Annotated in this window: 100 protein-coding genes and 1 tRNA gene; 57 read left to right on the top strand and 44 right to left on the bottom strand. The window is 70.5% G+C overall.

Annotated elements, in window-relative coordinates:
• Positions 1–89: 89 nt before the first annotated feature.
• On the bottom strand, positions 90–1,295 hold the full coding sequence (locus QRO03_RS14890; protein WP_285138272.1) for an MFS transporter: 1,206 nt from the start codon (positions 1,293–1,295) through the stop codon (positions 90–92).
• Between the two features lie 387 nt (positions 1,296–1,682).
• On the opposite strand from QRO03_RS14890, the gene nrdH reads away from it, so the two are divergent.
• The 4 genes from nrdH to nrdF are packed head-to-tail and all read left to right on the top strand — an operon-like array spanning position 1,683 to position 5,544.
• Positions 1,683–1,916 carry a glutaredoxin-like protein NrdH gene (gene nrdH / locus QRO03_RS14885; protein WP_055838040.1) on the top strand — a complete coding sequence of 78 codons (234 nt, stop codon included), beginning with the start codon at positions 1,683–1,685 and terminating at the stop codon, positions 1,914–1,916.
• 28 nt (positions 1,917–1,944) lie between these two features.
• Positions 1,945–2,385, top strand: coding sequence for a class Ib ribonucleoside-diphosphate reductase assembly flavoprotein NrdI (gene nrdI / locus QRO03_RS14880; protein ID WP_285138271.1), 441 nt, complete (start codon positions 1,945–1,947; stop codon positions 2,383–2,385).
• Positions 2,367–4,523 (top strand): class 1b ribonucleoside-diphosphate reductase subunit alpha, encoded by a 2,157-nt coding sequence (gene nrdE, locus QRO03_RS14875; protein WP_285138270.1) that lies wholly within the window; start codon positions 2,367–2,369, stop codon positions 4,521–4,523. The genes nrdI and nrdE overlap by 19 nt, the downstream gene beginning before the upstream one ends.
• Positions 4,524–4,569: 46 nt before the next feature.
• The gene (gene nrdF, locus QRO03_RS14870; RefSeq protein ID WP_055956927.1) at positions 4,570–5,544 is read left to right on the top strand and encodes a class 1b ribonucleoside-diphosphate reductase subunit beta; all 975 of its coding nucleotides are present in this window, start codon (positions 4,570–4,572) and stop codon (positions 5,542–5,544) included.
• A gap of 65 nt (positions 5,545–5,609) precedes the next feature.
• On the opposite strand, the gene QRO03_RS14865 is transcribed toward nrdF, so the two are convergent.
• Positions 5,610–5,786, bottom strand: a complete 177-nt coding sequence (locus QRO03_RS14865) for a YegP family protein (protein ID WP_285138269.1) — start codon at positions 5,784–5,786, stop codon at positions 5,610–5,612.
• Positions 5,787–5,938: 152 nt separating this feature from the next.
• A complete protein-coding gene (locus QRO03_RS14860) occupies positions 5,939–6,481 on the bottom strand; it encodes a TetR-like C-terminal domain-containing protein (RefSeq protein ID WP_285138268.1) in 543 nt (180 codons plus the stop codon).
• A 57-nt stretch (positions 6,482–6,538) separates the two neighbouring features.
• On the opposite strand from QRO03_RS14860, the gene QRO03_RS14855 reads away from it, so the two are divergent.
• Positions 6,539–7,363: an SDR family NAD(P)-dependent oxidoreductase gene (locus tag QRO03_RS14855; protein ID WP_285138267.1), complete on the top strand. Its 825-nt coding sequence runs from the start codon at positions 6,539–6,541 to the stop codon at positions 7,361–7,363.
• Positions 7,364–7,388: 25 nt separating this feature from the next.
• On the opposite strand, the gene QRO03_RS14850 is transcribed toward QRO03_RS14855, so the two are convergent.
• Together QRO03_RS14850 and QRO03_RS14845 are read right to left on the bottom strand one after the other, a co-directional pair.
• A complete protein-coding gene (locus QRO03_RS14850; protein ID WP_285138266.1) occupies positions 7,389–8,315 on the bottom strand; it encodes a nucleoside hydrolase in 927 nt (308 codons plus the stop codon).
• Positions 8,312–9,178, bottom strand: a complete 867-nt coding sequence (locus QRO03_RS14845; protein WP_285138265.1) for a PfkB family carbohydrate kinase — start codon at positions 9,176–9,178, stop codon at positions 8,312–8,314. The genes QRO03_RS14850 and QRO03_RS14845 overlap by 4 nt, the downstream gene beginning before the upstream one ends.
• A 56-nt stretch (positions 9,179–9,234) precedes the next feature.
• Between QRO03_RS14845 and QRO03_RS14840 the strand changes: the two genes are divergently transcribed.
• Positions 9,235–9,672, top strand: a complete 438-nt coding sequence (locus tag QRO03_RS14840; protein WP_285138264.1) for a YybH family protein — start codon at positions 9,235–9,237, stop codon at positions 9,670–9,672.
• Positions 9,673–9,696: 24 nt separating this feature from the next.
• Here QRO03_RS14840 and QRO03_RS14835 read toward each other — a convergent pair whose 3' ends face one another.
• Both QRO03_RS14835 and QRO03_RS14830 read right to left on the bottom strand, forming a co-directional pair.
• On the bottom strand, positions 9,697–10,182 hold the full coding sequence (locus tag QRO03_RS14835) for a hypothetical protein (protein ID WP_285138263.1): 486 nt from the start codon (positions 10,180–10,182) through the stop codon (positions 9,697–9,699).
• Between the two features lie 5 nt (positions 10,183–10,187).
• Entirely contained in the window at positions 10,188–11,213 is a 1,026-nt protein-coding gene (locus QRO03_RS14830; protein WP_285138262.1) for an FUSC family protein, read from the bottom strand.
• 41 nt (positions 11,214–11,254) lie between these two features.
• Here QRO03_RS14830 and QRO03_RS14825 point away from each other — a divergent pair, with 41 nt between their 5' ends.
• Together QRO03_RS14825 and QRO03_RS14820 are read left to right on the top strand one after the other, a co-directional pair.
• Positions 11,255–11,437, top strand: a complete 183-nt coding sequence (locus tag QRO03_RS14825) for a hypothetical protein (protein WP_285138261.1) — start codon at positions 11,255–11,257, stop codon at positions 11,435–11,437.
• A gap of 82 nt (positions 11,438–11,519) precedes the next feature.
• Complete coding sequence (locus tag QRO03_RS14820) at positions 11,520–11,984, top strand: DUF3817 domain-containing protein (protein ID WP_285138260.1); 465 nt, start codon at positions 11,520–11,522, stop codon at positions 11,982–11,984.
• Between the two features lie 166 nt (positions 11,985–12,150).
• Here QRO03_RS14820 and QRO03_RS14815 read toward each other — a convergent pair whose 3' ends face one another.
• From QRO03_RS14815 to QRO03_RS14790, 6 genes are all read right to left on the bottom strand, one after another.
• Positions 12,151–12,705 carry a hypothetical protein gene (locus QRO03_RS14815; RefSeq protein WP_285138259.1) on the bottom strand — a complete coding sequence of 185 codons (555 nt, stop codon included), beginning with the start codon at positions 12,703–12,705 and terminating at the stop codon, positions 12,151–12,153.
• A 147-nt stretch (positions 12,706–12,852) separates the two neighbouring features.
• On the bottom strand, positions 12,853–13,956 hold the full coding sequence (locus QRO03_RS14810) for a class I SAM-dependent methyltransferase (protein ID WP_285138258.1): 1,104 nt from the start codon (positions 13,954–13,956) through the stop codon (positions 12,853–12,855).
• Between the two features lie 58 nt (positions 13,957–14,014).
• Positions 14,015–15,679 carry an alpha-keto acid decarboxylase family protein gene (locus tag QRO03_RS14805; protein WP_285138257.1) on the bottom strand — a complete coding sequence of 555 codons (1,665 nt, stop codon included), beginning with the start codon at positions 15,677–15,679 and terminating at the stop codon, positions 14,015–14,017.
• A 14-nt stretch (positions 15,680–15,693) separates the two neighbouring features.
• Positions 15,694–15,843: a hypothetical protein gene (locus tag QRO03_RS14800; RefSeq protein WP_013585971.1), complete on the bottom strand. Its 150-nt coding sequence runs from the start codon at positions 15,841–15,843 to the stop codon at positions 15,694–15,696.
• A gap of 24 nt (positions 15,844–15,867) precedes the next feature.
• Positions 15,868–16,713, bottom strand: a complete 846-nt coding sequence (locus QRO03_RS14795) for an EI24 domain-containing protein (RefSeq protein WP_285138256.1) — start codon at positions 16,711–16,713, stop codon at positions 15,868–15,870.
• A 59-nt stretch (positions 16,714–16,772) separates the two neighbouring features.
• Entirely contained in the window at positions 16,773–17,141 is a 369-nt protein-coding gene (locus QRO03_RS14790; RefSeq protein ID WP_285138255.1) for a VOC family protein, read from the bottom strand.
• Positions 17,142–17,252: 111 nt separating this feature from the next.
• Between QRO03_RS14790 and QRO03_RS14785 the strand changes: the two genes are divergently transcribed.
• From QRO03_RS14785 to QRO03_RS14765, 5 genes are all read left to right on the top strand, one after another.
• Entirely contained in the window at positions 17,253–18,083 is an 831-nt protein-coding gene (locus tag QRO03_RS14785; RefSeq protein WP_285138254.1) for a hypothetical protein, read from the top strand.
• A 74-nt stretch (positions 18,084–18,157) separates the two neighbouring features.
• Positions 18,158–20,680 (top strand): ATP-dependent Clp protease ATP-binding subunit, encoded by a 2,523-nt coding sequence (locus QRO03_RS14780; protein WP_285138253.1) that lies wholly within the window; start codon positions 18,158–18,160, stop codon positions 20,678–20,680.
• A gap of 264 nt (positions 20,681–20,944) precedes the next feature.
• Positions 20,945–21,826, top strand: coding sequence for an LLM class flavin-dependent oxidoreductase (locus QRO03_RS14775; protein ID WP_285138252.1), 882 nt, complete (start codon positions 20,945–20,947; stop codon positions 21,824–21,826).
• Positions 21,823–22,596, top strand: coding sequence for an LLM class flavin-dependent oxidoreductase (locus QRO03_RS14770; protein WP_285138251.1), 774 nt, complete (start codon positions 21,823–21,825; stop codon positions 22,594–22,596). The genes QRO03_RS14775 and QRO03_RS14770 overlap by 4 nt, the downstream gene beginning before the upstream one ends.
• A 55-nt stretch (positions 22,597–22,651) precedes the next feature.
• On the top strand, positions 22,652–23,059 hold the full coding sequence (locus QRO03_RS14765; protein WP_285138250.1) for a DoxX family protein: 408 nt from the start codon (positions 22,652–22,654) through the stop codon (positions 23,057–23,059).
• 601 nt (positions 23,060–23,660) lie between these two features.
• Here the strand turns inward: QRO03_RS14765 and QRO03_RS14760 are convergent.
• A complete protein-coding gene (locus QRO03_RS14760) occupies positions 23,661–25,313 on the bottom strand; it encodes a RecQ family ATP-dependent DNA helicase (RefSeq protein WP_285138249.1) in 1,653 nt (550 codons plus the stop codon).
• A 374-nt stretch (positions 25,314–25,687) separates the two neighbouring features.
• On the opposite strand from QRO03_RS14760, the gene QRO03_RS14755 reads away from it, so the two are divergent.
• Both QRO03_RS14755 and QRO03_RS14750 read left to right on the top strand, forming a co-directional pair.
• The gene (locus QRO03_RS14755; RefSeq protein ID WP_285138248.1) at positions 25,688–27,250 is read left to right on the top strand and encodes an ATP-dependent DNA ligase; all 1,563 of its coding nucleotides are present in this window, start codon (positions 25,688–25,690) and stop codon (positions 27,248–27,250) included.
• Between the two features lie 85 nt (positions 27,251–27,335).
• The gene (locus QRO03_RS14750; protein WP_285138247.1) at positions 27,336–27,962 is read left to right on the top strand and encodes a hypothetical protein; all 627 of its coding nucleotides are present in this window, start codon (positions 27,336–27,338) and stop codon (positions 27,960–27,962) included.
• 48 nt (positions 27,963–28,010) lie between these two features.
• Here the strand turns inward: QRO03_RS14750 and QRO03_RS14745 are convergent, their stop codons facing one another.
• Positions 28,011–28,871 (bottom strand): NYN domain-containing protein, encoded by an 861-nt coding sequence (locus QRO03_RS14745; RefSeq protein ID WP_285138246.1) that lies wholly within the window; start codon positions 28,869–28,871, stop codon positions 28,011–28,013.
• Positions 28,872–28,963: 92 nt separating this feature from the next.
• Positions 28,964–29,947 (bottom strand): Gfo/Idh/MocA family protein, encoded by a 984-nt coding sequence (locus QRO03_RS14740; RefSeq protein ID WP_285138245.1) that lies wholly within the window; start codon positions 29,945–29,947, stop codon positions 28,964–28,966.
• Between the two features lie 282 nt (positions 29,948–30,229).
• Here QRO03_RS14740 and QRO03_RS14735 point away from each other — a divergent pair, with 282 nt between their 5' ends.
• From QRO03_RS14735 to QRO03_RS14695, 9 genes are all read left to right on the top strand, one after another.
• Positions 30,230–31,255, top strand: coding sequence for a LacI family DNA-binding transcriptional regulator (locus QRO03_RS14735; protein WP_285138244.1), 1,026 nt, complete (start codon positions 30,230–30,232; stop codon positions 31,253–31,255).
• Positions 31,256–31,576: 321 nt separating this feature from the next.
• Entirely contained in the window at positions 31,577–32,683 is a 1,107-nt protein-coding gene (gene chvE, locus QRO03_RS14730) for a multiple monosaccharide ABC transporter substrate-binding protein (protein ID WP_285138277.1), read from the top strand.
• Positions 32,684–32,844: 161 nt separating this feature from the next.
• Positions 32,845–34,371, top strand: coding sequence for a multiple monosaccharide ABC transporter ATP-binding protein (gene mmsA, locus QRO03_RS14725; protein WP_285138276.1), 1,527 nt, complete (start codon positions 32,845–32,847; stop codon positions 34,369–34,371).
• Positions 34,358–35,623: a multiple monosaccharide ABC transporter permease gene (gene mmsB / locus QRO03_RS14720; RefSeq protein WP_285138243.1), complete on the top strand. Its 1,266-nt coding sequence runs from the start codon at positions 34,358–34,360 to the stop codon at positions 35,621–35,623. Before mmsA ends, mmsB begins: the two co-directional genes overlap by 14 nt.
• Positions 35,624–35,867: 244 nt before the next feature.
• Positions 35,868–36,572, top strand: coding sequence for a response regulator transcription factor (locus QRO03_RS14715; RefSeq protein ID WP_285138242.1), 705 nt, complete (start codon positions 35,868–35,870; stop codon positions 36,570–36,572).
• Positions 36,559–37,704: a sensor histidine kinase gene (locus tag QRO03_RS14710; protein WP_285138241.1), complete on the top strand. Its 1,146-nt coding sequence runs from the start codon at positions 36,559–36,561 to the stop codon at positions 37,702–37,704. Before QRO03_RS14715 ends, QRO03_RS14710 begins: the two co-directional genes overlap by 14 nt.
• A 92-nt stretch (positions 37,705–37,796) precedes the next feature.
• Positions 37,797–39,119 carry a sensor histidine kinase gene (locus QRO03_RS14705; RefSeq protein ID WP_285138240.1) on the top strand — a complete coding sequence of 441 codons (1,323 nt, stop codon included), beginning with the start codon at positions 37,797–37,799 and terminating at the stop codon, positions 39,117–39,119.
• Positions 39,107–39,772, top strand: coding sequence for a LuxR C-terminal-related transcriptional regulator (locus QRO03_RS14700; RefSeq protein ID WP_285138239.1), 666 nt, complete (start codon positions 39,107–39,109; stop codon positions 39,770–39,772). Before QRO03_RS14705 ends, QRO03_RS14700 begins: the two co-directional genes overlap by 13 nt.
• Positions 39,769–40,614: a DUF4097 family beta strand repeat-containing protein gene (locus QRO03_RS14695; protein WP_285138238.1), complete on the top strand. Its 846-nt coding sequence runs from the start codon at positions 39,769–39,771 to the stop codon at positions 40,612–40,614. The genes QRO03_RS14700 and QRO03_RS14695 overlap by 4 nt, the downstream gene beginning before the upstream one ends.
• Before the next feature lie 75 nt (positions 40,615–40,689).
• Here QRO03_RS14695 and QRO03_RS14690 read toward each other — a convergent pair whose 3' ends face one another.
• The 3 genes from QRO03_RS14690 to QRO03_RS14680 form a co-directional block, all read right to left on the bottom strand.
• Entirely contained in the window at positions 40,690–41,568 is an 879-nt protein-coding gene (locus tag QRO03_RS14690) for a hypothetical protein (protein WP_285138237.1), read from the bottom strand.
• Between the two features lie 234 nt (positions 41,569–41,802).
• The gene (locus tag QRO03_RS14685) at positions 41,803–46,089 is read right to left on the bottom strand and encodes a DUF3418 domain-containing protein (protein WP_285138236.1); all 4,287 of its coding nucleotides are present in this window, start codon (positions 46,087–46,089) and stop codon (positions 41,803–41,805) included.
• 80 nt (positions 46,090–46,169) lie between these two features.
• Positions 46,170–47,339 carry a glycoside hydrolase family 3 N-terminal domain-containing protein gene (locus QRO03_RS14680; RefSeq protein ID WP_285138235.1) on the bottom strand — a complete coding sequence of 390 codons (1,170 nt, stop codon included), beginning with the start codon at positions 47,337–47,339 and terminating at the stop codon, positions 46,170–46,172.
• A gap of 77 nt (positions 47,340–47,416) precedes the next feature.
• Between QRO03_RS14680 and QRO03_RS14675 the strand changes: the two genes are divergently transcribed.
• Positions 47,417–48,163: a MerR family transcriptional regulator gene (locus QRO03_RS14675; RefSeq protein ID WP_285138234.1), complete on the top strand. Its 747-nt coding sequence runs from the start codon at positions 47,417–47,419 to the stop codon at positions 48,161–48,163.
• Between the two features lie 156 nt (positions 48,164–48,319).
• Here the strand turns inward: QRO03_RS14675 and QRO03_RS14670 are convergent, their stop codons facing one another.
• The 8 genes from QRO03_RS14670 to QRO03_RS14635 all read right to left on the bottom strand — a co-directional run bounded on the left by QRO03_RS14670 (position 48,320) and on the right by QRO03_RS14635 (position 57,046).
• A complete protein-coding gene (locus QRO03_RS14670) occupies positions 48,320–49,573 on the bottom strand; it encodes an LCP family glycopolymer transferase (RefSeq protein ID WP_285138233.1) in 1,254 nt (417 codons plus the stop codon).
• A gap of 209 nt (positions 49,574–49,782) precedes the next feature.
• Positions 49,783–50,955, bottom strand: coding sequence for an ABC transporter substrate-binding protein (locus tag QRO03_RS14665; protein ID WP_285138232.1), 1,173 nt, complete (start codon positions 50,953–50,955; stop codon positions 49,783–49,785).
• A gap of 64 nt (positions 50,956–51,019) precedes the next feature.
• Positions 51,020–51,796 (bottom strand): ABC transporter permease, encoded by a 777-nt coding sequence (locus QRO03_RS14660; RefSeq protein ID WP_285138231.1) that lies wholly within the window; start codon positions 51,794–51,796, stop codon positions 51,020–51,022.
• A gap of 109 nt (positions 51,797–51,905) precedes the next feature.
• On the bottom strand, positions 51,906–52,712 hold the full coding sequence (locus QRO03_RS14655; protein WP_285138230.1) for an ABC transporter ATP-binding protein: 807 nt from the start codon (positions 52,710–52,712) through the stop codon (positions 51,906–51,908).
• Positions 52,709–53,695 (bottom strand): ABC transporter permease, encoded by a 987-nt coding sequence (locus tag QRO03_RS14650; protein WP_285138229.1) that lies wholly within the window; start codon positions 53,693–53,695, stop codon positions 52,709–52,711. The genes QRO03_RS14655 and QRO03_RS14650 overlap by 4 nt, the downstream gene beginning before the upstream one ends.
• A gap of 7 nt (positions 53,696–53,702) precedes the next feature.
• The gene (locus QRO03_RS14645; RefSeq protein WP_285138228.1) at positions 53,703–54,749 is read right to left on the bottom strand and encodes a TIGR03842 family LLM class F420-dependent oxidoreductase; all 1,047 of its coding nucleotides are present in this window, start codon (positions 54,747–54,749) and stop codon (positions 53,703–53,705) included.
• A 10-nt stretch (positions 54,750–54,759) separates the two neighbouring features.
• Positions 54,760–56,196, bottom strand: coding sequence for a dihydropyrimidinase (hydA, locus tag QRO03_RS14640; protein ID WP_285138227.1), 1,437 nt, complete (start codon positions 56,194–56,196; stop codon positions 54,760–54,762).
• A gap of 1 nt (position 56,197) precedes the next feature.
• Positions 56,198–57,046: a nitrilase-related carbon-nitrogen hydrolase gene (locus tag QRO03_RS14635; protein WP_285138226.1), complete on the bottom strand. Its 849-nt coding sequence runs from the start codon at positions 57,044–57,046 to the stop codon at positions 56,198–56,200.
• Positions 57,047–57,175: 129 nt separating this feature from the next.
• Here QRO03_RS14635 and QRO03_RS14630 point away from each other — a divergent pair, with 129 nt between their 5' ends.
• From QRO03_RS14630 to QRO03_RS14620, 3 genes are read left to right on the top strand one after another with little or no spacing between them, the layout of a single operon-like run.
• The gene (locus QRO03_RS14630) at positions 57,176–58,561 is read left to right on the top strand and encodes an aminotransferase class I/II-fold pyridoxal phosphate-dependent enzyme (RefSeq protein WP_285138225.1); all 1,386 of its coding nucleotides are present in this window, start codon (positions 57,176–57,178) and stop codon (positions 58,559–58,561) included.
• Positions 58,562–58,612: 51 nt separating this feature from the next.
• On the top strand, positions 58,613–59,449 hold the full coding sequence (locus QRO03_RS14625; RefSeq protein ID WP_285138224.1) for an aldo/keto reductase: 837 nt from the start codon (positions 58,613–58,615) through the stop codon (positions 59,447–59,449).
• Positions 59,450–59,473: 24 nt separating this feature from the next.
• Positions 59,474–61,291: a thioredoxin domain-containing protein gene (locus QRO03_RS14620; protein WP_285138223.1), complete on the top strand. Its 1,818-nt coding sequence runs from the start codon at positions 59,474–59,476 to the stop codon at positions 61,289–61,291.
• A gap of 255 nt (positions 61,292–61,546) precedes the next feature.
• On the opposite strand, the gene QRO03_RS14615 is transcribed toward QRO03_RS14620, so the two are convergent.
• Both QRO03_RS14615 and QRO03_RS14610 read right to left on the bottom strand, forming a co-directional pair.
• Positions 61,547–62,308: an AAA family ATPase gene (locus QRO03_RS14615; RefSeq protein WP_285138222.1), complete on the bottom strand. Its 762-nt coding sequence runs from the start codon at positions 62,306–62,308 to the stop codon at positions 61,547–61,549.
• A 1-nt stretch (position 62,309) separates the two neighbouring features.
• Positions 62,310–63,881 (bottom strand): dolichyl-phosphate-mannose--protein mannosyltransferase, encoded by a 1,572-nt coding sequence (locus tag QRO03_RS14610; RefSeq protein ID WP_285138221.1) that lies wholly within the window; start codon positions 63,879–63,881, stop codon positions 62,310–62,312.
• A gap of 23 nt (positions 63,882–63,904) precedes the next feature.
• Between QRO03_RS14610 and rsmI the strand changes: the two genes are divergently transcribed.
• From rsmI to QRO03_RS14595, 3 genes are all read left to right on the top strand, one after another.
• Complete coding sequence (rsmI, locus tag QRO03_RS14605; protein ID WP_285138220.1) at positions 63,905–64,723, top strand: 16S rRNA (cytidine(1402)-2'-O)-methyltransferase; 819 nt, start codon at positions 63,905–63,907, stop codon at positions 64,721–64,723.
• A 61-nt stretch (positions 64,724–64,784) separates the two neighbouring features.
• Positions 64,785–66,359 carry a methionine--tRNA ligase gene (gene metG, locus QRO03_RS14600; RefSeq protein WP_285138219.1) on the top strand — a complete coding sequence of 525 codons (1,575 nt, stop codon included), beginning with the start codon at positions 64,785–64,787 and terminating at the stop codon, positions 66,357–66,359.
• A 170-nt stretch (positions 66,360–66,529) separates the two neighbouring features.
• Positions 66,530–67,393, top strand: a complete 864-nt coding sequence (locus QRO03_RS14595) for a TatD family hydrolase (protein WP_285138275.1) — start codon at positions 66,530–66,532, stop codon at positions 67,391–67,393.
• Between the two features lie 427 nt (positions 67,394–67,820).
• Here QRO03_RS14595 and QRO03_RS14590 read toward each other — a convergent pair whose 3' ends face one another.
• Positions 67,821–69,281 carry a sugar porter family MFS transporter gene (locus QRO03_RS14590; protein WP_285138217.1) on the bottom strand — a complete coding sequence of 487 codons (1,461 nt, stop codon included), beginning with the start codon at positions 69,279–69,281 and terminating at the stop codon, positions 67,821–67,823.
• Positions 69,282–69,347: 66 nt separating this feature from the next.
• On the opposite strand from QRO03_RS14590, the gene rsmA reads away from it, so the two are divergent.
• Complete coding sequence (rsmA, locus tag QRO03_RS14585; RefSeq protein ID WP_285138215.1) at positions 69,348–70,187, top strand: 16S rRNA (adenine(1518)-N(6)/adenine(1519)-N(6))-dimethyltransferase RsmA; 840 nt, start codon at positions 69,348–69,350, stop codon at positions 70,185–70,187.
• Between the two features lie 431 nt (positions 70,188–70,618).
• Complete coding sequence (locus QRO03_RS14580) at positions 70,619–71,554, top strand: phosphodiesterase (RefSeq protein ID WP_285138213.1); 936 nt, start codon at positions 70,619–70,621, stop codon at positions 71,552–71,554.
• Here QRO03_RS14580 and QRO03_RS14575 read toward each other — a convergent pair.
• The gene (locus tag QRO03_RS14575; protein WP_285138212.1) at positions 71,505–73,085 is read right to left on the bottom strand and encodes a stealth family protein; all 1,581 of its coding nucleotides are present in this window, start codon (positions 73,083–73,085) and stop codon (positions 71,505–71,507) included. The genes QRO03_RS14580 and QRO03_RS14575 overlap by 50 nt on opposite strands.
• Before the next feature lie 240 nt (positions 73,086–73,325).
• Here QRO03_RS14575 and QRO03_RS14570 point away from each other — a divergent pair, with 240 nt between their 5' ends.
• The 7 genes from QRO03_RS14570 (at position 73,326) to QRO03_RS14540 (ending at position 80,063) form a co-directional block, all read left to right on the top strand.
• Positions 73,326–74,258, top strand: a complete 933-nt coding sequence (locus QRO03_RS14570; protein WP_285138210.1) for a 4-(cytidine 5'-diphospho)-2-C-methyl-D-erythritol kinase — start codon at positions 73,326–73,328, stop codon at positions 74,256–74,258.
• A gap of 279 nt (positions 74,259–74,537) precedes the next feature.
• Positions 74,538–74,840 carry a DUF427 domain-containing protein gene (locus QRO03_RS14565; RefSeq protein ID WP_285138209.1) on the top strand — a complete coding sequence of 101 codons (303 nt, stop codon included), beginning with the start codon at positions 74,538–74,540 and terminating at the stop codon, positions 74,838–74,840.
• Positions 74,841–74,854: 14 nt separating this feature from the next.
• On the top strand, positions 74,855–75,679 hold the full coding sequence (locus QRO03_RS14560) for an ABC transporter ATP-binding protein (protein ID WP_285138207.1): 825 nt from the start codon (positions 74,855–74,857) through the stop codon (positions 75,677–75,679).
• On the top strand, positions 75,676–76,425 hold the full coding sequence (locus QRO03_RS14555; protein WP_285138205.1) for an ABC transporter permease: 750 nt from the start codon (positions 75,676–75,678) through the stop codon (positions 76,423–76,425). Before QRO03_RS14560 ends, QRO03_RS14555 begins: the two co-directional genes overlap by 4 nt.
• Positions 76,422–77,210, top strand: a complete 789-nt coding sequence (locus QRO03_RS14550; RefSeq protein WP_285138204.1) for an ABC transporter permease — start codon at positions 76,422–76,424, stop codon at positions 77,208–77,210. The genes QRO03_RS14555 and QRO03_RS14550 overlap by 4 nt, the downstream gene beginning before the upstream one ends.
• Positions 77,207–78,139, top strand: a complete 933-nt coding sequence (locus tag QRO03_RS14545) for an ABC transporter substrate-binding protein (RefSeq protein WP_285138203.1) — start codon at positions 77,207–77,209, stop codon at positions 78,137–78,139. The genes QRO03_RS14550 and QRO03_RS14545 overlap by 4 nt, the downstream gene beginning before the upstream one ends.
• 130 nt (positions 78,140–78,269) lie before the next feature.
• Complete coding sequence (locus tag QRO03_RS14540; RefSeq protein ID WP_285138201.1) at positions 78,270–80,063, top strand: ABC-F family ATP-binding cassette domain-containing protein; 1,794 nt, start codon at positions 78,270–78,272, stop codon at positions 80,061–80,063.
• 168 nt (positions 80,064–80,231) lie between these two features.
• Here the strand turns inward: QRO03_RS14540 and QRO03_RS14535 are convergent, their stop codons facing one another.
• Positions 80,232–80,744: a hypothetical protein gene (locus QRO03_RS14535; protein ID WP_285138198.1), complete on the bottom strand. Its 513-nt coding sequence runs from the start codon at positions 80,742–80,744 to the stop codon at positions 80,232–80,234.
• The gene (locus tag QRO03_RS14530; RefSeq protein ID WP_285138196.1) at positions 80,741–81,238 is read right to left on the bottom strand and encodes a MarR family winged helix-turn-helix transcriptional regulator; all 498 of its coding nucleotides are present in this window, start codon (positions 81,236–81,238) and stop codon (positions 80,741–80,743) included. Before QRO03_RS14530 ends, QRO03_RS14535 begins: the two co-directional genes overlap by 4 nt.
• Positions 81,239–81,322: 84 nt before the next feature.
• Between QRO03_RS14530 and QRO03_RS14525 the strand changes: the two genes are divergently transcribed.
• From QRO03_RS14525 to QRO03_RS14495, 7 genes are all read left to right on the top strand, one after another.
• A tRNA-Gln gene (locus QRO03_RS14525) sits at positions 81,323–81,394 on the top strand.
• A gap of 1 nt (position 81,395) precedes the next feature.
• Positions 81,396–82,844, top strand: coding sequence for a bifunctional UDP-N-acetylglucosamine diphosphorylase/glucosamine-1-phosphate N-acetyltransferase GlmU (glmU, locus tag QRO03_RS14520; RefSeq protein WP_285138195.1), 1,449 nt, complete (start codon positions 81,396–81,398; stop codon positions 82,842–82,844).
• Complete coding sequence (locus tag QRO03_RS14515; RefSeq protein WP_285138194.1) at positions 82,834–83,868, top strand: ribose-phosphate diphosphokinase; 1,035 nt, start codon at positions 82,834–82,836, stop codon at positions 83,866–83,868. The genes glmU and QRO03_RS14515 overlap by 11 nt, the downstream gene beginning before the upstream one ends.
• Before the next feature lie 345 nt (positions 83,869–84,213).
• On the top strand, positions 84,214–84,714 hold the full coding sequence (locus tag QRO03_RS14510) for an FMN-binding protein (RefSeq protein WP_285138192.1): 501 nt from the start codon (positions 84,214–84,216) through the stop codon (positions 84,712–84,714).
• Positions 84,715–84,719: 5 nt separating this feature from the next.
• On the top strand, positions 84,720–85,598 hold the full coding sequence (locus QRO03_RS14505; RefSeq protein ID WP_285138191.1) for an FAD:protein FMN transferase: 879 nt from the start codon (positions 84,720–84,722) through the stop codon (positions 85,596–85,598).
• Positions 85,595–87,148: an FAD-dependent oxidoreductase gene (locus QRO03_RS14500; RefSeq protein ID WP_285138189.1), complete on the top strand. Its 1,554-nt coding sequence runs from the start codon at positions 85,595–85,597 to the stop codon at positions 87,146–87,148. Before QRO03_RS14505 ends, QRO03_RS14500 begins: the two co-directional genes overlap by 4 nt.
• Positions 87,149–87,191: 43 nt before the next feature.
• A complete protein-coding gene (locus tag QRO03_RS14495) occupies positions 87,192–87,791 on the top strand; it encodes a hypothetical protein (protein ID WP_285138188.1) in 600 nt (199 codons plus the stop codon).
• A gap of 73 nt (positions 87,792–87,864) precedes the next feature.
• On the opposite strand, the gene QRO03_RS14490 is transcribed toward QRO03_RS14495, so the two are convergent.
• The 7 genes from QRO03_RS14490 to QRO03_RS14460 all read right to left on the bottom strand — a co-directional run bounded on the left by QRO03_RS14490 (position 87,865) and on the right by QRO03_RS14460 (position 94,932).
• On the bottom strand, positions 87,865–88,242 hold the full coding sequence (locus tag QRO03_RS14490; RefSeq protein WP_285138185.1) for a VOC family protein: 378 nt from the start codon (positions 88,240–88,242) through the stop codon (positions 87,865–87,867).
• A gap of 987 nt (positions 88,243–89,229) precedes the next feature.
• Positions 89,230–90,714 (bottom strand): sensor histidine kinase, encoded by a 1,485-nt coding sequence (locus tag QRO03_RS14485; RefSeq protein WP_350224136.1) that lies wholly within the window; start codon positions 90,712–90,714, stop codon positions 89,230–89,232.
• 53 nt (positions 90,715–90,767) lie between these two features.
• Positions 90,768–91,502: a response regulator transcription factor gene (locus QRO03_RS14480; protein WP_183420194.1), complete on the bottom strand. Its 735-nt coding sequence runs from the start codon at positions 91,500–91,502 to the stop codon at positions 90,768–90,770.
• 4 nt (positions 91,503–91,506) lie between these two features.
• On the bottom strand, positions 91,507–91,932 hold the full coding sequence (locus QRO03_RS14475; protein WP_285138183.1) for a VanZ family protein: 426 nt from the start codon (positions 91,930–91,932) through the stop codon (positions 91,507–91,509).
• Between the two features lie 50 nt (positions 91,933–91,982).
• Positions 91,983–93,587 (bottom strand): NADP-dependent phosphogluconate dehydrogenase, encoded by a 1,605-nt coding sequence (gene gnd / locus QRO03_RS14470; protein WP_285138182.1) that lies wholly within the window; start codon positions 93,585–93,587, stop codon positions 91,983–91,985.
• An 88-nt stretch (positions 93,588–93,675) separates the two neighbouring features.
• Positions 93,676–94,188 carry a gluconokinase gene (locus QRO03_RS14465; RefSeq protein WP_285138181.1) on the bottom strand — a complete coding sequence of 171 codons (513 nt, stop codon included), beginning with the start codon at positions 94,186–94,188 and terminating at the stop codon, positions 93,676–93,678.
• A gap of 48 nt (positions 94,189–94,236) precedes the next feature.
• Positions 94,237–94,932 carry a FadR/GntR family transcriptional regulator gene (locus QRO03_RS14460; protein ID WP_285138180.1) on the bottom strand — a complete coding sequence of 232 codons (696 nt, stop codon included), beginning with the start codon at positions 94,930–94,932 and terminating at the stop codon, positions 94,237–94,239.
• A 143-nt stretch (positions 94,933–95,075) separates the two neighbouring features.
• On the opposite strand from QRO03_RS14460, the gene QRO03_RS14455 reads away from it, so the two are divergent.
• From QRO03_RS14455 to QRO03_RS14445, 3 genes are read left to right on the top strand one after another with little or no spacing between them, the layout of a single operon-like run.
• Positions 95,076–96,464: a GntP family permease gene (locus QRO03_RS14455; RefSeq protein ID WP_285138179.1), complete on the top strand. Its 1,389-nt coding sequence runs from the start codon at positions 95,076–95,078 to the stop codon at positions 96,462–96,464.
• Positions 96,461–97,240, top strand: coding sequence for an SDR family oxidoreductase (locus QRO03_RS14450; protein ID WP_285138178.1), 780 nt, complete (start codon positions 96,461–96,463; stop codon positions 97,238–97,240). The genes QRO03_RS14455 and QRO03_RS14450 overlap by 4 nt, the downstream gene beginning before the upstream one ends.
• A gap of 17 nt (positions 97,241–97,257) precedes the next feature.
• Complete coding sequence (locus tag QRO03_RS14445; protein ID WP_285138177.1) at positions 97,258–98,259, top strand: zinc-binding dehydrogenase; 1,002 nt, start codon at positions 97,258–97,260, stop codon at positions 98,257–98,259.
• Between the two features lie 55 nt (positions 98,260–98,314).
• Here QRO03_RS14445 and QRO03_RS14440 read toward each other — a convergent pair whose 3' ends face one another.
• The gene (locus QRO03_RS14440) at positions 98,315–99,193 is read right to left on the bottom strand and encodes an NAD(P)-dependent oxidoreductase (protein WP_285138176.1); all 879 of its coding nucleotides are present in this window, start codon (positions 99,191–99,193) and stop codon (positions 98,315–98,317) included.
• 110 nt (positions 99,194–99,303) lie between these two features.
• Between QRO03_RS14440 and QRO03_RS14435 the strand changes: the two genes are divergently transcribed.
• From QRO03_RS14435 to QRO03_RS14420, 4 genes are all read left to right on the top strand, one after another.
• Positions 99,304–100,359, top strand: coding sequence for a D-2-hydroxyacid dehydrogenase (locus QRO03_RS14435; protein ID WP_502883055.1), 1,056 nt, complete (start codon positions 99,304–99,306; stop codon positions 100,357–100,359).
• Between the two features lie 40 nt (positions 100,360–100,399).
• Positions 100,400–101,194: an IclR family transcriptional regulator gene (locus tag QRO03_RS14430; RefSeq protein WP_285138174.1), complete on the top strand. Its 795-nt coding sequence runs from the start codon at positions 100,400–100,402 to the stop codon at positions 101,192–101,194.
• Positions 101,195–101,368: 174 nt separating this feature from the next.
• Entirely contained in the window at positions 101,369–102,784 is a 1,416-nt protein-coding gene (locus tag QRO03_RS14425; RefSeq protein ID WP_502883054.1) for an MFS transporter, read from the top strand.
• Positions 102,785–102,854: 70 nt separating this feature from the next.
• Positions 102,855–103,592: a fumarylacetoacetate hydrolase family protein gene (locus QRO03_RS14420; protein ID WP_285138172.1), complete on the top strand. Its 738-nt coding sequence runs from the start codon at positions 102,855–102,857 to the stop codon at positions 103,590–103,592.
• 145 nt (positions 103,593–103,737) lie between these two features.
• On the opposite strand, the gene QRO03_RS14415 is transcribed toward QRO03_RS14420, so the two are convergent.
• On the bottom strand, positions 103,738–103,863 hold the full coding sequence (locus QRO03_RS14415; protein WP_285138171.1) for a hypothetical protein: 126 nt from the start codon (positions 103,861–103,863) through the stop codon (positions 103,738–103,740).
• Positions 103,864–104,188: 325 nt separating this feature from the next.
• Here QRO03_RS14415 and QRO03_RS14410 point away from each other — a divergent pair, with 325 nt between their 5' ends.
• Both QRO03_RS14410 and pth read left to right on the top strand, forming a co-directional pair.
• Positions 104,189–104,824, top strand: coding sequence for a 50S ribosomal protein L25/general stress protein Ctc (locus tag QRO03_RS14410; RefSeq protein ID WP_285138170.1), 636 nt, complete (start codon positions 104,189–104,191; stop codon positions 104,822–104,824).
• 129 nt (positions 104,825–104,953) lie between these two features.
• Entirely contained in the window at positions 104,954–105,538 is a 585-nt protein-coding gene (gene pth, locus QRO03_RS14405) for an aminoacyl-tRNA hydrolase (protein ID WP_285138169.1), read from the top strand.
• Between the two features lie 115 nt (positions 105,539–105,653).
• On the opposite strand, the gene QRO03_RS14400 is transcribed toward pth, so the two are convergent.
• Both QRO03_RS14400 and QRO03_RS14395 read right to left on the bottom strand, forming a co-directional pair.
• A complete protein-coding gene (locus tag QRO03_RS14400; RefSeq protein ID WP_285138168.1) occupies positions 105,654–106,151 on the bottom strand; it encodes a hypothetical protein in 498 nt (165 codons plus the stop codon).
• 155 nt (positions 106,152–106,306) lie between these two features.
• On the bottom strand, positions 106,307–106,792 hold the full coding sequence (locus tag QRO03_RS14395; RefSeq protein WP_285138167.1) for a hypothetical protein: 486 nt from the start codon (positions 106,790–106,792) through the stop codon (positions 106,307–106,309).
• An 82-nt stretch (positions 106,793–106,874) separates the two neighbouring features.
• Here QRO03_RS14395 and mfd point away from each other — a divergent pair, with 82 nt between their 5' ends.
• A complete protein-coding gene (gene mfd / locus QRO03_RS14390) occupies positions 106,875–110,462 on the top strand; it encodes a transcription-repair coupling factor (RefSeq protein WP_285138166.1) in 3,588 nt (1,195 codons plus the stop codon).
• Positions 110,463–110,885 lie beyond the last annotated feature (423 nt).

Below are 110,885 nucleotides of genomic sequence, written 5' to 3'. Positions count from 1 at the left end.
GGCGACTGGAGCGGGGGCGGCGGCGGGGGGTCGGGGTGGGGGGGGGGGGGGGGGGGGAGAGGGGATGCCGGCCCCGCCGGCATCCGGGGTCAGGTGATGGTCTCGACCGGTTCGGTGTCGGGGATCGGGCTCGAGTCGCGGTGCCGGAGGTCGGGGAAGCCTCGGACGAACACGGCCGAGACGATCAACCCGACGACCGCGAAGCCGGCGGCTGCGATGTACGCGCCGGTGGGCCCGACACCGTCGACGAGGAAGCCCGCGACGGCCGAGCCGGCGGCGGCACCGATGAGCTGACCGGTGCCGATCCAGCCGTAGGCCTCGGCGGTCTCGCTGAAACGCACGCTCGCCGAAGTCATGGCGAACATGACCGCGAGGGCGGGCGCGATGCCGGCGCCGGCGACGATCAGGGTGGCCCCGAGCCACCAGGCGTTCAGCGACACGATGGTCAGTGACAGGCCGAGGGCGACGATCGCGAAGCGACGGGCCATGGCCCACGGACCGATCGGGATGTGCCCGAACGAGAGTCCGCCCGCGAGGCTGCCCACGGCGAAGACCGCGAGGATGAGACCTGCCTCGAGACCGCCGTGGTCGAACGTCGCCACGACGCCGGCCTCGACGGCCGCGCACGCGCCGATGAGCAGGAACCCGGTCGCGGTGGCGAGGATCACGGGCGGCTTGGCGAGCACCCGGCCGAGCGCGCGACGGCTGCGGGGGATGCGGACACGGCCCACCTCGGGGCTGAAGATGAACCACGCGCCCCCGCCGAGGAGGATCACGACCACTAGCAGCAGGCCTGGAACGGTGCCGACCTGGGTGGCGACGAGGGTGATGACCACGGGCGCGAGCACCCAGATGATCTCTTGCAGTGAGGCGTCGAGCGAATACAGCGGCGTGAGCTGCTTCGACGGCACCATCTTGGGGTAGATGGTGCGCACGGCCGACTGGACCGGAGGGGTCGAGAGTCCGGCGACGAGTCCGAGCACCATGTAGAGCGGCAGGGGCATCTCGATGAGGGCGAGGGTCGCGATCGCCGCCGCACACACCAACAGCGTCACCGAGAGCACGCGCCGCATGCCCCAGACGCCCATCCACCGACTCGTGACGGGGCCGGCGACGGCCTGGCCGATGCTCGTGGCCGCGAGCACGAGACCGGCGGCCCCGTACGAACCGGTGACGTGCTCGATGTGCAGCAGCACCGCGAGGCTCGTCATGCCGTTGGGGAAGCGTGCCGTCAACTGCGCGGCGATGATCCGCCCCACGCCGGGGGTTCGAAGGAGTACGCGGTAGCCGGCCACCGCACCACGCTACAGCCGACCTCCGACACGCGCCTCGGGCCCGTCATGCACCGGATGCCGCGACACGCCGCGACACGCCGATCACCGAAATGGCCGGCCTGTGCGATGTCGGAACCCCCGTCTAGCGTCCGATCTGTGGACAACGACCGGCGCGCATCGCGACAACCGCGGAATCGCGCCTGTTAACACGACGCCGGAAGGGGGCCGATCTGTGGATGAAAACGTGGACAACCTGTGTTGTACATGGGGAGAGACGGTGGAAAATCACACGGATGTAACTACTACCCCTTGTGGTGCCTTCCGATGTCCGCACCCATATGTAGTATTGAGGTCCCGGCGGGCACTGCCCGTCCGGACGACGATTTTCCAGGGGAAAGAGAGAACGACATGGCGATCACGGTCTACACCAAGCCGTCCTGCGTCCAGTGCACCGCGACCTACCGCGCACTCGACTCCAAGGGCATCGAGTACAACGTGCTCGACCTGTCCGAAGACCCGTCGGCGCTCGAGCAGGTCAAGTCGCTCGGGTACCTGCAGGCACCCGTCGTCATCACCGACGAGGACCACTGGTCGGGCTTCCGCCCCGACAAGATCGACGAGCTGGCGTCACGTCTCGCCTGACCCCTCGACACGCTCTCAGACCCCTGTCATGAGCGCTGTCATGTCGGCGACCGAGGCTCCGCTCCTGGTCTACTTCTCGAGCGTGTCGGGCAACACCGCGCGTTTCATCGAGAAGCTCGGAAAGCGGGCCGTGCGCATTCCGCTGCTGCCGACCGACCCGGCCCTCGAGGTCGACGAACCCTTCGTGCTGGTCACTCCCACCTACGGTGGGGGTGCCGGCCGGGGCGTCGAGAAGGGCGCGGTCCCCAAGCAGGTCATCCGGTTCCTCAACGAGGAGCGGAACCGACGCAACATCCGCGGGGTCATCTCCGCGGGAAACACGAATTTCGGCGACGCATTCTGCCTCGCCGGTGACATCGTCGCGCGCAAGTGCGCGGTGCCGCACCTTTACCGGCTGGAAGTTTTCGGCACCCCCGACGATGTCGAGCGGGTCACCGAGGGATTGGAACGATGGTGGAAGTTGAGCTGACCGACGTGGACTTCAAGACCGAGGCGCGCTTCGAGGGACTGGATTATCACGCCCTCAACGCGATGTTGAACCTGTACGACGCCGACGGCAAGATCCAGTTCGACGCCGACAAGCGCGCCGCGCGGGAGTACTTCCTGCAGCACGTCAACCAGAACACCGTGTTCTTCCACTCCCTCAAGGAGCGCCTCGACTACCTCGTCGAGAAGGAGTACTACGAGCCCACCGTGCTCGCGAAGTACTCGATGGAGTTCATCCAGGAGCTCAACGACCGCGCCTACGGCGCCAAGTTCCGCTTCGAGACGTTCCTCGGCGCGTTCAAGTACTACACGAGCTACACGCTGAAGACCTTCGACGGCAAGCGCTACCTCGAGCGCTTCGAGGACCGTGTCGTCATGACCGCCCTCGCCCTCGCCGACGGCGACCCGCGTCTCGCCGTGCAGCTGGTCGACGAGATCATCTCGGGCCGTTTCCAGCCGGCCACCCCCACCTTCCTCAACGCCGGGAAGGCGCAGCGCGGCGAGCTCGTGTCGTGCTTCCTCTTGCGCATCGAAGACAACATGGAGTCGATCGCCCGCGGCATCAACTCCGCGCTGCAGCTGTCGAAGCGCGGTGGCGGCGTCGCCCTGCTGCTGTCGAACATCCGAGAGGCCGGGGCTCCGATCAAGCAGATCGAGAACCAGTCGTCGGGCATCATCCCCGTGATGAAGCTGCTCGAAGACAGCTTCAGCTACGCCAACCAGCTGGGAGCCCGTCAGGGCGCCGGCGCGGTGTACCTCAACGCGCACCACCCCGACATCCTGCGCTTCCTCGACACCAAGCGTGAGAACGCCGACGAGAAGATCCGCATCAAGACGCTGTCGCTGGGCGTCGTCATCCCCGACATCACCTTCGAGCTCGCCAAGAACGGCGAAGACATGTACCTCTTCTCGCCGTACGACGTCGAGAAGGTCTACAAGAAGCCGTTCGGAGACATCTCGGTCACCGACAAGTACCGCGAGATGGTCGACGACCCTCGCATCAAGAAGACGAAGATCAACGCGCGCGAGTTCTTCCAGACGCTCGCCGAGATCCAGTTCGAGTCGGGCTACCCGTACATCATGTTCGAAGACACGGTGAACAAGGCGAACCCCATCGCCGGTCGCATCAACATGTCGAACCTGTGCTCGGAGATCCTTCAGGTCAACACGCCCACGACGTACAACGAAGACCTCTCCTACGCCGAGATCGGCAAGGACATCTCGTGCAACCTCGGGTCGATGAACATCGCCCTGGCGATGGACGGCGGCGACCTCGGCCTCACGGTCGAGACGGCGATCCGTGCCCTCACCGCCGTCAGCGTCCAGAGCCACATCGCCTCGGTGCGCTCGATCGAAGACGGCAACGACCGCTCGCACGCCATCGGCCTCGGCCAGATGAACCTGCACGGCTACCTCGCTCGGGAGCACGTCTACTACGGCTCCGAAGAGGGCATCGACTTCACGAACATCTACTTCTACACGGTGCTGTTCCACGCGCTGCGGGCCTCCAACCGCCTCGCGATCGAGCGCGGCACGGCCTTCGACGGCTTCGAGAACTCGACGTACGCGTCGGGGGAGTTCTTCGACAAGTACACCGACCAGGTGTGGGCGCCGCAGACGGCCAAGGCGAAGGAGCTCTTCGCCGGCGTGCAGATCCCCACGCAGGACGACTGGCGCGAGCTGAAGGCGTCGGTGCAGGCGCACGGTATCTACAACCAGAACCTGCAGGCGGTGCCCCCCACCGGCTCGATCTCGTACATCAACAACTCCACGAGCTCGATCCACCCGATCGCGTCGAAGATCGAGATCCGCAAAGAAGGCAAGCTCGGGCGCGTCTACTACCCGGCGCCGTTCATGACGAACGAGAACCTGGAGTACTACCAGGACGCGTACGAGATCGGCTACGAGAAGGTCATCGACACGTACGCCGCCGCGACGCAGCACGTCGACCAGGGCCTGTCGCTGACGCTGTTCTTCAAGGACACTGTCACCACGCGCGACATCAACAAGGCGCAGATCTACGCGTGGCGCAAGGGCATCAAGACCATTTACTACATCCGCCTCCGCCAGCTGGCGCTCGAGGGCACCGACATGACCGAGTGCGTCTCGTGCATGCTCTGAGCCACTGACCCCCGACTGACACACCGATAGAGGACGCAGGAACGCCATGGCTGAGAAGCTGCAGCTGCTGAACCACGTGCAGGCCATCAACTGGAACCGCATCCAAGACGACAAGGACCTCGAGGTCTGGAACCGTCTGGTGAACAACTTCTGGCTCCCCGAGAAGGTGCCGCTGTCGAACGACATCCAGTCGTGGAACACGCTCACCCCCGAGGAGCAGACGCTCACCATGCGCGTGTTCACGGGGCTGACGCTCCTCGACACGATCCAGGGCACGGTGGGCGCCGTCTCGCTCATCCCCGATGCGCTCACCCCGCACGAGGAGGCCGTCTACACGAACATCGCGTTCATGGAGTCGGTGCACGCCAAGAGCTACTCGTCGATCTTCTCGACGCTGTGCTCGACGAAGGAGATCGACGAGGCGTTCCGCTGGTCGAGCGAGAACGAGTTCCTTCAGAAGAAGGCGCGCATCGTCATGGACTACTACCGAGGCGACGACCCGCTCAAGCGAAAGGTCGCGTCGACCCTGCTCGAGTCGTTCCTGTTCTACTCGGGCTTCTACCTGCCGATGCACTGGTCGAGCCGCGCGAAGCTGACGAACACGGCCGACCTGGTCCGCCTCATCATCCGCGACGAGGCCGTGCACGGGTACTACATCGGCTACAAGTTCCAGCGTGGTCTCGAGACCGTCGACGAGGCGCGTCGTCAGGACCTCAAGGACTACACGTTCTCGCTGATGTACGAGCTCTACGACAATGAGGTGCAGTACACGCAGAGCCTCTACGACTCGGTCGGGCTGAGCGAAGACGTCAAGAAGTTCCTGCACTACAACGCCAACAAGGCGCTGATGAACCTCGGCTACGAGGCGATGTTCCCGTCGTCGGTGACGAACGTGAACCCGGCGATCCTGTCGGCCCTCTCGCCCAACGCCGACGAGAACCACGACTTCTTCAGCGGGTCGGGCTCGTCGTACGTCATCGGCAAGGCCGAGGCGACGGAAGACGACGACTGGGATTTCTGAACCCGGTCGTGACGGAGGGGCCCCGCGCGTGAGCGATCGCGCGGGGCCCCTCCGTCATGTGACGCTCAGGTCAGATCGACCGTCTCCGAATCGGCGTTCGCCTTCACCGATGCGATGCCGCTGCGAGCGGATGCCTTCGACTCGTAGGCCTCGCTCACCGCGACGACCTGGCCGTTTCCGGCCTTGAGGCGGAAGCGGAACTTGCCCGCCTTGTCGGAGTAGAGCTCGTACTTGCCTGTCATGGTTCCTCCCCCGTTGGAGCTCCTGCGAGTGAGGCCATCATGGCGCTGACGACCCGGCGGTGCAATGAGGGTCACCCCGGCCACTCCCACCGCCCAGCCGAAGCTCCATTGCGCGCTCACGGCCGATGGCGCCGGCTCATCGAGGGTGTCGGCTAGCCCGCCACCCGCACCGTCCGCGCGACGTGCCGCGCGACCCAGTCCGCGGTGAACGGGCGCGAACGCAGAAGCCAGCGGTGCAGGATCGGCCCGACGAACAACTCCGCGACCTCGTCGGGGTCCGCGACGCCGGCCCGGCGTAGGCGATGGCCGATCGCCGACATCTGCACCGAGAGGAGCATCTCGCGATATTGCGTCGCCAGCACGTCATCCGTCTGGATCTCGGCGGTCACGGCGCGGAGGAGAGGCTCGACCGTGCGGTCGGTGAGCTCTGCGACCATCGCCGTGGCCAGGGAGTCGAGGTCGGCGCCGAGATCACCCGTGTCGGGGACGACGGTCTCACCCTGCGCGCCCTCACTGCGGGCGAGCAGGGCGTCGAACAGGATCGCGCCCGTCGTCGGCCACGAGCGGTACAGGGTCTGCTTGCTGACCGCCGCGCGGGCGGCGACACCCTCCATGGTGAGGGAGCCGACGCGGCTCTCGCGTGCGAGCGCGAGGACGGCTTCGTGCACCTTCCTGCGGGTGGTCGGACGGGCCATACCGTGAGTTTACCGACGAAACGAGACGCAGCGTCCACATTCACCTAGGGTGTCCTCATGACCTCGCCGAAGACATGGCTGATCACCGGAGGCAATCGCGGGCTGGGCCGTGCACTGACCCTGAGAGCCCTCTCGGCCGGGCACAGCGTGGTGGCCACCGTTCGCGGCGACCACAGCCTGCCGGCTCACGATCGACTGAGCGTCCTGGCCCTCGACGTGCGGGACAGGACGGCGGCATTCGAGGTGGTCGGAACGGCGGCCTCTCGGATGGGGTCCCTCGACGTGCTCGTGAACAACGCCGGGTACGGACTGATCGGCGCCGCGGAAGAAGTATCCGAAGACGATGCTCGGTCGATCATCGAGACGAACACCCTCGGTCCTCTCTGGCTCAGTCAGGCGGCGATCCCCATCATGCGCGCGCAGGGAACCGGACACATCGTCCAGATCTCCACGGTGGGAGCGGTGGGGACGATGCCTCTGCTCGGGCTCTACAACGCATCCAAGTGGGCGCTGGAAGGGTTCAGCGAGGCGTTGGCCGCCGAGGTGCGGTCCTTCGGTATCCGGGTATCGCTCATCGAACCCGGTGCCCTCGACACCGACTGGGCCGGGGGGAGCATGCGCTTCGGTCACCCCCTGCCCGAGTACGACACGCTTCGCGCACAGCTCTTCGGCACCACCGAGGTGCCGTGGCTTCCTACCGGCGAATCGGCCGGGGGGACCCACCCCGATGACGCGGCCGACGCGATCTTCCGCCGCGTGTGCGACGGAGACGATGACCGGCTGCGTGTGCTGGTCGGCGAGGACGCTCCCGCGCAGGTCAGCGCCGCTCTCTCCGAACGTCGTCGGGACTACGCCCGCGACACCCGCTTCGCAACCGGATGACGCACGGCTGAGCCGCCGCGCCGGATCACCCCGGCCACTCCCGCCCCTCCAGCCGCCCCAGCAGCAGTTCCACCGCCGAACCCTCCATGCCACGCACCCAGCGCTGCGTCGACGAGCCGCGCGACGACACCGTGCGACCGCGCTCGCCGCGCTCGAGCCGCACCTCGACCTGGCCCGCTGACACGCTGACACCCCGCAATGCACCCGCCGCGACCATCGCGGCGAGCGGATCGTGCAGGGCGCAGCGCCGGTCGGGGAACACGCGTCCCGCGTAGAAGTCGAGGTACAGCGGCAGCATCGCGGCCAACGCCTGCGGGAGCGCACCGGGGATCGCCTCGAGGCGCACGAGGTCGGTGGCATCCAGGGTCTGCGTCATGGTGACGTCGAGGGGGACGAGGGTTGTGTCCCAGTCCTGCGCGAACACGACGGCCGCGGCCTCGGGATCGTTGTGGATGTTCGCCTCGGCCCACGCCGTCACGTTGCCCGAGTGCGCGAAGGCCCCGCCCATGACGACGAGGCGGTCGAAACGGGCGACGCCGGGCGCCTCGGCGTAGGCGGCGAGGTTGGTGAGCGGACCGAGGGCGAGCACGGTGAGATCCGGATGCCGCGACGCCAGGTGGTCGATCAGCTCGACCGCGGCGCGGGCGTCGTGGGCGCGGGCCGCCGCGGTGAGGGCGATGCCGCCGACCCCGTCGTCACCGTGCACGTGCGGCGCACCGCCCGCATACGGACGGCCGCGGAAGTCGTGCGCCCCCACGGCGACGGGGATGTCGTCCGCGCCGGCCAACTCGAACAGCGACAGGGTGTTGGCGGCTGCGCGGGCGGCATCCGTGTTTCCCGACACCGTCGTCACGCCGACGATCTCGACCGCGGGCTCGGCCAACAGGTAGGCGAGGGCGAGGGCGTCGTCGATGCCGGTGTCGCAGTCGACGAGGATCGGGCGACGGGTCATCGCGACACCCCGTAGCCGTCGAGGGGCTGGAGGGCGGGTTGCGAAGCGTCGTCGGCCACGGCCGCCGCACCGACGGCGCACGCGCGCGCCAGCGCGTCGTCGGGTGCGTCACCGCGCAGCAGGCCGACGACGAGCGCCGCGCAGAACGCATCGCCCGCGCCGACGGTGTTGACGACGGTCGTCGCGACGCCGGGGGAGGACGCCGCCAGCTCGCCGTGCCGGTAGAGGCGCGCGCCGTCCGCCCCGAGCGTGACGCACAGCAGCGGGGCGTCGTGCACCTCGGGCAGCTGCGCGTACTCCGTCTCGTTGACGATGACCAGGTCGCAGCGCTCCCACACCCCCGCGGGGAGGGACCGCGCGGGCGCGGCGTTGAGCGCGAAGAACCCGGCGGCCTCTGCGGCGGCCGAGACCACGGCATCCGACACCTCCAGTTGCATCAGCACCGCGGCGCCGGGTGCGATGTCGAGCGCATCGGCGTCGATCGCCGCGTTCGCGCCGGGGCACACGACGATCGAGTTCTCACCCGTCGCGTCGACGACGATGAGCGCGGTGCCGGTGGCGGCATCCGTCGTCTGGACGCCCGCTGCATCCACACCGATGGAGGCGAGTCGATCCCGGATGCCGCGCCCCTCGGCGTCGTCGCCCACGGCGCCGATCAAGCGCACGGCGGCTCCGAGACGGGCTGCGGCGACCGCCTGGTTCGCGCCCTTGCCGCCGGGTCCGCGATGCAGCACGCCGTCGGCGACGGTCTCACCCGCGGCGGGTGCTCGTTCGACGCGGGCGGTGAGGTCGACGTTGATCGCGCCGACCACGGTCAGGGCGGGCGTCGGGGGAGGAGGGGTCACGAGAATCCACCCTGTCATGGCCGGTCGTCCTCGGGGCGGTGGCGCGGCGGCGGGGGGTCGGCGACGATGTGTCCATGACGATCGAGAGTCCGTCGGCACCCGTCGACCCCGCACGGCCGGTGACCTTCGACGAGGCGCTCCGCGCGGTGGCGGAGGCCCTGGAGGCTATGGGCCGCGGCGACCCGTATCCGTTTGCGGCGCTGTGGACGGCGACCGACGACGCCACTCTGATGGGCGGATTCGGCACGCACGCGACCACCGCCGCGGACGTGCAGACGACCCTGCAGGCGGTGGCCCGACGATTCGCCGGCGGAGCTCTCGTGCCCGAGTACGATCGCGTGCTCGTCGGCGACGACTGGGCGATGACGGCCGGCCGCGAGCGCGGGACCTTGTCGGTCGACGGCGCGGAGCCCCGCCCGTTCGTCGTGCGCGTGACGCAGGTCTGGCGTCGGGAGGACGGCGTGTGGCGCATCGTCCACCGTCACGGCGACCACACCACGACTGCTGTGTGAGGCAGCGGTCGCGTCATCCGGTCTTCAATGCAGCAGCAGCTTCGCCACGATCAGCAGAGCCGACATCAGCGCCGCACCGATCGCCGTGAGCACGACGCCGAGGACGGAGTAGCCGCGCAGGCGTGCTCCGGCGGTGGCGACGACGACGAGGTACGACATCGCCACGCCGACGCCCCAGAGCAGCGCCGTCGGCAGGTCGACTCCGAACGCGACCAGCGCCACCACGACCAGGAGCGGCAGGAACGTCACCGACACCATCGGCGCGCTGACGCGCAGGTGGTGGGCGACGATCTTCGACGGGCGCTCCGACGACGTGTCGCCGACCGAGTAGGCGAAGACATGGGTGGCGAAGTACACGACGTTCGTCAGCGCGACGACGGCGATGACCACCCCGAGGTCCGAGCTGCCCAGGCCGACGAGGGTGGATGCCGACACCAGTGCGCCGTAGCACCCCGCGCTGATGCGTTCGGCGGCGATGTGACCGAGGGGCTTGGCGGTCGTGGCGGTCATGGGGGTCAGCTCCTCGAGGATCGACGGCGCAGTACCGCGGAGACGATGGCGACGACCGTACCCACCGCGACGCCGATGAGCGTCTCGATCACCCTGTCGCGCAGCAGCATCTCCGGCGTCGCCGGGGAGGCGAGCGAGATCATCAGCAGCGCGAGCGGGGTGATGAAGATCATCGCGATGCCGTAGTTGCGGCCGACGTAGAGCTCGGACGCGGCCTGCAGCGCGACGGCCACGAGGATGACGAGCCACGGCGGGAGGTGGAGGGCGAGGAGTCCCGCCGCCATCAGCACGCCAAGGAGCGTGCCGACCAGGCGCTGCGCGCCGCGGATCAGGCGGGCCGTCACGTGCGCCCCGCCGACGGCCGCGACCGCTCCGACCATCGCCCAGTACCAGTGGGTGCCCACCAAGAGCGCGCCGGCGATGCCCGCGAGCAGGGCGGCGGCACCGACGGTCGCCGCCATCTCCCACGCGACCGGACCGATCACCGGGCGCGAACGGGTCGGCCGCGCCCACGATCCGCGGCGCGCGAGCACGAGACCGACCGTGACGACGAGACTCCACACCACGCTCGCACCGCCGACGATGACCACGAGCGGCAGCGATGACCACGTGGCCGGGAGGCTCGCCGTCGCCCCGCCGGCGAAGACCGCGAAGAGCGCACCGGGCGGATGCCACTGGGCACGGTACGCGAAGAGGGTGACGGCCGAAGCGAGGGAGGCGACCACGACGACGCCCGCGACGGCCGGGCTCCCGAGCGCCGAGACGACCGTGCCGATGAGCATCGAGGAGACGAGGATCGCGCCCGCGGTCGCCTGCATGATCACGCGCGGCCGGGGCTTGTCTGTGCGGCCGTACAGCGCCGCGAACGCGCCAAAGCTGGCGTACACGCTGAGGTCGAGACGACCGATCAGCAGCAGGACGACGAGGGGGACCCCGACGCTGAGCACAGCACGGACGGCCACGCGGTGATCGCCCGCGCGCGGTCCGACCCGGATGACCCCGGTCCACACGCGTCCCCGGGATTCCGCCACCCGACCACCCTACGCTCCACCCTGGCTCCACCCAGGGTCGGATGACGCCCGTCGGCGCGTCAAGGTGGTGGCATCCGGTCGAGGATCTCTGGTGGGCTGATGGTATGGATGCCGAACGCGAGAGGCCCCCGATCGAGCCCGGGCCCGAACCCGACACGACGACCGCGGCGGAGGGGGCGAAGTCCGATCCCTCGTTGGAGGGCGACGACCAGCCCATCGAGTGACTCCTCGACGTCGAGGCGAGCGGCCACGCGGGGACGGCACCCCTGCGTAGGGTGGGAAGTCCCGACCCGCCCGAGGAGAGACGTGTTCCGCACGCCCCTGAACCTGTTCCGTACGTTCGCGATCGCCGAGGCGGTCTCGTGGACCCTGTTGATCGGCGGGCTGATCCTGCGCGCCGCGGCCGACTTGCCCCTCGCGGTGACGATCGGGGGCGGCATCCACGGGTTCGTGTTCCTCGCCTACGGCGCCACCGCGGTGCTCGTCGCCCTGAACCAGCGGTGGGGGGTCGGACCGACGGCGTTGGCCGTCGTCAGCGCGATCATTCCCTACGCGACGGTTCCGACCGAGATATGGCTGCAGCGCACGGGGCGCCTCCGCGGTGCGTGGCGGCGGGAGGAGACCGCGGACACGCGGGACCGGCGTCCGATCGATCGGATGCTGCGCTTCTTCCTGCGGCGTCCCGGGGCGCTGGCGGTCGCGCTGGTCGCCGTCGTCGCGGTGGTCTTCGTGGTGCTGCTCGTCGTGGGCCCGCCCGGCGGCAAGGGCTAGCCCGTCGGACGGGGGATCCGCTCTCGGTGCGATCTGAGCGGAGGGTCGCAGGATGCGACGGACACAACGCAGGAACCCTGTGGACCTGCCGTCGGCATATGACCCCTCGGAGCCCTCACGGTCGCGGAACTCCTGCGTCGTGTCGGCGACGCAAGAGCGGGGACCATCACCGCAGGTGCATCCGCACGCTCGCCGGGGCGATGCGACAGGTGGCGGTGAAGGTCTCGACGGTTCCCGACAGAGTCGCCGTCGCCTGGCCGGAGCCGAGAAGCGCGACCGAGGACCCCGTGGCGTGCAGCGAGGGTTCGCGCACCGAGAACCTGCGCATCGAACCGCCCGCCCGGCCTGAGAGCGACGCGTCGAGTTCGACGTCGAGGATGGGACCAGAGGTGGATGCAACCCGCCACGCGACCGTGGCGAGCCCGCCGCCCCGGCTGGTGAGGGTGAGGGTGGCCGATCCGCATTCCTCGCCACCGACGGCCTCGACGCGCAGCGGCTCATCGGGCGGGATGGTGTCGGCGCCGCACAACGCGATGTCGTGCAGCCGGGCGTAGCCGCGACCGTTGCCGGTGATGCTCGAGCAATCGGCGAGCAGCGGCGACGACACGCTCTCCGAAAGGGGGAGGGGGGAGACTCCCGCCGTGGCGGTAGGGCCCGTCGCGAGCAGACCGACGACGACGCCCAGGGCGCTGAGGGTCGCGGTGATCGTGCGTACACGCATGCCGCACCTCCTCGTGGACGACTGCGAATCTACGCTCGGGCGCGCCGCGGCGCCACTGACGCGCCACGGCGAGGCAGCGCCGAGGTGCCGGCGGGGTGAGGCGAGTGCCGGCGGGGCGGTGAAGCGCGGGAGAGCAGACGGCCGACGTCAGCGCTTCGTCGACATGGTCACGGTGAACTTGCGGTCGCGCGCGACCTGCCGGGTGGGCCCGACGACGCGCTCGAGGATCGGGCGGTACTGCAGGGCGGAGTTCCACACGGTCCACAGCTCACCTCCCGCACGCAGCACGCGCGCCGCGTCGACGAACATCCGGGGCGCAAGTGCGTCGGCGACGGCGGCTCCCGCGTGGAACGGCGGGTTGAGCGCGATGAAAGAGGCCGTGGCATCCGGGTGCGAACGCAGCATGTCGTCACGCTCGACGCGCACGCGATCATCCACGCCGTTGGCGGCCGCCGTCGCCCGCGCGGAGGCCACGGCGATCGCCGACTGATCGCACGCGAGCACCCGGAGCGAGGGATGCCGCACCGCCAGCGCCGCCGCCACGACGCCCGTGCCGCAGGCGAGGTCGATCGCCTCGGACGCCCGCGGTTCGGGCAGGTGGGCGAGCAGCAGACGGGTGCCGATGTCGATCGAGGCGCCGGCGAACGCGCCGCCGAAGGCGCGCACCCGGATGCCGTCGACCTCGGCCGCCTCCGCGACGGGTTCGCCCCCGTCGTGGGGGTGGCGGGCGATCAGAACGCGGGATTTCTGCCGGGCGTGCGACACGTCGACGCGATCGAAACGGTCGCGCAGCACCTCGTTCATAGTGACGGTCATGTGCTTGAGTCGTCCGCCCGCGAACACCACCACCTCGGGGTCGGCGTGGAGCGCGATGAGACCCGCGATGTCGGCCAGCGCTCGCAGGGAGCGCGGAAGGCGGAGCAGCACCACGCGCGCGCCGACCAGCAGCGCCGCGTTCAGCGGGTGCGAAAGAAAAGCAGTGTCGAGCCCCGCCTCGGCGGCGTTCGCGGCGAGGGCCTGCTCGCCGAGGAGCTCGTCCTGATGGACCCGGATGCCGCGGGCGCCCCCGTCCGCCGCGGCCAAGGTCAGCGCGCCGTGCGTGTCGCCGATCACGACGAGGGTGCCCTCGGGCAGAGCCGCGCGCGCGTCGGCCGACTCGTCGAGGATCAGGCGGTCGGCGGCGTCGACGGCCACGAGATCGGGGCCCTCGAGGTCGGGGCGGCGACGGAGGGCGTCGAACGAGAAAGGCATCGTGCAACGGTACCCGTGTCGGGCGGGCGCCTCCGCAGCGCGTGTCCCGCGGCGGGGCTCAGGCGCGGCGGTTCGCGGTGGCGGCCGCGGCGGCGAGATCCGCGAGCACGGGCGGCACGTCGTCCTGCGGCACGACCGCCTGGATGAGCGTCAGCGACGACGACGCCCGCGCATCGGCCAGCGCACGCCGCAGGTCTTCGGCGGTGTCGACCCGCACGCCGGTCGTCGAACGGGCAGGGTCCATGGCGCTCAGCAGCGTCGTCCAGTCCCACGCGGCGATGTCGTTGTACTCCTCGTGCAGCCCGTGGATCACGCGCTCGACGGTGTAACCGGCGTTGTCGACGACGACGATCACGGCGGGCACGTCATGGCGCACGAGCGTGCCGAGCTCGGCCGCGGTCAGCTGCGCCGCACCGTCGCCGATGAGTAGTACCGGGCGTCGCTCGGGCCGCGCGAGGGCCGCGCCGAGGATCGCGGGGAGCGTGAAGCCGATGGCGGCCCACAGCGGCTGGCCGCCGAAGACGACGCCGTGGGGGAGGCGTTCCCCGGCCATGCCGTAGAACGAGGTGCCCTGATCGGCCAGGACCGTGTCTCCCTCGCGGAGGAATGCCGCCACCTCGTGCCAGAGGGCCCGCTGCGAGAGGGGGCCGTCGGCATCCGGTGTGCGCGGGGGAGCCTGCATCGACGCGGAGTCGTCCGCGCGGAAGCGGTCGCCCCGCACCGCCACCTCGGCGGCCACGGCGTGGAGCGCATCGCGCATCGCGAGGGGGCGATAGTCGTCGTCGCCGACCCGCGCGTGCTCGCCGCGGATCTCGACCGTGCGGGCCGTGTCGATGCGCTGCGAGAAGAAGCCCGTGGTGAGGTCGGTGAACTGCACGCCGGCCAGCACGAGCAGGTCGGCCCCCTCGATACCGGTGCGCACCGCGGGGGCGCTGGCGGCTCCGAGGTACGAGCCGAGGTATCCGGATGCCGACTCGTCGACGACGCGGCGGCCCCAGAGCAGAGAGGCGTGGGCCATCCCGTGCGAGAGCAGGCCGTGGAGCGCGTCTTCGGCGCCGAGGCGTGCCACGAGGATGTCGGCGAGCACGGCGACGGTGTCGGAGGCTTCGAGACGGGCGGCGACGGCGTCGCGGAAACGGGCGAGCACGACGGGATCGGTGACCACGTCGGCGTCGGGGAGCGGCGAGGACGGCGGTTCGGCCGGGGCTTCGCCGACGTCGGCCGGGACGAGGAGGTAGCCGGGCAGACGTCGGTGACGCACTTCGGCGAGGAGACGGTCGATCTGCGCGGGGGCGTCTTCGGCCGACAGCACCTCTTGGACGGCGGTGACCTCGACGGTCATGCGGGCGAAGTGTCCGAAGTCGCCGTCGCCGAGGGAGTGGTGACTCGCCCGACCGGCTGCCTGCACCGCGGTGGTCGGCGCGCCCACCACATGGACGACGGGCACATGCTCGGCGTAGCTGCCGGCGACGGCGCTGATCGCCGAGAGTTCGCCGACGCCGAAGGTCGTGCTGAGCGCACCGAGGCCGTGCAGACGTCCGTAACCGTCGGCGGCGTACCCGGCGCCGAGCTCGTTGGCGCACCCGACCCATTCGACGAGGGGGTGGCGCTCGACGTGGTCGAGGAAGGCGAGAGTGAAGTCTCCCGGCACCCCGAACAGGTGTCGCACACCCGCCTCGGCGAGACGGTCGAGCAGGTAATCGGCGACCGTGTACGTCGTCATGGCCGCCCTACCGGTTACCGGGTGCCGAAGTGGAAGGGGAGGGCCAGCGAGGCCGATACGAGGATGATGCCGAGCGCGAAGAACAGCGCGGGAGCGGCGAGCGAGAACGACAGTCCCGTCAGCAGCATGCCGCCGACGAACAGGATGAGCGAGACGATGAACATGAAGATCCCTTCGGTCGGTCCAGGCTATCGTGCCGGGTCGGCGGGACGGTTCGCCGGGGAGGTCGGCGTGGCGGCGCGGGGCGCGGCCGGGGCGTCGGGTGTCGCGATGGCCGGGCCTGTGCCGGCGGGGGTGCCGAGCGCTCGCCTGCCGTCGAGGGCCGAGAGCGTCCACAGGGTGCTCCCGGCCACCGCGGCGGGCATGACCGCGACGGCGCCCAGGGGGACGAGGAAGCACAGCTGCGTCGCCACCCCGAAGCCCAGGGCGCGGCCGCGGTGCTCACGGATGATCGCACGCCGCGCTCGGCGGTCGAACCCGCGCGCCGACAGGGACCGCGAGGTGAGCTCGTCGGCGAGCAACCAGCCGGTGAGCACGACGCCGGTGCTGAAACCCAGCACGCCGCCGACGAACGGGACGAGTCCGATGAGCCACGCGAGCGCCGCGGCCAGGATGCCGCGGAGGATGAGACGTACGCTGTCGCCGACCGCGCGCCAGAAGCCGTAGTCGGCGTCGGGCACGGTGCCCGTCGCGCTCCGCTCGGTCGCCCGCCAGATGCGGTCGTAGACGGGCTCGCCGACCGCGAGGGTCACCGCCGTGAACGACACCACGACCACCAGGAGGGCGGCGCCGAAGGAGGCGACGCCGATCGCCGTGCGCACGACGTCGGCCCAGAACGGGTTCCACGTGTCGGCGAACGGCGTCCAGTCGTCGACGAGACCGGGCAACGCCAGACCCCACCCGATGAGCGCCGCGAGGAAGACGACTCCGACGACGGTTCCGGGGATGAGCCCGAGCGCCATCGCCCCGGGCGTCCGACGCCACTGGCCGAGACCGCGGAGCAGGAGTCCTGCCCCGGCGAGGAATTCGCGCATGCCGGAAGTCTGGCAGACCCGCGTCGACCGGCCGCCCGCGTCGACGGCGGCCACGCGCCTCAGGACGATGGGAGTTGCTGCAGCGTCCAGCGATTGCCGTCGGGATCGGCGAAGGTGACGAAGCGCCCCCACTGCTGCTCGTCGACCCCCTCGGCCTCCGCCCCCGCCTCCCGCAGCTGCGCGAGTGCGGCATCGGCGTCGGACACGACCACCTGGATCGTGTCCTGACGTCCGGGTTCGAGCGTCATCCCGAGACCGGTGCCGAAGGCGATCGAGCACGCCGACCCCGGCGGCGTCATCTGCACGAACCGCAACTCGTCGGTCATCTGGTGGTCGTGGTCGGGGTGGAACCCGATCCGTTCGTAGAACTTTTTGGCCCGGTCGACGTCCGTCACCGGGACGAAGATGAGCTCGATCTTCCACTCCATGAGCGGCTCCTCTCGATGCGCGGCCAGTATGGACCCGGCCTCCGACATCGCGCGAGCGGTCGTCGCGCAAGGTCTCACGCCCGTGTCGGAGGGCACTGGAAGGATGCCGGTATGCGCATCCGCACGACCTCGACCCAGCGCACGTACCGGTATGTGCGGTTGGCGATCATCGGTGCCACCGTGTTCCTCGCGATCGGTGTCGCGCTCGAGGTCGCGGGCGGTGCGGCGCTGCCGTCCGTCAGCGCCGCCTATTACGGCCCTGCGGGGCCGGTGTTCACCGGTGCGCTCAGCGCGATCGCCCTCGCCCTGCTGGCGCTGTCGGGGAGGAGCCTGGAGCAGGGTCTGCTCGACATCGCCGCGGTTCTCGCGCTCGCCGTGGCCTTCGTACCGACCACTGTCGCGGCGGGGGTCTGCGAGCCGGTACTGCGGTGCGTGCCGCCCGACGTGCGGGCGACCGTGGTGAACAGCGGTGTGGCCGTGGCATCCGTCGTCCTCCTCGGGGCGGTCGCCGGCGGGATCCTCGCTCGGGTCCAGGGCACGGCGAGCCGCGGGGTGGCGGCGACCATCGGGGTGATCGTGTCGCTCACGGTCGCGGCCGTGGTGTGGGCGGTGGTCGCGCCGGAGGGTTTCTTCGCGATGGCGCACGAGGTCGCTGCCGTGGCGTTCTTCGTGCTGATCGCGGCGGTCGCGGCCCTCGCCGCGTGGCGGCCGCCGTCGAGCGTCCATCGCCGCGCGGGTGTGCGTCGTGCGTACGGCGCCGTCGCGGTGGGGATCCTCGTCACGCTGGTGCTGCTCGTGGTCGGCATCGTGACCGACGTCGAACGCACGGGGTTCCCCGTCGTCTTCGTGGGGGAGGCGATCGCCCTCGCGCTGTTCGGGGTGTTCTGGGTGGTGCAGACCGTCGAGTTGTGGAACGACGCCGATCCGGGCCTGCGGGAATAGCCGCGACATCTCCGTGTTGAAGTTGATACGGCGGCACTCAAGTTGCCGGCTCTCACGTATCACAGGAGACGGAATTGCCCGAAGATGTCACCCCCGGCGCCGGCGACGGCGCTCAGTCGTTCGACGAATTCCTCGCTCGCTACCTCGCGGGCGAGCAGGCGCGCGCCGAGCGCTCCATCGATCTCAGCCGGTTCCTGAGCGCCCGCACGCAGGACGCCCTGCAAGAGGCCGGTCGCTTCGCCCTCAGCCGCGGTCAGCGCGAGCTCGACGCGCTCCACGTCCTCCACGTACTCGTCGGCCGCTCGCCCGCGCGCGAAGCCGTGAGCCGCCTCGGCGCCGATCCCGTCGCCATCGCGCGCGCCGCCGAGAGCCGTCTGCCCGCCGCGTCACCCGCGGCCGACGTCGACGGCGCCGTGGTGGCGGGCTCGGTGCAGCGCGCCCTGTTCCACGCGTTCCAGGTGGCTCGCGCGGCGGGCTCGACCTACGTCGACCCCGACCACCTCTTCTTCGCCCTCGTGCTCGCGCAGGACGCCCCGGCGGGTCAGATCCTCGTCCAGGCCGGCGTCACCGCCGAGGCCTTGACCCAGGGCGTACGCGAGACCGTCCTGGGCGGTGAGCACGACGAGGCGTCGGCGGAGACGGCATCCGTCACCCCGAATCTCGACCGCTTCGGAACCGACCTGACCGCGCGCGCCGCGGCGGGCGAACTCGACCCCGTGATCGGCCGCGCCGAGGAGATCGAGCAGACCATCGAGATCCTCAGCCGCCGCACCAAGAACAACCCCGTGCTCATCGGCGAGGCCGGAGTCGGCAAGACCGCCGTGGTCGAGGGACTCGCGCGCGCCATCGTCGCGGGCGATGTTCCCGAGCAGCTGCGCGAGACCCGCGTGGTGTCGCTCGACCTCGCCGCCATGCTCTCCGGTGCCCGCTACCGCGGCGACTTCGAGGAACGTCTCACCCAGACGATGGACGAGGTCGCGGCGTCCGAGAAGCTCGTCGTCTTCATCGACGAGGTGCACACGCTCGTGGGAGCGGGCGGCAGCGGTGACGGATCGATGGATGCCGGGAACATCCTCAAGCCCCGCCTCGCGCGCGGCGACGTGCATCTGATCGGTGCGACCACCCTGCGCGAGTACCGCACGATCGAGAAGGACCCCGCACTGGAGAGGCGCCTGCAGCCCGTGCGCGTGGGGGAGCCGTCGATCCCGGATGCCGTGGAGATCCTGCGCGGACTGCGGTCGGCGTACGAGGAGCACCACGCCGTCACCTACACCGACGACGCCCTGCGCGCCGCGGTGGAGCTCAGCGACCGCTACCTGAGCGATCGCGTGCTGCCCGACAAGGCCATCGACCTCATCGACCAGGCGGGGGCGCGCCTGCGCCTGCGACTCGGTGTGAGCGTCGACACCTCGTCGCTGCTCGAGCGCCTGGCGACCCTGGAGGCCGACAAGAACGCCGCCGTCTCGGCCGAGCACTACGAGGAGGCTTCGCGGCTCCGTGACGAGATCGCCGCTGTGCAGGCCCGACTCGACGACGCCACGAGCGCGCCGCGTGCCGCCGCCGTCGTCGACGAGCCCGAGATCGCCGCGGTGATCAGCCGCGCCACGGGGATTCCCGTTGCGCGCCTCACCGCGACCGAGCGCGGTCGGCTGTCGCACCTGGAAGAGGAACTGCACGCCCGGGTCATCGGGCAGGACGACGCGGTCGCGGCCGTCGCGAAGGCGGTGCGCCGCAATCGCACGGGCATGGGCGACGAGGACCGGCCCGTCGGGTCGTTCCTGTTCCTCGGCCCCACCGGTGTCGGCAAGACCGAGCTGGCCAAGGCGCTGGCGGGGTCGTTGTTCGACGACGACGCAGCGGTCATCCGCTTCGACATGAGCGAGTTCGGCGAGCGCCACACCGTCTCGCGCCTGATCGGTGCCCCTCCGGGATACGTCGGATACGACGAGGCCGGTCAGCTCACCGAGCGCGTGCGCCGCAACCCCTACGCCGTCGTGCTGTTCGACGAGATCGAGAAGGCCCACCCCGACGTGTTCACCCTGCTGTTGCAGGTGCTCGACGATGGACGCCTCACCGACGGCCAGGGGCGCACGGTCGACTTCCGCAACACGGTCATCGTGATGACGTCGAACCTGGGCGCCGAGTTCCTGGCATCCCGGTCCGGTGCGATCGGCTTCACCACCACGGGTCGCGAGTTCGCCGATGCCGACCTGCGCGACCGGGTGATGGGCAAGCTCCGTGAGGCGATGCGGCCGGAGTTCCTCAACCGCATCGACGACATCGTGCTGTTCCGCAAGCTCGAGAGGGCGCAGCTGCGCGAGATCGTCGGGCTGCTGCTCGGCGCCACCTCGCGACGGCTCGCGTCTCGCGAGGTGAGCTTCGAGGCGACGGACGCCGCCATCGAGCGCCTGGCCGAGGTCGGCTACGAGCCCGAGTACGGTGCGCGGCCGCTGCGCCGGGTCATCCAGCGCGAGGTCGACGACCGCATCGCCGACCTGTTCGTGTCGGGGGACCTCGTCGACGGAGGAGCGGTGACGGTGGATGCCACCGACGCGGGCTTCGTCGTACGGGCCGCCGTCACGGCGCTCGCGGCCTGAGCGCTTCCCATTTGCGCCCGCGCCGCCGGTGTTTCGACGCCGGGGGCGTGGTGCGTGCGTGGTGATCGATTCGAGTGTCCACGACACCTGGCCGGGGTGTGGTGTGCGCGGGCGGGGTGGTGGGCGCGGGTACTCCCCTTGAGTGTCACAACACCCGGACGTTCTCGAGGACCGTCGGGGTGTCGCGGACACTCGACTGCCGTTGCACCCCGCCCGCGCGCCACCCCCTGACGCGATGTCGGAGGTTCGGGGCAGAGTAGACGCATGAGTCGTATCGGCACGATCTTCAGCCCGTACCCGCACCCGCCCGAGCAGTTGCGCGACGCCGCGCGTGCGGCGGAGGACGCCGGGATCGAAGAGCTGTGGCTGTGGGAGGACTGCTTCCGCTCCTCGGCCTGGGCGGCGGCCGCCGCGGCCCTCGCGGTCACCGACCACCTGCGCATCGGGGTGGGTATCGCGCCCTTCCCGCTGCGCAACGTCGCCGCGTCGGCGATGGAGGTCGCCACCATCGAGCGGATGTTCCCCGGTCGCCTGCTGCCCGGATTCGGCCACGGCGTGCAGGACTGGATGCGGCAGATCGGCGCCAAAGCCGCGTCACCGCTCACCCTGATGCAGGAGCAACTCCCCGCTCTGCGGGCGCTCCTCGCGGGCGAGACGGTCAGCAGTGAGGGCCGTTACGTGAAGCTTCGCGGTGTCGCGCTCGACTGGCCGCCGTCCGCGCCGCCGCGGGTGTACGCCGCGGCCGAAGGTCCGAAGACGCTCGCCCTCGCGGGGGCCGCGGCCGATGGTGTGGTGCTCGACAGCCGCCACACCGTCGCCGAGATCGGTGCCGCGGTCGAGACGGTTCAGGCGGCGCGCGCCGCCGCGGCCCGCGAGGGTCGCGCGGACGTCGTGGCCTACGTCCTCACCGCCTTCGGTCCCGACGCGCACGAACGGGCGACCGCACCGCTGCGTGACCGCCCCGACGCCGCAGACCGTGTGCTGGCCGGTTCCGTCGACGATGTCGCCGAGGGCGTGGCGCGATTCCAGGCAGTGGGTGTCGACGACGTGGTGCTCCTCCCGACCGACGAGGTCGACCTCGCAGCCTTCTTCGCCGCCGTCGGCCAGGTCGCGGTGGCGGTGCCGAACGCCGGCGGCGTCTCGTGACGCGCGGCGCGGTCTCGCTCGGGCTCGCCGGATCGCTCGGCCCCGAGGCGATCGCCCGCATCGCCCCGGCGGCGGAGGACGCCGGCTTCCACGCGCTCTGGGTCAATGACACGCCCGACGGCGACGCTCTCGCCGCCCTGTCCGCTGCCGCACGCGTCACGGACCGCTTGCGTCTCGCGACCGGCGTCGTGCCCGTCGATCGCCGATCCGCCGACGCGATCGCCGCGGAGGTGGCATCCCTGAGGCTTCCGCTCGACCGGTTGACGCTCGGCATCGGCTCGGGAATGGCGAAAGAGGGGGCGCTCGCGCGCGTCCGTCGGGCCATCGACGTGCTGCACGAGGCGGGCGTGCCGCGCGTGGTCGTCGGCGCGCTCGGACCGAAGATGCGGCGCACCGGAGCCGAGCGGGCCGAGGGGGTGCTGCTCAACTGGGTGCCGCCCACCGAGGCGCGCGCACAAGCAGGTGCGCTGCACGAGGTCTCGTCATCCGCACATGTCGCCGTCTACGTGCGAACGGCGATCGTTCCCGCCGCGCGCGAACGCCTCGACGTCGAGACCGCGCGCTACGCGTCGTTCCCGAATTACGCCGCCAATTTCGAACGGATGGGGGTGGATGCCGCCGACACCACCATCCGAGACGTCACCGAGCTGGGCGACGCGCTCGCCGCGTACACGGCCGCGACGGACGAAGTGGTGCTGCGCGCGATCGTGCCCGATGACACGGTCGGGGCGTACCTCGATTTCATCGAGGGCGCTGCGCCGTCGGCCTGAGCAAGGATCTCGGGATCACGGCCCGTCCCGCTCCGCCCGGTGGGAGACTGACCGGATGCCACGTCGCCGAGGTCTCACCGTCCGCTCGATCGCACGCGGGGGGCTCGCCCTGCTGCTCGTAGGGGCGGGAGTCAGCCATCTCACGTGGGGGCGCCGGGGGTATCGCATCGTCGTGCCGGGGTGGGCCACGCGGATGCTGCACACCGACAAAGACGCCATCGTCGTGGCATCCGGAGCCGTCGAGATGATCCTCGGGACGGCGCTGGTCACGCTGCCGCGCGAACGCCGTCGCATCGGTGCGGTCATCGCCGCGTTCTTCGTCGCCGTCTTCCCGGGTAACGTGCACCAGTGGCGCACGGGTCGCTCGGCGCCGGGACTCAACACCGACCGCGCGCGGTTCGTGCGCCTGTTCCTTCAGGTGCCGCTCGTCGCGTGGGCGTGGTGGGCGACGCGCGAGCGCTGACAGGGCCCGGCCTCAGGGTTGGGGCGTGTTCCGCTCTTCGGGGCGGGTGATTCGCGCCCCGAACGGCGAATCGCGCCCCAGACCTGCGCAGGGGTCTCGCGGGCCGAGCGGCTGGCTCGGGATGGGGCGCGGATTGTGCACTGGGTCGTGCGAGGGGCGCCCAAGTGCACGGAATCTGCCCCGTATGTGAGTCCGGTGTGAGGTGCCGCTCGTCGCGTGGGCGTGGTGGGCGACGCGCGAGCGCTGACAGGGGCCGGCCTCAGGGTTTGGGGCGTGTTCCGCTCTTCAGGGCGGGCGATTCGCGCCCCGAACGGCGAATCGCGCCCCAAACCTGCGCAAGGGTCTCGCGGGCCGAGCGGCTGGCTCGGGATGGGGGCGTGGAATGTGTACTGGGGCGGGTGGGGGACGCCCCGGTGCACAAAACGTGCCCCAGCCCTCCACCACAGGAGTGACGTGTTCAGCCGGTGGACCCCCGAACACCCCGCGGACCCGCGGCCCCCTTCACGCTCCGCCCGCGGCCAGCAGCCCTCGCCCCGTGGCGCGACTCACTCTGCGAGCCCGACCGTTCGATCCCGCGGCCCCGACTCACGGGACCGCGCGCTCACGCCGCCGCGCCGAGCTCCAGGATGCCGTTCTCGAACGCCGCGCGGGCGAGCACTTTGTAGCCGTGCTCCGGGAAGAACACGGTGAGCCTGTCGTCTTCGATCCCCATGACGGTGCCGGTGCCGAACTCGCCGTGCTCGACGACGGAGTCGATACGGATGCCGCCTTCTTCCGCGTCCGAGGGGCCGTCCGCCTCGACCGGAGCCAGGGCGCCGCTGTCGCAGCGGTCGCACGCCGCGCACTGTTCGGGGGTGGCGACGCCGAAGTACTCCAGCAGCGCGCGTCGGCGGCAGTGGGTCGTCTCGGCGTACCCGCGCATGATCTCGATGCGCGACGCCCGGATGCGCTCCTCGGCCTCGTCGCGCTCGCGCACCGCGCTCACGGCATCGCCCGCCGACACCCGCTCGCGCACCGACACACCGTCGGGACCCGAGACGGCCAGACCGCTTGCCACGAGCTGGTTGAGCACGCGCCCGATGACGCGGGTCGAGCGGCCGGCGTCCTCGGCGATGTCCTTCGCGCGCAGGGGTGCTTTCGCACGACGCAGGACGTCCCAGACTCCGGCGATGTCGGCGCGCTTGGTGTGGCCGCCGGCGAAGAACGACCGCAGCGAGAAGTCTTCGGCGCGGTAATGCAGGATCGCGCGCGCGGGTTGCCCGTCGCGCGCCGCGCGGCCGATCTCTTGCGCGTACGAATCCAGCGACTCGGTGACGTCGGCGTGCACGACCAGGCGCACGTCGCTCTTGTCGACGCCCATGCCGAACGCCGAGGTGGCGACCACGACGTCGAGGTCGCCCGCGCTCCACGCCGAGTGCACTTCGTCACGCCGCTTCTGCGCCATCGCGCCGTGGTACGCGGCCGCTCGAAGGCCGAGGGCGGTGAGCTCCTCGGCGTACGCGTCGGTCTCTTTGCGCGTCGCCACGTACAGCAGCGCCGGGCCGCCGGCATCCTGGACGTCCGCGACGACGGCACGGCGCTTGTCGTCGTCGTGCTCGTGGCGGCGCACGGCCATGTGGATCTCGGGGCGATCCATGCCGCGCACCTCGAGGTGCGGCTCGCGCATGCGCAGACTCGACACGATGTCGTCACGGACGGGAGCGGATGCCGTGGCCGTCAGCGCCAGCACCGGCGGGTGGCCGAGCGCCTCGACGGCGTCGCCGATCCGCGCGTAGTCGGGGCGGAAGTCGTGGCCCCACGCCGAGACGCAGTGCGCCTCGTCGACCACGAGCAGACGCACATCGGCCTTCGCGAGCCGGTCGAACACCTCGCTGTTGGCCAGCTGTTCGGGCGCGAGGAAGGCGTACACGGCGTCGCCGCTCTCGATCGCCGCCCAAGCGGCACGCTTCGCGGCCGCACTCGTGCGGGAGTTCAGGGCGACGGCGGCGGGGGCGTCGGGAGCGGCGTCGATCGAGTCGATCTGGTCGCGCTGCAGGGCCAGCAGGGGTGAGATCACGACCGTCACGCCGCCGAGTTCGCATCCGGAGATCTGGTACACCGCCGACTTCCCCGCACCCGTCGGGAAGACGACGAGGGTGTCGCGCCTGCCCACGACCGCATCGATCGCCTCGGCCTGCCCGGGCAACAGGTCGTCCCATCCGAAGACCTCACGGGCGGTGCGGGCGGACTGTTCGAGCGTGGCGGGAGCGTTCACGGATGCCTCATTCCTGGGGGAGCCCTCAGCACACCTCAGACCTCCGACATCGCGACGGGGGTTGCGACGATGAGCGACCTGTGATGACCCGCGCCCGTCCAGCACGCGGGGGAGCGCGCTCGCCCGATCCGCAGAGGAAGAACGATCTAGCGCCGCCCGGGCGTCCCGGCCGGGGGCATCCGGCCGGCGAACGCGGCTCGACCGACGCCCGCGGGTTCGGACGACGGACGCGAACTCGACCTGCGGCCTCGCGGACTGCAAGCCACCCGATGCCCGGCGGTTCGGGAAATGTCGTCGTCGAGCCTCGGATGCCACGGGCGCCGTGCCGATGCAAGCGCACCGGCGATGTCGGAGGTCGATGCCAGGATGCCGACATGCTCTTCAGCGATATCGAGACGGCCCTTGTGGCGGTGACGAACACGCGCTCGCGGCTGGCCAAGGTCGACGCCCTCGCGGCGGTGCTGCGGTCTCTCGCGCCGGATGAGATCGTTCCGGCGGTGGGTCTGCTGACGGCGTCGCCTCGCCAGGGCCGACTCGGCGTCGGCTGGCGCACGCTCTCGAGTCGCGGCGGATCCCACGCCGACGAGCCGTCTCTGACCATCGGCGACATCGACGACGCGTTCTCGCGGCTGACCGAGATCGGTGGTGCGGGGTCGGCAGCGGTCCGCACGGCGCTTCTCGACGCCCTGGCCGAGCGGGCGACGGCGGGGGAGTGGCAGCTTCTCATCCGCGTCATGACCGGCGAGTTGCGCACCGGTGCGCTGGAGGGGGTGCTGCTCGACGCCGTCGCGCGTGCGTCCGACCGCGACGGCACCGCGGTACGGCGCGCCGCGATGCTGTCGGGCGACCTGGGTGAGACGGCTCGCGTGGCGCTCACGGAAACGGTCGACGATCTCGCCGCCGTGGGCCTCGTCGTGGGTCGCGGGGTGCAGCCCATGCTGGCCTCCACCGCCACATCGGTGGCCGACGCGCTGGGTGTCGCCGGTCGGGCGTCGGTGGAGTACAAGCTCGACGGGGCCCGTGTGCAGGTGCACAGACAGGGCGACGAGGTGCGCGTGTTCACCCGCACCCTGGCCGAGGTCACCCATCGGGTGCCCGAGATCGTCGAGGTGGTCCGCGGTCTGCCGGTGGACGACGTCATCCTCGACGGTGAGACGCTGTCGCTCGACGACGACGGCGGTCCGCGACCCTTCCAAGACACGATGGCGCGCTTCGGTGCCGAGACGGCGCGCGAGATCGTCCTGCGACCGTGGTTCTTCGACGTCCTGCACATCGACGGGCGCGATCTCGTCGACGAGCCGCTGTCGGCCCGACTCGACGAACTCGAGCGCATCGCGTCGCTCTGGCGCATTCCGGCGGTGACCACGGACGACGTCGAGACGGCCGATGCGTTCGCCCGTGGTGCCCTGGCCGCCGGCCACGAGGGCGTGATGGTGAAGGGCCTCGACGCCCCGTACACGGCCGGTCGGCGCGGCAAGAGCTGGCTCAAGGTCAAGCCCGTCCACACCTTCGACCTGGTGGTGCTCGGTGTCGAGCGCGGCTCGGGGCGGCGCTCGGGATGGCTCTCGAACCTGCACCTCGGGGCGCGCGACCCCGAAGGCCGATTCGGGCAGCCCGACGGATTCGTCATGGTCGGCAAGACGTTCAAGGGACTCACCGACGAGCTGTTGACCTGGCAGTCCGCGCACTTCTCCGAGCGTGCGACGGGGGAGATCCCGGGAGGCATCCGCGTCGTGCCCGACACGGTCGTCGAGATCGCGATCGACGGTGTCCAGCGATCGGTGCGCTACCCCGGCGGCGTGGCGCTGCGCTTCGCGCGCGTCAAGGCTTACCGTTCCGACAAGCCCGCGGCCGAGGCCGACACGATCGACACGCTGCGGTCCCTCCTCCCCGGGGGCGGCGCGTCGACCGACTCCGACGAGACGGGTGAGGTGTGATGCCGTGGGCAGCACGCAAGGAGCAGGCGCCGGCTGGGCGAAGGGATCGCCCCGCGACATGGCGCGGGGCCGAGAGGGCGAGGCGATGAGTCTCGCACCGTGGCTCGACGGCGAGCTGGGCTATCGCAGCTTCGGAACACCGGGAGCGCCGCGCGCCGTGTTCGTGTTGCGAACAGGCGATGTGGCCACCACCGATCCCGATGCGCGCGTCACCTCCGCCTTCGACGTGCGCGTGATCGCCGTGGGACTCGACGCGCCCGAGCTCGAAGACCCCCCGGTCTTCGGGGGGCAGACCCCCGCCGGTCTCACCGTGGAGGCACTGCGCGAGCTGGTCGCTCGCGAGGCGCCCGGCGCCACCGTCGGCCTCGTCGGGGAGCGCGCCGCCGGGCCGATCGCGATCTATCTCGCAGCATCTCTGGGCCCCGTTGTGGACCGCTTGGCCATCGTCGGCGTGCAGAGTCCGTCCGACCCGCTCAGCCGCGATCTGCGCACGCCTCTGCTCGACCATCTCGACGCCGAGGTGCTGGTCGTCGTCGGCGGCGACGGTCCTGCCGACTCCGGCGACGCCGGGTGGTACGTCGACCGGATGCGATCGGCCGAGGCCGAGGTCGTGCCCGACGACGAGATCACCTCGGTCAACGGTCACGTGACCCTCTCCTCGGTGTGGGAGCACGTCCTCGCGCACGTCGCGCCGGGCGCCGAGCGCCGCTGACCCGTCGCACCGGGCGCCGGGCGCCGAGCGCCGCCGCAACCCCGGCCGTCAGCCGCGAACGACGGCCTTCACCTGCACGACGTTGGACTCCTCGTCCACCTCAACGTGATCGGTCTGGGCCTTCAGGAAGTCCGAGAAGCTGCGGAAACCCAGCGCCTTCTCGCTGAACGACGGGTCGAGACGCTTCATGAGGTCTTTGACCGCCGACGCGTGCAGCCATTCTCCGTCGGCGCGCTCGCCCTCCAGCTGCATCGCCCGTTCGAGCAGGTCCACAGCGGGGTCCTTCGAGCGCTTGCGGGCCCGCGGCCGCGAGGGCGGGGAGTCCTTCTTCGTCTCGGCCAGATTCGGGATGCCGGGAAGGGAGTCGTACGCGTCGAAGCGATCGCAGGCCGCCGCCAGAGACTTCGCGGTGGAGCCGGCCACGCCGACGCCCACGACGTACCGGCCGAGTCTCTTGCATCGCTGCGCGAGCGGGACGTAGTCGCTGTCGCCCGCGACGATGACCACGTGCGTGAGGTCGGGGAGGCGGAACATGTCCTCCACGGCATCCACGGCCAGACGGATGTCGGCGCCGTTCTTCGCGTAGGCCGCGGCGGGGAAGAGCTGGACGAGGTCGACCGCGCGGGCCACCAGCTGCGAGCGGTACTCGGCGTTCACCGGAGCGGACCAGTCGGCGTACGCCCGGGTCAGCACGAGGGTGCCGAACGACGCCGCGTAGTCGATGATCGCGCCCACGTCGATCGTCGCCTTCGTCAGCCGTTCGGTGATTTCGGGGTCGACGGGGCTCTCGGCGATCTTCTGCCGGTCACGCGAATAGGCGTTGCGCCCGTGGACGCGGTCGTACCACGACATCACGATGTTGTCGAAGTCGAGGTAGACGGCGACGCGGGCGGTCTGGGAGTCGGGCATGACTCCAGTCTGACCCGTCCGCCGGGCGCGCAGGAACCCCGCGCCCGGGAAGTCGGCAACGCCCGCGGCGCGCGGGCCGCGGGCGTCGAGGCTCAGCGCTCGCCGGGGTAGACGACGCCGATCTGGCGGCGCACCTCATCGAGGACGCCCATGATCGCGACCGTCTCGTCGATCGGGAGGATGTCGTTCGCGGCGGCGCCGTCGGCGACGAACCGCTCGGCGGCGAGCGCCTGGTACTGCATGCCGCGCCCCTCGACCTCGGACGAGAACTCCTCGAGCACCTCGCCCTCGGGCGCCACGACGCGGAAGGAGGTCGGCGTGTACCAGACTCGGTCGATCTCGATGCGCGCCTCGGTGCCGACGATCTGGGCGGCGTTCGTGCCGGCGCCTCGCGACGACGACACCGTGGTGGAGATCGCTCCCCCGGAGTGGACGAATATCGTCGCCACCTCGGCGTCGCTCCCGGCATCCGAGAGGCGGGCGAGGGCGGTGATGCGCTCGGGCAGTCCGAGCACGTCGACCGCGAACGAGATGGGGTAAATGCCGAGGTCGAGCAGGGCGCCGCCGCCGAGCGCGAGGTCGTTGAGACGGTGCGCGGGGTCGGTGGGGAGCTTCTGCGTGTGGTCGGCCGAGACGACGCGCACCTCGCCGAGGGTGCCCGCGGCGAGGATCTCGCGGATGCGCACCATGTGCGGCAGGTAGCGCGTCCACATCGCCTCCATGGCGAACAGGCCCTTCTCGGCGGCGCGATCGCGGATCATCGCGGACTCGCTGGCGTTGAGGGTGAAGGGCTTCTCGACGAGTACGTGCTTGCCGTGGTCGAGCGCCAGGAGGGCGTTGTCGATGTGCCCCGGGTGCGGTGTCGCGATGTAGACGATGTCGACGTCGGGATCGGCCACCAGTTCCTCGTATGAACCATGGGCGTTCGCGATGTCGTACTGCGCCGCGAATTCGCGAGCGCTCTCGATGCGGCGAGAGCCGACCGCGGCGACGTGGAGCCCCGCCGTGCGCAGGTCGGAAGTGAAGGCGTGGGCGATGCCGCCCGTCGCGAGGATGCCCCAGTGCAGTCCGGTCATGGCATCCACCGTATCGGCGCGCGACGGCACCGCGGGTCGCTCCCGGAGTCACCCGCATGCTCGCGCCCGTGACCCGCGGGGCGTCGGCGGCGCGCGGAGCGCACCCGACCGGCGAGACGGCCGCAGCCGGCGACCGTGATGTTGGCGCGTCGCATCCTCGCACGGGGGAGGGGTTCACCCTCGGAACGCGTTCGTGGATCGCCGGGTACACCCTTCTCGCGTCGTCGGCTATCCTCGTGTGACCGGTCACGCAGCAGCGCGCGACCCGCGATGAGGCGGACGATGAGCGACACCGATACCCCGGAGGCGACGGGGCGTGCCCCGAGCATCCGCGATGTCGCCCGGGTGGCAGGGGTGTCCTACCAGACCGTTTCGCGAGTGATCAACAACAGCTCGCAACTGCGCCCCGAGACAGCGGCGAAGGTGCGGTCCGCGATCGCCGAGCTGAAGTTCGTGCCGAATCAGGCCGCCCGAGCCCTGGCGACCAGCCGGTCGCGTCTCATCGGCGTGCTGGGCCCGCGCGTGACCACCCACGGCGTGGCATCCATGGTGCAGGCGGTCGAGTCGGCCGCACGGGCCGCTGGTTACCGTCTGACCGTCACCAACCTCGCCACGAGCGATCCCGACGACGTGCGCGCCTCGATAGACCACCTCATGCAGCAGTCGATCGAGGGGCTCATCGCGGTGGCGCCGCAGACCCGCGTGATCCCGATCCTCGAGGAGTTGAAGCTCCCGGTGCCGGTGCAGACCGTCGCGTCCACGGGGGTGTCGACCTCGCACAACGACCAGGCCGCGGGGGCGCGTGCCGCCGTGCGCCATCTGATCGAGCTGGGGCACACGCGGATCCTCCACATCGCCGGCCCGCGCGACTGGATCGAGGCCGACCATCGCATGCGGGGCTACCTCGCCGAGATGGATGCGGCCGACCTGCCGCCGCGCCCGCCGGTGCTCGGCGACTGGACCGCGCAATTCGGTTACGAGGCCGGACGAGAACTGTTGCGCACCGAGGACGTCACGGCGGTGTTCGCGGGCAACGACCATATGGCGCTGGGATTCATGCATGCCGTTCGGGCCATAGGTCGCTCGGTCCCCGAGGACATCTCGGTGGTCGGGTTCGACGATGTGCCCGAATCGGCTCACCTCTGGCCGCCGTTGACCACCGTGCGACAGGATTTCGTGGGCATCGGCACCCGCGCTTTCGCCGACCTGCTCATCGCGCTCGGGGAGTTCCAGGGCGATGCGCCCGCCGCGGAACCCGACCACCTGCGCCTCATCGTGCGGTCGTCGACCGCGCCGCCCTCGCGCTGACTTCGTCACGTTTCGGCAACGGCTCGATGTCATTCGCATCGGGACTTGACAGGTCAGCGGCCGAGCGGGGTAGCATCACACACACAATGTGAACGGTCACATGACCGGGTCACACGGCCGACGGGACTCGCTGCGGAGCGGATCCGTCGAGACGAAGACGTTTCGAACGACGCGGGATCTCCCGCGCCACCGACTGGCCCTTCGTTTCGCCCCCGAGGTCGTGCGCGCTCGGGATGCTCCGTCAGCAGTGCCTGCGATGGACTCCAGCGGAGACATCGCGACTAACACCCAATGGAGGGAACCAGAGTGAAGAAGCACAGCATGCTCAAGGCGGTCGCCGGAGCCGGCGTCCTGGCGCTCGGCATCGGTCTCGCGGGTTGCGCGGGCGACCGGACCGGCGGCAACGCCGGTGGCGGCGAAGAAGAGGCCGGCGGCATCATCGGCGTCGCGATGCCCACGCAGCAGTCGGAGCGCTGGATCGCCGACGGCAACAACGTCAAGGCGCAGCTCGAGGAGCTCGGCTACCAGGTCGACCTGCAGTACGCCAACGACGACATCCCCACCCAGGTCTCGCAGATCGAGAACATGATCTCCTCGGGCGCCAACGCCCTGATCATCGCCTCGATCGACGGCACCACGCTGACCGACGTGCTGCAGCAGGCCAAGGACGCCGACATCCCCGTCATCGCGTACGACCGCCTCATCAACGGCACGCCGAACGTCGACTACTACACGACGTTCGACAACTACAAGGTCGGCGTGCAGCAGGCCACGTCGCTGCTCACCGGCCTCGGTGTGCTCGACGCCTCGGGCGCCGACACCGGCGCCGCGGGCCCCTTCAACGTCGAGCTGTTCGCCGGTAGCCCCGACGACAACAACGCGACCTTCTTCTGGCAGGGCGCCATCGACACGCTGCAGCCGTACCTCGACAAGGGCACGCTGGTCGTCCCGTCGGGCCAGACCGACTTCGGCCAGGCCGCGATCCTCCGCTGGCTGCCCGAGACGGCGCAGGAGCGCATGGAGAACATCCTCACCGTCATCGGCTCGACCAAGCTCCAGGGTGTGCTCTCGCCGTACGACGGTCTGTCGATCGGAATCATCTCGGCCCTCACCTCGGGCGGCTACTCCGCCAGCGACCTGCCCGTCGTCACGGGTCAGGACGCCGAGGTCGGCTCGATCAAGTCGATCATCGCCGGTGAGCAGTACTCGACGATCTTCAAGGACACGCGCGAGCTCGCCAAGCAGGCCGTGACCATGGTCGACGACATCCGCAAGGGTGAGACGCCCCAGGTCAACGACGAGGAGACCTACGACAACGGCGAGAAGATCGTGCCGTCGTACCTGCTCGAGTCGACGATCGTGACGAAGGACAACTACAAGGAGATCCTCATCGACAGCGGTTACTACACCGAGGCCGACCTGGGTTGATCCCCCCGGGAGGGCTCCGGCCCTCTCGACCCGCCTCCGCCGCGGCCCCACGGGGTCGCGGCGGAGGCCCCCGCGGGCACGCGCGACGCGCGCCCGCCCCACCATCCCGACCGGCGACGAGCCGGTTCTGCAAGGAGGACCTCGTGAGCACCATCCTCGAGATGCGCTCGATCACCAAGGAGTTCCCCGGCGTCATCGCGCTCGCCGACGTGTCGCTGACCGTTGAGCGCGGGACGGTTCACGCCATCTGCGGCGAGAACGGCGCCGGCAAGTCGACCCTCATGAAGGTGCTCAGCGGTGTGTATCCCGCGGGCGACTACCGCGGTGAGATCGTCTTCGACGGCAACACCGTCGAGTTCAAGGACATCCGCGACAGCGAAGCGGCCGGCATCGTCATCATCCACCAGGAGCTGGCACTCAGCCCCTACCTCTCGATCGCCGAGAACATCTTCCTCGGTAACGAGATCACCCACCGCGGCCTGATCGACTGGGATGCCACCAACCGCGAGGCGGCCAAGCTCCTCGCCCGCGTGGGTCTGGGCGACAGCCCCGACGTCCCCGTCAACGAGATCGGCGTCGGCAAGCAGCAGCTCGTCGAGATCGCCAAGGCGCTGTCGAAGGACGTCAAGCTCCTCATCCTCGACGAGCCGACCGCCGCCCTCAACGACGACGACTCCGAGCACCTGCTCGACCTGATCCGTCATCTGCGCGGTCAGAACATCACGTGCATCATCATCAGCCACAAGCTGAACGAGATCCGCGCGATCGCCGACGAGGTCACGATCATCCGCGACGGGCGCACGATCGAGACGCTCGACGTGGCCACCGGCGGCACGAGCGAAGACCGCATCATCCGCGGAATGGTCGGCCGCGAGCTCGAGAACCGCTACCCCGACCGCGACGTCGAGATCGGCGACGAGGTCCTGCGCATCGAGGACTGGAACGTCAGTCACCCCACGGATGCCGCGCGCACCATCATCCACCAGGCGAACCTCAACGTCCGCGCCGGTGAGGTCGTCGGCATCGCCGGTCTCATGGGCGCCGGTCGCACGGAGCTGGCGATGAGCGTGTTCGGCAAGAGCTTCGGCTCGCGCATCTCGGGCACCGTCTACATCAACGGCAAGAAGGCCGACACCTCCACGGTGCCCAACGCCATCCGCAGCGGCCTCGCGTACGTCACCGAGGACCGCAAGGGCGCGGGGCTGAACCTCATCGACACGATCAAGCGCAACATCTCGCTCGCGGGCATGCGCAAGCTCGTCAAGGGCGGCTTCGTCGACGGCGACGAGGAGTACCTGGTCGCCAACCGCTACCGCAAGTCGATGAACATCAAGGCTCCCAGTGTCGACGTCGTCGTCGGCAAGCTCTCGGGCGGCAACCAGCAGAAGGTCGTGCTGTCGCAGTGGCTGTTCTCCGACCCGGAGGTGCTCATCCTCGATGAGCCGACACGCGGCATCGACGTCGGCGCGAAGTACGAGATCTACACGATCATCAACGCCCTCGCGGCACAGGGGAAGGGGGTGCTGGTCATCTCCTCGGAGCTGCCCGAACTCCTCGGCATCTGCGACCGCATCTACACCCTCAGCGAAGGCCACATCACCGGCCAGCTGCCCATCGAACAGGCAACTCCCGAGGCACTCATGGTGCTCATGACGAAGGAAAAGGAAGCCGACCATGTCAGCGCTTGACAACACCGTGACCCCGAAGGGTCCCGCCACGCCGAAGGGTCCCGTCGGCGGCGGCGCCGGCGGCGGTGCCGGGGGCATCGTGCAGTTCTTCACCTCGCGTCTGCGCGAGATCGGCATCTTCATCGCCCTGATCGTCATCGTGCTGCTGTTCCAGGCGCTGACCGGCGGGCGTCTGCTCACCGCGGGCAACGTGTCGAACATCATCGTCCAGAACAGCTACATCCTGATCCTCGCGATCGGCATGGTGATGATCATCATCGCCGGCCACATCGACCTGTCGGTCGGGTCCGTCGCCGCCTTCGTCGGCGCCGTCTCGGGTGTGCTCATCGTGCAGTGGGGCTTCCCCTGGTGGCTCGGCATCGTGCTGTCGCTGCTGCTCGGCGCGGTGGTCGGCATGTGGCAGGGCTTCTGGGTGGCCTACATCGGCATCCCGGCGTTCATCGTGACCCTGGCGGGCATGCTCCTGTTCCGTGGCCTCACGCAGATGACGCTGGGCAACACGCAGATCACGCCCTTCCCGACGGAGTACCGCCAGCTCGGCGGTGGCTACCTCTTCCCCGACCTCTTCCCGGCCGCCTCGTCGCCGGCGGAGTGGATCACCGTCGCCCTGGGCGTGCTGACCCTCGTGCTCTTCGTGGTGTCGCAGGTGCGCCAGCGCGCCAAGCGTGCGGCTCTCGAGCTGCAGAACGAGCCCCAGGTCGCGTTCCTCGTCAAGGTCATCGGTGGCGGCGCGCTCATCGCGTACCTCACCTACCTGCTCGGTGTGGCCCCCGGTTCGCGTGGCACGCCGATCGTGCTGGTCGTGCTCGCCGTGCTGATCATCGGGTACTCGACCGTCATGAGCCGCAGCGTCTTCGGCCGCCACATCTACGCGATCGGCGGAAACCGCACCGCCGCGAAGCTGTCGGGCATCAACACCCGCCGCGTCGACTTCATGCTCTTCGTGAACATGGGTGTGCTCGCGGCCCTCGCCGGCATCGTCTTCACCGGTCGCCTGAACTCCGCCGGTCCCGGCGCCGGAAACCTCTTCGAACTGGATGCCATCGCGGCATCCTTCATCGGTGGAGCGGCCGTGCAGGGTGGTGTCGGCCGCGTGGTCGGCGCGATCGCCGGTGGTCTGGTCATGGGTGTGCTGAACAACGGCATGTCGCTCATGGGCATCTCCACCGACGTGCAGCAGTTCATCAAGGGCCTCGTGCTGCTGCTGGCCGTCGCCTTCGACGTCTGGAACAAGAACCGCACGCGCGGTTGATCCACGCCCGAACATGAACAGGGCCCCGGCGCGCACGCGTCGGGGCCCTGTTCATGTTCCTCGACCGCTCCGCGGGTGAACGGGATGGTGAGACGGGTTTCGACCAGCCGCCCTGCGACGGGGGCCGCGGGGCCGGTCCGCCGCCCTGCCGCGACCGGCCCCGCGGCACCCCACCCGCTCGGCGGACCCTTCGCGTCTCCCGGGGATCGCGTTCGGTTCGCGCGCTGCCGCCTACCGTGTGCGCATGGCAGCCCGCCCCTCCGTGGTGATCGTCGAAGACGACGACACCGTCCGCACCGTCGTCGCCGACTACCTCCGCGCCGACGGGTACGACGTCGTCGCCTACGGTGACGGGGCGACGGCGCTGGCCGCTCTGGCATCCGGTGTTCCCGACGTCCTCGTCCTCGACCGGATGCTGCCGGGCGTCAGCGGCGACGAGTTGTGCCACGAGGTCCGCTCGCGATCGGACGTCCCCGTGCTGATGCTCACCGCCCGCGCCGGCGTCGACGACCGAATCGACGGCCTCGAACGCGGAGCCGACGACTACCTGACGAAGCCCTTCGCGATGCGTGAACTGCAACTCCGGGTGCGCGCCCTTCTGCGGCGCCGCGTGAGGGCCGACGGGTCGAGCGACTTCAGCGTCGGACCGTTCCGCGTCGACCCGGTGCGCCGACGCGTGTGGAACGGTGCGGACGAGGTGCCGCTGACAGCCCGGGAGTACGACCTCCTCCTTCACCTCGCGCGGCATCCGGATCGCGTCTTCACTCGCGACGAGCTGCTGCACGCGGTGTGGGGATGGACGTTCGGCGAGGCTAGCACCGTGACCGTGCACGTGCGGCGGCTGCGCGAGAAGATCGAGCCCGACCCGCACTCGCCGGTGCACCTGCGCACCGTGTGGGGAGCCGGATACCGTTTCGTCCCCGGGGGAGTGGTTCGTGCCGTCCGCTGACGACGTGCTCCACATCACCGTCACGACGGTGGTGTGCAGCGCGATCGTGATGCTCGGGGTGGTCCTCGCCCTGATGCTGGCGCGACGGAGGTCGATCCTGACGCGCACGAGCATCGTCGTCGTGGGCGCCGCGGTGTCGGTGGCCGTGTCGACCGGGGCAGCGGCGTACGAGATGTTCCTCGGATCCCACGAGGTGATGGTGGTCGCGTGGATCAGCGGGATCGCGGCCGTCGTGGCCGCGACCTCGGCACGACTCGTCCTGAGCGGCACGATCTCGCGGGCGACCGGTCGTCTCGTGGATGCCGCGAGACGCATCGCCGAGGGCGAGCCCGTCGTCGCCGTGGCCTCGGGATGGGATGAGTTCGACCGGCTCTCGACGCAGCTCGCCGACACCTCCGCGCGACTGGCGGCAGCGCGCGCCGACGTGCAGCGGCTCGAGCGGGCCCGCGCGCGGTTCTTCGCCGGCGTCTCGCACGATCTGCGCACGCCTCTCGCGGGCATCCGGGCCCTGGCGGAGGCGGTGGAAGACGGCCTGGCCGAGCGGCCGATGGAGTACGTGGCGCGCATCCGTGGCAAGGTCGACGTCCTCGACCGCATGGTCGACGATCTCTTCGAGTCGTCGAAGCTCGAAAGCGGCACCCTCTCGGTGCGCCCCGAGGTCGTGACGCTGCTCGACGCGGTCTCCGACGCCGTCGTCGACGTGCGAGGGGCCGCGGATCGGCGCGGGGTGGTGATCGAGCACGCGGGGATTGCCGGGTTGCAGCTGTGGGCCGACCCGCGCGAGCTCACCCGCGCGCTCGGCAATGTGCTGAGCAACGCGGTTCGCCACGCTCCCGCCGACAGCATCGTGCTGGTGTCGGCGCATGAGGACGACGACGGCCAGGTCGTGCTGGGTGTGCGCGACGCGGGCGACGGCGTCTCACCCGGCGACCTCGGGCGCCTGTTCGAGGTCGGGTGGCGCGCCGACGCCGCGCGCGCGAACGATCACGGCGCCGGCGCCACGGGTGCGGGGTTGGGGCTCGCCATCGTGAAGGGGATCGTCGAAGCCCACGGCGGCCGCGTGCGCGCGGTGAACGAGCGCGACGGCTTCCGGCTGGACCTCATCCTGCCCGCCGTCCCGCCGGGCGAGTGACCGTCCGCGCGAGCGGGGTTTCGGGATAACCCGAATCGAGCCGGGGGCTGACCGGGAGGTGCCGCGAGGGACGGGGTCATAGCGTGGATGCCATGACCACGGCACCCGTCCTTCCGCCCCCGCCGCCGCTCCCCGGCGCCTCCGTCGAACCCGCCGCGACCCCGGTCGCCGTGCCGCCGAAGGTGCGCGTCGCCTCTGCCGGTCGCGTCGCGGGCGCGGCAGCCCACCTCGCCGCGCTCGGCGTGGTGGGACCCGCCGTCTTCACCGCGCTGTTCAGCCTGTTCGGCTCGGGCTTCGGGCTGCTCCCCGCGCTGCTCATCGGCGTCGTGGTGCTCGTCGCCTTCGTCTACGCGCTCTTCGCGGTCGCGTGGTTCGAGCGGGCCCGCGTCGACGGCCTCTACGGACTGGGACTCGCGCCGATCCGCCCGCGCCGCAGCCCCAAGCCCGGGTTCGTCGGGGTACTGCACACCGTCTGGCTGCAGGCCATCGACCCTCTGCAGTGGCGCGCCGTGGCCTCCTTCGCCATCGCGACGGTCCTGGGCCTCGCCACGATCGCCTCGATCGGCATCGTCTCGTGGGGGATCGGTCTCACGGCGAGCCCGCTCTTCGGCTGGTCGGACACGCGCCTGCTCGGCATCGTTCCGCTGCCCGGGGTCGCCGCACCCCTCACCGGCATCGCCGCGGTCATCGTCGCGCTCGGCGTCATCATCGGTCTCGCGATCCTGCACGGCGTCATCGTGCGGGCGATCTTCGTCCCCTCCCGCGAGGCGCAGCTCGTCGAGCAGGCCCGCACCTCCGACACCCGTCGAGCCGGTGCCGTCCGGGCCGCCGAGGTCGAACGCACGCGCATCGAACGCGACCTGCACGACGGCGTCCAGCCGCGTCTGGTCTCGATCGGCATGACCCTCGGGCTCGCGCAGACCAAGATCGACGATGACCCCGAGGCCGCCAAGGCGCTGGTCGCCGAAGCCCATGCCTCGACCAAGTCGGCCATCACCGAACTCCGCCAGCTCGCCCGCGGCATCCACGCCTCGGTGCTCGAAGACAGGGGATTGGATGCCGCCCTGTCGGCCATCGCATCCCGCTCCCACATCCCCGTGACCCTCGATGTGCGCCTGCCGCGCCGGTGCGGGCGTGCGGCGGAGGAGGCCGTGTACTTCGCGATCGCCGAGACCCTCACCAACGCCGCGAAGCACTCCCGCGCCGCCGCCTGTCGCGTCGCCGTGCGGGTGCGCGAGGACGGCTCGCTCTGGGCCCGCGTCGAGGACGACGGTCTCGGGGGCGCACGGATCGTCCCCGGCGGCGGCCTCGACGGCATCGTCAACCGCGTCACCGCCGCGGGCGGCACGGCGCGCATCGACAGCCCGCAGGGCGGTCCGACCACGGTGGAGGTGAACGTCCCGTGCGCGTCCTGATCTGCGAGGACTCGGTGCTGCTGCGCGAGGGGCTCGTGCGCCTGCTCGCCGACGACGGCCACGAGGTCGTCGCCGCCCTTCCGGATGCCGCAGGGCTCGAGGCGGCGGTCGCCGAGACGGAGCCTGCGCTGTGCATCCTCGACGTGCGACTCCCGCCGACCTGGACCGACGAGGGCATCCGCGCGGCGATCGCGCTGAGGTCTCGGCATCCGGGGCTCGCGGTCCTCGTGCTGTCGCAGTACGTCGAGGAGCGGTACGCGAGCGACCTGATCGCCGACGGGCAGGGGGCCCTAGGGTACCTGTTGAAGGACCGGGTGGCCGACGTCGCCGACTTCCTCGCCGCGGTCGCCGCGATCGCCGGCGGCGCCACGGTGCTGGACCCCGAGGTCGTCGCCCAGCTGCTCACCCGTCGCCGCCGCGACGAGCGGCTGCAGAGCCTCACCGAACGCGAGAGGTCCGTGCTCGCGCTGATCGCCGAGGGCCGCTCGAATCAGGCCATCGCCGGCGCGCTGTTCGTCAGTGAGGCCAGCGTCGAGAAGTACATCACCGCCATCTTCACCAAGCTCGGCCTCGAGCAGGACGAGACGGGCAACCGCCGCGTCATCGCCGCCCTCGTCCACCTCGGCCACGATCACACCGGAGCCACCTCATGACCGCGCAGACACCCCTTCCCGCCCCCGCCGCCCCCGAACCGCCCCGTCGTCGCGGTGCCGCCTTCGCCGTGTCGATCGTCACGATCGTCGTCGGTACCGTCGTCGCCGTCGGCACCCTCGCCGGTACCGGATTCTCGGCCGTGGCGAGCATGGCCGACTGGCGCGGCGAGACGTCGTCGTACGACGTGTCGTCCGACACCTCCTCGCTGCCCCTCACCGATCTGCGGATCGACCTCGCGGGGGGAGAGCTTACGGTGGAGTACGGCGACGTGGACTCGCCGCAGCTCGACGCCGACGACCGCGGACGTCGAGGGTGGACGTTCGAGCGGGACGGGGACTCACTGCGCGTCGCTTCCCCGTCGGGCTCGTTCGTCGACGCCGGGCGCGGGGCGCGGGCCACGCTCACCCTTCCCCGCGATCTCGACGGATCCGGCATCACCGCCGACATCCAGGTGACCGGCGGCGCGCTGGATCTGACGGGCGACTTCGGCGACGTCACGGTCGAGGTCGCGGGCGGCACGGCCACCCTCGACGGCGCGGCGCGAGACGTCGATCTCACGGTGTCGGGCGGTTCGGCCACGGCCGCGATGACGGATGCCGAGACGGCCGCCTTCGAGGTGGCCGGGGGCGAGCTGACGGCGACGCTCAGCGGTATGACCCCGACACGCACGGATGTCGAGGTGACCGCCGGCTCCGCCGACATCACGCTGCCCGACGACGACTACCGCGTCCGCGTCGACGACGGCATGGGCTCGGTCGACAACGGCCTGCGCACGGACTCGTCGGCCACGGCCACGGTCGATGTGACGGCGACGATGGGGTCGGTGACCCTCCGCTCCTGACCGACGCACGAGGGGCCGATCCCGTCGCCGCGGTTCAGTCCGGCGAAGAGATCGGCCCCTCGGCGCGTTTCGCGATCAGTCTGCGGTCGGACCGCTGCGACGCACGCGAGGACCCCGCCGGCGGGAGACGACCAGCCAGACGATGAGGCCTGCGATGACGAGGATCGCCACCACGAGCAGGATCCAGGGCAGCACCGGGGCCGAGTCCGCGACCGGGGCGGGAGTCGGGCTCGTGGCGGACGTCGCGCTGGGCGTGGGGGTCGCGGACGCGGACGGCGTGACGGCCGCTGCCGCGACCTGCACGACGGCAGACGCGAGCACCGTCTCGCCGTCGGACAGGGCGATGGTCACCGAGCCCGCTCGCGCGGGGGTGAACTCGACGGTGGCCGTCCCGTTCGTCACGGCCGTCGTGATCGAGGGGCCGGTGGAGCTCCCGTCGGAGAACGATCCTCCGTCCGTGGAGTCGAGACCGAAGCCGACCGTCTGGAGACCGTCGACCTTCGCCTCCACCCGCGTCTTCTGCCCCACGACGAGAGACGAATCGACCTCGATGATGGGGGATTGCGACGTGGCGGTGGGCTGAGGCGCCGATCCGCTGACCGTCACTGACACGGTGCCCAGCACGGTCTCGCCGTCACCGACGGCCACGGTGAAGGTTCCCGCCTGTGTGGCGCGGAAGTACGCCGTGGCCTGGCCGTCGTTCGCCGGGCTCGTGACGTCGGTGGAGCCGGCCCCACCCGATTGCGTCGAGAGCAGGCCTCCCGGCGAGCCCGCGAGACCGAAGAAGGCGTCCTCCAGGCCGCCGAGCCCGGTGGCGGTGATGGTCGTGGTCTCGTCGACGGCGACGGTGGTGGGGTTCGCGGTCACGGTGGCCGTGCCTCGTGCGGAGGCGGCGGTGCCCCCGCCGACGGCCAGAAGAGCCGTCAGGGTGACCAGAGTGACGAGCCGTGTCATGCGTTTCATGTGATCTTCCGGAGTGGGGAGTCGGGTGTCAGTCGACTCGATGTCGCCGCGGGCGCCGCGGTGCCGACGACGACGGGCCACGAGGCGAGCGAGAACGCCGTCGGTCGTGCTCCCACCGTGGCGGAGGTCGGGAGCGCGGCGCAATGTCCAATTGTGGCCATGTCCGCAACCGGGCGCGCCCGTCGCGGGGCCGTCCGGTCCGGGTCGCGTCCGGCGGCCGGGGGCTCAGCCCTTCAACGCCTTCGCGATGCGTTGCGGGGACACGGGTTCCGCGGTGCCGAGACGCTGGGCGAACAGGCTCACCCGCAACTCCTCGAGCAGCCATCGCGTCTGCACGAGGTTCGCCGGGGCTCCGGCGGGGAGGGGAACCGTGCCCCCGGCCTCGACGAAGCCGGCGGCGGCGCGCTCGTACTCGGTCATGCGCTGGCGGTCGCGGCCCGGGTTGTCCGAGAGGGTCTTCACCCGGTCGAGCGCGCCCGCGAGGTAGCGGGGATAGTGCTGCAGACGCGCGAGGCCCGTCCGCGAGAGGAAGCCGGGGAACAGCAGACCCTTCACCTGACCCCGCACGTCGTTGAGCGCGCCGAGGAGCGTGATGGATGCCGCATCCTTCATCGCCCGCTCCACCTCGCGCTGCGCGAGCAGGATCTTCGCCGCGAGCGAGACGGTCTGGAACGTCCGCTCCACCGACGCGGCGGAGAACGCGTCTCGCACCCGTTCGAAGTCCGCCTTGGTTCGCACGACACCGCTCGGTGTCTCACGCCCGAGAACGTCGTCGGCCAGCGCGACGCGCGCATCCTCGATCAGGGCCTTCGCATTCTGGTACGGGGATGCCGCGAGGGCGAGCTTCTCGTTCGCGGTGAGGTGGTCGAGAACGTAGGTCGCGGGGGAGGGGACGGCGAGCAGCATCAGGCGCAGGACGCCCGCGCGCGTGAGCCGTGCCGCGTCCTCGGATGTCGCCTCGACACGCAGAGCCACGCTGTCGCCCTCGTCGATCAGAGCCGGATACCCGCGCACGACACCGCCGGCGACGGGTGTGTCGACGACCTCGGTGAGCTCGTCGAAGTCCCACGTGGTGAGCTTCGCGCGCGAGGCGAACGCGGGTGAGGCTTCGGCGACCTTCGCGGCCGAGGAACGCGCGACGGGGCGCTCGCGGGTGACGGCCGATTCCACGCTGGAGCGGGCACGGTCGGCGAGGCGGCGCTGGAGGGTCGCCAGGTCGCGGTCGCTGCCGATCGCGCGACCCCGCGCGTCGACGGCGCGGAACGACGGGCTCAGGTGGCCGGGGACCCGGTCGAGCTCGAAGTCGGCCGCGCTCACGCGCTGGTTCGCCACGCGCTGCACGAGGGCGGCGAGCGCATCGACGAGGGTCGTCTTCGGCAGACCGTTCGCGTGCTCAGGGCCCTTCTCCGCCAGCTCGGCACTGAATTTCTCGGCCCAGTCGGCGGCGGGCACGACGTTGCGGCGAATCGTCTTGGGCAACGCCCGCAGCAGTGCCGTGACCAGCTCGTCGCGCATGCCCGGCACCTGCCAGTCGAAGCCGTCGGGGCGCAGCTGAGCGAGCAGGGGGAGTGGCACCACGACCGTGACTCCGTCGTCGGGGGCTCCGGGCTCGAAGCGGTAGGCGAGATTCAGCGTCTGATCGCCCTGACGCCAGCGCGCGGGGAACGCCCGGTCATTGCCCTGCGCGCGATCGCCGGTGAGGTCGGACTCGCGCAGGTCGAGCAGGTTGGGCGTCCGGTGGATGGCATCCTTCCACCACGTCTCGAACGAGCGCACGTCGGTGACCTCGGCGGGGATGCGCGCGTTGTAGAACGCGAACACCGCCTCGTCGCCGATGAGAATGTCGCGGCGGCGCTCGCGCTCCTCGATCTTCTCGAGCAGTCGGCGCTGCTCGACGTTGCGGCGGAGGAACGCCGTGAGCCGTTTGTCGAGCACCGACGGGTCCCATTCGCCCTCGACCAGCGCGTGCCGCACGAACATCTCGCGCGCGAGCGGTCTGTCGAAGCGCGCGAGCTGCACGCGGCGCCGACCGACGAGCTCGACCCCGAAGAGGGTGATCTTCTCGTAGGCGGCGGCGGAGCCGGCATCCTTCGACCAGTGCGGCTCGCTGAGCGAGCGCTTCACGAGATCGGGAGCGAGGTCTTCCGCCCAGGCCGGGTCGACGGCGGCGACCGTGCGGGCGAACAGGCGCGAGGTCTCGACGAGCTCGGCGGCCATGACGGCTGCGGGGCGCTTCTTCTTCAGCCCGGAGCCGGGGAAGATCGCGAACCGGGCACCGCGCGCCCCGATGTACTCGCCCTTGACCGGTCGCGCGTCGCCCGGGGCTTTGCGGTCCTTGGTCTGCGTCATCGTGCGGGGGTCCAGGATGCCGAGGTGCGACAGCAGTCCACTGAGGATCGCCCGGTGGATGGCGTCGCCGGCGGCGTGCCCCTGGAGGGCGGTGTTCTGCGCGGCGCCTGCCGAACCATGTCCCGATTTGTGTGGACCATGTCCCGATGTGGGTGCACCCTGTCCCGATTTGTGCGGCCTGGAGGGGCTTGAACCAGCCATAAGTGGGACATGGTTCTTCGACCCACGCCCGTTGTCGCCGCGCCCGCCGTCACGCGAGCCACCCTCGCCGGAGCGCTCGCCCCCCAACGACCGCAGCTGCCGGTGCACGTCGACCCACTCGCGCACGCGCACGTAGTTGAGGTGCTCGCTGCGGCACAGGCGTCGGAAGGCGCTCGAGCCGAGCTCGGCCTGCTTCTCCTGCAGGTACTCCCACAGGTTGAGCAGCGAGAGGAAGTCGCTGGTCGGATCGGTGAACCGCGCGTGGAACCGATCGGCCTCCTCGCGACGCTCCTCGGGGCGTTCACGCACGTCCTGGATCGACATGCCCGACACGATCGCGAGCACCTCGGACTGCACGTCGCCCCGTCGCGCCTCGATGAGCATGCGGGCGAAGCGCGGGTCGATGGGCAGCCGGGCGATCTCGCGGCCGATCTCGGTGAGGCGCGGCCCGCTCTCTTCGCGGCGGTTCGGGCGTCGGCGCGACGGATCGCCGTCGTCGCGCACGTCACGCTCCCGCGTGTCCTCGCCGCCGCCCCGCGCCCCCGGCGCCGGCAGCTTCACCGCACCCAGCTCCACGAGCAGGTCGAACGCGGCCTTCACGCCCCGCGAGTCGGGCGGGGTCAGGAACGGGAACGCCTGGATGTCACCGAAGCCCAGCGACAGCATCTGCAGGATGACCGAGGCGAGCGACGTGCGCAGGATCTCGGGTTCGGTGTACTCCGGGCGGCGGGTGAAGTCGTCTTCGGAGTACAGCCGGATCGCGATGCCCGGCGATGTGCGGCCGGCGCGTCCCGAGCGCTGCTGCGCCGAGGCCTGCGAGACCGCCTCGATCGGCAGTCGCTGGATCTTCGAGCGGTTGCTGTAGCGGGAGATGCGTGCGGTGCCCGTATCGACGACGTACCGGATGCCGGGGACGGTGAGGCTCGTCTCGGCGACGTTGGTGGCGAGGATGACGCGGCGGCGCACGCCCGCGACGCTCGAGCGCTCGAAGACGCGGTGCTGCTCGGCGGCGGAGAGCCGGCCGTAGAGGGGGAGTACCTCGGTGGGGGCGGCGTCCTTCTGATACGCCCCGCGGATGGCATCCGCGGCGTCACGGATCTCCGCCTCGCCGGGGAAGAAGACGAGCACGTCGCCCGCGGCTTCGCGGTCGAGTTCGCGGAGAGCGGCGACCACGGCGCCGACCTCGTCGACGTCGTCGGCGTCGCGCGCCGTCTTGGCGGCGGGTCGTACGGAACTCCGGGGATTCGACGGCGAGGGCGCCGCGCGCCCGCGCGACGACGGGATGTCGTCGTCGTCGGCATCCGGGATCTCCGGAGGTGCGCTCGCGTCGTCGGCGCCGCCGGGAGGCCGATAGCGGATCTCGACCGGATACGTCCGGCCCGACACCTCGATCACCGGCGCCGGCACCGGATCGCCGCCGGGCTCTGCCGGGGCGGCGGCGAAGTGCCGCGCGAAGCTCTCGGGGTCGATCGTGGCCGAGGTGACGATGATCTTGAGGTCGGGGCGCTTCGGCAGGATGCGGCGCAGGTAGCCGAGGAGGAAGTCGATGTTCAGCGAGCGCTCGTGCGCCTCGTCGACGATGATCGTGTCGTAGCGGCGCAGCAGCCGGTCGCGGTGGATCTCGTTGAGCAGGATGCCGTCGGTCACCAGCGCCACGCGGGTGTCGGCCGAGACCTTGTCGGTGAAGCGCACCTTGTAACCGACGGTGGAGCCGAGCGGCACCTTCATCTCGTCCGCGATGCGCTCGGCGATGGTTCGCGCCGCGATACGGCGGGGCTGCGTGTGGGCGATGGAGGTGCGGCCGAGTTCGAGGCAGATCTTCGGCAGCTGCGTCGTCTTTCCGGAACCGGTGGCGCCCGCGACGATCACGACCTGATGGTCGCGGATGGCGCGCGCGATCTCCTCCCGCGCGGCGCTGACGGGCAGCTCGGGCGGGTAGACGATGACGGGTTCGACGGACACAGCCTTTCAGCCTATCGCGGCGCCGCACCGGCGGGCGCACCGTGTCGGTCCGGACGCCCCGGCCGGCCGCGCGTCGCGCGTCACGGCATCGACGCCTTCTGGGCCAGGATGCGGGTGGCCGCGGCATCCACCTTCGCCGCGAACGCGGGGTCGCTCTGCGCGCGGGCAAGGACGGCGTCGCGCATCTCGGGGTAGACCGAGGGATCGGCCGACACGAGCAGGAGGTCGACACCCGCATCGACGGCCCGCGTCGCGCGCTCGCCGGGGGAGAACTCCGCGACCTGGTCGGCGGCGGAGAGGTCGTCGCACGTCACGACGCCGTCGAAGCCCGCGGTGTCGCGCAGCACGCCGACCACTTTCGCCGAGAAGGCGGCAGGGACGCCGGGGTCGATGTTGGCGTAGTCGGCGGTGGAGAGCATCACCACGGCCGCTCCCTGCGGGAGCACCGTGGAATACACGCCCACGTCCGGGCCGTCGGCCGTGACGACCTGGTCGGTCACCCCGGTGCTGTAGTCGGTGTTGTCGCCGACGTGTCCGAGGCCGGGGAAGTGCTTGAACGTCGGCAGGATGCCGGACTGTCGCATCCCCGCGGCGAACGCGCCGGCTTTGGCGGCGACCGTGGCGCCGTCGTAGCCGTACTCCCGCGCGAGTTCCCCGATCGGCGGGTTGCTCTCGGCCGTCTCGGGGCTGGTGACGATGTCGGCCACGGGTGCGAGGTTCATGTTCACCCCCGCGGCGGCGAGCTGGCCGCCCCACGTCGTCGCATCGGCCCGGAGCTGCTCGTCGGATCGCCGCCCCTGTTCGACGGCCGAAGGGATGTCGTCGAATCCCGGCCCCGACAGCACCTGCACGGTGCCTCCCTCCTGGTCGGTGGCGACCCACAGCGCGGGGCGGTCCGTACCGCTCGCCGAGGTGAACTGAGCAACCAGCTGCGCGATCGCCGGGGCTCCGGCATCCGATCGCCCGTGCAGGAAGACGCCGCCGATGCGGTCGTCGACCACGGCCGCGAGCGTCGTCGGATCGGCGCCCTCGACCGAGGTTCCGACCATGAACATCTGACCCACCCTGTCGGCGACGCTCATGGCGGCGAGCGGGTCGGGAGTCGGCGTGGGGGTCGGGGTGGGCGTCCGGGTCGGTGAGGGCGTGGTCGTCGCGGTCGGTGGCACCTCGGGCGCGGGCGTCGGCGCGCACGCGGTGAGCGTCAGCGCCGCGAGCAGCAGCAGGGCGGTCGGACGCGCGAGACTCTTCACCCCTCGATGCTCGCTCATCGGCCTGAACGATCCCGGCACTTGACTCTGCCGCTGCGTCAAGCGGCAGGGTGGATGCCATGAACGAATGGTCCATCGCCGACCTCGCCCGCGCGGCCGGTGTGACGAGCCGCACGCTGCGGCACTACGACAGCGTGGGATTGCTGCGTCCGTCACGGGTCGGCGAGAACGGATACCGCTTCTACGGCGACGCGGAGGTCGCGCGGCTCTACCGCATCCTGTCGTTGCGCGCCCTCGACCTGCCGCTCCCCGAGATCGCGCGGGTGCTGGAGGACGAGCAGTCGTTCGCCGACACCGTCCGGGCGCACCTCGCCACGCTCGAGCGCGCGCGATCCGGCCTCGACCGGCGCATCGACGCGGTGCGCGACACCCTGACAGCCCTGGAGGAAGGAAGAGACATGAGCATCGACGACGCTCTGGCCGGAGTCGACGACTCCCGCTACGAAGACGAGGTCCGCCAGCGGTGGGGCGACGACGCATGGGAGCGCAGCGCCGCCCGACGGCGGGCGCTCACCCCGGATCAGCGTCGCGCCGCCGACGAGCACGGACGGGAGGTGAACGCGTCGCTTCGTGCTGCCGTGGAGAGGGGCCTTCGACCGGGGGACCCGGAACTGCAGGCACTCGTCGGGGCGCACCATCTCTGGGTCGCCGATCAGTGGGGCCGGGTTCCGGATGCCGCCGCCTACAGCGGCCTCGGAGAGCTCTACGTGGCGGACCCGCGGTTCTCCGCGGTCTACGGCGGGGAGCGGAACGCGGCGGCGATCCGGGATGTCATGGTGGTCCACGCCGACACACACCTGCGCTGAGGTCGGGCGCGGCCGGCGAACGCCGGTCACCTCCGCGTGCCGCGTACCCTGCGTCAGCCGCGCAGCCTCCGCGATCCGCGCAGCCTCTGGCGGTTCGGCGCTCGAACCACCGAGGTTGCGCGGATCGCCGACGTCACGGACACCCCCGCCCGGGCGTCACCCGTTGCCGCGGGAGCAGGTCGCCTGCGTGGCCTTCGAACCGTTGACGTTGCTCGGCAGTTCCACGACGTCGGGTGCGGGGGTGGCATCCGGCGCCGGGGTGCCCGACTCCGCCGGCGCGGCCGTCGGCTCCGACGGTGCTGCGGTCGGCGCCGACGGATCGGCGATGACTCCCTCGTTCGAGCCGAGGTCGCCGGTGAGGGCGATCGGCGCGTTGCGGTCGAGGGCGTCCCACAGCACGGCCGCGGACTCCTCGGAGGGGATGACGCGGTTGCTGTCGTCGGGATCGTCGTCGACCGGGTACTGCACGAACGTGATGTCGTCGAAGGGCACGTCCTTCAGCGTGTAGGCGAGCTGCGCGATCCGCACCGGGTCGGCGAGGCTCTCGCTGGGCGTGATGTTGTTCACGGCGGTGTTGGCGAGTCCGAGGAGCGTTCCGGGATTCGACAGCACCTCGTCGCTGCGCAGCTTGTTCAGCAGACGCGAGAGGTACTGCTGCTGGTTGCCGATGCGGGCGAGATCGCTCTCGTCACCGATCCCCTTGCGCGTGCGCAGGAACGCCAGCGCGTCGAAACCCTTCACCACGCGCGGGCCCGCCGCCCACTGGATGCCGGCGTCGGGATCGTCGATGCCGTCGCCGCCGATGCAGACCTCCACGCCGCCGATGGCATCCGTGATGTTGACGACGTTGCCGAAGCTGACCTTCGCCGCGAACGGGATGCTCTGGCCACTCAGCTCCGACACCGTCGCGGCGACGCAGGTCAACCCACCGGCCTCGTAGGCCGTGTTGATGGATGCCTTGAAGGCACCCGAGAAGGTGCTGCCGTCCTCGGCCGTGCACTCGGGGATCTCGACCTGCAGGTCGCGCGGGAACGACACGACGGTGACGCGTCGGGGGTCGGCGGAGACGTGCACGAGCATGTTGACGTCGTTGCGCGTGCCGGCGTTCTCGGGGTCGGAGCACCGGTCGCCGAACGCTCCGGCCACGACGTCGTCGCACTCGTCGGTTCCGACCACCAGCACCGCGAAGGGGCCCGAATAAGCGCTCAGGGCGGGGGGCTCCGCGGGGGCGTCCGGGAGCGGCACCGCCGCCTCCTGCAGGCGCTGGGTGAGCGACCACGCGTAGAACCCGCCGACGGCCACGGACGCCACCACGAGGACGGCCAGGGCGATCGCCGCCAGCTTCAGACCGCGCCGGACGCCCGAGTCGGGGCGGCGCTCTGCGTGGTGGGCGGGAGGGGTGACGGGCATGGGGGTAGTCAATCACGGCGTACTGCGGGCGGCTCGGCTCGCGGCGTCGCCCGCGCGGCGAGGACTCTGTCGCCCCCCCGTCGACCTGTGACGCCGACCCGGGTCGTCCATCGTCGTCGCGACGGCGAACCGTCCGCGCGGGGCGATCGCGTGGCACCGACACGACGATGGGGCGGTCTTGAGAGAGTCCGCCCCATCGTGCACCCGGACTACTTGCCGCCCTCGGTGAGCGTCACATCGATCGGGGTGTACTCACCGTCGACGGTGATCCCCTCGTCCTTCAGTTCGGACAGCGCGTCTTCGATGTAGTCGTTCGAGTACGCCGACTCGCCCGGCTCCTCGGTGATGAGGTTGAGGCCGTCCTGGTTGACGGCCTTCAGAGCGCCTTCGACCGTCTTGTCCCAGGCGGCTTCATCGATCATGCCGAACTCGCCGCCGGTCCAGATGAGCTTGTTGACCTCGTTCATCTGCCAGAGCTGGTGCGTCGGGCCCACGGGGAACGCGTCGACGCCCGGCGCGGTCGCCGCGGCGTAGGTGATCTCGGCCGCCTCGGTGGGGTTGTCGCGGGCGTACACCCACCCCTTCACGACGGCTTTGAGGAAGCGCTTGGCCGCGTCGGCGTAGGCGGGGTCGTCGGCCAGGCGCTGCGTGTCGGCCCAGATGGCATCCTGCAGCATGGCGCCGGCGGTGTCCTCGTACGAGACGATGTCGACGTCGGCCTCCGTGTAGAGCGTGCCGGTGGCGGGGTTGACCGTTTCGAACAGCTGCGCGAGCTCGTTGTAGGTCATCGCCTGGGCGGCATCCACGTCGCGGTCCAACAGCGCGTTCATCGAGAAGTCCTGCGTCGTGATCTGCACGGTCGAGGCGTCGAGGCCCTGGTCGGCCATCGCGGCGAAGATCTCCCACTCGTTGCCGAAGCCCCACGAGCCGATGCGCTTGCCCTCGAAGTCGTCGACGCCGGTGATGCCGGAGTCCTTCCACGACACCTGGGTGGTGCCCGACTTCTGGAACACCTGCGCGATGTCGGTGAGCTCGACGCCCTGATACTCGAGCGTGCCGAGCACCTTGGGCACCCACGCGACGGCGAAGTCGACGTCGCCGGCCACGAGGGCGTCCTGCGGCACGATGTCGCCGCCCGAGGGCAGCACCTCGACGTCGTCGAAGCCCTCCTCCTGGAAGTAGCCCTGGTCGAGGGCGACGTAGTACCCCGCGAACTGCGCCTGCGGCAGCCACTGCAGCTGCAGCTTCACCGAGGTCAGCGGGGTGAAGTCCCCATCGGCCGCCGACGGCTCGGAGCCGCCGCCCGAGCAGGCCGAGAGGGCGAGGGTCGCGGCCGCGACCCCCGCGATCGCGCCGAGGGCGCGACGGGTGCTGTGTCTCATGGAAGGTCCTTCCGGTTCGGGTGGAGCGGGTGTCGGGTGGTGCAGGTTCCTGGTGTCGTCGCCGTCACGGACGCAGGGCGCCCAGCCGCTTCGCGACGACGCGTTCGAGCAGGGCGGTGACGACGAAGAAGACGAGGCCGATCGCGATGCCCCCGCCCACGAACGCCCAGGCCAGGGCCGCGCGGCCCGACTTGGCGTAGGTGGCGATGGCGGTGCCGATCCCGTCGGCGGGGCCGCCGAAGTACTCCGCGACCAGGGCGGAGATGACGGCGAGGGATGCCGCCACCCGCACGCCCGTGAGCAGGTAGGGCAGCGCGGTGGGCAGGGTCAGGCGCAGGAACGTCTGTCCGCCGGTGGCGGCGGTGGCCCGGAACAGATCGCGTTGCACCGGGCGGGTCTGACGGAGGCCGCGAAGGGTGTTGACGAACACCGGCACGAACGCGGCGATCCCGGCCACGGCCTGGCGTCCGAATTGGCTCGAGGCTCCGAACATGGTGTTGAGGATCGGGGTGAGGGCCACGATCGGCACCACCGCGAGGGCTGCGACCAGCGGCGCGGTCATGCCGTCGACCGGTCGCCAGGTCGCGGCGAGGGCCGCGAGCAGCACCGCGACGACGCTCCCGGCGAGCAGCCCCACGAGGGCATTGGTGCCGGTGATGCCGGCCGCCACCCACACCAGGGGGAAGCGCTCGACGAGCTCGGTCGCGACCGCGATCGGATCCGGCAGCATCCTCGGCGCGCTGCCCGAGGCGACGAAGGCGTACCAGGCGAGCAGTCCCGCGAGTCCCACGACGACGGGGGCGGCCAGACGCGTCCACCCGGGCAGGGGCGTGGCGTTCATCGCCGACCTCCCCCGAAGACGGATGCCACGGCGCCCCGGGCCACGGCATCTGTCGTCCGCCGACGGGTCGCGGATGCGAAGGGCTGACATCCCATGCGTCGGAACCCGCTCATCGCTCGTTCGCCCGCTGGAGGGGGGCGCCGTGCAGCGCTTCGCGGACGGCCGTGACGCGGGCGAAGAACTCCCGCGACTCGCGCAGGTCGTCGTCGCGCGCGCGGCCGGGGCGGGTGTCGATCACGTCGGTGATGCGCCCCGGCCGCGGGCTCATGACGACGACACGGTCGGAGAGGAAGACCGCCTCCGGGATGGAGTGGGTGACGAACACCACGGCGGCCGCGGTCTCGGCGGCGATGCGCGCGAGTTCGGACTGCAGTCGCTCACGGGTCATCTCATCCAGTGCGCCGAAGGGCTCGTCCATCAGCAGCAGCCGGGGCTGCGCGGCGAGGGAGCGGGCGATGGCGACACGCTGCTGCATGCCGCCGGAGAGCTGGTCGGGGTAGCGCCCGACGAAGTCGGTGAGTCCGACGAGCTCGGCCAGCTCCGCCACCCGGGCGTCGCGCCGGGCGCGCGGCCACTTGTGCAGGTCGAGGGGGAGCGCGATGTTCGCGGCCACGGTGAGCCAGGGCAGCAGGGCCGCCTGCTGGAAGGCGATGCCGTAGTCCTGGTCGAGTCGCGCCTGGCGCGCCGATTTGCCGTACAGCGTCAGCTCTCCGCCGGTGGGGCTGTCGAGGTCGGCGATGAGCCGCAGCAGCGTCGACTTCCCGCAGCCGGAGGGGCCGATGAGCGAGACGAATTCGCCCGCGGCGACCGTGAGGTCGACCGCGGTCAGGGCGGCCACCTCGCCGCCGGCACTGGGGAACACCTTGCCGACGCCCGCGGCGCGGACGGCGAGGTCGGTGGCGGTCTGGGTGGTCATGCGGTGTCCTCCCCGCGACGGAAACGGTGCAGGGCGGCCCCGACGAGCGCGACGCCGCCGGCGGCGACGAGTCCCATCACGACGGTGCCGAAGGTGGGTGCCCAGGGGGCGGCCGGATCGGATGAGGCTTGGCCGGCGAGCTGGATGAGCATGCGCCCGATACCCCCGCGCAGCCCGATCGAGACCTCGGCGACCACGGCGCCGACGACGGCGGACGCCGCGGCGAGCCGGAGCGCGGGCAACAGGTACGGCACGGCCGCCGGAAGGCGCAACCGCATGAGCGTCTGCCCCCAACCGGCCGAGTTCGCCCGCATCAGGTCGAGGTGCAGGGCATCGGGTGCGGAGAGACCGCGCAGCATGCCGACGGCGACGGGGAAGAAGGCCAGGTACGACGCGATGACCGCCACCGACAACCACGGCGGCCACGGGAAGCCCGAGCGGTCGACCTGCGTGCCGATGGCGTTGACCACCGGCGCGAAGGCGATGAGCGGCACGATCTGACTCACCACGATCCACGGCAGCAGTCCCGCCTCGACGAGACGCCACCGCTGCATCGCGATGCCGAGGAGCGAGCCGACCACGACGCCGATCACCCAGCCGAGGGCGGCCAGGCCCAGCGTCATCCCCGCCGCTCCCGCCACCGACGCGATCAGCGGCGGGGTGTCTCCTCCGCTCGTCGGGGCGAACATGCGCGTCAGCATGTCCCACACGTGCGGCATCGCGCGGTCGTTCGTGCGGGGGAGGAGGATCACGCCGGAACCGGCTGACCCGTCGCTGCCGACCGTGAGGCCGTCGGCGGGGCCGAACGTCTTGTACAGCTCCCACGCGGCGACGACGACCGCGATGCCGGCGACGCCCCATCCCGCGCGCACGAGGGCGGTGCGGGCGCGGGAGGAACGGATGCCGGTGGCCTGCGGCATCCGCCCCTCGTCCACCGTCTCGACGGGCGCCGCCGTGCCGGGGTCGATCACCTGGTCGGTCACGGGGGTGTCACCGCTTCGCCGTCACCGGGGGAGTGAGAGCCGGGATCACGGTCTCGCCGTACACCCGCATCGTCTCCTCCTTGTTGTCGTGCTGGAGGTAGCCGGCGAACTGCGTGACGCCCAGCGCGCGGAGCTTCTCGAGCTTGGCGATGTGCTCCTCGGCTGTGCCGAGGACGCAGAAGCGCTCGACGATCTCGTCGGGCACGAAGTCGACGTGATCGTTGTCGCTCTTGCCGTGCGAGTTGTAGTCGTAGCCCGTGCGCCCCGCGATGTAGTCGGTGAGGGCGGCGGGAACCCGCCCGGCCGTCCCTGCGCCTGTCGAAGGGCCGTATTTGGCGACGATGTCGGCGACATGGTTGCCGACCATCCCGCCGAACCAGCGGCACTGCTCGATCATGTGCGCGCGCGACTCGGGGGTGTCTTCGCCGATGTACATGGGCGCGGCCACGCAGAACGCGATCTCGTCGGGGTCGCGGCCGACGTTCTCGGCCGCCGCGCGGACGGTCGAGATCATCCACTCGGCGATGTCGAGGTCGGCCAGCTGCAGGATGAAGCCGTCGCCCACCTCGCCGGTGAGCTTCAGCGCGAGCGGGCCGTAGGCGGCGACCCACACGTCGAGCTCCGACCCGCGGCTCCAGGGGAACTGCAGAGTCGCGCCGTTGTACTCCACGGCGCGGGAGTTGCCGAGCTCGCGGATGACGTGGATCGACTCGCGCAGCGCCTTCAGCGTCGTCGGACGTCCGTTGGTGACGCGCACCGCCGAGTCGCCGCGACCGATGCCGCAGATCGTGCGATTGCCGTACATCTCGTTGAGCGTGGCGAACGTGGATGCCGTGACCGTCCAGTCGCGGGTCGCCGGGTTGGTCACGAACGGGCCGACGGTCACCCGGCGGGTGGCCGCGAGGATGGCGGAGTGGATGACGTAGGGCTCCTGCCACAGCAGGTGCGAGTCGAAGGTCCACACGTGGGTGAAGCCGTGCGCCTCGGCCAGCTGCGACAGCTGCACCGTGCGGGCGGCCGGGGGGTTCGTCTGCAGGACGACACCGAAGTCCATGGGGTCCCTCTCAGATCAGGTACTGGCTCAGGCCGCGCTTGACGAACCTGCCGTCGCCCGCGGTGCCGACGTAGGCGCCGTCGTCGACGACGACCTTGCCGCGCGAGATGACGGTGTCGACGTGTCCGTCGATCTCGTATCCCTCCCACGCGGAGTGGTCCATGTTCATGTGGTGGGTCTTGCCCACACCGATGGAGGTGTGACCCGCCGGGTCGTAGATCACGACGTCGGCGTCGGCGCCCGGCGCGATGACGCCCTTCTTGCCGTACATGCCGAACATGCGCGCGGGGGTGGTGCTGGTGAGCTCCACCCACCGTTCGAGGGTGATTTGCCCGGTGACGACACCCTGGTACATGAGGTCCATGCGGTGCTCCACCGAGCCGATGCCGTTGGGGATCGCGCGGAAGTCGCCCTGACCGAGGGTCTTCTGGTCCTTCATGCAGAACGGGCAGTGATCGGTGGACACCATCTGGATGTCGTTGGTGCGAAGGGCCTGCCACATGTGGTGCTGGTGGCCCTCGTGCTTCGAACGCAGCGGCGTGGAGCACACCCACTTGGCGCCCTCGAAGTCTCCCCACTCCTCGCTGGTGGCCCCGAGCTGGTCTTCCAGCGAGAGGTAGAGGTACTGGGGACACGTCTCACCGAACACGTTCTGACCGTTGTCGCGCGCCCACGCGAGCTGCTCGACGGCCTGCTTGGCGCTGACGTGCACCACGTACAGGGGGGCGCCGGTCAGGTGCGACAGCATGATCGCGCGGTGGGTGGCCTCCTCCTCCATCTGCCAGGCGCGCGCGACGCCGTGGAAGTACGGAGAGGTCTTCCCCTTCTCGATCAGCTGCTCGGCGAGCACGTCGATCACGGGGCCGTTCTCGGCGTGCATCATCGTCAGCAGGCCGGTGTCGGCGGCCACCTGCATCGCCCGGAGGATCTGCGCGTCGTCGGCGTAGAACACGCCCGGGTAGGCCATGAACATCTTGAAGCTCGAGATGCCCTCGTCGATGAGCCCCGGCAGCGCCGCGAGCGAGTCGGCATCCACCCCTCCGACGATCTGGTGGAAGCCGTAGTCGATCGCGCAGTTGCCCGCGGCGAGTTCGTGCCAGTGGGCGAGGCCGTCCTGCACGCGCTCGCCGGTGCGCTGCACGGCGAAGTCGACGATCGTCGTGGTGCCGCCCCAGGCGGCGGCCCGCGTGCCGGTCTCGAAGGTGTCCGAGGCGCTCGTGCCGCCGAAGGGCAGCTGCATGTGCGTGTGCGCGTCGATCCCGCCGGGGATGACGTACTTGCCGGTGGCGTCGATGACGGTGTCGACGGATGCCGCGAGGTCGTGCCCGAGCAGGGTCGATCCGGGCGCGAGCACGGCGGCGATCGTCTCGCCGTCGAGGAGCACGTCGGCGGGGGTGCGACCGGTCGCCGAGACGACGGTTCCTCCGGTGAGCAGGGTGGTGGCCATGTCAGGCCTCCACGATCTCGCCGTAGGTGTCGGGGCGACGGTCGCGGTAGAACTGCCAGTCGTCGCGCATCTGCTGCACGAGGTCCATGTCGAGGTCGCGGATGAGGATCTCCTCGTGCTCGGCCGAGCCCACCGCACCGACGTGGTTGCCCCGCGGATCGATGACCTGGCTCGTCCCGTAGAAGGTGACGGCATCCTCGCCGTACTCGTTGTCCTCGCGGCCGACGCGGTTGGGCTGCAGCACGAAGTAGCCGTTCGCGACGGCGGCGCAGGGTCCCTCGACCTCCCACAGGCGGTTCGACAGTCCGGGCTTGGTCGCGTTGGGGTTGAACACCATGTGGGCGCCGTTCAGGCCCAGCTCGCGCCAGCCCTCGGGGAAGTGGCGGTCGTAGCAGATGTACATGCCCACCTTGCCGACGGCGGTGTCGAAGACGGGGTAGCCGAGGTTGCCGGGGCGGAAGTAGAACTTCTCCCAGAACTTGTCGAGGTGAGGGATGTGGTTCTTCCGGTAGCTGCCGAGCACGGTGCCGTCGGCGTCGACCAGTACGGAGGTGTTGTAGTACACCCCGGTCTGCGCCTCCTCGTAGATGGGGAGCACGCTCACCAGGCCCAGCTCCTTCGCCAGCGCGGCGAAGCGCTGCACGATCGGCCCGTCGACGGGCTCGGCGAAGCGGTAGTACTTCTGGTCCTGCGTGATACCGAAGTACGGGCCGTAGAAGAGCTCCTGGAAGCAGACGACCTCCGCTCCCCGCGCCGCCGCGTCGCGCGCGAACTGCTCGTGCTTGTCGAGCATCGATTCCTTGTCACCGGTCCACGTGGTCTGCGTGATGGCCGCTCGCACCGTCGTCATGGGTCCTCCTCGATCTCCGCCCCGCGGGGGAATGCGGGTGGTCGCATTCTGGCCGGGTGTTCTGTTACTGTCGCGCCTGAACATTTCCCGACGATTTCGCCGGGTGACTTCGCCGTTAATTGGAGCCGCATGCTCTCGCCCCGCGCCCTCGGATCACGCTCCGCCGCGGGGCTGGCGGCGGAGATCGCCCGTCTGGTCACCGACGGCACTCTCTCGCCGGGGGAGCGTCTTCCGACCGTCCGGCAGATGGCGGCCGACCTCGGTCTGTCCACCGGAACGATCGCCGCGGCCTGGCGCGCCCTGGCCCATGCGGGAGTCGTCACCTCGCGCGGTCGTTCCGGCACCTTCGTGCGCACGGAGAAGCGCGAGTGGCTCAGTCCGCGGGTCCGCGGGATGTCCACGGGCGAGGGATCGCCCGTCATCGCGCCGAGCGGACTCGGCGGGCGGGGAGCCCACGGCATCCGTCTCGACCTCTCGCTCGGCACGCCCGACCCCGCGATGCTGCCCTCGATAGAGCGGGCCCTCTCGCGTGCGCGTCCGCGGGCCGACACCGGCCGGTACCACGACCTGCCCGTCCTGCCGGAGCTGCACGATGCGCTGGTGGAGGACTGGCCGGTGCGGACGGTCGAGGCGCTCACCGTCGTCGACGGGGCGCTGGACGGCATCTCCCGCACGGTCGAGCAGGTCGTGCGTTTCGGCGACCGGGTCGCGGTGGAGTCCCCGGGCTTCCCCTACATCTTCGACCTGGTGGAGGCGACCGGGGGCATCGCGATACCGCTTCACAGCGACGCCGACGGCATCCTTCCCGCCTCCCTGGCGCGCGCGCTCGCTCAGCGTCCCTCGACGCTGGTGCTGCAGACGCGGGCGCAGAACCCGACGGGGGTGTCGATGTCGGTCGAGCGGGCGAGGCGCCTGGCCGACGTGCTGCTCACCGTCCCCGGCGGTCGCGCGGTGACCGTCATCGAAGACGACCACTCCGCCCTCATCGCCACCGCCCCCGCGGTCACCCTCGCCCGGTGGATCCCCGCGCAGGTGGTGCACGTGCGCGGGTTCTCCAAGTCGCACGGCCCCGACCTGCGCATCGCCGCCCTCGGCGGACCCGCCCGCATCGTCGAGCGGATCGTGCGCCGTCGCATGCTCGGACCCGGATGGACGTCGCGGCTGCTGCAGGCGGTGCTCCTCGAACTGCTCACCGACCCCCGCTCCGTCGCTCCCGTGCGCACCGCCCGGCTCCTGTACCGCGACCGTCTAGACCGCATGGCGGCGGCCCTGCGCCGCCTCGGCATCGACGTGGGTGCACCCGACGGCATCAACCTGTGGCTGCCGGTCCGTGACGAGCGCGCCGCCGTCGTGCACCTCGCCGCGGAGGGGATCGCGGTCGCTGCGGGCGGGCCGTTCGTCGCCGACGACCCCGCGCAGCAGTGGGTGCGGGTGACGGCGGGATCCGTCACCGAGAACGTGCGGCTCGTCGCCGACGCGCTCGCGCGGGCGGCATCCGCTCCTGCGCTGTCGTAGGGCCGTCAACCCCCGGATCCGATGTCGGAGGCGGCTCCTAGGGTGGATGCCATGACCGTTCCTTCTGTTCAGCTCAACGACGGAAACTCCATCCCCCAGCTCGGCTACGGCGTGTTCCTCGTGCCCGCCGACGACGCCGAGCGTGCTGTGTCCGAGGCCCTCGAGGTCGGCTACCGCCACATCGACACCGCCGCGATCTACAAGAACGAAGAGGGTGTCGGCCGCGCGATCGCCTCCAGCGGCATCGCCCGCGACGACCTCTTCGTCACCACGAAGCTGTGGAACTCCCGCCATGACGGCGACGAGCCCCACGCCGCGATCGACGAGAGCCTCGAAAAGCTCGGGCTCGACGCGGTCGACCTGTACCTCGTGCACTGGCCGACGCCGAAGGCCGACAACTACCTCAACGCGTGGCAGAAGCTCATCGAGATCCGCGAGGCGGGCAAGACCCGCTCGATCGGCGTCTCCAACTTCCTCGTGCCGCACCTCGAGCGCATCGTCGCCGAGACCGGTGTGACGCCCGCCGTCAACCAGATCGAGCTCCACCCGGCACTGAGCCAGCGCGAGATCGCGTCATGGGGTCAGCAGCACGACATGCACATCGAGTCGTGGGGCCCGCTCGGCCAGGGCAAGTACGACCTGTTCGAGCTGCCCGCGGTCAAAGACGCGGCCGAGGCGCACGGCAAGTCGCCGGCCCAGGCGGTGCTGCGCTGGCACATCCAGCACGGCTTCATCGTCTTCCCCAAGTCGGTGCGCCGCGAGCGCCTCGAAGAGAACTTCGACCTGTTCGACTTCGAACTCACCGCCGACGAGATGGCCGCGATCGACGCCGTCGACCCCGGCGACGGCTCGGGCCGCGTCGGATCGCACCCCGACGACGTCGAGTGATCGACATCCGGTAGACCGGAGCGCATGAACCGCCTCGCGAACGCCTCGAGCCCCTACCTGCGGGCCCACGCCGACAACCCCGTCGCGTGGTTCCCGTGGGGGGCCGAGGCGTTCGCGCTCGCAGCTGAGCGAGACGTTCCCGTGATGGTCTCGATCGGCTACAGCACCTGTCACTGGTGCCACGTGATGGCGCGCGAGTCCTTCCAGGACGTCGAGACCGCCGGCCTCCTGAACGACGGCTTCGTCTCGATCAAGGTCGACCGCGAAGAGCATCCCGACGTCGACGCCGCCTACCTCGACGCCGCATCCGCGTTCACTCCGCACCTCGGCTGGCCCCTCACGGTGTTCGTCAGCCCCGAGGGGCGCGTGTTCTACGCCGGCACCTACTTCCCGCCGACGCCGCGCCCTCCGCAGCCCTCGTTCCGCCAGGTGCTGGCCGCGGTGCGCGAGGCGTGGACCGAACGCCGCACCGACGTGGATGCCACGGGCGCATCCCTCCGTGACGCACTCGCGGCCGCGGAGACCGCCCCGGCCGACGCGTCCCCGACCGTCGATCGGCTCGCCGCCGCGGCGCGCACGATCGTCGCCCGCGAGGACCGCGAGTACGCCGGCTTCGCCGCGGGCCCCGCGTTCGAGACGCCCAAGTTCCCGAACACCCCTGTGCTGCGCTTCCTGCAGCACCCCGCCCTGACCTCCGACGCCCCGGATGCCGCCGCCGTGGCATCCCGTGCCCTCTCCGCCATGGTGGCGTCCGACCTCCACGACGCGGTCGAGGGCGGTTTCTTCCGCTACGCCACCCGCCGCGATTGGAGTGTCCCGCACTACGAGCGCATGCTCACCGACAACGCGGGCCTCGTCGAGGTGGCACTCGCCGCGGGCGACGAGGCGGCCGCCACCGACGCCGCACGATTCCTCGTGGATGTGCTGCAGCTGCCCTCGGGCGGGATCGCCGCCGCGCAAGACTCGGAGTCGGTCGTCGACGGGCGGCGCTCCGAGGGCGGGTACTACCGTGCGATCGACCGTTCCGCCCTGACGCCCCCCGCCCTCGACGCCAAGGTCGTCACCGGCTGGAACGGTCACGCCATCGCCGCCCTCGCCGCCGCCGGCACCCGCACCGACCCCCGCTTCCTGGAGGCCGCGCGCTGGGCGGCCGACGCGGTGCTCGAGAGCAACGTCGCCGACGACGGCACGCTCCGCCGCGCATCGCTCGACGAGATCCGCTCCGCCGCCCCCGCGACGCTGGAGGACTACGGCGGACTCGCCCGGGGTCTGCTCGCCCTCGCGCGGGCCACCGGCGAAGTCGTCTACGCCGAGCGCGCGCGGTCCCTCGTCGAGCAGTGCCTCGGTGACGACGGCATCCATCCGCCCGGCGGGGGCGACCCCGTGCTCGTCGCGCAGGGCATGCAGCCGCACGGCGTGCCCAGCGACGGCGCGTCGCCCTCGGGGCCGTCGGTGTTCGCCGCCGCGGCGCTCGACCTCTGGCGTCTGGGCGCGGGCGAGCGCTACCGCGCCGCGGCCGAGACGCTCGTGCGCGCCGCAGCCGAGGTCGCGCTGTCGACGCCCCTCGCGCACGGGGCCATCCTGGAGGTCGCGGCGGGTCTGGCCACCGCGCCCCGGCAGGTCGTCGTGGTGGGCGAGCGCGACGCCGAGATCGCCGAGGCCGCGCGCCGGGTCGCCGCCGACGTCGTCGCGGTGGTCTCACCCGCGCAGGCCCGGGCGTTCGCCGCCGCGGGCTTCGAGCTGTTCGCGGGCAAGGACTCGTCCACCGGCGAGGCGACGGCGTACGACTGCCGCGCGTTCACATGCGCCTTGCCGACGACGGACCCGGCTGCGCTGGTTTGACGCGCTGACCGGATCGGCGGGCGCGACGGGGCGGGGTCGCCGGATCGGGCCTCTTGACGTCGGCGTCGACAGACGCGTCTGACCGACCGATCCGGTCGACGCCGCTCGAACCTCGCAGTTCCGCTCTTTCCTCGCACGTTTCGCCCGCACCGCTGCGAGCATCATGCAACTTTGCGAGCATCGTGGCGCCCACGGCGGTGCGTGGCCGGCCATGGGCGCCCGCGGCCGTCCGGAGGCCGCCCCGCCGCGCCGCCGTCAGTCCAGCAGATGCCGCAGATACCGCCCCGGCGCCTCCAGGAACCCGCGCTGCAGCCGCACCACCTCGAGGTCCTCCCACGCGCTCTCGCGAATGCCCCACTCGCCGAGTTCGAGGATCGTCGCACCCGGCAGCGCCGCCAGCACGGGGGAGTGGGTGGCGCAGATCACCTGGGTGCCGCGCGAGCGCATGCGGTCCAGCGATGCCAACCAGCGCAGGGTCGACGAGAACGACAGCGCCGCCTCGGGCTCGTCGAGGCACGCGAGTCCCGCGACGTAATGCGGGTGGTCGAGCGCCTGGTCGAGCAGGGCGTTGAAGGACTCGCCGTGGCTCATCGGGTGAAGGCTCGGCGGCGCGTCGGGGAGGTCGTCGCGCCACGAGTAGTACCCGTGCATGGTCTCGGCGCGCAGGAAGAAGCCGAACCGCGGGGCCCGCGGACTCCGCTCGATCCGCAGCCACTCACCCAGCGGGCTCTCGGTGCGACGGGTCTCGCCGCCGCCGTTGCTCGATCCGCCCTCGGCGGGCAGGCCGTAGGCCTCGGCGATCCCCTCGATCAGCGTCGACTTCCCCGAGCCGTTCTCGCCGACGAGGAAGGTCACCCCCGCGCCGAACTCCCAGCCGTCGGCCTGCGCGACGTCGAGGAAGTGGGCGACGGCGGCGATGTCGGCCGGCCACGCACCGGGGTCGATCGGGGCATCGCGGAACACCTTGACGCGCTGGATCGGCCGCGGGTCGTGCAGCCAGTCGTCGCCGCGTGACACGTCAGATCCAGCTGGGCAGCCAGTTGTGCAGCCGCCAGAACTCGTACGAGACGGGAAGGCCCGCCCACACCGGGTACCAGAACGCCGATATGCCGACGCACACGACGAGGAAGACCACGACGATCACCTGCGCGTGGGTGCGGGAGAGCCGCCACACACCCCGGGTGGCATCCTGCAGCGCGAAAGCGATCGCGAGGACGAGGAAGGGCATCATGGCCACCGTGTAGAACTGGAAGATCGTGCGCTCGGGGTACATCAGCCACGGGAGATAGGTGGCGGCCAAGCCCGTCAGCACCAGCGCGTGGCGCCAATCCCGCACCATCACGAAGCGCACCAGCAGATACACGGCCGCCGCGATGCCGGCCCACCAGATCAGCGGGTTCGCGTTGCTCGAGATCGCCTCGGTGCAGCCGTTCGGCAGGCCGCAGCCGTTGACTCCGAAGTCGTCCTGATGCCAGTACATCGAGGTGGGGCGGATCAGGAACGGCCACTGCCAGGCGGGACTGGCGTAGCTGTGCGGGGTGACGAGGCCGACATGGAAGCCGTACATCGACACGTGGTACGCCCACAGGTTCTGCAACGGCACGGGAAGGAACGACAGCAGACCGGTGCCCAGTGCCTCACTGCTGCGCATGTAGCCGCCGGTGGTGAACAGCCAGCCCGACCAGCTCGTCAGGTACACGACCAGCGACACGGGAACGATGAGCACGAACGAGATCAGACCCTGCCGCACGGCATCCATCGGCCATTGGACGATCCCGACGCGGCGGCGCGCCAGCGCATCGGTGACGACGACGTAGATGCCGATCGCGGCGATCAGATACAGCCCCGACCACTTCACGGCGGTGGCGGCGCCGGCGGCGGCGCCCGCCGCCAGTAGCCACGGGCGGTCCCATAGCAGGGGCCCCCAGTTGTGGGTGGTGCCGGGGAGTTCGTCCATCGCGGCGTCGAGGCGGTCGCCCGTGCGTTTGTGATCGAGGGCGACGAACCAGAACGCCAGCACGATGAAGAACGTCAGGAACACGTCGAGCAGCGAGGTGCGGCTGAGGACGATGCTCAGGCCGTCGATCGCGATGAGACCGGATGCCACGGTGGAGAACGTGATCGAGCGGGTGAGGTTGTGTGCGAGCAGGTAGACCAGCAGCACGGTGGCCGTGCCGAAGACGACGGCCGACAGCCGCCAGCCCGTGGCCGAGTCGGGGCCGAGCAGCGCCATGCCGGCACCGATGAGGATGCGTCCGAGGGGCGGGTGCACCACATAGCTGCCCACGCCGGTGAAGATGTCGGTGTCGCCGGCGATGAAGCCGGCATCGGCGTTCTCGGGCCACGTCGACGGGTAGCCGAGCACCCACTGGCTCCACGAGTCCTTCACGTAATACGTCTCGTCGAACACCAGCGCATGCGGTGTGCCGACGTCGAACAGACGCAGCACGCCGGCGACGATCGTCACGAGCGCCGGCGCCAGCCAGCGCCACAGTCGCACGCCTCGGGGGTCGCCGATCAGCACGTCGCGCCAATGATCGAGGCGCGTGCGCTCCGCCTCGGGACGCAGAGAGGGGACAGCGGTGCTCACGCGCCCCAGCATAAGGTGGGGCGGTGATCATCCTCGCGGCGACGCCGATCGGCAACCTCGGTGACGCCTCGAAACGTCTGGTCGAAGCGCTCGAGAACGCCCGCGTCGTCGCCGCCGAAGACACCCGCACCACCCAACGCCTGCTGGCGGGGCTCGGCGTCGAGAACCGCCCGCGGCTGATCGCCCTGCACGACCACAACGAGAAGGAGCGCGCCGCCGAACTCGTCGAGCTCGCGCGCCACGATGACCTGCTCGTGCTCAGCGACGCCGGCATGCCCACCGTCAGCGACCCCGGGTTCGGTCTCGTCGCCGCGGCCGCCGCGGCGGGCGTCACCGTCACGGCGCTCCCCGGTCCGAGCGCCGTGGTCACCGCGCTCGCCGTCGCAGGTCTTCCCACCGACCGCTTCGCCTTCGAGGGGTTCCCGCGCCGTAAGCCGGGCGAGCGTCGGAGGGCGTTCGCGCAGCTCGCGTCGGAGGAGCGCACCCTGGTCTTCTTCGAGTCGCCGTCGCGGTTGGCATCCACCCTCGACGACCTCGCCGCGGCGTTCGGCGCCGATCGCCCCGCGGCCGTGTGCCGCGAGCTGACGAAGCTCTACGAGGAGGTCAAGCGGGGCACCCTCGCCGAACTCGCCGCGTGGGCCGCCGAGGGCGTCCGCGGTGAGATCGCGATCGTCGTGGGCGGCGCCGAGGCCCGTGGGGTCGCGTTCCCGGATGCCGTCACCCAGGTGCTCGAGCTCGTGCGCGGCGGGACGCGGCTCAAGGAGGCGGCCGCCGAAGTGGCGTCGCAGACCGGTCATTCCTCGCGAGAGCTCTACCAGGCGGGGCTGGCCGTCAAACGCTGACGCCTGCGGTCGGGCTGTCACACGGTCGGCCGTGTCGGTGCCCCCTGCGTAGAATCTCCGAGTGACTTCCGGCCGATCCTTCTACATCACGACGCCGATCTACTACCCCAGCGATCTGCCCCACATCGGGCACGGGTACACGACGGTCGCCGTCGACACGCTCGCGCGCTGGCACCGCCAGGCGGGCGATGACACCTGGATGCTGACGGGCACCGACGAGCACGGCCAGAAGATGCTGCGCGCGGCGGCCGCGAACAACGTCACGCCGCAGGAATGGGTCGACAAGCTCGTCACCGAGTCGTGGTTCCCGCTCCTCGAGACGCTCGACGTCGCCAACGACGACTTCATCCGCACGACTCAGCCGCGCCACGAGGAGCGCGTGCAGCAGTTCGTGCAGGCGCTGTTCGACCGCGGCTACATCTACGCGGGCGAATACGAGGCGCTGTACTGCGTCGGCTGCGAAGAGTTCAAGCCCGAGGCCGAGATCGTCGACGGCACCGGCCCCTTCGAGGGTCTCAAGGTCTGCGCGATCCACTCGAAGCCCCTCGAACTGCTGCAGGAGAAGAACTACTTCTTCAAGCTCAGCGAGTTCCAGGACCGTCTGCTCGAGCTGTACAAGACCGAGCCCGACTTCGTGCGCCCCGAGTCGGCGCGCAACGAGGTCGTCTCGTTCGTGCGCAGCGGCCTGAAAGACCTCTCGATCTCGCGCTCGGCGTTCGACTGGGGCATCACGGTGCCGTGGGACTCCTCGCACGTCATCTACGTGTGGGTCGACGCGCTGCTCAACTACGCCACCGCCGTCGGCTACGGCAACGACCCCGAGCAGTTCGCCCGCCGCTGGCCGGCGTTCCATGTGGTCGGCAAAGACATCCTGCGCTTCCACGCCGTCATCTGGCCGGCCATGCTCATGGCCGCCGGTCTCGACGTCCCCCGCGGCGTCTTTGCACACGGGTGGCTGCTCGTCGGCGGCGAGAAGATGTCGAAGTCGAAGCTCACCGGCATCGCGCCCACCGAGATCACCGACGTCTTCGGCTCCGACGCGTACCGTTTCTACTTCCTCTCGGCCATCGCCTTCGGGCAGGACGGGTCCTTCTCGTGGGAAGACCTGTCCGCCCGCTACCAGGCCGAGCTCGCCAACGGTTTCGGCAACCTCGCGTCGCGCAGCGTCGCGATGATCGAGAAGTACTTCGACGGGGTCGTGCCGTCGGCCGGCGCCTACGCCGAGGTCGACCTGGCGATCCAGAAGACGGTGGCGGATGCCGCGGCGGCCGCCGACGCCGCCGTCGAGCGCTTCCGCATCGACGAGGCCATCGCCGCCATCTGGACGATCGTCGACGCCCTCAACGGCTACATCACCGAGAACGAGCCGTGGGCACTCGCCAAGGACGAGACCCAGCGCGAGCGCCTCGGCACCGTGCTCTACACCGCGGCCGAGGGCCTGCGCGCCCTCGCGGTACTGCTGTCGCCGGTCATGCCGAGTTCGACCGAGAAGCTGTGGAGCGCCCTCGGGGCGGCCGAGGGTCTCGGGCCGCTCGTCGACCAGCCGCTCCGCGAGGCGGGGGAGTGGGGCGCGCTCAGCGCCGGAGCGAAGGTCACCGTCCTCACCCCGCTGTTCCCGCGCGTCGAGCAGGCGTGACGCGGGTGCCTTTCGAGTCGGCGGCGGCGGCCCCCGAGCTGGCGGCGGTCCCTGAGCCGGCGGCGGTCCCTGAGCCTGTCGAAGGGTCCGCCGCGGTGGCCGCCGCCCCCGGCGCGACCCCGGTCGAGCGCCCTCGCGGCACGCTCGACGCGGGCGACCCCAGCCAGTACGTGCGCGAGCGCAGTGTCGACGGTCGGCGCGACGTCAGCTATCCGCCGGCACCCGAACCCCTCGGCATCCCGGTCTACGACAACCACACCCACCTCGAGATCGAAGACGGTGACACCGGGTTGTCCCTCGACGAGCAACTCGAACGGGCTCTGGCCGTCGGCGTGCACGGCGTCGTCCAGGCCGGCGGCGACGTCGACTCCTCGCGATGGTCGGCGTGGGCCGCGCGCTCTCATCCGCGCGTGCTCGCCGCCGTCGCGATCCACCCCAACGAGGCTCCCGAGTACGAGCGGGCGGGCGAGCTGGATGCCGCGATCGCCGTCATCGACGAGCTCGCCGCCGAGCCCCGCGTGCGGGCGATCGGTGAGACGGGCCTGGACTTCTTCCGCACCGAGGCCGACGGCATCCCGGCGCAGATGCGCTCCTTCGAGGCGCACATCGCGCTGGCGAAGAAGCACGGGGTCGCCATGCAGATCCACGACCGTGACGCGCACGACGCGGTCCTCGAGACCCTCGAGCGCGTCGGCGCCCCCGACAAGACGGTGTTCCACTGCTTCTCCGGCGATGCCGACATGGCCCGCATCGCCGCCGATCGCGGCTACTACCTGTCGTTCGCCGGCAACGTCACGTTCAAGAACGCGCAGAACCTGCGCGACGCCCTCGCCGTGACACCGCTCGACCGCATCCTCGTCGAGACCGACGCCCCGTTCCTGACGCCGGTGCCGTACCGCGGCCGCCCGAATGCGCCGTACCTGATCCCGGTCACGCTGCGCTTCCTCGCGGCGGAGCGGGGCGTCGACGCCGACGAGCTGGGCGCGCAGGTCGCCGCCAACACGCTCGAGGTCTACGGCGCCTTCGCAGACTGATCAGCGCGCATCTCTGCAGCACCGGTGTCCTCAGGCGTCGGTGGCCGTCCGCCGCGCGGGGCACTGCCGCCATTCGCGCAGCATCCGCTCGCGCCGGGCGGATGCTGGTGCCCCCCGATAGATCCAAGTGCCACCGCACCGCACAACCTCCGCGATTCGCGCAACCTCAGTCGCATGCGCCCGAATCGCTCTGACTCGGCGCTGATCGCAGAGGTTGCGACAAGGAGCCCGCCGGGGCGTCGGGCTTCGCCGCCCCGCTCCGCCAAAGGGCCGCCGCTCCGTACAACCTCAGTCATTCGCGCAACCTCAGTCGCATTGCCCCGGACTCCGCTGAGGTTAGGCGCATCGCCGAAGCTGTGCACGCGCCAGGCCACGCCGGACGCGATGAAGGCCGGCACCCCACGGGGCGCCGGCCTTCCGGCATCCGCTATGCCCGGGTCTTGGTCTTGCGCTTGTCGATGAAGAGCGTCTCGGCCTGTTCGAGCTCCATGCCCTTGGTCTCGGGGATGCGGAAGGCGACGTAGAAGAACGACAGCGCCGCGAACAGCGCGTACATGCCGTAGGTGAGCGGGAGCGACCAGCTCGACATCGCCGGGAACGACACCGTGATGGCGAAGTTGGCGATCCACTGCGCACCCGCGGCGACGCCGAGAGCGCGACCGCGGATACGGCTGGGGAAGATCTCGCCGAGCAGCACCCACACCAGGGGTCCCCACGAGGCGCCGAAACCGACGACGAACAGGTTGGCGGCGACCAGTGCCACGGTGCCCCACGGGGCCGGGAGCGAGACGTCTTCGCCGCTGCCCTGGGCGAAGGTGAACGCCAGGGCCATCGCGCCCAGCGACACGGTCATCAGCACCGAACCGGTGAGGAGGATCGGCTTTCGACCCACCCGGTCGACGAGGAAGATGGCCACCAGGGTGACCAGGACGTTGGTGACCGAGGTGATCACCGAGATGAGCAGCGAGTCGCTCTCCTGGAACCCGACCGCCTTCCAGAGGGTCGTGGAGTAGTAGAAGATCACATTGATGCCGACGAACTGCTGGAACGCCGACAGGATGATGCCGATCCACACGATGCGCTGAAGGCCCAGCACCGGCCCGCGCAGCGACACGTTCGCGTTCTTGCGGTCGGTCTCGATCGCCTGCGTGAGGTCTTTCATCGTCTTCTCGAGGTCCGCGGGCGGCACGAGGCGGGCGAAGATCGAGCGGGCCTCGTCGGTCCGGCCCTTCGCCAGCAGGAACCGCGGGGACTCGGGAACGGTGAACGACAGGATGCCGTAGACAGCCGCCGGCACGACGCCGACGAGGAACATCCACCGCCACGCCTCCATGCCGAGCCACAGCTCGTTGGCCGCGCCGCCCGCACTGTTGGCGAGCACCGCGTCGGAGAGCAGTGCTCCGAAGATGCCGAGCGTGATCGCGAGCTGCTGCAGGGAGGCGAGCGAGCCGCGGATCTGGCGGGGTGCGACCTCGGCGATGTAGGCGGGGGCGACGACCGAGGCGATGCCGATGCCGAGACCGCTCATGACGCGCCAGAGGATCAGATCGGGCACGCTGAAGGTGAGGGCCGCACCGATCGACGAGACGAAGAACAGCACGGCTCCGAGCAGCATGACTTTCAGCCGGCCCCAGCGGTCCGACAGTGCGCCGGCGACCACGGCACCGACGGCGCAGCCGAGGAGGGCGACGGCCACGACGAATCCGGTGAGCACCTGGCTGAGCTCGAAGTTGCTCTCGACGGCATCGACCGCACCGTTGATGACCGAGGAGTCGAACCCGAAGAGGAACCCGCCCACGGCGGCGGCGAGGGAGAGCCCGATCGCTCGTCGCCCGTACGGGCTCCGGAGGGTGAAGGCGTTGGAGGGGATCGACTGCGTCTGACTCACCCGCCCACGCTACTCCCGCCCCTCACGGCGGAGGGGTTCTGGCGGTGCCCTGACTACAGTGGAACAATGCCCGTTTCCCTGCTCGGTGCCGCCGAGATCCGTCGGCTCGCCGCCGAGCTCGACGTCACCCCGACCAAGAAGCTCGGGCAGAATTTCGTCGTCGACGCCAACACCGTGCGCAAGATCGTGCACGCCGCGCGGGTCACGGCATCCGATCGCGTCGTCGAGATCGGGCCGGGACTCGGCTCCCTCACCCTGGCGATCCTGGAGACCGGCGCCTCGGTGGTCGCGGTCGAGATCGACCACCGGCTCGCGGAGCGCCTGCCCGCGACCGCGGCGGCGCACGACGTGCCCGCCGACCGCCTCACGGTGATCGACGCCGACGCCCTGCGCGTCGACGATCTGCCGGGGGAACCGGGCGTGCTCGTCGCCAACCTGCCTTATAACGTCTCGGTGCCCGTACTGCTGCACTTCCTCGAGACCTTCTCCTACCTCGAGCGCGGGGTCGTCATGGTGCAGGCCGAGGTGGGGGAGCGGCTCGCCGCCCCGCCCGGCTCGAAGATCTACGGCGCACCGAGCGTCAAGGCCGCGTGGTACGGCTCGTGGCGCCTGGCGGGGACGGTGTCGCGGCAGGTGTTCTGGCCCGTCCCGAACGTCGACAGCGTGCTGGTCGGCTTCGATCGGGATGCCGAGCCCCGCGGCACCGAGGAGCACCGGCGCCGCACTTTCCAGATCGTGGATGCCGCCTTCCAGCAGCGCCGCAAGATGCTGCGGCAGGCGCTCGCGGGCGTGCTGGGCGGCACGGCCGCCCAGGCCTCGGCGATGCTCGAGCAGGCGGGCGTCGACCCGACGCTGCGCGGCGAGCAGCTGACGGTCGACGATTACGCCCGGATCGCCGCCCTCTGACACCGGCCGGGGCCCGTGTGCCCCGGCGCCGCCCGCGGTCGCCTTCCCCCGCCGCGGCCCGCCGTCGCCTTCCCCCGGCGCGACCCGCCGTCGCCTTCCCCGGCGCCGCCCGCGCGCCCACGCCGCCCGCGCGCTTACGCCGCTCGCTCGCCCCGTCGCGTGGTCGAGATGACCCGTCGTCGCCGAGATGGCGCGCTTTCGCCGCGGTAATCCGGTCGTCTCGTGAACCGGGCGTGATCTCCCGGACCCGGACCCCGTCGCCGGGCCCGGCGCAGCCGAGAGCCGCACGCGGACGCGCGGATGAATCTTCGTCAGGGTGAATTACCGACGTGTTCATCACGCGTTCGCGAAACATGTCGGTAACATTTCGAGGCACCGGGAGCATCACGCCGGTGACGAGGCCGCACCCGACGGCCCGAGAGGACCTCGAGATGCGCTACTCCGAATACCCCCGTGCCGAACGCGTGCTGCTGCACCTGAGCGACACCCACCTGCGTGCCGGTGGCTCACCCCTGTACGACAGCGTCGACTCCGAGGCTTACCTCGCCCGCGCGGTGGCGGCCATCGACGAGTCGGGCATTCGGCCGAGCGCCCTGGTGTTCACGGGCGACCTCGCCGATTTCGGCGAAGCCGACGCGTACGAGCGTGTCCGCGCGCTGGTGGAGCCGCTCGCCGAGCGTCTGGGGACGCGGGTGGTCTGGGTCATGGGAAACCACGATGACCGCACGGCCTTCCGCGCGAGCCTCCTGCCCGGCGACGGCGCTGATCCCACCGCGCCGGTCGACCGCGTCGACGAGTTCGACGGCCTGCGCATCGTCACCCTCGACACGTCGGTGCCGGGCGCGCACCACGGCGAGGTCAGCGCCGAGCAGCTGACGTGGCTCGCCGAGGTGCTCGCCACCCCCGCCCCTCTCGGGACGATCCTCGCGATGCACCACCCGCCGGTGCCGAGCGTCCTCGATCTGGCCGCATCGGTCGAGCTACGCGATCAGCGCAGTCTCGCCGCCGTCCTGCGCGGGAGCGACGTCCGCGCGATCCTCGCCGGTCACCTGCACTACTCGACGTTCGCCACGTTCGCCGGCATTCCCGTGTCGGTGGCCTCCGCCACCTGCTACACGCAAGACCTCATGGTGCCGGTCGGGGGAACGCGCCCGCAGGACGCGGCGCAGGGCTTCAACATCGTCCACGTGTACGACGAGACCGTCGTGCACTCGGTCGTCCCTCTCGGGGCCGCCGAAGCCCTGCAGTACGTCGACGCCGCCGAGTCGCAGCGACGCCTGCGTGCGGCCGGGGTCATGGTCCCGGCCACGCGCGAGCTCAGTGGACGGGTGTCGCCGCCGACGACGCCGCTGCCGATCCTGCGCTGACCGCCGGCTTCTCCCAGGGGGCCGCGACCGGGAAGTACCGTTCGAGGCACGCTCGCAGAGCCGGGACGCGAACCTCTTCGGGGATCTCGGGCACGCTGCCGTCGTTGAGGCAGAACATGTCGGTGTCGCGACGTGTGACGAGTCGCTCCATGGTGCGCAGGGAGTCGAGCTGGGTGGTCTGCACGTACCGGGTTCGGGGCTCGGTCGTCACGATCGCGCGACCGGTCGCCAGCGCGTAGTAGTGGTAGAGGCTGTTCGTGACCGATATGTCGGTCGCGGAGCGGAAGCGGCTCGCCGCGGTGCGGGCGTAGTCGTCGGCGAACTCCTGCTCCAGTTCGGCCGCGACCGAGCGGCGCAGCGGGGTGGCGCAGTGCTCGAGGTCGAGCGTGATGACGCGGCCGAAGCGCTCCTTCAGCAGGGCGCGGTTCACGCGCAGGCCGTTGTCGTGCCCCGACCGATCGACGTGCGAGGGGCCACTGCCAATGCGCACGCCGCTCTCGACGAAACGGCTCACGCCGCCACCGCTGAAGAAGAGCTCCGGTGTCACGGGGCGCCCGAAGAACATGTCGTCGTTGCTGTAGAGGAAGTGCTCGGCCAGACCCGGGATGCGGTGCAGCTGCGCCTCGACCGCGTGGGAGTTGTGCGTGGGGAGCACCGAGGGGTCGGCGAAGAACTCCTCGCTGCGCACGATCGTCACCTTGGGGTGATCCGCGAGCCATTCCGGGGTGGGGGAGTCGGTGGCGATGAAGATGCGGCGCACCCACGGGGCGTACATGTGCACACTCCGCAGCGCGTAACGCAGCTCGTCGACCTGGCGGTACCGGGCGGCGTTGTCGTCGCCGTCGCCGACGACGTACCCCTTCATGCGGGCGGCGCGCTGCCGCTGGAACTCGCTGGACGACCCGTCGACCCACGAGAAGATCATGTCGACATCGGCGGTGAACTCATTGGGGTGCGGGTCGAACATGCCCGAGATCGTCTCCCACCGGCGTCCGTAACGTTCCACCTCGACGAGGTCGAGGTCGGCTGCGGCGAAGCGGCGGCGGCTCAGGGCGCTCGGGCGGGGCGCTTCGATGGTCTTCTCGCCGAACCGCCAGAGCTCGAGGCGCGGGGCGAGCGACGCGCCGTAGCGGTACGAGCCCTCCGTCGAGGTGCGGGGGCGGAAGACGGCGTAGGCCTGGACGGATCCGGCGGAGGGATGCACGCTGTGCGCGGGCACGGGGTCTTCACCACGGGCCTTCATGTAGACCGGGCCGAGCTCGGGGTCGCGCAGCGCCTCGATCGCGGCTTCGGCGTGGGTCGTGTCGACGACGAGCTTGGGGCGGCGGTTCGCGTCGCGCACCAGCAGGACACGGATGCCCGCGGCTTCGATCGCGGCGGCGGCGGTCAACAGGTCTTCCTGTTCGGCGATGGCCGGTGTGGCGGTGTCGTCGACCATGTGCAGGATGCCGTCGTGCATCCGGATATCCGGGCGGGACAGCAGCGCGCGCCAGGGGTCGGCGTCGATCGACAGGGGGACCATCGGGCGCATGCTGCCTCCGCGGGGGTAGGGGACGGTATCCGGTCACCGTACGGTTCCGGGGTTTCGAAGACGTTTCGGCAGCGGCGACGAACGTCGGGGAGCGGAGCGCTACTGTCGAAGAGTGACTCAGATCGCTCGCTCCGGACCGGACCTACCCGTACCGACTGGGGAGCGGCGGGGGGCCTCGGGCCGAAGCATCAGTCTCGCACACGCGGGCAGCGGCGGGCGAGCGGGGGCGGGAGAACGGCGATGACGACGCACACCCCGGCATCCGTGCGCGTCCGAGCGCCCGGAAAGATCAACGTCTTCCTCGAGGTCGGCGACGTGCAGGACGACGGTTACCACGAACTCGCGACCGCGTTCCAGGCGGTGTCCCTCTACGAGGAGATGACGGCGACGCCCGCCGATGACATCTCGCTCGACGTGTCGGCGCGCGGTCCCGTCGACATCGACGGCGTCCCCACCGACGACCGCAACCTCGCCATCCGCGCCGCCCGCTTGTTGGCGCAGACCGCGGGAGTGGACCGCGGTGCCCACCTGTCGATCCGCAAGGCGGTACCCGTGGCCGGCGGGATGGGCGGAGGGTCCGCGGACGCGGCCGCCGCGCTGGTCGCGTGCGACGCCCTGTGGGGGCTGGGGATGCCGATGAGCGAGCTCTCCCGCCTCGCCGCCCGTCTCGGTGCCGACGTGCCGTTCGCCCTGATGGGCGGTACGGCGGTGGGCACCGGTCGCGGAGACGAACTGAGTCCGGCACTGGCCCGCGGCCGGTTCGACTGGGTCCTCGTGCCCAACGACGTGGGTATGTCGACGCCGATCGTCTACGGCGAGCTCGACGCCCATCGCGAGCGTCACGCGGTCGACATCGGCCCCGCCCCACGGGTGCCCGCCGTCGACTCCGATGTGCTGCACGCGCTCCGGCAGGGTGACGCGAAGATGCTCGCGGCGACACTGCGCAATGATTTGCAAGCTCCGGCGCTGCACCTGCGGCCCGATCTGGCGCGCGTGCTCGAACGGGGCGAGAGTTCGGGCGCCCTCGCCGGCCTCGTCTCGGGCTCCGGTCCCACCCTCGCCTTCCTCACCGCCGACGAGGCGTCCGCGATAGACCTTCAGGTGACGCTGAGCGCGGCGGGGCTCGTCGCGCTGCACGTGCACGGTCCCGTGCCGGGAGCGCGCGTGGTCTGACGCCGACGACGGATGCCGGTCCCGTCGACGGGCTCAGGGGCCCAAGTTGCGGCTCGGTGACCCGTGTTGCGGCCCAGGGATCCGGTAGAACGCTTCGGGACCGCCCAGCGAGGGTGGCCCACCCTGTCGACGTCATCCGCCATTTCCGCGGGCACCATAACCCAGGTCGACATACGGGGCAATGTTCAGATGGCGGGATCGCTTGCTCGCTACCCTCGTCCGAGGTGGTTCGCCACCGCTGGGTGCCGTGCCCGCGGGGCGCCACGAAGGGGGTATCCCATGAAGGCAGTGCTCGACGGCGTCGTGATCGCCGAAGCCGACCGCGACGACCTGGCATCGATCGAGGGCAACTGGTACTTCCCGCCGCAGGCCGTCCGCGACGGCGCTCTGCAGCAGAGCCCCACTCCGTACACGTGCCCCTGGAAGGGCGCCGCGCAGTACTGGAACATCTCGCTCGACGGTGCCGAGCTCCCCGACGGCGCGTGGTCGTATCCCGACCTCTACCCGGGGGCCACGGAGCGCGTCGGCAAGGACTTCGCCGGATTCGTCGCGTTCGACCGCAAGGTCGTGGTCTCCGACTGAGGTCGGGCACTCACATGATCGAATTCTCCGCCGTCTCGAAGGTGTTTCCCGACGGCACGCACGCCGTCGACGATTTCCACCTCGTCATCCCCTCGCGCCGGACCACCGTTTTCGTCGGGTCGTCCGGCTGCGGCAAGACGACGCTGCTGCGCATGATCAACCGCATGGTCGAGCCCTCGTCGGGCACGATCGCGATCGACGGTGCCGACATCGGCGGCAAGCCCGCCGTGCAGTTGCGCCGGAGCATCGGCTACGTCATGCAGAACTCGGGCCTGCTGCCGCATTTCACCGTGGCCGACAACATCTCCACGGTGCCGGTGCTGCAGGGGCAGAGCCGAAAGGCTGCCCGAGCCCGAGCCCTCGAGCTCATGACCACCGTGGGCCTCGACACTGCGATGGCCGACCGGTACCCGAGCCAGCTCTCGGGCGGTCAGCAGCAGCGCGTGGGCGTGGCTCGCGGCCTCGCGGCCGACCCCAACATCCTGCTCATGGACGAGCCGTTCGGCGCCGTCGACCCGATCGTGCGCGACGAACTGCAGCAGGAGCTCATCCGCCTGCAGCGCGACATCGGTAAGACGATCGTCTTCGTCACGCACGACATCGACGAGGCGTTCCTGCTCGGCGACCAGGTGGTGATCCTCGAGAAGGGGGCGAAGATCGCCCAGGTCGGCACCCCCAGCGAGATCATCGAGAACCCCGCGAGCGATTTCGTGGCCAGCTTCATCGGCGCCGAGCGAGGCAAGCGCGCGTTGCACTTGAAGCAGACCCCCACCGGAACGGTCGTGGTCGATGCCGAGGGTCGCACGCAGGGCGCGCTGAGAGACGAGTCGGTGTCGTGACCTGGCTGTGGGGGAACTTCCCCCTGGTGCTGGATCTGACGCTCAACCACATCCGGTTGAGCATCATCCCGATCGTGCTCGGTTTCGTCATCGCCGTCCCGCTCGGGCGCCTCACGCTGACCAGCAGGTACGCGCGAGCGACGACGATCACGGCGATGAGCCTGCTCTACACGATCCCCTCGCTGCCGCTGTTCGTGATCCTCCCCGCGATCATCGGTACGCGTGTGCTGAGCGACACGAACCTCATCGTGGCCCTGACCATCTACGCCGTCGCGATCATGGTGCGCGCCACCTCCGATGCCTTCTTCTCGGTCTCGGCCGACACCAAGCAGGCCGCCACCGCGATGGGCTTCTCGGGGTGGCGCCGCTTCTGGCAGGTCGAGTTCCCGCTCGCCGGCCCCGTGATGCTCGCGGGACTCCGCGTCGTGTCGGTGTCGACGATCGCCCTCGTCTCGGTGGGCGTGCTCATCGGCTCCGAGAACCTCGGCTACCTCTTCACCAACGGCAAGCAGCGCAACAACCTCGAAGAGGTGGGCGTCGGCATCATCGCCACGCTTCTCATCGCGCTGCTGTTCGACCTGATCCTGGTCGCGCTGGGGCGAATCCTCATGCCGTGGGCGCGCGTCGACCGCGCCGCCAACCGCCGTTCCAAGCGGGCCGCCGTCGTCGCCCCGATCGCGGGCGGCGACGCATCACCCGTCGCCGTGGGCGAGTCGGCATCCACCGGTGCAGGGGGGCGCTCGTGAACCTCTTCCTCAACGCCTTCGCGTGGATCTTCGACCCCCAGAACTGGCAGCCCGGCGGCATCTCGCCCCTGCCGATCCAGGATCGCCTGCTCGAGCACCTGCTCTACACGGTCGTCGCCGTCGTGATCGCCGCGGCCATCGCCCTGCCGCTCGGCTTCTACATCGGGCACACCGGCAAGGGGCGGCAGTTCGTCATCGGCTTCACCGGCGCCATGCGCGCCCTGCCGACGCTCGGCGTGCTGTTCTTCCTGACGATGGTGCTCGGCTCGCTCGTGAAGGGCGCGTCGGGCGTGTTCTGGGGCACGATCGTCGCCCTCGTCATCCTGGCTATCCCGTCGATCCTCGCCGGTGCGTACGCGGGCCTGGAGTCGGTGTCGCGGACCACGATCGACGCCGCCCGCGCCGTCGGCATGACCGAGATGCAGATCCTCACGCGGGTGGAGATCCCCCTGGCCCTGCCGTTGATCATCGGCGGCCTGCGTGCCGGCACTCTGCAGGTCATCGCCACCGCAGTCATCGCCTCGTATGCCGGCCTCGGCGGTCTCGGCCGCATCATCAGCAGCGGCATCGGCCTCAACGACTACGACCGCATCCTGGGCGGCGCGATCCTCGTCACGGTCTTCGCCCTCGTGGTCGATGCGCTCTTCGCGATCGTCCAGCGCCTCACCAGAATTTCGGGAGCGAGCGCGGGTACTCCTCGCCAGAGCCTCCGTCACCCTTCGCCCCGTCCTGCAACGGCGGCGAGGGCAGCAACACCCATCCCAGAGAGGAATGTCACAGCATGAACATCTTCCGTAAAGGTCGGCTCGCCGTCGGACTCGTCGCCGTAGGCGCGGTCGTCGCGCTCGCCGGCTGCTCGCAGGCCGACCCCACCGCACCCGAGACCAACGCCGGCGGCGGAGACTCGAGCCAGATCATCGTCGGGTCGTTCGCGTTCCCCGAGAGCGAGATCCTCGGCGAGATCTACGCCCAGGCCCTCGAGGCCAAGGGCTTCGATGTCCAGACCAAGTTCAACATCGGCCCGCGTCAGCAGACGATCCCCGCCCTGCAGGACGGCTCGATCAACCTCATCCCCGAGTACAACGGCAACCTGCTCGCGTACTACGACACCGAGTTCACGCAGCGCACGACGGAAGACGTCGACGCGGCGCTCACCGACGCCGTGGCGGCGGACGACCTCGTCGTGTACTCCTCGGCCGAGGCCGAAGACAAGGACGCCTACGTCGTCACCCAGGCCTACGCCGAGGCGAACGGCCTGACCTCGATCGGCGACCTGTCGAAGGTGGGTCCGTTCAGCCTCGGCGCGAACCCCCAGTTCGCGGAGCTCGGTTACGGCATCCCGGGTCTGAAGTCGGTCTACGGCGTGAGCGACGTCACCTTCGTGCCGTACGAGGACTTCGGCGGCCCCGACACCGTCAAGGCGCTCACCGACAACACGGTGCAGGTGGCCGACATCTACACGACCTCGCCCGCCCTGGTGGCCGAGAACCTGCAGGTGCTCGAAGACCCCGAGAACCTCATCGCGGCGCAGAACGTGCTCCCGCTGCTGGCCTCGTCGATCGACACGCCGGAGCTGAAGGAGGCGCTCGACGCCGTCTCGGCCAAGCTGACCACCGACGACCTGATCGCCCTGCGGGACCGCGTCGAGGGCAGCGAGCAGGCATCGGCCTCCACCGCCGCCGCCGACTGGCTGAAGGAGGCGGGCCTGGTCTGACCAGTCCGTTCCCTGCGCGGGGTCGTCCGGTTCTCCGGGCGGCCCCGCGTCGTTGCGTCGGTGCGAGCGCTTCGCACGAGCGAGGCGGGCGGATGCCGGCGCCCCGGGCACCGCGTAGCCTGGGACGGATATGGCACATCTGCTCGGGGGCGAAGCCCTGCACCTGGAATACCCGACCAAGGTCGTCTTCGACGCCGTCTCCCTGGGGGTCGACGAGGGTGACCGGATCGGCATCGTCGGTCGAAACGGCGACGGCAAGTCGAGCCTGCTCGGCATGCTCGCGGGCATCCGCGAACCCGACGGCGGTCGCGTGACGGTGCGCGGCGGAGTGACCGTCGGCGTTCTCGACCAGCAGGACACCCTCGACGACGACGAGACGATCGGCCACGCGGTCGTCGGCGACCGGGCCGAGCACGAGTGGGCGGGAGACGCCCGCACGCGCGACGTGATCGCCGGACTCCTCGGCGACCTGCCGTGGGATGCGCGCCTCGGCGACCTGTCGGGTGGTCAGCGCCGCCGGGTCGCGCTGGCGAAGCTCCTCTCGGGCGACTGGGACGTGCTGTTCCTCGACGAGCCCACCAACCACCTCGACGTCGAAGCCATCACGTGGCTCGCCGCGCATCTGAAGAAGAGATGGGCGCCGAGCGCGGGCGGCCTGCTCGTCGTCACCCACGACCGGTGGTTCCTCGACGAGATCTGCACCGCCACCTGGGAGGTGCACGACCGCACGGTCGAACCCTTCGAGGGGGGTTACGCCGCGTACATCCTGCAGCGTGTCGAGCGCGACCGTCAGGCGGCATCCATCGAACAACGTCGGCAGAACCTCGCGCGCAAAGAGCTGGCCTGGCTGCGCCGGGGAGCACCCGCACGCACATCGAAGCCGAAGTTCCGCATCGACGCGGCGAACGAGCTCATCGCCGACGTGCCCGAGATCCGCGACAAGGTCGCCCTGCAGTCCCTCGCCGTCGCGCGCCTGGGCAAGGACGTGGTCGATCTGCTCGACGCCGGTGTGACCTACGGAGATCACACGGTGCTGAAGGACATCGAATGGCGGATCGCGCCGGGCGAGCGCACCGGCATCCTGGGCGTCAACGGCGCGGGCAAGTCGACGCTGCTGAACCTCGTGACCGGCTCCCTCGAACCCACGAGCGGACGCGTGAAGCGGGGCAAGACCGTCAAGGTCGCCACCCTCACCCAGCGCCTCGACGAACTCGAACAGCACATGGACGACCCCGTGCGCGTGGTGATCGCCGGCCTTCGCACCACGTACGCCTTCGGCGCCGGATCCAAGTCGCAGGAGCTCACCCCCGGTCAGTTGCTGGAGCGTCTCGGCTTCTCGAGCGCCCAGCTCTCGACCCCCGTGAAAGATCTCTCGGGTGGTCAGAAGCGGCGCCTGCAGCTCCTGCTCGTGATCCTCGACCAGCCGAACGTGCTCATCCTCGACGAGCCGACCAACGACCTCGACACCGACATGCTCGCCGCGATGGAAGACCTGCTCGACTCGTGGTCGGGCACCCTCATCGTCGTCTCGCATGACCGCTACTTCCTCGAGCGCGTCACCGACCAGCAGTACGCGATCCTCGACGCACGTCTCCGCCACCTCCCGGGCGGCGTCGACGAGTACCTGCGCCTGCGGGCGATCCAGGATGCCGAGCCCTCCCGTCCCGCGGCATCCGGAAGCGCCCCGCGAGCTCCCGGCCTGCAGGGCGCGGAGCTGCGCGCGGCGCAGAAGGAGGCGTCGGCCACCGAGCGGCGCATCGAGAAGCTGCAGCAGCAGATCGACAGGGCCAAGGCGGCGCTCGCCGAGCACGATCAGGCGGACTACGTCGGCCTCGGCAAAGAGATGCAGCGGATCTCGACGCTCGAGGCCGAGCGCGACGATCTCGAGATGCAGTGGTTCGAGTTGACCGAGGCGATCGGCTGAGCCCGCGCCTGTGACCCGCCGAGGAACGGAGGAGATTCCGGGAACGGAGGGCCGGGTGCCCGGCATCCATCCTCCGCTCCCGGAATCTCCTTCCCGGACCCGGACCCGGACGCGGACCCGGACCGGACCCGGACGCGGACCCGGACGCGGAGGCGGCGCGACCACGCCTCAGTGCACCGCGTACTCCAGCACGACGATGAACAGGCCGAGGCAGGCCGTGGAGAAGGCCCCGACGATGCGCATCACGAGGTGCGCCTTGCGACGGGCGTAGGCGAAATAGCCCAGCACGCCCAGGACGACGAAGGTCACCCATCCGCAGAGCTCGGCGGCGTCGTCGACCGACATGCCGGCGGCGTCGGCGAAGACGAGCGCGAGCACCGACGGCACCGATGCGTAGAGCATGCCGGCGCCATGACGGATGCCGTCGGCGGTGGCGTGGCGGAGTCCGTGCTCCGCGTGCTGGGTGAGGGTGTGCGCGAACACGTGGGCGATGAAGAAGACCACGAGCGAGCTGGAGGCGCTCAGCAGCACCTCGCCCACCGTCTCGGCGTGGTCGTCGGCGATCGTGACGAACGCGGCGAAGACGATCAGGCCGTAGATGGCGGCGGGGGAGCGGAAGCGCACGTCGAACCAGGCGCGCACACCGTCCCACCGCGACGGCGAGCCGACCTCGGTGCTCACGCGTCGAACCCCAGGCTGAGCTTGCGCAGAAGGGTCGCCAGTCGGTCGCGATCGCCGCGCGAAAGGCCCTCGAGCAGCAGGGCCTCGGCGTCGACGAGGCGGGTGATGGCGGCATCCACGCGAACGCGGCCGTCTTCGGTCAAGGTCACCAGAATGCTCCGTCCGTCACCCGGGTCGGCCTTGCGCCGCACGAACCGTCGGGCGACGAGACGGTCGATGCGATTGGTCATGGTGCCGCTGGAGACGAGGGTCTGCTGCAGCAGCTGCTTGGGGCTCAGCTGGTAGGGCTCGCCGGCCCGCCGCAGCGCCGACAGCACGTCCCACTCCCACGACTCGATGTCGCTGCGACGGAACGCCTCTTTGCGGGCGATGTCGAGGTGCCGCGACAATCGCGCGACGCGAGACAGCACCTCGAGGGGCGAGAAATCGAGGTCGGGGCGCTGGCGGACCCACGCATCGACGATGCGGTCGACCTCGTCGCTGTCCCCGTTCACCGTCTCATTATGGCGGCCCGGGTGCCGTGACGCGGGTGCGGGGGCGCGCCGTCTGGCAGACTTGACCGGTGCCCGCGGGCACGGTCCGCCGTGGTGTAACGGCAGCACGACAGCCTTTGGAGCTGTTAGGTCCAGGTTCGAATCCTGGCGGCGGAGCATGACTTCCACCACCGAGCTCGCCGTCGTCGTCCTCGCTGCGGGTCAGGGCACCCGCATGCGCTCGCGCCTGCCCAAGGTGCTGCACCCGGTGGGCGGCAGGCCGTTGGTCGGCCACGTGCTCGACACCGCGGCATCCCTGGACCCTGCCCGCATCGTCGTGGTCGTGCGGCACGAGCGCGAGCTCGTCGCCGAGACGGTGGCCGAGCTGGCTCCCGGGGTGATCGTCGTCGATCAGGACGAGGTGCCCGGAACGGGCCGCGCGGTCGAGGCCGCCCTCGGGGCCCTCGAGGGTTTCGAGGGCGACGTGCTCGTGCTCAGCGCCGACGTGCCGCTGCTCGAGACCGGCACGCTCACCGAATTGCTCGCGACGCACCGCACGGGCGGCACGGCCGTGACGCTGCTGAGCGCGCGGGTCGACCAGCCGTTCGGCTACGGCCGCATCCTGCGCGACGACACCGACGGCGTCCGCCGCGTCGTCGAGCAGAAGGACGCCAGCGCCGACGAGGCCGCCGTCACCGAGATCAATGTCGGCGTCTACGTCTTCCGGTCCTCGCCGCTGCGCACGCAGCTCGCGCTCGTGGGCACCGAGAACGCGCAGGGCGAGAAGTACCTGACCGACGTGATCGGCCTGCTGCGTGACGCGCAGCTCGGGGTGGCGGCATCCGTCACCTCCGACGCGTCCGCCGCACTGGGCGTGAACGACCGCGTGCAGCTGTCCGAGGCCGGTCGCACGCTCAACGCGCGCACGGTGCGCCGGTGGCAGCTCGAGGGCGTCACCGTGGTCGACCCCGCCACCACCTGGATCGACACGACCGCGACCCTCGCGCCCGACGTCACGATCCTGCCCAACACCCACGTGCGCGGTGCGACGGTCATCGCCTCGGGCGCCACCGTCGGCCCCGACACGAGCCTGGTCGATTGCGAGATCGGCGAAGGTGCCACCGTCACCCGGACCGACGGCACCCTCGCGGTGGTCGAGGCGGGCGCCACCGTCGGACCGTTCGCGTATCTCCGCGCCAACGCGCGGGTGGGCGTCAAGGGGAAGGTCGGCACGTTCGTCGAGGTCAAGAACTCCTCGATCGGCGAGGGCAGCAAGGTCCCGCACCTGTCGTACATCGGCGACACCGACATCGGCCGGGGCGTGAACCTGGGCGCCGGAGCAATCACCGCCAATTACGACGACATCGCCAAGCACCGCACGGTGATCGGCGACGAGGTGCACAGCGGTTCGCACAACGTCTTCGTCGCGCCGGTTACGATTGGGGACGGCGCCAAAACGGGCGCCGGCGCGGTCATCCGCAAGGACGTTCCGGCCGGTGCACTGGCACTCAGCGTGGCACCCCAGCGCAACATCGAGGGGTGGGTCGAGAAGAACCGACCGGGCACCGCAGCAGCCGACGTGGCAGCGCGGGCTCGGGCTGAACAGGAAGCGGCCGATGGCTCGTAAGAAGAATCGTGTAGATCTCGACCGCGACAACGGCATCGCCCCCGGGCTGGTCGCCAAGACGAAGAAGCGCCTCGTCGTCGCCTCGGGGCGTTCTCACCCCGATGTCGCCGCGCAGGTCGCCCACCATCTGGGTACCGAACTCGCCCCCACCGAGCACCGCACCTTCGCATCGGGTGAGATCTACACCCGTTTCGAGGTGTCGATCCGCGGCTGCGACGTCTTCGTCATCCAGTCGTTCGGTCCGCCGGTGAACGAGTGGCTGATGGAGCTGCTCATCATGCTCGACGCGCTCAAACGCGCCTCGGCCAAGCGCATCACCGTCGTCGCGCCGTACTACCCGTACTCGCGTCAAGACAAGAAGGGCCGCGGTCGCGAGCCCATCAGCGCCCGCCTGGTCGCCGACCTGCTCAAGACCGCCGGCGCCGACCGCATCATGAGCGTCGACCTGCACGCCGCGCAGATCCAGGGCTTCTTCGACGGTCCCGTCGACCACCTCTTCGCCAAGCCCGTGCTGCTCGAGCACTTCGAGCAGAAGCTCACCGGAGAAGACCGCGAGACCCTGACGGTCGTCTCGCCCGATATGGGTCGCGTCCGCGTCGCCGACACCTGGTCCGACAGCCTCGGAGCGCCGCTGGCGATCATCCACAAGCGCCGCGACCCCAAGGTCGCCAACCAGGTCTCGGTGCACGAGATCGTCGGTGACGTGAAGGGGCGCACCTGCCTCCTCGTCGACGACATGATCGACACGGGCGGCACGATCCAGAAAGCCGCTCAGGCGCTCAAGGCGAGCGGTGCGCGCAAGGTCATCGTCGCCGCGACCCACGCGATCTTCAGCGACCCGGCCACCGAACGGCTCCAGGATGCCGCGATCGACGAGGTCGTGGTCACCGACACCGTTCCGCTACCCGCCGAGCGCCGCTTCGAGCGACTGACGGTGCTGCCGATCGCCCCGCTGCTGGCCCGTGCGATCCACGAGGTCTTCGAGGACGGCTCGGTCACGAGCATGTTCGGCGGCGACGCGTAGGCGTCCGTCCCTTCCGGCTCAGCCGCCTTCCGTTCCGGGAGGCGGCTGAATCCGTCTCGGCGGGGCCGTCCGAGCCTGCGTCGTCTCCCGGTCCCGTCTCGGGTGAAGGTGGCTGAGTTCGTCGACGTCACCGGTCCCTTCGACACGCTCAGGGACATCCTTCGCGATGGCGGGCCGGAGTGCGACGGGGAGCTTCGCCGTGGGGCAGGTCGATGCGGGCGACGAGGCCCGTTTCGCATCGGCCGCTCACAGCCGGCGCAAAAGAATGAACCGGGCTGCCGTCAAGGTCGTGTCCCTACCGTGAGCACGAACGAACGAGCTCGGCACGACCGAAGGAGGACCCTCATGATCCGCACCACAGCCGTACCCCGTCCCGTCCGCATCGGCACCGCACTGCTGGGAGTCGCCGGCATCGTCACCCTGGCCGGCTGCGCCGGTGGGACGACGAGCGACGCCGCCGCTCCCGCACCGGTCGAGACGACCGCGGCCCCCGCGGCGACCTCGGCGCCCAGTGAGAGCGCCGCCACGGGCAGCGCCGCGACGTCGGGCACCTACGCCGACGGCACCTACGAGGCCACCGGCCAGTACGCCACCCCCGAGAGCGTCGAGACCGTCGACGTCACCCTCACCCTCGCGGGCGACACCATCACCGACGTGACGGTGACGGGTGACCCGCAGGCGGCCGAGTCGCGGCGCTACCAGAGCGAGTTCATCGGTGGCATCGCCGGCGAGGTCGTCGGCAAGAAGCTCGACGAGATCTCGGTGAGCAAGGTGGCCGGTTCGTCGCTGACCAGCGGCGGCTTCAACAACGCCGTCGAGACCATCAAGACCGAGGCCAAGGCCTGACGATCATGACCCCTCCGACCGCGACGGGCTCGACGTGGGCCTTCGACGCGATCGGCACGTCGTGGGCGATCGACACGGCCGAGCCGCTGTCGTCGATCGCCCGCGACGAGGTCGCGGCGCTCGTCGAGCGCTTCGACCGGGAGTGGTCGCGATTCCGCGCCGACTCGATGGTGTCGTCGCTCGCGCACGGCCGAGCGGCATCCGTCCCCGCACCGCCCGACACGGATGCCATGCTCTCGCTCTACGACGAACTCGACGCCGCGACCGCGGGCGCCGTGAACCCGCTGGTCGGCGACGCGCTGGCCCGCCTGGGCTACGACGCGCGGCTGACGCTCACGCCGTCGGGCGTCGCGCAGCCGGCCCCGTCCTGGCGTGACACGCTCGCGTGGGGCGAGGGACGTCTGAGCGTCTCGACCCCGTCGATCATCGACGTCGGTGCGCTGGGCAAGGGGCGCCTCGTCGACCTCGTGCTCGACGTGGTGCGCGCGCACGTCGACGGTGATGTCGTCGTCGACGCCTCGGGCGACCTCGCCGCGCGCGGCGCGGGGGTGCGCGTCGCGCTGGAGCACCCGTACGATCCCACCCTCGCCATCGGAGTGGTCACCGTGACCGACGGCGCGCTGTGCGCGTCGGCCATCAACCGCCGCGCGTGGGGCGACGGCCTGCATCACGTCCTCGACGCGCGCACCGGCGCGCCGGTGCGCGCGTTCGCCGCCACCTGGGCCCTGTCCGACACGGCCATGCGGGCCGACGCGCTCGCGACGGCGCTGTTCTTCGACGGTGGCCCGGAGCTCGCGGCATCCTGGAACGCGCACTGGGTGCGCATGCGTACCGACGGCCGCGTGGAGTGGTCGCCCGGATTCAGTGGAGAGGTTTTCTCATGAGCGTCACCCTCACCGCGGGTTCGACCCGCGTGCTCGGACTGATCGGCCGGGTCTCGATGTACCGCCTGGTGCTCTCGTCGCTCGGGTTGCTCGCGGTGATCGCCCTCGTGCTGTCGTTCGCCGGTCTCGTCGTGCCCGCCCCGCTCGAGCTCGTCGTCAGCGCGGTGGTGCTCGCTTTCGCGTGCGCTGCGACCGACCTCGTCGCCCAGAGCGTGCTCCGGATGCCGCGACGGCTCGAGTCCTCGCTCATCACGGCCCTGATCCTGCTCTTCGTGCTGCGTCCGTCGATCGAGCCGCTGGGGCTCGCGGGTCTCGTTCTCGCGGGAGTCGTGGCATCCGCGTCGAAATACCTGCTCGTCTGGCGCGGGCGCCACATCTTCAACCCCGCCGCGACCGGCGCGAGCGTGCTGACCATCGTGAGCATCTGGGCGCCCGACCTGGGCTCCTCCGCGTGGTGGGTGGGCTCACCGTGGCTCGCCGCCCCCGTGCTGGTGCTCGGCGTGCTGCTGCTCCTGCGCACCGACAAACTGCCGATCGTGGCGGTGTTCTGGGCCGTGGCGATGGTCGTGGCGTTCACGCGCACGACGGTCCAGTTCCAGGCGGCGGGTTTCCCCGTCGACGTGCCCGCCGTGCTGTTGCAGGTGGCGTTCTCGTCGCCCTTCCTCTTCCTCGGTGCCTTCATGCTGTCGGAGCCCCTCACCCTGCCCCCGCGCCGCACGCAGCAGTACCTCGTCGCGATCGTCGTCGGCGTCCTCGCCGGCTGGCCGGTGCCCGTGGGCGACATCACGCTCGGCCAGGAGCGAGCCCTGCTGATCGGCAACGTGCTGGCGTTCCTGCTGTGCCTGCGGGCGGCCGTGCGCCTGCGGGTCGAACGGCGACGCGAGCTCACGCCCACCGTGCGCGAGCTGACGTTCCACGCCGCCCGGCCGTTCTCGTTCCACCCCGGGCAATACCTCGAGCTCGACGTGCCGCACCGGCGCCCCGACGCGCGCGGCACGCGGCGGGAGTTCTCGATCGCGTCGGCACCGGAAGACCTCCCCGAGGTGCGGATCGCGTTCAAGGACGGATCGCAGTCGTCGTACAAGAAGGCGCTGGCCGCCGTCGAGTCGGGATCGACCCTCGCCGTCACCGGCGTGTGGGGCGACTTCGTGCTGCCGTCCCGCCCGACGGCGCCCGTGCTGCTGGTGGCGGCCGGTATCGGCGTGACGCCGTTCGTCTCGCAGCTGCGCCACCTCGTCGCCTCCGGTCAGGACCGCGACGTCGTGCTGGTCTACGTGGTGTCGGAGGCGGCGGAGCTCGCGTTCCGCGACGACATCGCCGCCAGCGGCATCCCCGTCGTGGTGTACTCGCGCGATGAGCCGATCGACCTGCCCGCCGGCTGGACGTGGGCGGGACCCGATCGGGTGGATGCCGAGGGGCTGGTGCGCGCGGTCCCCGACATCGCGCAGCGCGCGGCGTACGTCTCGGGGCCGCCGCGGTTGATCGCGGCCCTCGCCCCCGCCCTGGGCAAGGCCAAGTCGCTCACGACCGACGCATTCGCGGGGTATTGAACCCGGGGTGGCGGCCGGGAGGGCTGGTCGGAAGAGTGGGGGCATGGACTTCTTCCCCGATGACGCACCCGACGACGACCAGACCGCTTTCGATCACGTGGACGAGCGCACGCCGTCGTTCGAGCCGCCGCGCGACGAGCTTCCCGCGTTGTTCGCTGTGTCCGAGGTCATCGGCCGCGGCGACGACGTCGTCGTCGCGCTGACCGGCGTTCGGGTCTATTCGGACGGCGCGGAGCTGCTGATCGATCGGCACCTGCGTCGGGGTGGCCGTGACCCCCGCGAGTGGCAGTTGGCTCAGATGGACTTCTCCGGCCACTGGGGCCCGGCGATGAACGGCAGCGATCGACTGAGGTGGGGACTCGTCCTCGGTGACGGAACGCGCCTCTTCGCCGACGGACGGTTCGGGATGCCCGGTGCGGAGACGGCCGAGGGGCACACCGTGCGCGTGACGGGCGGTGGCGGCACCGGTGGCGGCGAGAGCTCCACGATGCATGACGGCCTGTGGCTCTGGCCCCTCCCGCCCGAGGGCCCCCTCGAGCTCGTCCTGCAGTGGCCCGCATTCGGTATCGGGGAGTCCCGGGTGATCGTCGACGGCGGGCAGCTGCGGGCGCTGGCCGCGTCGGTGAAGCCGCTCTGGGGCTGAGCCGGCGTCGGCGGAACCGCTCAGCGAGGGTTCAGCGGGCGACGTCGCCGGGCATCTTCGCCGCCGCCCCGCCTCAGCGTGCGTTCAGCCCGCGGAGCGATTGCAGTTCCCACATGTTGCCGTCGGGGTCGCTGAACGTCGCGTAGGCGACCCCACCCAGGTCGCGGATCTCCCCGACGTCGACGCCTCTCGATCGGAGCGTCTCGCGGACGGCCGCGATGTCGTCGACGACGAGATGGATGCCGTGGACGGGCGCGGCATCGCGGCGTGTCATGCCGACGCCGAAGGCGATGGAGCACGCGGATCCCGGGGGAGTGAGCTGCACGATCCGCATCCCGTTGCCCGGCTCGACGTCGTGGTCGAGACCGAACCCGACGGCGTCGACGTAGAACGCCTTGCTCCGGTCGACGTCGGTGACCGGGAGAGGGATGAGTTCGAGCTTCATGTCCATGCGAGACCCCGTTCCTGCGCGAATGCGCCCGTCATGACGAGAGGGAGCTCCAGAGCTGCCACGCCGCATGACCGTTCATGATGATTCCCATGAGCGCGACGACCGCACCCGCGACACCGAGCCGGAACGCCCCCTGAAGGCCCCCCGCGCGTTCGCCGGCACCTCCCGTCACCGGCCCTCTCCGTGTCGCCATCGCGGCTTCGTACACGGGACCGCGATATCTCACGATCAACAGTCCGCCGACGAGGACCACCATCCCGAGGATCAGGAAGGGCAGAGGGGGAGCGGGTGTCCTCGGCGCAGACGTCGACCGCACTGCCGCTCCCGGCCCCGCCGAATCTCCCCGTGCCACATCGGGGGAGGGCGATGCGGTCGCCGTTCCGGGGGTGGGTGAGGCGGTGGCGGGGGTGGGCGATACGGGGGCGACCTCCGTGGGTTGCCCCTCCGGCTCGACCGCCTGAGGGGCGGGGGCAGTGTCTTGGGGCACCCCATTGCCGGTCCCGCGATACGTCGTCGTCGCGTCCCCTGAACGGAAGAGTTCGACGCTGGTGCCGTCGGGCCGGGTCGACTCGAAGGATGTGCCCACGGGGGCCGGGGGAGCCACGGTCGGCACCGCAGTCGGAACGGGCTCCGTCGGAGCGGGGTCGAAAGTCCCTTCCGGCACCGACGGCTCGATGGAAGGTATGGGGCCTGCGGGCAGCGCCGGCTGGTCGATCACCTCGACGGTCGGTTCCGGTGAAGGGATCTCGTCAGCGTGCGCCGGAACGGCGGTCGCGATGACCACGGCGAAGATGGCGACGGCGAAAGCACCGCAATCGCGTGCACGAACCGGCACACATACCTCCGAATACTTCATCTCGACGTCCGCGAGAAGGACCCGGGTTCCCAGGCAACGCAAAGCTTATCGAGAAGAGCATCCTCCGGAAGAAGAGACCGCGGACGCATAGCGCCGTCGGTCCCTTCAGGGCGTTGCGTGGGAGATCCGCCTTACGCCGGATCCGCCGGCTTGGCGGGCAGCCGCACCTCGAACGTCGTGTCGCCGGGCGTGCTGCGGACCGAGATGGTGCCGTGATGCGCGTCGACGATGGCGCGGGCGATGGAGAGTCCGAGCCCCGTGCCGCCGGTCTTGCGATCGCGCGAGCGGTCCGCCCGCGCGAAACGTTCGAAGAGCTGCGAGGCGACCGAGGGGTCGATGCCAGGACCGTTGTCGTGCACGCGCAGGACCGCGTGGTCGCCCTCGTGTGCGACGGAGACGGCGATCTCGCTACCGGCCGGGGTGTGCGTCCGGGCGTTGGCGAGCAGGTTGGCGACGACCTGGTGCAGGCGCGAGGCGTCACCGGCGAGCTCGACGGGTCGGTCGGGGACGTCGATCGTCCACGCGTGTTCGGGCCCGGCGGGGCGGGCGTCGCCCACGGCCTCCACCGCGAGACGCGTCAGGTCGACCGAGCCGTACACCAGCTCCTGACCCTCGTCGAGGCGGGCCAGCAGCAGCAGGTCCTCGACGAGGCGGGTCATGCGCACCGACTGCGCCTGGATGCGCTCGAGCGACTGCTCCGTGGTCTCGACCGCCAGGGCGACGCGCTGACGGCTCTCGTCGTCCTGCGCCTGCCGCATGGCCCGGAGCGACAGTTCGCTGAATCCGCGGATGGATGCCAGGGGCGTGCGCAGTTCGTGACTGGCATCCGCCACGAACCGGCGCATCAGCTCCTCGTTGCGCTGCCGGGCGCCGAGCGAGGCGTCGACCCGGTCGAGGAGGGTGTTGAGCGCCGTGCCCACCTGCCCGATCTCGGTGTGCGCGTCGACCTGGTCGGCGGGCACGCGCTCGGTGATCGACACGTCGCCCTCCTCCATGCGCATGGAGGCGACGCGTGTGGCGGTCTCGGCGACGGCGCGCAGGGGGCGCAGCCCCAGCCGGATGACGATCGCGATGATCACGGCGAGCAGCAGCAGTCCGCCCGCGGTGACGAGGGCGACGGTGGTAAGGATCGCGCCGATGGTGCCGGTGACGTTCGAGAGGGGGAGGCCGACGAGGAACGCGCCACCGCCGGGGGCGGCGTAGGTGCGCACCAGGTATTCGCCGAGGTTGGGGAGGTTGACCGTCTTGGTCGTGAACTCGGTCGCCTGAAGCGTCTGAGTGATCTGACCGAGGTCGTCATCGGTGAGCGCGCGAGGGCCGTCGGCATCGACGACGGCGCCGGTGAAGCCGCTCGACGGGGAGTTCATCACCAGGAGGGTGCCGTCGAGGAATCGGGTGGATTCGAGCACGTTCTCGGCGCTGGACGAGAACGCGGCACGAGGCTGGATCGACGAGGCCGTCTCATTCACGGATGCCTCGAGGTTGACCACCAGCACCTGGCTGAGGATCGCGCTGGTGGAGATGCCGATCATCACGAGGATGAAGGCGACCATGCCGATCACCGCGGTCATCAGCCGCGCCTGCAGGGTCCACGGGTGGCGCAGTCGAGTGATCACGCTCTCGCGCGGCGGCTCATCCGGGAGCGGGGGAGCGGGCCGGGGCGGAAGACTCACTGAGGGGCTTTGATCATGTAGCCGACGCCGCGCACGGTGTGGATGAGCGGCTCGTGCCCCGCATCGATCTTCTTGCGGAGGTAAGAGATGTACAGCTCGACGACGCTGGAGCGACCGCCGAAGTCGTAGTTCCAGACGCGGTCGAGGATCTGCGCCTTCGAGACCACGCGCCGCTGGTTGCGCATGAGGAAGCGCAGCAGCTCGAATTCGGTCGCCGTCAGTTCGATCTCCTTGCCGCCGCGGACCACCTCATGGCTGTCCTCGTTCAGCGACAGGTCTCCCACGCGGAGGATCGGTTCGGAGTCGCGGGTGAGTGCCGTCCCCGCGCGGCGCATGAGGCCGCGGAGCCGGGCGACGACCTCTTCGAGGCTGAAGGGCTTGGTGACGTAGTCGTCGCCGCCGGCGGTGAGGCCGGCGACGCGGTCGGCCACGGCGTCCTTCGCGGTGAGGAAGAGGACGGGGACGTCGTTGCCCGAGTGGCGCAGACGCTGGAGCACCGCCATGCCGTCGAGGTCGGGCATCATGATGTCGAGCACCATGGCATCCGGTTCGAAGTCGCGAGCCGACTGCAGAGCGTCGAAGCCCGATCCTGCGGTCTTGACCTCCCACCCCTCCATGCGCAGCGCCATCGACAGCAGGTCGGTGAGCATCTGCTCGTCATCGACGACGAGCACGCGCAGCGCGCTCCCGTCAGGGCGGGTGAAGGCGGGGGCGGCGGCGGTCGCGGTCATGCACTCATTGTGAGGGGGAATCTATGACCTTTCTATGGCGTGGGTTATGGGCTTCCTGTGAGCGCGTCAGCCATCGGCTGAACACCACCGCGGCACCCACCCCGAGGGCTGCGCCGAGGGTGTTCGCGACGACGTCGCGCACGTCGGCGACGCGAGCGGGGAGCATAAACAGCTGCCACGTCTCGATCCCGGCGCTCAGCGCCAGCCCGCCGAGGATGCCGTACCACCATCGTCCGCGCCACGCGATGACCAGGAGCCCCAGGGGCGCGAACAGGGCGACGTTGGCGGTGAACTCCACGCCGTCGTAGCTGACCCATCCCATCCCGGGGGCGGACTGCAGCTCGCGGACCAGGCGTCGGAGGGCGCCCTCGACCTCGGGGTCGACGATCGTGGGGCGCAGCGTCATCCACCACACGGCCGCCGCGTACAACGCCGAAGCGGCGACGAGCAGTGCCCGTCGCCGCTTCGTGACCAGCCGGGTCAGTGGGTGTCCTCGGCCTCGATCTCGGTGCGGTCGCCCGACCAGAGGGTGTGGAACGTGCCCTCTTTGTCGATGCGACGGTAGGTGTGGGCGCCGAAGAAGTCGCGCTGCCCCTGGATGAGGGCGGCCGGCAGACGCTCGGCGCGCAGGCCGTCGTAGTACGCCAGCGACGAGCTGAACGCGGGGGCGGGGATGCCGGCGGACGCGGCGAGCCCGACGATGTCGCGCCACGAGTCCTGGGCGCGGCCGAGGGCCTCGACGAAGTACGGCGCCGTCAGCAGCACCGGGAGCGTCGGGTCCGCGTCGTAGGCCTCGGCGATGCGGTTGAGGAACTGCGCGCGGATGATGCAGCCGCCGCGGAAGATCTTCGACACCGCACCCAGGTCGATCTTCCAGTCGTACTGGGCGGCGCCGGCGCGGATCTCGTCGAAACCCTGGCTGTACGCGACGATCTTCGAGGCGTACAGCGCGAGACGCACCTGCTCGATGAAGCTGTCGGCATCCTCGCCGGTGAGGTTCTCGCCGCCGAGCGTCTGGTCGGGGCCGGGGAGCTCGCGCGACACCTCGCGCTGCTCGGGGTGGCTCGACAGCGAGCGCGCGAAGGTGGCCTCGGCGATGCCCGAGACGGGAACGCCCAGGTCGAGCGCGGTCTGCACCGTCCAGGCGCCCGTGCCCTTGGCGCCGGCCTGGTCGAGGATGACGTCGACGAGGGGCTTGCCGGTCTCGGCGTCCACCTGGCGCAGCACCTCGGCCGTGATCTCGATCAGGTACGACTCCAGCTCGCCGCGGTTCCATTCGGCGAACACGTCGGCGATCTCGGCGGGCGTCTTGCCCGTCGCCTGACGGATCAGGTCGTAGGCCTCGGCGATCAGCTGCATGTCGGCGTACTCGATGCCGTTGTGCACCATCTTGACGAAGTGACCCGCGCCGTCGTGGCCGACGTGCGTGACGCACGGCTCGCCCTCGGCGACCGCGGCGATCGACTTCAGGATCGGGCCCAGGGTGGCCCATGCCTCGTCGGAGCCGCCGGGCATGATCGAGGGACCGAGGAGCGCTCCCTCCTCACCGCCCGAGACGCCCATGCCGACGAAGTTGATGCCCGTGTCGCGCACGGCCTTCTCGCGGCGGATGGTGTCGGTGAACAGGGCGTTCCCGCCGTCCACGATGATGTCGCCGGGTTCGAACACCTTCACCAGCTCGTCGATGACGAAATCGGTGGGGCGGCCGGCCTTGACCATGATGATCGCGGTGCGCGGCTTCGCGAGCGACGCGGCGAAGTCCTCGTACGAGAAGGAGGCGACGAAGTTCGCCTCGGGGTGTGCCTCGAGCACGTGCTCGGTCTTGTCGGCGCTGCGGTTGAACACCGCGACGGTGTTGCCCTCGCGGCTGGCGAGGTTTCGCGCCAGGTTCGAGCCCATGACGGCGAGACCCACGACGCCGATGTTGGCGCGGCCGTCGCCCTCGCCCTCGGGGCGGGAGTCGGCCTCGGCGGTGGGACGCTCGACGTCTGCGATGTCGGGGGCGCCTTCATGCACCTGAGCGGCCTGGTGAGGGGCCTGGTCCTGGTCGGTCGAGGGTCCGGTCGGGGAGGGGGTCGACGTCATTCGTTTGCTCCGTAAAAAGGCTGCGAGGAAGGGGTTCGGGCGCACGTGGGGTTGCCGATCCACTGTATCGGCTCGGCTCCGACGTGTTTCAGGCGGGGAGGAGATGCAGGCGGTCGACGACCTCCTGCACCTGCTCCTGGGGGGTCAGGTCGAGGTCGATGCGGATGGCCTGCTCGTCGGCATCCGGCATCTCGAGGGTGTCGAACTGCGAGGTGAGCAGCGACGGCGGCATGTAGTGCCCCTGGCGGCGCAGGAGCCGCTCGAGCACGAGTGCGGGGTCGCCCATCAGCAGCACGAAGGTCACGTCCTCCCGGCGCAGCACGTCACGGTAAGTGTGCTTGAGGGCTGAGCACGTGATGACGCCGGGCCGCCCCGACGCGATCCGGCCGTCGATCCACTCCGCGACCCGATCGAGCCACGGCCAGCGGTCGTCGTCGTTCAGCGCGTGCCCGGACGCCATCTTGGCGACGTTGGCCTCGGGGTGCAGGTCGTCGCCCTCCTGGAAGTCCCAGCCGAGGCGGCCGGCGAGCATTCCGGCGACGGTGGACTTGCCGGTGCCGGCGGGTCCCATGAACACGAGGACGGGTGCGGGGGTGGCCATGGGCTCTCTCTTCGTCGAAGGGCTCGGGCCTGACGGCCCGAGGGGCGGTCAGATGGTGCGGCGTACCTCGGTGAGCACCGCGGCGACGTATCGGCGCGTGTGCTCCTCGGCGGCGTCGGCGTCGGCGCGTCCGATGGCGGCAGCCGTCTCGATGTGGTTGTCGAGCGCGTCGGGGTTCGGGATGCCGGGAGTGAGCCCGTGCATCGCGCGACCCTCGATCGCGGCGGCGATGGGCGCTCGAGCGGCGGCGAGCATGAGGTTGCCGCTGGAGAGCAGGATCAGGTCGTGGAAGGCGATGTCGGCCGCGAGGTACTCGGGGGAGTTGCCGAGGCCGGCTGCGCCGAGGCGCGCGAGCTCGTCCGCGAGGCGGAGGATCTCGCCGCGCTGCAGGTCGGTGGCGCGGCGGGCACTGAGGCGCGCCGCCACCGGTTCGATGGCCGCGCGAAGCTCCGTCGTGTTCACGATCAACTGATCGCGGCCGCGGCCGGCGAGCTGCCACCCGATGATGCGGGTGTCCAGCGCGCTCCAGTCGGCGGGGGGACGCACCGTGATCCCCACGCGGCGGCGCTGAGCGAGCATACCCATCGCCTCGAGCACCCGAACTGCCTCGCGCACCACGGTGCGGGACACGGCGTACTCGGATTCGAGGTCGGCGAGGGTCAGGACGCGTCCGGTGGCGAGGTCGCCGTCGACGATGCGCATGCCGATGGCATCCACCACCGAGCCATGCGACGCTCGCGCCATGACCCCTCCTTAGGTGCATTAGGTACGACCATATCTTGTCAAAAATATGATCATTGTGTGAGAATCCTGCGAACGCCTCTCGGCGGCCGCGGACGAGCCGAGTATGCCCGACGCCGCGCACCCCCTGTATCGACGGAGATCTCTTGGACGACTGGACTCAAACACTCGGCACCGCGCCGCTGCTCGCCATCGCGGCGGGCGCGATCGCGCTGATCCTGGTGCTCATCATCTGGCTGAAGGTGCACGCGTTCCTCGCGCTCATCATCGTGTCGCTCGTGACGGCGTTCGTCGCCGGCATCCCCGTGTCGGCCATCGTGTCGACGCTCACCGGGGGATTCGGCGGCACCCTCGGCACCGTCGCCCTGCTCGTCGCCCTCGGCGCGATGCTCGGACGTTTGATCGAGCACTCCGGTGGCGCGCAGTCGCTCGCCGAGACCTTCGTGCGCATCTTCGGCGAGAAGCGCGCCCCCTTCGCCCTGGGCATCGTCTCGCTCATCCTCGGTTTCCCGATGTTCTTCGACGCGGGCCTCGTCATGATGCTGCCGATCATCTTCGCCATCGCGCGGCGCGTGTCGGGCAACAACGTGCTGCTGTTCGGTCTGCCGGCCGCCGCCGCGTTCTCGGTGATGCACGTCTTCCTGCCTCCTCACCCGGGTCCGGTGACCGCGAGTGAGCTGTACGGCGCCAACCTCGGGCTGCTGCTGATCGTCGGCCTCATCATCGCGTTCCCGATCTGGTACCTCTCGGGTTACCTCTGGGGCAAGTTCATCGCGCGCCGCATCGTGCTGCCCGTGCCGATGCTCTTCGGCGACGTCGACGCCGACCAGCCCAGCAACCCGCCCAAGCCCGGCACGGTCATCGCCGTGCTGCTGCTGCCGATGCTGCTGATCTTCCTCAACACCGGCCTCACCACCCTCGGCTCCGCGGGAGTGGTCGACACCGACAACATCGTCGTGCAGGTCCTCGTGCTGCTCGGCAACTCGCCCGTCGCCCTGCTCATCACCGTTCTCGTGGCCACCGTCGTCTTCGGCTTCCGTCGCGGCGAGAACGGCACCGCCCTCGAGAAGGTCGTCGATTCGGCGCTCGGCCCGGTGTGCTCCGTCATCCTCATCACCGGTGCGGGCGGGATGTTCGGTGCGGTGCTGCGTGCCTCGGGCATCGGAGACGCGCTCGCCGACAGTCTCGGCGACCTGGGCCTGCCCGTCATCGTTGCGGCGTACGTCATCGCCGTGATCCTCCGCCTCGCGCAGGGTTCGGCCACGGTCGCCCTCGTCACCGCCGCGGGCCTGGCCGCCCCCGCCGTCATGGCCGGCGATTTTTCGCCGCTGCAGGTCGTGGCGATCACGCTCGCCACCGCCGCGGGGTCGGTGTTCGCCGGCCACGTGAACGACTCCGGCTTCTGGCTGGTCGGTCGACTCATGGGCATGGACGTCAAGACGACGCTGAAGACCTGGACCGTCCAGCAGGCCATCGAGTCGGTGCTGGGCTTCGTCGCCGCTCTCGCCGTGTTCGGCGTCGGGGCGATCCTGTGACCGGCTCGAACGCCGACCTGTTCGACGTCTCCGACCGTCTCGCACTGGTCACCGGGTCGTCGCGGGGCCTCGGCCGTGCGCTCGCGCTCACCCTCGCCCGCGGCGGAGCGCGCCTGATCGTGCACGGTCGCGACGCGGCAGCCGTCGAGCAGACCCGCGTCGAGGCCGAGGAGCTGTCGGGCCGCCCCGCGCTCGGGGTGACCTTCGACGTGACCGATGCATCCGCCGTCGAGGACGCCGTGGCGGGCCTTCTCGCCGAGGTGGGCGCCCCCGACATCCTCGTCAACAACGCCGGGGTCCAGCGCCGGGCGCCCATCCACGAGTTCGCGGTGAGCGACTGGGACGACATCGTCGCAGCGAACCTCTCGGGTGTCTTCTACGTGTCGCGCTTCGTCACACCCGCGATGGTGGAACGCGGCTCCGGCAAGGTCGTCAACGTCGCCTCGGTGCAGTCGCGCCTGGCGCGACAGACGATCGCGCCCTACTCGGCCACGAAGGGCGGTGTCGCCCAACTGACCGCAGGCATGGCCGCCGACCTGGCGCGCCACGGCATCCAGGTCAACGCGCTCAGCCCGGGGTACTTCGCGACCGAGATGAATCGCGCCCTCGTCGACGACCCCGAGTTCACGCGCTGGCTCACGCAGCGCACCCCCGCTGCGCGATGGGGAGACGTGGACGAGCTCCGCGGGGCGCTGCTCTTCCTCGCCTCCGACGCATCGAGCTTCGTTTCGGGACAGAACATCTTCGTCGACGGCGGGATGACGGCGGTCGTCTGACCGCGAGAGGAATGACGATGAAGTCTCTGTTGATCGAGAAGGCGAACACCGCGGTCCTCCGCGAGGTGCCCATCCCCGAACCCGAGGAGGGACAGGTGCGCCTGCGCGTGGAGTACGTCGGGATCTGCGGGTCCGACCTGCACTACTTCTTCGAGGGCGCCAACGGAGCCTTCGTCGTGCGCGAGCCGCTCGTCCCCGGTCACGAGCTGTCGGGACGGGTCGATCTCGATCCCTCCGGTGCACTCGCCCCGGGGACGCCGGTCACGGTGCATCCCGCGAGGTTCGGGACTCCGCGCGAGGGTATCGAGGACGCGCCGCACCTGTGGCCCGGGGGCTCCTACCTCGGCAGCGCCTCCACCTGGCCGCACACCCAGGGCGCGGCATCCGAGTATCTGGTCGTCGAGAGCGGCATGGTGCGCCCGCTGCCGACCGACCTCCCGGTGCGTCGCGCCGTGCTGGCCGAGCCGCTCGCCGTCGCCCTGCATGCTCTCGGCAAGGCGGGTCCGGTCGACGGCCTCGATGTGCTCGTCACCGGATCCGGCCCGATCGGTCTGATGGCCGTCGCCGCGGGCACCGCCGCCGGGGCGCGCGTCACAGCGACCGACGTGCTCGCCGGCCCCCTCGAGCGTGCGCGGGCTCTCGGCGCCGAGGCGACGATAGACGTCTCGAGCGAGACGGTCGAGGCGGGTGCGTACGCGGTCGTGCTCGAATGCTCGGGCGTGCCCGTGTCGATCTCGACCGCCCTGAAGGCGGTGCGGGCGGGAGGCACCGTCGTGCAGGTCGGCATGCTCCCCGACGATGCGCGGCCGGTCAACCTCGCCCCCTTCATCTCCAAGGAGGTGCGCTACTTCGGCGCGTTCCGCTTCCGCGACGAGATCGACGCGGCGGTGGAACTGCTCGCGGCGAACCCCCGTATCGAGAACGCCCTCACGCACGAGTTCGCGTTGACGGATGCCGACGAGGCCTTCGCCACCGCGCGTGACTCCCAGCGTTCCGGCAAGGTCGTCTTCGCCCTCTGACCCGGACGACGGTGCGGGGCGCCCACCGGGCCGCTCCGCACCGTCTCCTCCGGCGTCAGGCGCTGCGTTCGGCGGTGAACCGGCGCGTCACCGCGATGTCGCGGTCGCCCAGGTCGCGCTCCACGATCTCGTCGAACGCGTCGCGGAGCGCCGGCAGCAGAGCCGGGCTGGTGCCGGTGGCGGCGGCGATGTCGGCCGCGAAGCGCAGGTCCTTGACCATGTACGACGCGACGCCGCTGGGGGAGTCGTCGCCTGAGACGAGCTTGTCGCGACGGCTCTGCAGCAGGTTCGACCCGGCGTACCCGCCGCCGAGCAGCTGCCAGAGGGCGGCGGGGTCGACGTCGGAGCGGGCGGCGAGCTCCGTCGCCTCGCCGAGCGCGAGGATGGTGGCCGCGACGACCATCTGATTGCACGCCTTCGCGACCTCTCCGGCGCCGAGGGGGCCGAGCCGCACGGGGGTGCCGCACGGGGCGAGCAGGGCGGTCGCCCGATCCGTGTCCGTCTCGTCTCCGCCGAGCATGATCGACAGGGTCCCGGCCTTCGCGCCGTCCTCCCCGCCCGAGACGGGGCAGTCCACGACCCGGATGCCGTCGGGAAGCCGACCGGCCAGGTCGCGCACACCGACGGGCGACGACGTCGAGCCGATCATGAGCAGGAAGTCCCGGTCGCCGACGCCGGCGAGCAGTCCGTCGGGTCCATCGAGGTGCTCCTCGAGCTGCGGGAGGTCGGGCAGCATCACCAGTACGGCGTCCGTCGCCTCGGCGAGTTCGCGGGCCGTGGCCGCCCAGGTGGCTCCGGCTCCGGTCAGGCCGGGTCTTTCGCGCCGCGCGTGCACGGCGAGGGATCCGCGGGCGGACAGCAGGTGGTGGGCCATCGGCTCGCCCATGGCGCCGAGGCCCCACACGCCGAGTCGCACGTCATCGAGCGTTGTCATGGACCGATCTTACCGGCTGGACAACAGGTTGAACAGGGTTCAATATAGTGAACAGAGTCCGATAAGGATCGCCGCGGTGCGCAATCGCGGCGGCGAAGGGAATGACGACGATGTCGACACGGTCCAGTCTCCGCGCGGTGGTCGCGGTGCCTCTGAAGGAAGAGCACTGCCGCCTCATCGAACGCCTCGAGCCGCGCCTCGAGCTCGTGCGCGACGCGTCGCTCACGCCCCCGATGCGCGGACCGGCCGATTGGTCGGGCGACCCGGACCACGAGCGTACCGCTGAACAGCAGCGGGCTTTCGACGAGATGGTCGACTCGGCCGACGCGCTGTTCGGCATCCCCGATGTCGACCCGTCCGCTCTCGCCCGCACGGTCGCGGCGAACCCGCGTCTTCGCTGGGTCATGACCACGGCGGCGGGGGGCGGAGGACAGGTCAAGGCCGCCGACCTCGACCGCGAGGCCCTCGACCGCGTCGCTTTCACCACGAGCGCCGGCGTCCACGGCGGACCCCTCGCCGAGTTCGCCGTCTTCGGCGTGATGGCCGGCGCGAAAGACCTGCCCCGTCTCGCCCGGCAGCAGGCCGAGCGCGCGTGGACCGATCGCTGGGAGATGCGTCAGGTCGATGAGATGACCGTGCTCGTCGTGGGTCTCGGCGGCATCGGTGCCGAGTGCGCCCGTCGCTTCCACGCCCTGGGGGCCGAGGTGTGGGGGACCACCCGCTCGGGCGCGCCCGTCGACGGAGTCGACCGCCTCATCCCGCTCGACGAGCTCGTGGGCGCCGTCGGAGAAGTGGATGCCATCGTGGTCACCCTTCCCGGCACCGAGCAGACCCACCACCTCATCGACGAGCGCGTGCTCGCGGCGGTCAAGCCGGGGGTCATCCTCGCCAGCGTCGGGCGCGGAACCGTGATCGACGAGTCGGCGCTGCTCGCGGCCCTCGACGACGGGCGGGTGTCGTTCGCGGCCCTCGACGTCTTCGAGGTGGAGCCGTTGCCCGAGGATTCCCCGCTGTGGCGGCATCCGTCGGTCCTGGTCAGCCCGCACACCGCCGCGCTGAGCAGCAAAGAGGAAGAGCGCATCGCCCGCCGCTTCGCGGAGAACGCCACGCGCCTGCTCGACGGTCAACCGATGCGGGCGGTTGTCGATACGGTCGAGTTCTACTGACGCGCCGTTGCGGCGACGTCCGCACGACGGGGAGGTCGCGGTGAGAGATGACGATGAGGGCGGCGCCGTCCGCGACCCGGCTCCGGCGGTGGGGCGCAGCATCCGGCTCCTGGGCCTGCTCGCCGAGGCGGGGCGCACCCTGACCCTCACCGAGCTCGCAGCGGGTCTGGGCCTCGCGAAGTCGTCGACGGCGAACCTCTGTCTCTCGCTCGAAGCGGGGCGCATGATCGAGCGCGTTCCACTGGGGTACCGCCTCGGTATCCGCACCGCGGAGCTCGGCGGGGCCTTCGCCGCGCAGTTCAACCAGGTCCGCGAGTTCTACGCGGTGTGCGAGACCTCGCCGGTGCTGGCGACCGAACTCGTGCAGGTCGCGGTGCTCGACGACGCGGACGCCCTCTACCTCGCCCGCTACGAGGGATCGCGATCGATCCGCATGGGCACGCCCCTCGGCTCGCGCCTTCCCGCGGCGCTGTCGGCCACGGGCCGGGCGCTGCTGATGACGCGCACCGACGACGACGTGCGGGCCCTTCTCACGCGGGGCCGCCCGCTGCCGAAACTCACCGACCACAGCACCCTCGACGTCGACGCCGTGATCGCCAAGATCGCCGCCTCGCGAGAGCGCGGATGGGCGGTCGACGAAGAGGAGTCGTTCCGCGGAATCGTGGGTGTCGCCGTGCCCCTCGAAGGGTGGGCGCCCGGCGACCCGCAGCTGGCGCTGGGCGTGGGTCTTCCGGTGGCGGATGCCGCGCCCGAGCGCATCGCCCGCATCGGGGGCGCGTTGCGCGAGGCCGCCGCGGCGTTGACCAACCCGTTCAGCGCGTCCCGTCCCGCCTGACCGCTCGCTCCGCCTTCCGGGGTCCGGCGCGTCTGTCGCGTGCCCGGACGCTCCATCGCGCCCGTTCGACCGACACCTCACTGCGCGTCTCCACGAATACTGTTCAACATATTGAACTGTGTCCACTCCGTTGGTACAGTCGGCTCGTCGTAAGACCCCAGCCGATCGAAGGAGATGGCCGTGACCACTGCATCCACACCGACGCCGCAGCCGACGGATGACCCCGAATACGCCGCGAACCTGCGCCGCGCCACCCTCGCCTCGAGTATCGGCAGCGCGCTGGAGTACTTCGACTTCGCGCTCTACGGCCTCTCGACGGCGCTGATCTTCAACGTCCTGTTCTTCTCGCAGGACGACCCGGCCCTCGCCACGGTGGCCGCCTTCGCCACCTACGGCGTCGGCTTCCTCGCCCGCCCCTTCGGCGGCCTCTTCTTCGGCGTGCTCGGTGACAAGCTCGGTCGCAAGTGGGTGCTCGTCATCACGATCCTGCTGATGGGCGGAGCCTCCACCGCCATCGGTCTGCTTCCGACCTACGAGGCCGTCGGCATCCTGGCGCCCATCCTGCTCGTGCTCATGCGTCTGCTGCAGGGCTTCGGCGCCGGCGCCGAACAAGCCGGAGCGACCGTGCTCATGGCCGAGTACGCGCCCGTGAAGCGTCGTGGCTTCTTCTCGGCGCTTCCCTTCATCGGCATCCAGGCCGGCACCCTGCTCGCCGCGGTCGTCTTCGGCCTGATCTCGTTGCTGCCCGAAGACCAGCTGCTCAGCTGGGGCTGGCGCGTGCCGTTCCTGGCGTCGTTCGTGCTCATCCTGCTCGCGCTGTTCATCCGTATGCGTCTGCGCGAGACGCCGACCTTCATCGAGCTCGAGAAGAGCGAGCAGATCGCCGAGCGCCCGGTCCGCGACATCTTCACGCGCGGTCTGCCGGGTGTGATCGTGGGCATCGGACTCCGCATGGCCGAGAACGGCGGCTCGTACATGTTCAACACCCTCGCGCTCACGTTCTTCGTGGCCACCGTCGGCGGCCAGGCCGACCGCAGCCTGCTGACGTGGGGTGTCACGCTCGGCTCGCTCATCGGGATCTTCTCGGTGCCGCTGACGGGTGCGCTGTCCGACCGCATGGGCCGCCGCACGGTCTACCGCGCGGGTGCACTGTTCATGCTGGTGTTCACGTTCCCGGCCTGGTGGCTCATGTCGCTCGGCAGCTATCCGATCACCATCGCCGTCATCGCGATCGGCATCGGGGTGGCTGTCAACTCCATGCTCGGACCCCAGTGCGCCATGCTCCCCGAACTGTTCGGCAACCGTCACCGCTACCTCGGCGTCGCGATGGCGCGCGAGCTGTCGGCCGTCCTGGCCGGTGGTCTCGCGGGCGTCCTCGGCGCGTACATCATCGCCGTGAGCGATGCGAACTGGCTGCTGCTGGCGATCTACATGGCGACCCTGGCGCTCATCACGACCGCCTCGACCTTCCTCGTGCCCGAGACCCTGCGTCGCGACCTCACGCGCACCGATGACGCCATCAAGGTGTCGCGCGAAGAGGCCGGCGAGGGCGTGGATGCCACGACCGTCACCGTCCGGACCATCCGATGACCCGCGCGTTCGACCTCACCGGCCGGCTCGTCCCGGTCGCCGGCTCCGCTCACGCCATCGAGGTGGTCTGATGCGCATCGCCCGAGTGCGCACGCCGCAGGGTGTCTCGACCGTGCGCGTCGACGACGACGGCCGATTCGTCCCCGTCTCCGACCCGTACGCCGCCTTCGCGGCGGGTGGGGAAGCTCAGGATGCCGCGGGCCCGGTCGCCGGCGAACTCGCGGCGCCGTGCACCCCGACGCTGGTCGTGGGCATCGCCCAGAACGGGCCGGGTCACGCGTCGCCGGTGCAGGCGTGGCTGAAGAGCCCGCGCACCGTCACGGGGCCAGGCGTCCGCGTGCGATTGCGCCGCGATGCCGGCCGGACCGTGGCCGAGGCCGAGGTGGCCGTCGTGATCGGGCGCGACACGACCGGGCTCACGGCTGCGAACGCCCACGAGTACGTCCTCGGCATCACCGCGGTGAACGATCTGTCCAGCCCCGACCGGGCCGCCGTCGATCCACGGAATTTCGAATCGAAGTCGGGGGAGGGCTACACCCCGCTCGGCCCGTGGATCGACACCGGTCTCTCTCTCGACGCCGACCTGCCGATGGCGCTGCTCGCCGACGGCGTCGCTCGGGCCGAGACGTCGGCCGGCCGGCTGCCGATGACGCCGCGCGAGTGCCTCGCGTACGTCGCGGCCTGGACGACCCTCGGGCCCGGTGACGTCGTCATGTTGGGCGCCCCGTATTCGCAGGCGCCGATTCGCGCAGGCGAGAGAATCGAGGTCGTCATCGGCGATCTGCGCCTGATGACGCCGACATCCTGAGGGCCATGGCGGATCTTCGCCGTCGAACGGCGGTGCGCCGCGGCGGGTGTGCCCGCGACGCGGCACCCAATGCCGGCGTGCCGGTCTTCCTAGCCGCCCGCGGCGTCGTCTGACCCTCGTGTCGTCGCGGGCCCGCAGGTTCGCGTCAGTGCTTCTTGTAGCCCGCGTTGCGCCCCATCGAGAAGAGGGCGCCGACCGTGCCGACGAAGCCGATCGCGGCGATGCCGCCGATGACCCAGAGCACGACGTGAGAGAAGAAGCCGCTGTCCATGATGATCCTCCGGGTCGGTGTGGCCGTTCGATCTTACCGTCGCGAGTGCGGCGCCCGTGTCGTCCGCCGCGGCGTCCGCGCGAGGTGGCGTCGGGGCTCGATCCGATGCGGGTCGTGTCGGCGCCGGGGCACTGGTAGACTTTCGGGGAACTTCGGCGAGGGACTGCCGCGCACCTGACGGTGCAGGTGGCATCCGTGATCGACGCAGTGAAGCAGGCTCCCCGGCTTTCCTCACGCGCTCGCGTTCGAGTCGAATCCAGACCACACAGGTGCGGGCCGCGTCCCGCTCACAATCTGCGGGCCACGCGCTCGCGAGGAGAACATCATGTCGGAAGACAACAAGGTCGTCGCGGAACTCCGCGAGAACTTCGGCAAGGGCTTCGCCCGTCGTCTGCGTGCCGCGGGCAAGATCCCGGCCGTCATCTACGGTCACGGCACCGAGCCCCAGCACGTCGCGCTGCCCGGCCACCAGGTCGCGCTGCTCATCCGTCGCGCCAACGCGCTGCTCGACCTCGACATCGCGGGCAAGGGCCAGCTGGTCCTGGTGAAGGACGTGCAGAAGGACCCCGTGCGCCAGATCATCGAGCACATCGACCTCATCGTCGTCCGCAAGGGCGAGAAGGTCCAGGTCGACGTGCCCGTCGTCGTCACCGGCGAGCCCTTCCCCGGCACGGTCGCCATGCTCGACGCGACGACGGTGACCCTCGAGGTCGAGGCCACCCACATCCCGCAGAACGTCGAGGTCGATGTCGAGGGCGCCGAGGACGGCACCCAGATCACCGCCGCCGACCTCACGCTCCCCGCCGGCGCGACGCTGGTGACGGAGCCCGAGACCCTCGTCGTGGGCGTCTCCATCCCGCTCGACACGCTCGCGGCCGACGAGGAGATCGCCGAGGCCGACGCCGAGGTCGCCGAGGAGCAGTCCGAAGAGGCCGAGGCCGCCGAGGGCGACGACAAGTAATCCCTGGCGGGCTTCGGCCTGCCGACCACGAGGGGGCGCGTATTCGCGCCCCCTCGTTCGCTTTCTCCGGGCTCCACGGCCCGGCTCACGCGCGCGGACCCGGTTCGCGGGTGCGGAAGGATGGATGCCATGGCGGACACCTGGCTCATCGTCGGTCTCGGCAACCCCGGACCACGCTACGAGGCGACACGGCACAACGTCGGGCAGATGGTCATGGACGAGCTCGCCGGCCGACGTCGCGAGGCGTTCCGCACTCACAAAGCCAACGCGCGCGTCGTCGAGACCTGGCTCCGTCCCCGATCGGCGAAGCTCGTCCTCGCAAAGCTCAACTGCTTCATGAACGTCTCCGGGGGACCGGTGGCGGGACTCGCCCGGTTCTACGGCGTCGACGCGGACCATGTGATCGTCGTCCACGACGAGCTCGACATCCCCTACGACACGATCAAGCTCAAGACCGGCGGCGGCCACGGCGGCCACAACGGCGTGCGCGACATCGCCAAGGCCCTCGGCACCGCGGACTTCCCGCGCGTGCGGGTGGGCATCGGGCGGCCGGTCGGGCGACAGGACCCCGCGGATTGGGTGCTCGACCCGTTCAGCGCAAGCGAGCGCCAGACGTTGTCGATCCTGGTGGCGGATGCCGCCGATGCCGTCGAGCTCCTCGTCGACGAGGGCTTGGTGTCGGCCCAGCAGCGTTTCCACGCCCCCCGCGCCTGACGTCCGACCGGCCGCGCGGCCGGGGCCGACCGTTCTTGCTGCCCGGCACCCTCGGCGGTCGATACGACGAAAAGACCCCGGCCTCGAAAGGCCGGGGTCTTCTGATGGTCCGATGTCACATCGTGGAGCCGACGCCCACCGCGGCACCGATACCGAGGGCGGTGATCACGACGATGCCGCCGAGCACGGCGATGACGATCGCGGCGATTCCCCATCCGCGGCCGCGGTTCTTCACCGCGGCGATGATGCCCTGGATGAAGCCCCAGAGCCCCAGGACGCCGTAGACGACGAACGCCGCGACCGAGAGCGCGGCGACCGCGAGCGCCGACTGCTCGGCCCCGGGCGGCAGGGATTCCGGGTCGACCTGACCGGTCGCGGAGTCGACGTACTGTCCGAGGCCTCCGGTCTGCACACCCGCCACGAAGGCGAGGATCGCGCCGACGACGACGGCCAGGACGGAGGCGGCGAAGGCGATGATTCCGAGCCTCTTCGACACCGGCGCGCGGTGCTCGGGGGGTGAGGCGGGCGCGGCGTACCCACCCGGCGCGGCGTAGGCATCGCTGCGCGTGGGGGGCGGGTTGTACGGCTCCGGCGGCGGCGGTGTGGTGCTCACGAGTTGCTCCCTTGGTTCGTCGACGGGCAGGACGCGCCCGCTCGGCGGATGACGGACACGACGCCCGTTGCCGCGAGTGTAGGCGAGCGCCTGACAGGCCCTTCGAGGGCTGGACGTGCCCCTTCCCGGCGCGGTATCGCGCCGAGGACACGCGGTCACACGGGTGTGAGGCCGCTCGACATCGTCGCGAGTCCCGCCACGAGGGCGATGGCGACCAGGCCGCCGAACACGACCGGTCCCAGCACGGAGAGGACGATCGCCGTGATGCCGGCCCCACGTCCGGATCCCATCGCGGTGGCGACGATCCCGAGCACGAGCGCGGTGATCCCCACGATCGTCCCCGCCCAGAACGAGACCTCTCCGACGAGGACGACGTCGCGCACCGGCGACAGGACGCGCCAATCGAGGGTCGACGGGGTGAGCGTCTCGAGCCCCGGCCCCGCACCTCTGGCGGTACGGAACGCGGCGAAGCCTCCGACGGCGGATGCCAGGACGGTGGCGGCGATCGACGACAGCAGCGCCCAGATACCCAGCGGTCTCGTGCGTCGTCGGGGCGGCGGGGGAGCGAGGAGGGTGCCGACCGGCGGCGCGACGTGCGGCGCGGCGAAGGCCGGACCGTTCGGGACGCCGGGGGTGCTCATTCCGTCACTCTACGAGACCCCGTCGGTCAAGGGCGTGGGCAGAGCCGACCCGATGTCCGACCCCCCGCGTAGACTCGTGAGAGTGACAGTTCCCGGGATCGTGCGCGCCCTCGAGCAGGCTGAGTCGTACCGTGAGGCCGCTTCCGCGGCATCCGCCGACCTGTCTCTCTCCCTCGTCGATGGCCTCGACGCACCCGTGATCGCGGGGTTGATCGAGCGTCGTCGCGCGTCCGGCGGGCCCGGCGCAGTGCTGGTGATCGCCCCGACCGGGCGACGTGCCGAGTCATTGGGTCCGGCACTCGATGCCGTCCTCCCCGGCGCCCACGTGCTCCACTTCCCCGCGTGGGAGACCCTGCCGCACGAGCGCCTGAGCCCGAGCCCCGAGACCGTCGGTCGTCGCCTCGACGTGCTGCGCCGGATCGCCGCGTGGGACGGGGAGGTGCCGCTGGTCGTCACCGCATCCGTCCGCAGCGCCCTGCAGCCGCTCGCCCCCGGTCTCGGCGACGTGGAGCCGGTGCAGCTCGTCGTCGGCGGTCGCGGGCACCAGCTCGAGGCCGTGACCATGCGCCTGGTCGAGCTGGCGTACCACCGCGTCGACATGGTGTCGCGGCGCGGCGAGTTCGCCGTACGCGGCGGCATCCTCGATGTGTTCCCGCCCGTGGCCGATCATCCCTACCGCGTCGAGTTCTTCGGTGACGAGGTCGACCAGATCCGGTCGTTCTCCGTCGCCGATCAGCGGTCGCTTCCGGGCGAGGTCACCGACGTCACCCTCGTTCCCAGCCGGGAACTGCTCCTCAGCACCGAGGTGCGCGCCCGCGCCGCCGAGCTTCGCGACGCCTATCCGGGTCTGCGTCAGTTGCTCGAGAAGATGGCCGAGGGCATCCCCGCGGAGGGCATGGAATCGCTCATCCCCGTGCTCATCGACGACCTCATCACCCTCGTCGACTACCTGCCCGGGGGCAGCGCCGTCGCGCTCGTCGACCCCGAGCGTTCGCTCGCGCGGGCGACGACGCTCGGCGACACGAACCGTGAGTTCCTCGAGGCGGCGTGGTCGGCGGCGACCGCGGGAGCCGACACCCCCGTCGACCTCGACTCCGGCGACTTCGTGACGCTCGACGACCTGCACGAGAAGGCCACGGGTCGCGGCGGCGTCTGGTGGGAGCTCAGCGCTTTCGATTCGGGCGCCGCGGATGCCGAAGACGAGGGCCTCGTCGTCGGCGATGATTCGGCGCACCGCGTCAAGGCCGATGCGGTGCCGTCGTTCCAGGGCAACGTCGAGGGGGCCACCGAGCACGTCGGTCAACTGCTCGCGGACGGCTGGTCGGTGGTGGTCACGGCATCCGGACCCGGAATGGTCGACCGTGCCCGCGACGTGCTCGCCGAGCGCGGCATCGCGGCGCGTCGGGTGGACGACGTGCGCACGGCGCCGGAGCCCGGAGTCGCGCACGTGGTGTGCGCTCCGCTGGAGCGTGGCTTCCAGCTCACCGAGGCGAAGTTCGCCGTCATCACCGAGACCGAGTTCTACGGTCGATCGGTCAGCGGAGACAACCGGGGGGTCAAGAAGCTCGCGTCGCGTCGACGCAATGTCGTCGACCCGATGCAGCTCAAAGCCGGAGATGTCGTCGTCCACGCCACGCACGGCATCGGCAGGTTCCTCGAGCTCACGCAGCGCGAGGTATCCAGCGGCGGGCGGAACGCGGTCAAGACCACCAAGGAATACCTGGTGCTCGAGTACGCCCCCGCGAAACGCGGGTACCCGGGCGACAAGCTCTACGTGCCCACCGATCAACTCGACCTGCTGTCGAAGTACGTCGGCGGAGAGGCGCCCACGCTGTCGAAGATGGGCGGGAGCGACTGGGCGGCGGCCAAGGGTCGTGCGCGCAAGGCCGTCCGCGACATCGCGGTGGAGCTGGTGAAGCTCTACTCGGCGCGCATGGCGTCGAAGGGGTACGCCTTCGGGCCCGACACGCCCTGGCAGCGCGAACTCGAGGAGGCGTTCCCGTTCGCCGAGACCCTCGACCAGTTGCAGACGATCGACGAGATCAAGGCCGACATGGAGAAGCCGATCCCGATGGACCGCCTCCTCTCGGGAGACGTCGGGTTCGGAAAGACCGAGGTCGCCGTGCGCGCGGCGTTCAAGGCCATCCAAGAGGGCAAGCAGGTCGCGATGCTCGTGCCGACGACACTGTTGGTCAAGCAACACCTCGAGACCTTCGCCGAGCGATACGCCGGCTTCCCCGTCACGGTGCGACCGCTCTCGCGGTTCCAGTCCGACAAGGAGGCGAAGGCGACCCTGGCCGGCCTCACCGACGGCACCGTCGACATGGTCATCGGCACCCACCGCATCCTTACCGAGAAGGTGATCTTCAAAGACCTCGGCCTGATGATCATCGACGAGGAGCAGCGTTTCGGCGTCGAGCACAAAGACGCGCTGAAGAAACTGAAAACGAACGTCGACATCCTCGCGATGAGCGCGACGCCCATCCCGCGCACGCTCGAGATGGCGGTCACCGGCATCCGTGAGATGTCGACGCTGGCGACTCCGCCCGAGGACCGGCACCCGATCCTGTCGTACGTCGGACCCCGCAACGACAAGCAGATCGCCGCGGCGATCCGGCGCGAGCTGCTGCGCGAGGGCCAGGTGTTCTACGTGCACAACCGCGTCTCGTCGATCCAACGCGTCGCCGCCCACCTCGCTGAGCTGGTCCCCGAGGCGCGCATCGTCGTCGCCCACGGGCAGATGGGCGAGCACGCCCTCGAGCAGGTCGTCGACGACTTCTGGGAGCGCCGAGCCGACGTGCTCGTGTCGACGACCATCATCGAGACGGGCCTCGACATCTCGAACTCGAACACGATCATCATCGACCGCGCCGACAAGTACGGTCTGTCGCAGCTGCACCAGCTGCGCGGTCGCGTGGGCCGCGGGCGCGACCGTGCGTACGCGTACTTCCTCTACGACGAGATGAAGCCCCTCTCCGAAACGGCGGCCGACCGCCTCGAGACGATCGCGGTCAACAACGACCTGGGCAGCGGCATGCAGGTCGCACTGAAAGACCTCGAGCTGCGCGGTGCCGGCAACCTGCTGGGTGCCGAGCAGGCCGGGCACATCGCCGGCGTCGGCTTCGACCTGTATCTGCGCATGATCGGCGAGGCCGTTTCGACCTTCCGCGGCGAAGACGTCGACGGCCCCAGCGAACTCCGACTGGAGTTGCCGGTCGACGCCCGTCTGCCCGAGTTCTACATCGACAGCGAGCGTCTTCGCCTCGAGGCGTACCAGAAGCTCTCGGCGGCTGCTTCCGCCGGAGCGAAGGACGACGCCATCGATCTCGTGATCGAGGAGCTCCGGGACCGATACGGCGAACCCCCCGCCGAGGTCGAGGGCCTCATCGCGGTGGCGCGCCTGCGTCGCCGTGCGGCACAGGCGGGACTCGCCGATGTCGTGGCGATGGGATCGAACCTGCGCATCGCCCCCGCACACCTCGCGGAGTCCATGCGGGTGCGCCTGCAGCGCCTCTACCCGAAGGCGAAGCTCGTCGCGGGCGGGGACGCCATGGTGGTGCCCCTCCCGCAAGACGCGGATGATGCGAACCTGATCGCATGGGTGCGTCAGCTCCTCGACGCCCTATGGCCGTTGCCCGTCGAGCAGGCGGCGGAGTCAGCGCACGCCTGATCGCCTCTGTCCGCGGGGCACCTGATTCGCGGGTCCGATCGACCTCTGCGACGGTCGGACCCGCTCGCGTCGTCCGGCGCGATTCCGGGAGACGGGACCGCGACACGCCCGGGCAGGACGTGGATTCGACGGAGTGGCCGTTCCCGCGTAACTTATTCCTTGTTCGCCCCACAGGGGAGAGCGGAGCGGCCCGAAAGGCCCCGTGTCCCCTCAAGTGGTGAGCCGCCCAAAACCTCATCAGATGGTGTATGGTTTTGGTTCTGGTCGTTCGGCCGGTTCCCGAGGTTGATCTCTCCGTGAGGTCCCACTGAGGAACTGTGTGCTGGGCGGTCGGTCAACAGAAGTGAACTGCCTCATGGGTTGGTCGGAAGACTGTTTCTGTGGGTGCGTCCGTTCCTTGAGAACTCAACAGCGTGCACTTGT

It is taken from the genome of Microbacterium sp. lyk4-40-TSB-66, from assembly GCF_030209475.1.
Classification (GTDB): domain Bacteria; phylum Actinomycetota; class Actinomycetes; order Actinomycetales; family Microbacteriaceae; genus Microbacterium.
This window is presented reverse-complemented; position numbering and strand designations above follow the sequence as displayed.

Bases quoted from the DNA above. Each gene is read 5' to 3' on its own strand.
- glmU (WP_285138195.1), top strand. From the start codon at position 81,396: ATGACTTCCACCACCGAGCTCGCCGTCGTCGTCCTCGCTGCGGGTCAG.
- QRO03_RS14765 (WP_285138250.1), top strand. From the start codon at position 22,652: ATGCCACGTCGCCGAGGTCTCACCGTCCGCTCGATCGCACGCGGGGGG.
- gnd (WP_285138182.1), bottom strand. From the start codon at position 93,587: ATGACGTCGACCCCCTCCCCGACCGGACCCTCGACCGACCAGGACCAG.
- QRO03_RS14745 (WP_285138246.1), bottom strand. From the start codon at position 28,871: ATGCCCGACTCCCAGACCGCCCGCGTCGCCGTCTACCTCGACTTCGAC.
- QRO03_RS14790 (WP_285138255.1), bottom strand. From the start codon at position 17,141: ATGGAGTGGAAGATCGAGCTCATCTTCGTCCCGGTGACGGACGTCGAC.
- QRO03_RS14560 (WP_285138207.1), top strand. From the start codon at position 74,855: ATGATCGAATTCTCCGCCGTCTCGAAGGTGTTTCCCGACGGCACGCAC.
- QRO03_RS14795 (WP_285138256.1), bottom strand. From the start codon at position 16,713: ATGCGCGAATTCCTCGCCGGGGCAGGACTCCTGCTCCGCGGTCTCGGC.
- QRO03_RS14735 (WP_285138244.1), top strand. From the start codon at position 30,230: ATGAGCGACACCGATACCCCGGAGGCGACGGGGCGTGCCCCGAGCATC.
- QRO03_RS14810 (WP_285138258.1), bottom strand. From the start codon at position 13,956: ATGCCTTTCTCGTTCGACGCCCTCCGTCGCCGCCCCGACCTCGAGGGC.
- nrdE (WP_285138270.1), top strand. From the start codon at position 2,367: ATGGTGGAAGTTGAGCTGACCGACGTGGACTTCAAGACCGAGGCGCGC.
- QRO03_RS14415 (WP_285138171.1), bottom strand. From the start codon at position 103,863: ATGGACAGCGGCTTCTTCTCTCACGTCGTGCTCTGGGTCATCGGCGGC.
- QRO03_RS14575 (WP_285138212.1), bottom strand. From the start codon at position 73,085: ATGCGCCCGATGGTCCCCCTGTCGATCGACGCCGACCCCTGGCGCGCG.
- QRO03_RS14580 (WP_285138213.1), top strand. From the start codon at position 70,619: ATGCGCTACTCCGAATACCCCCGTGCCGAACGCGTGCTGCTGCACCTG.
- QRO03_RS14625 (WP_285138224.1), top strand. From the start codon at position 58,613: ATGACCGTTCCTTCTGTTCAGCTCAACGACGGAAACTCCATCCCCCAG.
- QRO03_RS14505 (WP_285138191.1), top strand. From the start codon at position 84,720: ATGACCCCTCCGACCGCGACGGGCTCGACGTGGGCCTTCGACGCGATC.
- rsmA (WP_285138215.1), top strand. From the start codon at position 69,348: ATGCCCGTTTCCCTGCTCGGTGCCGCCGAGATCCGTCGGCTCGCCGCC.
- QRO03_RS14690 (WP_285138237.1), bottom strand. From the start codon at position 41,568: ATGACACGGCTCGTCACTCTGGTCACCCTGACGGCTCTTCTGGCCGTC.
- mmsA (WP_285138276.1), top strand. From the start codon at position 32,845: ATGCGCTCGATCACCAAGGAGTTCCCCGGCGTCATCGCGCTCGCCGAC.
- QRO03_RS14825 (WP_285138261.1), top strand. From the start codon at position 11,255: ATGACGCCCGTCGGCGCGTCAAGGTGGTGGCATCCGGTCGAGGATCTC.
- QRO03_RS14855 (WP_285138267.1), top strand. From the start codon at position 6,539: ATGACCTCGCCGAAGACATGGCTGATCACCGGAGGCAATCGCGGGCTG.
- QRO03_RS14515 (WP_285138194.1), top strand. From the start codon at position 82,834: ATGGCTCGTAAGAAGAATCGTGTAGATCTCGACCGCGACAACGGCATC.
- QRO03_RS14480 (WP_183420194.1), bottom strand. From the start codon at position 91,502: ATGACCGCGACCGCCGCCGCCCCCGCCTTCACCCGCCCTGACGGGAGC.
- QRO03_RS14410 (WP_285138170.1), top strand. From the start codon at position 104,189: ATGTCGGAAGACAACAAGGTCGTCGCGGAACTCCGCGAGAACTTCGGC.
- QRO03_RS14705 (WP_285138240.1), top strand. From the start codon at position 37,797: ATGACCACGGCACCCGTCCTTCCGCCCCCGCCGCCGCTCCCCGGCGCC.
- QRO03_RS14775 (WP_285138252.1), top strand. From the start codon at position 20,945: ATGAGTCGTATCGGCACGATCTTCAGCCCGTACCCGCACCCGCCCGAG.
- QRO03_RS14845 (WP_285138265.1), bottom strand. From the start codon at position 9,178: ATGACAGGGTGGATTCTCGTGACCCCTCCTCCCCCGACGCCCGCCCTG.
- QRO03_RS14850 (WP_285138266.1), bottom strand. From the start codon at position 8,315: ATGACCCGTCGCCCGATCCTCGTCGACTGCGACACCGGCATCGACGAC.
- QRO03_RS14540 (WP_285138201.1), top strand. From the start codon at position 78,270: ATGGCACATCTGCTCGGGGGCGAAGCCCTGCACCTGGAATACCCGACC.
- QRO03_RS14460 (WP_285138180.1), bottom strand. From the start codon at position 94,932: ATGGCGCGAGCGTCGCATGGCTCGGTGGTGGATGCCATCGGCATGCGC.
- QRO03_RS14840 (WP_285138264.1), top strand. From the start codon at position 9,235: ATGACGATCGAGAGTCCGTCGGCACCCGTCGACCCCGCACGGCCGGTG.
- pth (WP_285138169.1), top strand. From the start codon at position 104,954: ATGGCGGACACCTGGCTCATCGTCGGTCTCGGCAACCCCGGACCACGC.
- QRO03_RS14465 (WP_285138181.1), bottom strand. From the start codon at position 94,188: ATGGCCACCCCCGCACCCGTCCTCGTGTTCATGGGACCCGCCGGCACC.
- QRO03_RS14570 (WP_285138210.1), top strand. From the start codon at position 73,326: ATGACGACGCACACCCCGGCATCCGTGCGCGTCCGAGCGCCCGGAAAG.
- hydA (WP_285138227.1), bottom strand. From the start codon at position 56,196: ATGGCCACCACCCTGCTCACCGGAGGAACCGTCGTCTCGGCGACCGGT.
- QRO03_RS14655 (WP_285138230.1), bottom strand. From the start codon at position 52,712: ATGACCACCCAGACCGCCACCGACCTCGCCGTCCGCGCCGCGGGCGTC.
- QRO03_RS14805 (WP_285138257.1), bottom strand. From the start codon at position 15,679: ATGACGACGTACACGGTCGCCGATTACCTGCTCGACCGTCTCGCCGAG.
- QRO03_RS14860 (WP_285138268.1), bottom strand. From the start codon at position 6,481: ATGGCCCGTCCGACCACCCGCAGGAAGGTGCACGAAGCCGTCCTCGCG.
- nrdF (WP_055956927.1), top strand. From the start codon at position 4,570: ATGGCTGAGAAGCTGCAGCTGCTGAACCACGTGCAGGCCATCAACTGG.
- QRO03_RS14565 (WP_285138209.1), top strand. From the start codon at position 74,538: ATGAAGGCAGTGCTCGACGGCGTCGTGATCGCCGAAGCCGACCGCGAC.
- QRO03_RS14395 (WP_285138167.1), bottom strand. From the start codon at position 106,792: ATGAGCACCCCCGGCGTCCCGAACGGTCCGGCCTTCGCCGCGCCGCAC.
- QRO03_RS14695 (WP_285138238.1), top strand. From the start codon at position 39,769: ATGACCGCGCAGACACCCCTTCCCGCCCCCGCCGCCCCCGAACCGCCC.
- QRO03_RS14660 (WP_285138231.1), bottom strand. From the start codon at position 51,796: ATGAACGCCACGCCCCTGCCCGGGTGGACGCGTCTGGCCGCCCCCGTC.
- QRO03_RS14635 (WP_285138226.1), bottom strand. From the start codon at position 57,046: ATGACGACGGTGCGAGCGGCCATCACGCAGACCACGTGGACCGGTGAC.
- QRO03_RS14835 (WP_285138263.1), bottom strand. From the start codon at position 10,182: ATGACCGCCACGACCGCCAAGCCCCTCGGTCACATCGCCGCCGAACGC.
- QRO03_RS14440 (WP_285138176.1), bottom strand. From the start codon at position 99,193: ATGACAACGCTCGATGACGTGCGACTCGGCGTGTGGGGCCTCGGCGCC.
- QRO03_RS14645 (WP_285138228.1), bottom strand. From the start codon at position 54,749: ATGGACTTCGGTGTCGTCCTGCAGACGAACCCCCCGGCCGCCCGCACG.
- QRO03_RS14445 (WP_285138177.1), top strand. From the start codon at position 97,258: ATGAAGTCTCTGTTGATCGAGAAGGCGAACACCGCGGTCCTCCGCGAG.
- mmsB (WP_285138243.1), top strand. From the start codon at position 34,358: ATGTCAGCGCTTGACAACACCGTGACCCCGAAGGGTCCCGCCACGCCG.
- chvE (WP_285138277.1), top strand. From the start codon at position 31,577: ATGCTCAAGGCGGTCGCCGGAGCCGGCGTCCTGGCGCTCGGCATCGGT.
- QRO03_RS14500 (WP_285138189.1), top strand. From the start codon at position 85,595: ATGAGCGTCACCCTCACCGCGGGTTCGACCCGCGTGCTCGGACTGATC.
- QRO03_RS14755 (WP_285138248.1), top strand. From the start codon at position 25,688: ATGCTCTTCAGCGATATCGAGACGGCCCTTGTGGCGGTGACGAACACG.
- nrdH (WP_055838040.1), top strand. From the start codon at position 1,683: ATGGCGATCACGGTCTACACCAAGCCGTCCTGCGTCCAGTGCACCGCG.
- QRO03_RS14675 (WP_285138234.1), top strand. From the start codon at position 47,417: ATGAACGAATGGTCCATCGCCGACCTCGCCCGCGCGGCCGGTGTGACG.
- QRO03_RS14620 (WP_285138223.1), top strand. From the start codon at position 59,474: ATGAACCGCCTCGCGAACGCCTCGAGCCCCTACCTGCGGGCCCACGCC.
- QRO03_RS14800 (WP_013585971.1), bottom strand. From the start codon at position 15,843: ATGTTCATCGTCTCGCTCATCCTGTTCGTCGGCGGCATGCTGCTGACG.
- QRO03_RS14420 (WP_285138172.1), top strand. From the start codon at position 102,855: ATGCGCATCGCCCGAGTGCGCACGCCGCAGGGTGTCTCGACCGTGCGC.
- QRO03_RS14670 (WP_285138233.1), bottom strand. From the start codon at position 49,573: ATGCCCGTCACCCCTCCCGCCCACCACGCAGAGCGCCGCCCCGACTCG.
- nrdI (WP_285138271.1), top strand. From the start codon at position 1,945: ATGAGCGCTGTCATGTCGGCGACCGAGGCTCCGCTCCTGGTCTACTTC.
- QRO03_RS14545 (WP_285138203.1), top strand. From the start codon at position 77,207: ATGAACATCTTCCGTAAAGGTCGGCTCGCCGTCGGACTCGTCGCCGTA.
- QRO03_RS14425 (WP_502883054.1), top strand. From the start codon at position 101,369: ATGGCCGTGACCACTGCATCCACACCGACGCCGCAGCCGACGGATGAC.
- QRO03_RS14785 (WP_285138254.1), top strand. From the start codon at position 17,253: ATGCGCATCCGCACGACCTCGACCCAGCGCACGTACCGGTATGTGCGG.
- QRO03_RS14630 (WP_285138225.1), top strand. From the start codon at position 57,176: ATGCTCTCGCCCCGCGCCCTCGGATCACGCTCCGCCGCGGGGCTGGCG.
- QRO03_RS14750 (WP_285138247.1), top strand. From the start codon at position 27,336: ATGAGTCTCGCACCGTGGCTCGACGGCGAGCTGGGCTATCGCAGCTTC.
- QRO03_RS14490 (WP_285138185.1), bottom strand. From the start codon at position 88,242: ATGGACATGAAGCTCGAACTCATCCCTCTCCCGGTCACCGACGTCGAC.
- QRO03_RS14510 (WP_285138192.1), top strand. From the start codon at position 84,214: ATGATCCGCACCACAGCCGTACCCCGTCCCGTCCGCATCGGCACCGCA.
- QRO03_RS14865 (WP_285138269.1), bottom strand. From the start codon at position 5,786: ATGACAGGCAAGTACGAGCTCTACTCCGACAAGGCGGGCAAGTTCCGC.
- QRO03_RS14435 (WP_502883055.1), top strand. From the start codon at position 99,304: ATGTCGACACGGTCCAGTCTCCGCGCGGTGGTCGCGGTGCCTCTGAAG.
- QRO03_RS14715 (WP_285138242.1), top strand. From the start codon at position 35,868: ATGGCAGCCCGCCCCTCCGTGGTGATCGTCGAAGACGACGACACCGTC.
- QRO03_RS14740 (WP_285138245.1), bottom strand. From the start codon at position 29,947: ATGACCGGACTGCACTGGGGCATCCTCGCGACGGGCGGCATCGCCCAC.
- QRO03_RS14665 (WP_285138232.1), bottom strand. From the start codon at position 50,955: ATGAGACACAGCACCCGTCGCGCCCTCGGCGCGATCGCGGGGGTCGCG.
- QRO03_RS14815 (WP_285138259.1), bottom strand. From the start codon at position 12,705: ATGCGTGTACGCACGATCACCGCGACCCTCAGCGCCCTGGGCGTCGTC.
- QRO03_RS14495 (WP_285138188.1), top strand. From the start codon at position 87,192: ATGGACTTCTTCCCCGATGACGCACCCGACGACGACCAGACCGCTTTC.